Annotated in this window: 68 protein-coding genes and 1 tRNA gene; 36 read left to right on the forward strand and 33 right to left on the reverse strand. The window is 55.3% G+C overall.

Features of this window, described 5'->3' with window-relative positions:
* Positions 1-14 precede the first annotated feature (14 nt).
* The 4 genes from gcvT to V9K67_RS10030 all read right to left on the reverse strand — a co-directional run bounded on the left by gcvT (position 15) and on the right by V9K67_RS10030 (position 4,469).
* Entirely contained in the window at positions 15-1,100 is a 1,086-nt protein-coding gene (gcvT, locus tag V9K67_RS10015; RefSeq protein WP_336721983.1) for a glycine cleavage system aminomethyltransferase GcvT, read from the reverse strand.
* Between the two features lie 105 nt (positions 1,101-1,205).
* Positions 1,206-3,377 (reverse strand): PspC domain-containing protein, encoded by a 2,172-nt coding sequence (locus tag V9K67_RS10020; protein WP_336721984.1) that lies wholly within the window; start codon positions 3,375-3,377, stop codon positions 1,206-1,208.
* 17 nt (positions 3,378-3,394) lie between these two features.
* Entirely contained in the window at positions 3,395-3,709 is a 315-nt protein-coding gene (locus V9K67_RS10025; RefSeq protein WP_336721987.1) for a PadR family transcriptional regulator, read from the reverse strand.
* Positions 3,710-3,911: 202 nt separating this feature from the next.
* Positions 3,912-4,469, reverse strand: coding sequence for an ExbD/TolR family protein (locus V9K67_RS10030; RefSeq protein WP_336721990.1), 558 nt, complete (start codon positions 4,467-4,469; stop codon positions 3,912-3,914).
* 108 nt (positions 4,470-4,577) lie between these two features.
* On the opposite strand from V9K67_RS10030, the gene V9K67_RS10035 reads away from it, so the two are divergent.
* Positions 4,578-5,399 (forward strand): universal stress protein, encoded by an 822-nt coding sequence (locus V9K67_RS10035; protein WP_336721991.1) that lies wholly within the window; start codon positions 4,578-4,580, stop codon positions 5,397-5,399.
* An 89-nt stretch (positions 5,400-5,488) separates the two neighbouring features.
* Here the strand turns inward: V9K67_RS10035 and asnS are convergent, their stop codons facing one another.
* Positions 5,489-6,928, reverse strand: a complete 1,440-nt coding sequence (gene asnS, locus V9K67_RS10040) for an asparagine--tRNA ligase (RefSeq protein ID WP_336721994.1) — start codon at positions 6,926-6,928, stop codon at positions 5,489-5,491.
* A gap of 115 nt (positions 6,929-7,043) precedes the next feature.
* Here asnS and V9K67_RS10045 point away from each other — a divergent pair, with 115 nt between their 5' ends.
* From V9K67_RS10045 to V9K67_RS10055, 3 genes are all read left to right on the forward strand, one after another.
* Positions 7,044-7,307: a hypothetical protein gene (locus V9K67_RS10045; protein WP_336721996.1), complete on the forward strand. Its 264-nt coding sequence runs from the start codon at positions 7,044-7,046 to the stop codon at positions 7,305-7,307.
* 205 nt (positions 7,308-7,512) lie between these two features.
* A complete protein-coding gene (gene rho / locus V9K67_RS10050) occupies positions 7,513-9,222 on the forward strand; it encodes a transcription termination factor Rho (RefSeq protein WP_336721998.1) in 1,710 nt (569 codons plus the stop codon).
* A gap of 74 nt (positions 9,223-9,296) precedes the next feature.
* Entirely contained in the window at positions 9,297-9,905 is a 609-nt protein-coding gene (locus tag V9K67_RS10055; protein WP_336722000.1) for a hypothetical protein, read from the forward strand.
* Positions 9,906-9,970: 65 nt separating this feature from the next.
* Here V9K67_RS10055 and V9K67_RS10060 read toward each other — a convergent pair whose 3' ends face one another.
* From V9K67_RS10060 to V9K67_RS10070, 3 genes are all read right to left on the reverse strand, one after another.
* Positions 9,971-10,201 (reverse strand): 4a-hydroxytetrahydrobiopterin dehydratase, encoded by a 231-nt coding sequence (locus tag V9K67_RS10060; protein WP_336722003.1) that lies wholly within the window; start codon positions 10,199-10,201, stop codon positions 9,971-9,973.
* A 96-nt stretch (positions 10,202-10,297) separates the two neighbouring features.
* On the reverse strand, positions 10,298-10,741 hold the full coding sequence (locus V9K67_RS10065) for an IPExxxVDY family protein (RefSeq protein ID WP_336722005.1): 444 nt from the start codon (positions 10,739-10,741) through the stop codon (positions 10,298-10,300).
* 17 nt (positions 10,742-10,758) lie between these two features.
* Positions 10,759-12,423, reverse strand: coding sequence for a M20/M25/M40 family metallo-hydrolase (locus V9K67_RS10070; RefSeq protein WP_336722008.1), 1,665 nt, complete (start codon positions 12,421-12,423; stop codon positions 10,759-10,761).
* 338 nt (positions 12,424-12,761) lie between these two features.
* Between V9K67_RS10070 and feoB the strand changes: the two genes are divergently transcribed.
* Positions 12,762-14,879, forward strand: coding sequence for a ferrous iron transport protein B (feoB, locus tag V9K67_RS10075; protein WP_336722011.1), 2,118 nt, complete (start codon positions 12,762-12,764; stop codon positions 14,877-14,879).
* Positions 14,880-14,966: 87 nt separating this feature from the next.
* On the opposite strand, the gene V9K67_RS10080 is transcribed toward feoB, so the two are convergent.
* Positions 14,967-15,401, reverse strand: coding sequence for a hypothetical protein (locus V9K67_RS10080; protein WP_336722013.1), 435 nt, complete (start codon positions 15,399-15,401; stop codon positions 14,967-14,969).
* A gap of 385 nt (positions 15,402-15,786) precedes the next feature.
* On the opposite strand from V9K67_RS10080, the gene chrA reads away from it, so the two are divergent.
* The gene (chrA, locus tag V9K67_RS10085) at positions 15,787-17,025 is read left to right on the forward strand and encodes a chromate efflux transporter (protein ID WP_336722015.1); all 1,239 of its coding nucleotides are present in this window, start codon (positions 15,787-15,789) and stop codon (positions 17,023-17,025) included.
* Here the strand turns inward: chrA and nadD are convergent.
* Both nadD and V9K67_RS10095 read right to left on the reverse strand, forming a co-directional pair.
* Positions 17,013-17,594 carry a nicotinate (nicotinamide) nucleotide adenylyltransferase gene (gene nadD / locus V9K67_RS10090; protein ID WP_336722016.1) on the reverse strand — a complete coding sequence of 194 codons (582 nt, stop codon included), beginning with the start codon at positions 17,592-17,594 and terminating at the stop codon, positions 17,013-17,015. The two genes, chrA and nadD, sit on opposite strands and share 13 nt — an antisense overlap.
* A gap of 4 nt (positions 17,595-17,598) precedes the next feature.
* Entirely contained in the window at positions 17,599-17,832 is a 234-nt protein-coding gene (locus tag V9K67_RS10095; RefSeq protein WP_336722017.1) for a FeoA family protein, read from the reverse strand.
* A 64-nt stretch (positions 17,833-17,896) separates the two neighbouring features.
* Here V9K67_RS10095 and ybeY point away from each other — a divergent pair, with 64 nt between their 5' ends.
* The 3 genes from ybeY (at position 17,897) to mnmG (ending at position 21,018) form a co-directional block, all read left to right on the forward strand.
* On the forward strand, positions 17,897-18,352 hold the full coding sequence (ybeY, locus tag V9K67_RS10100; protein WP_336722018.1) for an rRNA maturation RNase YbeY: 456 nt from the start codon (positions 17,897-17,899) through the stop codon (positions 18,350-18,352).
* Positions 18,353-18,508: 156 nt separating this feature from the next.
* Positions 18,509-19,120 carry a hypothetical protein gene (locus tag V9K67_RS10105; protein WP_336722019.1) on the forward strand — a complete coding sequence of 204 codons (612 nt, stop codon included), beginning with the start codon at positions 18,509-18,511 and terminating at the stop codon, positions 19,118-19,120.
* 35 nt (positions 19,121-19,155) lie between these two features.
* The gene (gene mnmG, locus V9K67_RS10110) at positions 19,156-21,018 is read left to right on the forward strand and encodes a tRNA uridine-5-carboxymethylaminomethyl(34) synthesis enzyme MnmG (RefSeq protein WP_336722022.1); all 1,863 of its coding nucleotides are present in this window, start codon (positions 19,156-19,158) and stop codon (positions 21,016-21,018) included.
* Between the two features lie 342 nt (positions 21,019-21,360).
* Here the strand turns inward: mnmG and V9K67_RS10115 are convergent, their stop codons facing one another.
* Positions 21,361-22,275, reverse strand: coding sequence for a M23 family metallopeptidase (locus V9K67_RS10115; protein WP_336722024.1), 915 nt, complete (start codon positions 22,273-22,275; stop codon positions 21,361-21,363).
* A gap of 534 nt (positions 22,276-22,809) precedes the next feature.
* Here V9K67_RS10115 and V9K67_RS10120 point away from each other — a divergent pair.
* Positions 22,810-24,024, forward strand: coding sequence for a M48 family metalloprotease (locus V9K67_RS10120; RefSeq protein ID WP_336722027.1), 1,215 nt, complete (start codon positions 22,810-22,812; stop codon positions 24,022-24,024).
* A gap of 136 nt (positions 24,025-24,160) precedes the next feature.
* Positions 24,161-29,599, forward strand: a complete 5,439-nt coding sequence (locus tag V9K67_RS10125) for a WGR domain-containing protein (protein WP_336722029.1) — start codon at positions 24,161-24,163, stop codon at positions 29,597-29,599.
* 457 nt (positions 29,600-30,056) lie between these two features.
* Here the strand turns inward: V9K67_RS10125 and V9K67_RS10130 are convergent, their stop codons facing one another.
* The 6 genes from V9K67_RS10130 to recQ all read right to left on the reverse strand — a co-directional run bounded on the left by V9K67_RS10130 (position 30,057) and on the right by recQ (position 38,578).
* Positions 30,057-32,945 carry a glycoside hydrolase family 31 protein gene (locus V9K67_RS10130; protein ID WP_336722031.1) on the reverse strand — a complete coding sequence of 963 codons (2,889 nt, stop codon included), beginning with the start codon at positions 32,943-32,945 and terminating at the stop codon, positions 30,057-30,059.
* Between the two features lie 34 nt (positions 32,946-32,979).
* Positions 32,980-34,548, reverse strand: a complete 1,569-nt coding sequence (locus tag V9K67_RS10135) for a hypothetical protein (RefSeq protein WP_336722032.1) — start codon at positions 34,546-34,548, stop codon at positions 32,980-32,982.
* Between the two features lie 299 nt (positions 34,549-34,847).
* Positions 34,848-35,303 (reverse strand): RES family NAD+ phosphorylase, encoded by a 456-nt coding sequence (locus V9K67_RS10140; RefSeq protein ID WP_336722033.1) that lies wholly within the window; start codon positions 35,301-35,303, stop codon positions 34,848-34,850.
* A gap of 9 nt (positions 35,304-35,312) precedes the next feature.
* On the reverse strand, positions 35,313-35,882 hold the full coding sequence (locus tag V9K67_RS10145; protein WP_336722034.1) for an Xre family toxin-antitoxin system antitoxin: 570 nt from the start codon (positions 35,880-35,882) through the stop codon (positions 35,313-35,315).
* Positions 35,883-36,054: 172 nt separating this feature from the next.
* Positions 36,055-36,127 (reverse strand) — tRNA-Phe (locus V9K67_RS10150).
* A gap of 198 nt (positions 36,128-36,325) precedes the next feature.
* Positions 36,326-38,578 carry a DNA helicase RecQ gene (recQ, locus tag V9K67_RS10155; protein ID WP_336722036.1) on the reverse strand — a complete coding sequence of 751 codons (2,253 nt, stop codon included), beginning with the start codon at positions 38,576-38,578 and terminating at the stop codon, positions 36,326-36,328.
* 247 nt (positions 38,579-38,825) lie between these two features.
* Between recQ and V9K67_RS10160 the strand changes: the two genes are divergently transcribed.
* From V9K67_RS10160 to V9K67_RS10195, 8 genes are all read left to right on the forward strand, one after another.
* Positions 38,826-39,794 carry a KpsF/GutQ family sugar-phosphate isomerase gene (locus tag V9K67_RS10160; protein ID WP_336722037.1) on the forward strand — a complete coding sequence of 323 codons (969 nt, stop codon included), beginning with the start codon at positions 38,826-38,828 and terminating at the stop codon, positions 39,792-39,794.
* A 9-nt stretch (positions 39,795-39,803) separates the two neighbouring features.
* Complete coding sequence (locus V9K67_RS10165; protein WP_336722039.1) at positions 39,804-40,904, forward strand: mannose-1-phosphate guanylyltransferase; 1,101 nt, start codon at positions 39,804-39,806, stop codon at positions 40,902-40,904.
* A gap of 25 nt (positions 40,905-40,929) precedes the next feature.
* Entirely contained in the window at positions 40,930-41,664 is a 735-nt protein-coding gene (locus tag V9K67_RS10170) for a 3'-5' exonuclease (RefSeq protein ID WP_336722041.1), read from the forward strand.
* A gap of 113 nt (positions 41,665-41,777) precedes the next feature.
* A complete protein-coding gene (locus tag V9K67_RS10175; protein WP_336722044.1) occupies positions 41,778-42,173 on the forward strand; it encodes a RidA family protein in 396 nt (131 codons plus the stop codon).
* Between the two features lie 87 nt (positions 42,174-42,260).
* On the forward strand, positions 42,261-43,400 hold the full coding sequence (locus tag V9K67_RS10180; protein ID WP_336722046.1) for a methionine aminotransferase: 1,140 nt from the start codon (positions 42,261-42,263) through the stop codon (positions 43,398-43,400).
* A gap of 19 nt (positions 43,401-43,419) precedes the next feature.
* A complete protein-coding gene (gene arsN2, locus V9K67_RS10185; protein WP_336722047.1) occupies positions 43,420-43,848 on the forward strand; it encodes an arsenic resistance N-acetyltransferase ArsN2 in 429 nt (142 codons plus the stop codon).
* Between the two features lie 43 nt (positions 43,849-43,891).
* Complete coding sequence (locus tag V9K67_RS10190) at positions 43,892-45,541, forward strand: ArnT family glycosyltransferase (RefSeq protein ID WP_336722048.1); 1,650 nt, start codon at positions 43,892-43,894, stop codon at positions 45,539-45,541.
* Positions 45,542-45,589: 48 nt separating this feature from the next.
* Positions 45,590-46,582 carry a YpdA family putative bacillithiol disulfide reductase gene (locus V9K67_RS10195; protein ID WP_336722049.1) on the forward strand — a complete coding sequence of 331 codons (993 nt, stop codon included), beginning with the start codon at positions 45,590-45,592 and terminating at the stop codon, positions 46,580-46,582.
* Positions 46,583-46,650: 68 nt separating this feature from the next.
* Here V9K67_RS10195 and nadA read toward each other — a convergent pair whose 3' ends face one another.
* Positions 46,651-47,664: a quinolinate synthase NadA gene (gene nadA, locus V9K67_RS10200; protein ID WP_336722051.1), complete on the reverse strand. Its 1,014-nt coding sequence runs from the start codon at positions 47,662-47,664 to the stop codon at positions 46,651-46,653.
* A gap of 617 nt (positions 47,665-48,281) precedes the next feature.
* Here nadA and V9K67_RS10205 point away from each other — a divergent pair.
* The 3 genes from V9K67_RS10205 to V9K67_RS10215 all read left to right on the forward strand — a co-directional run bounded on the left by V9K67_RS10205 (position 48,282) and on the right by V9K67_RS10215 (position 51,715).
* Positions 48,282-50,432, forward strand: coding sequence for a peptidylprolyl isomerase (locus V9K67_RS10205; protein WP_336722053.1), 2,151 nt, complete (start codon positions 48,282-48,284; stop codon positions 50,430-50,432).
* Between the two features lie 103 nt (positions 50,433-50,535).
* Positions 50,536-51,048 (forward strand): DUF2480 family protein, encoded by a 513-nt coding sequence (locus tag V9K67_RS10210; protein ID WP_336722055.1) that lies wholly within the window; start codon positions 50,536-50,538, stop codon positions 51,046-51,048.
* A gap of 19 nt (positions 51,049-51,067) precedes the next feature.
* The gene (locus V9K67_RS10215; RefSeq protein ID WP_336722056.1) at positions 51,068-51,715 is read left to right on the forward strand and encodes a hypothetical protein; all 648 of its coding nucleotides are present in this window, start codon (positions 51,068-51,070) and stop codon (positions 51,713-51,715) included.
* Positions 51,716-51,767: 52 nt separating this feature from the next.
* Here the strand turns inward: V9K67_RS10215 and V9K67_RS10220 are convergent, their stop codons facing one another.
* Positions 51,768-54,419, reverse strand: coding sequence for an MGH1-like glycoside hydrolase domain-containing protein (locus V9K67_RS10220; RefSeq protein ID WP_336722057.1), 2,652 nt, complete (start codon positions 54,417-54,419; stop codon positions 51,768-51,770).
* A gap of 56 nt (positions 54,420-54,475) precedes the next feature.
* Positions 54,476-54,685, reverse strand: a complete 210-nt coding sequence (locus V9K67_RS10225; RefSeq protein ID WP_336722059.1) for a hypothetical protein — start codon at positions 54,683-54,685, stop codon at positions 54,476-54,478.
* Positions 54,686-54,742: 57 nt separating this feature from the next.
* Here V9K67_RS10225 and V9K67_RS10230 point away from each other — a divergent pair, with 57 nt between their 5' ends.
* Positions 54,743-58,291 (forward strand): SNF2-related protein, encoded by a 3,549-nt coding sequence (locus V9K67_RS10230; protein ID WP_336722061.1) that lies wholly within the window; start codon positions 54,743-54,745, stop codon positions 58,289-58,291.
* On the opposite strand, the gene corA is transcribed toward V9K67_RS10230, so the two are convergent.
* From corA to dnaN, 5 genes are all read right to left on the reverse strand, one after another.
* Positions 58,288-59,385, reverse strand: a complete 1,098-nt coding sequence (gene corA / locus V9K67_RS10235; RefSeq protein WP_336722063.1) for a magnesium/cobalt transporter CorA — start codon at positions 59,383-59,385, stop codon at positions 58,288-58,290. The two genes, V9K67_RS10230 and corA, sit on opposite strands and share 4 nt — an antisense overlap.
* Before the next feature lie 120 nt (positions 59,386-59,505).
* Positions 59,506-60,579, reverse strand: coding sequence for an iron-containing alcohol dehydrogenase family protein (locus V9K67_RS10240; protein WP_336722065.1), 1,074 nt, complete (start codon positions 60,577-60,579; stop codon positions 59,506-59,508).
* A 164-nt stretch (positions 60,580-60,743) separates the two neighbouring features.
* The gene (gene kdsB / locus V9K67_RS10245) at positions 60,744-61,463 is read right to left on the reverse strand and encodes a 3-deoxy-manno-octulosonate cytidylyltransferase (RefSeq protein ID WP_336722067.1); all 720 of its coding nucleotides are present in this window, start codon (positions 61,461-61,463) and stop codon (positions 60,744-60,746) included.
* 28 nt (positions 61,464-61,491) lie between these two features.
* Positions 61,492-61,896 (reverse strand): putative signal transducing protein, encoded by a 405-nt coding sequence (locus tag V9K67_RS10250; RefSeq protein ID WP_336722070.1) that lies wholly within the window; start codon positions 61,894-61,896, stop codon positions 61,492-61,494.
* Positions 61,897-62,135: 239 nt separating this feature from the next.
* The gene (gene dnaN, locus V9K67_RS10255; protein ID WP_336722073.1) at positions 62,136-63,251 is read right to left on the reverse strand and encodes a DNA polymerase III subunit beta; all 1,116 of its coding nucleotides are present in this window, start codon (positions 63,249-63,251) and stop codon (positions 62,136-62,138) included.
* 322 nt (positions 63,252-63,573) lie between these two features.
* Here dnaN and V9K67_RS10260 point away from each other — a divergent pair, with 322 nt between their 5' ends.
* The 5 genes from V9K67_RS10260 (at position 63,574) to V9K67_RS10280 (ending at position 68,169) form a co-directional block, all read left to right on the forward strand.
* Positions 63,574-64,902 (forward strand): type III secretion system chaperone family protein, encoded by a 1,329-nt coding sequence (locus V9K67_RS10260; RefSeq protein ID WP_336722075.1) that lies wholly within the window; start codon positions 63,574-63,576, stop codon positions 64,900-64,902.
* Between the two features lie 233 nt (positions 64,903-65,135).
* Positions 65,136-66,236: a trypsin-like peptidase domain-containing protein gene (locus V9K67_RS10265; RefSeq protein ID WP_336722076.1), complete on the forward strand. Its 1,101-nt coding sequence runs from the start codon at positions 65,136-65,138 to the stop codon at positions 66,234-66,236.
* Positions 66,237-66,324: 88 nt separating this feature from the next.
* The gene (locus V9K67_RS10270) at positions 66,325-66,675 is read left to right on the forward strand and encodes a hypothetical protein (RefSeq protein WP_336722077.1); all 351 of its coding nucleotides are present in this window, start codon (positions 66,325-66,327) and stop codon (positions 66,673-66,675) included.
* Positions 66,676-66,691: 16 nt separating this feature from the next.
* Positions 66,692-67,165, forward strand: a complete 474-nt coding sequence (locus V9K67_RS10275; protein WP_336722078.1) for a regulatory protein RecX — start codon at positions 66,692-66,694, stop codon at positions 67,163-67,165.
* A gap of 11 nt (positions 67,166-67,176) precedes the next feature.
* Positions 67,177-68,169 carry a lipid A-modifier LpxR family protein gene (locus V9K67_RS10280; protein WP_336722080.1) on the forward strand — a complete coding sequence of 331 codons (993 nt, stop codon included), beginning with the start codon at positions 67,177-67,179 and terminating at the stop codon, positions 68,167-68,169.
* A 101-nt stretch (positions 68,170-68,270) separates the two neighbouring features.
* On the opposite strand, the gene V9K67_RS10285 is transcribed toward V9K67_RS10280, so the two are convergent.
* Complete coding sequence (locus V9K67_RS10285) at positions 68,271-68,693, reverse strand: DUF1801 domain-containing protein (protein ID WP_336722082.1); 423 nt, start codon at positions 68,691-68,693, stop codon at positions 68,271-68,273.
* A gap of 85 nt (positions 68,694-68,778) precedes the next feature.
* Positions 68,779-69,588: an SdiA-regulated/phytase-like domain-containing protein gene (locus V9K67_RS10290; RefSeq protein ID WP_336722084.1), complete on the reverse strand. Its 810-nt coding sequence runs from the start codon at positions 69,586-69,588 to the stop codon at positions 68,779-68,781.
* A gap of 100 nt (positions 69,589-69,688) precedes the next feature.
* Between V9K67_RS10290 and V9K67_RS10295 the strand changes: the two genes are divergently transcribed.
* Complete coding sequence (locus V9K67_RS10295; RefSeq protein ID WP_336722086.1) at positions 69,689-70,738, forward strand: OmpA family protein; 1,050 nt, start codon at positions 69,689-69,691, stop codon at positions 70,736-70,738.
* A gap of 49 nt (positions 70,739-70,787) precedes the next feature.
* Here V9K67_RS10295 and V9K67_RS10300 read toward each other — a convergent pair whose 3' ends face one another.
* Positions 70,788-71,408 carry a hypothetical protein gene (locus V9K67_RS10300; protein ID WP_336722087.1) on the reverse strand — a complete coding sequence of 207 codons (621 nt, stop codon included), beginning with the start codon at positions 71,406-71,408 and terminating at the stop codon, positions 70,788-70,790.
* 82 nt (positions 71,409-71,490) lie between these two features.
* On the reverse strand, positions 71,491-72,864 hold the full coding sequence (locus V9K67_RS10305; protein WP_336722088.1) for a serine hydrolase domain-containing protein: 1,374 nt from the start codon (positions 72,862-72,864) through the stop codon (positions 71,491-71,493).
* 158 nt (positions 72,865-73,022) lie between these two features.
* Between V9K67_RS10305 and V9K67_RS10310 the strand changes: the two genes are divergently transcribed.
* Entirely contained in the window at positions 73,023-73,832 is an 810-nt protein-coding gene (locus tag V9K67_RS10310; protein WP_336722089.1) for an amidohydrolase, read from the forward strand.
* A gap of 1 nt (position 73,833) precedes the next feature.
* Here V9K67_RS10310 and V9K67_RS10315 read toward each other — a convergent pair whose 3' ends face one another.
* The 3 genes from V9K67_RS10315 to V9K67_RS10325 all read right to left on the reverse strand — a co-directional run bounded on the left by V9K67_RS10315 (position 73,834) and on the right by V9K67_RS10325 (position 77,518).
* Positions 73,834-75,306, reverse strand: coding sequence for a S41 family peptidase (locus V9K67_RS10315; protein WP_336722091.1), 1,473 nt, complete (start codon positions 75,304-75,306; stop codon positions 73,834-73,836).
* A 63-nt stretch (positions 75,307-75,369) separates the two neighbouring features.
* The gene (thiL, locus tag V9K67_RS10320; RefSeq protein ID WP_336722092.1) at positions 75,370-76,407 is read right to left on the reverse strand and encodes a thiamine-phosphate kinase; all 1,038 of its coding nucleotides are present in this window, start codon (positions 76,405-76,407) and stop codon (positions 75,370-75,372) included.
* Positions 76,408-76,744: 337 nt separating this feature from the next.
* On the reverse strand, positions 76,745-77,518 hold the full coding sequence (locus V9K67_RS10325; protein ID WP_336722095.1) for an inositol monophosphatase family protein: 774 nt from the start codon (positions 77,516-77,518) through the stop codon (positions 76,745-76,747).
* 210 nt (positions 77,519-77,728) lie between these two features.
* Here V9K67_RS10325 and V9K67_RS10330 point away from each other — a divergent pair, with 210 nt between their 5' ends.
* The 6 genes from V9K67_RS10330 (at position 77,729) to V9K67_RS10355 (ending at position 83,865) form a co-directional block, all read left to right on the forward strand.
* Positions 77,729-78,337: a hypothetical protein gene (locus tag V9K67_RS10330; protein ID WP_336722097.1), complete on the forward strand. Its 609-nt coding sequence runs from the start codon at positions 77,729-77,731 to the stop codon at positions 78,335-78,337.
* Positions 78,338-78,490: 153 nt separating this feature from the next.
* Positions 78,491-79,735, forward strand: a complete 1,245-nt coding sequence (locus V9K67_RS10335; protein ID WP_336722098.1) for a GAF domain-containing sensor histidine kinase — start codon at positions 78,491-78,493, stop codon at positions 79,733-79,735.
* A 93-nt stretch (positions 79,736-79,828) separates the two neighbouring features.
* Positions 79,829-81,094 (forward strand): glycosyltransferase family 2 protein, encoded by a 1,266-nt coding sequence (locus V9K67_RS10340; RefSeq protein ID WP_336722099.1) that lies wholly within the window; start codon positions 79,829-79,831, stop codon positions 81,092-81,094.
* A gap of 80 nt (positions 81,095-81,174) precedes the next feature.
* Positions 81,175-82,707, forward strand: coding sequence for a GH3 family acyl-acid amido synthetase (locus V9K67_RS10345; protein ID WP_336722100.1), 1,533 nt, complete (start codon positions 81,175-81,177; stop codon positions 82,705-82,707).
* Positions 82,708-82,865: 158 nt separating this feature from the next.
* The gene (locus V9K67_RS10350; protein ID WP_336722102.1) at positions 82,866-83,504 is read left to right on the forward strand and encodes a LysE family translocator; all 639 of its coding nucleotides are present in this window, start codon (positions 82,866-82,868) and stop codon (positions 83,502-83,504) included.
* A gap of 151 nt (positions 83,505-83,655) precedes the next feature.
* Positions 83,656-83,865: a hypothetical protein gene (locus V9K67_RS10355; RefSeq protein ID WP_336722105.1), complete on the forward strand. Its 210-nt coding sequence runs from the start codon at positions 83,656-83,658 to the stop codon at positions 83,863-83,865.
* The last annotated feature ends 84 nt before the right edge of the window (positions 83,866-83,949 follow it).

Genomic DNA, 83,949 nt, shown 5'->3' on the forward strand with positions numbered 1-83,949 from the left:
TTAATTATTATTCTTCAGCTAAAAGGGGCTTTTACCACTTTCGCCTGCAGCAGTTTTTCGCGTACTTTAATGTAGATAGGGGTGTCCGGGTCCGAAAATCCCGTTTGCACATACCCCAGGCCGATGGCCTTGTTCAGGCTGGGCGCCTGTGTACCCGAGGTCACCTGCCCGATGACGGCGCCCTGGGCGTCCGTGATCTCGTAGCCATGGCGCGGGATGCCCCGGTCAACCATTTCAAAACCGACGAGCTTGCGGGAGAGGCCGGCGGCCTTTTGCCGCTCCAGGATCTCGCGGGCGGTAAAGTCCTTGGTAAACTTAGTGATCCAGCCCAGGCCGGCTTCCAGGGGAGAGGTCTGATCGTCGAGGTCGTTACCGTACAGGCTGTAGCCCATTTCCAGGCGGAGGGTGTCGCGGGCGCCGAGGCCGATGGGCTTGATGCCCTGTTCCCTGCCGGCCTCGAAGATGGCGTTCCAGATGGTTTCGGCATCCTCCCCCTTGTTCTCAAAATAGATCTCTACGCCGCCGGCGCCGGTATAGCCGGTAGCGCTGATGAGCACATTGTCCACCCCGGCAAACTTGCCTTTTACAAAAGTGTAATATTTCAGGTTGAGGATATCCAGGTCGGTCAGGGACTGGAGGATCCTGGTGGCATTGGGCCCCTGCACGGCCAGCAGGGCCGTCTGCTCGCTGATATCGTGCAGCTGCACGCCTTTGGAGTTGTGCTCCACGATCCAGGTCCAGTCCTTTTCAATGTTGGAAGCGTTGACCACCAGCATGTACGCCTTGTTTTCTTCCAGGCAGTATACCAGCAGGTCGTCCACGATGCCGCCGTGCTCGTTGGTCAGGCAGCTGTACTGGGCCTTGCCGGCGGTGAGCTTGGAGGCGTCGTTGGTAGTGACCCGCTGGATCAGTTCCAATGCATGGTCGCCCTTCAGGATGAATTCGCCCATGTGGCTGACGTCGAATACGCCGGCATTTTGACGCACCGTCTGGTGTTCGTCATTGATTCCGGTATAACTGATCGGCATGTTATGGCCGGCAAAGGGTGCCATTTTCGCACCCAATTCGATATGCTTCCGGGTAAAGGGCGTATTCTTCATTCCTTAGGTTTTGTTGTGCGCAAAAATAGCGGATAAAAGCAAAAAAGGCTCCCCGCCGGGAGCCTCCAAGTAAACAGCCGCGAAGGCTGCCAACTTCAACCAAGGTTAAATGATAAAGGGAAACGAGGTAAGGGGTGCGCGCACGGTGCTTCTCTCGGGGGCTTCCGGAGCTTCGGGTGCCTCAGGCCGTTCCGGTTGTTCCTTTCTTTCGGGGCGTTCCGGCAACTCGGGCCGCTCGGGGACCTCGTGGTTCCGCCCGGACTTTACCGGTTGGGTAAGAGAGTCGGCCGGTGTTTTCCGGTATTCGTAAATGCCTTCTTCGGATGGGGGCGCTTTTTTGCCCACTTCTTCCAGCTCGCCCGATTCGGTCATAATGTAGTCGGTATTGGTGTGCCAGTCGAAATTATCGTCGTCATTCCAGTCCATTTCCCAGTCGCGGTCCCAGCGCCCCCGGCCCGAACCTTTAAAGTTCACGGCATGGTAGATGCCACCCACGGATTCGTCGAACCGCAGCTTTTTACCTACGGGCACCCGGATCTCCACTTCCACCCGTTGGCCGCGGAACTTCTGCTCCCGGGACATGGCGTAACCGCTTTGGAGCACCAGCACGCTGTCCATGGGAAAAGCGGCGTAGCGGATCTTGCCGGCCCGTTGCTGGGCCTCCTGGCGGTTGCGGCCGGCGCTGTATTTATAAACGGCCACGTGGTAAAACGAATCGGTGCTCCGGTGGATGCGCAGCCGCACATTGGCCAGGTGCAGCGAATCCTCGGTCAGGTCAAAACCTTCTTCCGAATCGATCCAGCCGAAGGTGCCGCTATAGCGGATGGGCTCTTCGTCCACCCGTACGGTCAGGCGGCCGCCGGCGGGGTTGAGGTCGCCTACGGGTTCTTTTACCCGGTTGTGGTAGCGGAAGTCGCTCACCATGCTGGAGGTGAACAGGCCCAGGCTGATGAATCCCAGCAGCCACAGGCCGCCGAAGGTCCAGCCCAGGTAATTATTGTGGGAGCGCACCTTCATCATCCGCCGCACGATCCAGGTGATCAGGGCCACCATCGGAACGCCCAGGAAAAACAGCAGGGTGCACCAGAGGGCTACCTTCTGGGAAGGGCTGCCCAGCAGGAAGTCGTTAAAGGGCTGGGCCACGCCGCCGAAGAGGAACGCCATCACGGCCATGAACAGACCAAAGGCGATACAGCCGGCCACGAAAAGGAAAAAGGCTTTGAACAGCAGGCCGATGGCGTAGCCCAGGCCGCGGGCCACGGGCCGGGCGGTATGGGCCATTTCAGACGCGATGGTGCTGCCGTGGGTGCCGACGAATTCCCGGGCCTGGGTGCCGTACACCTTGGCGGAGGTCTTTACTTCCTCGCCCCAGGCGTGGGCCTTGGTTCGAAACAGCTCCATTTCGTCTTTTACGTTCTGGCGGATGCTGGCCACGTCCACCTTTTCACCCCTCATTTCCATTTTTTCAAACGGGCTCCGGGCAATGGGCAGCACGATCCACAGGACGATGTAGGCCATGACGAAGGTGCCCGTGAGGGTGCCGAACGCAAAATCGAAGGGAAAGAAGTTGTGACCCCAGGGCTCAAAGATGCCGGACACCAGGCTGATGAAGATATTCAGCAGGATAGGGGCGGCAAAGATGATGCGGATGGTCCAGGGCTTTTTGTTGAAATAGGCTGCCAGCCCGCCGGATACGCCCCCGAAGATGCGATCGTCGGGGTTGCGGAACAGGCGCTTGCCCACATAGGCTTCCAGGTCGCGGGCGGGCAGGATGATCCAGAGCAGAATATAGAGCAGGAAGCCCATGCCGAAGCCGCCAAAGGTCACCAGCACAAACAACAGGCGCACGATAGCCGGGTCGATATTGGCATAGTTGGCGATGCCGGAGCACACGCCGCCCAGGATCTTATCGGAGGCATCGCGGTACAGCCGTCCCTGGAAGCGGGGGCGCTGTTCCCCTGCAGGTGCAGCAGCTTCCGCCGTACCGGCGGCGCCGGCGGTTTCAAACGCTTCCGCCTGCTCGAAGTCCTCTACCCGGCCCATGGAGCTGATGATCTCTTCCACGTCGACCTCGGTGATGGCGGCGGAGCCTTTTTTCACCTTTTCGTTCATCAGTTCGGAAATACGGCTTTCGATATCGCTGATGATCTCGTCGCGACCTTCCTCGAGGGCAAAATAGCGGCGCAGGCTTTCGATGTACCGCTTCAGTATTTCGTAGGCAGCGTCTTCGATGGGAACCACCCTGCCGGCCAGGTTTATGTTGATAATCTTTTTCATTTGCGTTTGGTTGAAGTTTAAGCGTTCATTTCTTTTTTACGGGTAAGGGCATTGACGCCGTTGGAGAGCTCCTGCCAGGTTTGCTCCAGCTCGCGGTAAAACGTTTCGCCCTTTTCCGTCAGCGAAAAGTATTTGCGGGGAGGGCCGCTGTTGCTTTCCACCCAGCGGTAGGTAAGCATGTCGGCGTTTTTCAGCCGCGTCAGCAGCGGGTACAGGGTACCTTCCAGGATGTGCAGGTTGGCGGCTTTCATTTCTTCCACGATGTCGCTGGGGTAGGCCTCACCCCGGCGGATAATGGACAATATGCAAAACTCCAGGATTCCCTTACGCATCTGGCTTTGTGTGTTTTCAATATTCATATTCTACCTCCGGAATAAACTGGTTTTTGTTTCTGTTACAAATCTAAGTTGTTATCAGGTACTATGCAACACATAGTACCATATTTTTTTTAGTAGTTTATAAAACCCCGGATGGCATAAAAAAAGCACCCACCGACAGGATGAGTGCTTGAGGCACGTTTCTATTTTCTGTTATTTACAGGCCGGCCGGCTGTCCGGTCGCTTGATGGTTGGCAGGAGCGCTGGCTACATACGTTTTTTCTTCCGGGCTGAGCGGCACCACGGCATAGCGCTTGATCCCGTTGATGGTGGCCTCGTCCAGGGCATCGATGACATTTTCATAGGTGGACTCGTCGGAGGGCTTGATCAGGTAAATGAGTTGGTCGGGGGCATCGGCCATTTGCTTTTGCTTTGCCCGTACAAAGGCGCCAAGGCCCGTATACAGGTTGTAGCTGGTGGCGAAAACCTTTTTCTGCTGCACCGCTTCTTCCCAGCGGCCGTAATACACATAGGCCTTATTGTCCTTTCCCAGCAGCACGCTGATGGTGTTCGACTCGGGAGCCTTGCTGGGCGGCCCGTCGGCAGGCATGGCCAGCTGGGCCACGCGGCTTTCGGCCATGGTGCTGGTCAAAATAAAGAAGGTAATGAGCAGGAAGCCAAGGTCGACCATGGGGGTCATGTCCACCCGTAGCGAAGGGCGGAAGGTGCGGTGCTTTTTGCCGGAAACAACGGCGGGTACGTCCATTTGTGCCATAATTAATTTTCTGATGAGATGCAGCTGGTTCCATAATCCATAGCGCTTTATCCGATTTCCCTCTTTTTTCTCTTAGCTTATCTCTTAGCTATTTCGTAGCTTTTTACCATGAAACCCATTATCATTCCCACTGATTTCTCCTCTTCTGCCGATAATGCGGCGCACTTCGGCGCCCAGCTTGCCAGTGCCCTGGGCAGCACGCTCTACCTGCTGAACGTGTACCAGATACCCGTAAGCATCAGCGATATACCGGTAATGATGATCTCGGGGGAAGAACTGAAGAAGAATGCCGACGAGGGACTGGAACGCAGCCGCGAGGAATTGCAAAAAACCTATCCCGAACTGGCGATCGTTACGGAAAGCCGGCTGGGCGACGTGACCACCGAACTAAAGGATTTTTGCCGGGAAGTGGACCCGCTGGCCGTGCTGATCGGCAGCCACGAGGAAAGCGGCTTCGAGCGCCTGCTCTTCGGCAGCACCACCCTGTCGGTGATCCGCCACCTGCAATGCCCCGTCATGGCCATCCCGGCTGCCAGCAGGTTCGCCCCGGTACGGAACGTGGTGTTTGCCACCGACCTGCAGGCCCTGTCGCCGGCCACGGCCCTCAAAATTGTCAACCTCACCCAGCTGTTCAGCGCCAGCCTGCACATTGTGCATGTGGATGTAGGCGGCGAAGACCCCGCCGCCCACCCGCCCGGCGAGCAGGTAAAAAAACTGGAAAACCAGTTGCAGCCCCTGCAGGCTGTTTTCCATGAAATTAAGGACGGGGACGTGGGCCATGGCATGCAGAGCTATGCCGAACAAAACCAGGCCGACCTGATCATCGCCGTCCAGCACAAACACAGCTTCTGGGAGCGCTTCCTCTGGAAGGACCACTGCGAAAGCGTGCTTACCCACGTGCAGGTGCCCCTGCTGGTGCTGCCGGAATAGGTGCAGGACCCCTATAAAAGCAAAAAACTACAAAAGTCTTGAAGACTTTTGTAGTTTCCTTGTTGTAGTTTATTGCGTTTAGCGGCCGCTTAAAACTCCGCGCTCTTCGGCGTGCGGGGGAAGGCGATGACGTCGCGGATGTTGCCCATGCCGGTGACAAACTGCACCATGCGCTCGAAGCCCAGGCCAAAGCCCGCATGCGGCACGGTACCAAAGCGACGGGTATCGAGGTACCACCACATTTCCTGCACCGGAATATGCATTTCTTCCATGCGGTGTACCAGCTTGTCGTAACGCTCCTCGCGCTGCGAGCCGCCGACGATCTCGCCAATGCCCGGCGCCAGGATGTCCATGGCCGCCACGGTCTTGCCGTCGTCGTTCTGGCGCATGTAAAACGCCTTGATCTCCCGGGGATAGTTGGTCACGATCACCGGCTTTTTAAAATGCTTTTCCACCAGGTAGCGCTCGTGCTCGCTCTGCATGTCGATGCCCCACTTCACGTCGTACTGGAACTTTTTCTTTTTGTAGGCAGGAGAGGCCAGCAGGATGTCGATGGCTTCGGTATAGGTAATGCGTTCAAAAGCGTTATCGGTCACGAACTGGAGCTTCTGGATCAGGTCCAGCTCACTGCGCTCGGCCTGGGGTTTTTGCTTTTCCTCGTCCAGCAGGCGCTGGCGCAGGAACTCCAGGTCGTCGGCGTTGTGCTCCATGGCGTATTTAATAATGTAGCGGATGAACTCTTCGGCCAGGTTCATGTTGTCCTCCAGGTCGCAGAACGCCATTTCGGGCTCGATCATCCAGAACTCGGCCAGGTGACGGGCGGTGTTGGAGTTCTCGGCCCGGAAGGTGGGTCCGAAGGTATAGATCTCGCCAAAGGCGGTGGCGCCCAGTTCGCCTTCCAGCTGGCCGCTTACGGTGAGGTTGGTGGCACGGCCGAAGAAGTCCTCGGAAAAGTCGATGCTGCCGTCTTCTTTGCGCGGCGGGTTGTCCAGCGGCAGGGTGGTTACCTTGAACATTTCACCGGCGCCTTCGGCGTCGCTGGCGGTAACGATGGGCGTATGCAGGTACACAAACCCTTTATCGTTGAAAAATTTATGGATGGCAAAGGCCAGGCTGTGGCGGATGCGGAAGACCGCGCCAAAGGTGTTGGTACGGAACCGCAGGTGGGCAATTTCACGCAGGTATTCCAGGCTGGGCCGGTTTTTCAGCTGGAGCGGGTATTTTTCCGCGTCGCAATCGCCCAGGATCTCCACTTCTTCGGCTTTCACTTCCAGCTTTTGTCCCTTGCCCTGCGAGGCCACCACGGTGCCCGTCACCTTTAAGGACGCGCTGGTGGTGATGCGCTTGAGGAGATCGTCGCCGTACTTGCCCAGCTCGATGACTACCTGGAGATTCTGGTTGGTAGAACCATCGTTTAAGGCCACAAACTGGTTGTTGCGGAAGGTGCGCACCCAACCCATAACCGTCACTTGTTGCCCCTGGGGCTCCAAGCCTAAGAGCTCCTTTATTTTTACCCTATTGTTGAACATATGCTAAATTAAGTGGCGGCAAAGATAAACTTCTGATCGAACCGGGCATACAGGGAAGAAAAATGAAGAAAAAGGCGTTGGAAAGACCGTAAAACGAAAAGAAATTCTTTGAAAAATGAAGGATCAGAAGTACTTTAACCCTCTGTTCTACGGAATTGTTTTTTCCCCGGATCTCCTGTTTCCGGCGAGGGAAAAAATAGAGAGCGACCGCACTTTTGAAAGGCATCCCGAACGAACTATCTTATTATACATTAATATTTTAACTATTAAAACAATTGTTGCCGTTGTGAACAATTTAGGTCGATGGTCAAACGTTAAAACTGACAAAATTATAGAAACAGGGCAGAAAAAGGGGCAGATAAGGGGAAAATACTTATGACAAATTGCCATTTTAGGCCCGTTAAAGAACGGTAAAAATTTTTGTGTTTCCTATTTTAGCATTATAATTGCACTGAATTTCGTTGAGAGCCATCCCTTTATTACTCGCAACAACCTGGTTTTTTTCAAGTCCATTCAAAATTTAATCAAAAACTCATTTTGTAAGTAGATGTCCCCCTCCGGACATTTTTAAATAAGACCTCCTTATGTACGATATTTTGCAGCTGAACGATATGATCGTTCCCGAATTGCTGGACATAGCCGAACAGCTTGACATAGACAATGCAAAAAAGCTGGACAAACAAGAACTGATTTATAAAATTTTAGACAAACAGGCCGTTCGGGCAAGCGAGGGAAAAGTAACCGGCGACAAGCCCAAGCGCAAACGTATTGTAAAGGCGTCCACCGCACACAGCAACGAAGAAGCGGTAGTGGAATCCATGCCCGAAGACGAACCGGTGAAAAAGCCGGCCAAGAAAGCCGCCCCGGCCGCTAAAAAAGAAGAACGCAAAGAAGAACCCCGTAAAGAGGAGCCCCGTAAGGAAGAACAGCGTCCGAAAAGAGGCCGCAAAAAAGCAGAACCCCAGCCGGTTGCCGAAGAACAGCCCGCCGCCGAACATCAGCCCATCGGCCTGGAAGACCGCAACGTCCACTCCATCAACGAATCCCTCAACGACCGCGATGACAACCAGGCGCCGGAAGTAGCCCTGGAGCAAGAAACCGCTTCCACCGCCGACAAGATCTTTCAAAATACCGCCCGGTTTTTCCCCCAGCGTCGCGAGCAGGTGTTCAATATCGAATTCGACGGCGTCATCAACGGCGAAGGCGTACTGGAAATGATGCCCGACGGCTACGGCTTCCTGCGCTCCTCCGACTACAACTACCTTTCTTCTCCGGACGATATTTATGTTTCTCCCTCCCAGATCAAATTATTCGGCCTCAAAACCGGTGATACCGTTTTCGGATCGGTACGTCCTCCGAAAGAAGGAGAAAAATATTTTGCCCTGCTGAAGGTGGAAACCATCAACGGCAAAACCCCCGAAGAAGTACGCGACCGCGTGCCCTTCGACTACCTGACGCCGCTGTTCCCGTACGAAAAGCTGAACCTCTTTACCCGTGCCGACAACTACAGCACCCGCATCATGGACCTGTTCACCCCCATCGGTAAAGGACAGCGCGGCCTGATCGTGGCCCAGCCCAAAACGGGTAAGACCATGCTGCTGAAAACCGTGGCCAACGCCATTGCCGAAAACCACCCCGAGTGCTACCTGATCATCGTGCTGGTAGACGAACGCCCGGAAGAAGTTACCGACATGGAACGCAGCGTACGCGCCGAAGTGATCGCCTCCACCTTTGACGAACCGGCTGAAAAGCACGTAAAGGTGTCGACCATCGCCCTGCAGAAAGCCAAACGCCTGGTAGAATGCGGCCACGACGTGGTGATCCTGCTGGATTCCATCACCCGCCTGGCCCGTGCCCACAACACCGTAGCACCGGCCTCCGGTAAGGTATTGTCGGGTGGTGTGGAAGCCAATGCCATGCAGAAGCCCAAACAATTCTTCGGCGCCGCCCGTAAGATTGAAAACGGCGGCTCGCTGACCATCCTGGCCACCGCCCTGATCGATACCGGCTCCAAAATGGACGAAGTGATCTTCGAAGAATTTAAAGGTACCGGCAACATGGAATTGCAGCTCGACCGCCGCCTGGCCAACCGCCGCATCTTCCCGGCCATCGACCTGGTAGCTTCCTCTACCCGCCGCGACGACCTGCTGCTGGAAAGAGACGTGCTGCAGCGCATGAACCTGCTGCGCGTGTACCTGACCGATATGAATTCCGAAGAAGCGATGAACGAACTGTTGAAGCGTATGCGCGGCACCAAGGACAATTTCGAGTTCCTGGCATCCATGAACGGATAAGCAGCTGATTGTCAAGTTGTTGCATTTACGGCCCTGTTTTTGTATTTCTGAGGCAGGACAAAATACCTCAGACTATGAAGAAAAATGCAATCAGGAACCTGTGGGTAGCCGGACTGGCTCTAGGCTTTGCCGCCTGCGGCAACAGCAATGACAACAATGCGACGACCGACGGATCGACTTCCGAGACGACGACATCAACAACCACTACGGAGACGTCCACGAGTTCGTACAGCGCCCGCGCCGACAGCTTCCGCATCAATAGCGAGGCAGGTAACTACCTCGACGCCCGTACCGGCAAACCGATCCGCATCAACGTTGATACGACAACGGGAGCCCGTACCAATGCGGAAACCAACGAACCGGTAGACTACTATGTCGATAAAAGGACCTGGTGGGTCTATGACAACGAAAACTGGGATTCAATCGGTACCGCCCGCATGGAAAAGGAAAAACTGGAGTTCCGTGGTGACAACGACAAATGGGTGCCCTACGGACAGAAGTGGAAATCCGACGGCAAGGACCACAAGCTGAAGTCGGGTGATACCAAGATGAAAGTGGATGAAGACGGCGACATCAAAGTGAAGTCCGGAGACGAAAAGATGAAGATGGACGATGAAGGCGCCAAGATGAAGACGAAGGACGGCAAGATCAAATCGGATGATGACGGCATCAAAACCAAATAGTAAAAACAAACCATAAAGAAAAAGGCTCCCTACCGGAAGCCTTTTTCTTTTATACGATCCTTTCTTTACAACAGCGCATCGATGCGCCCGGCCAGCTTGCGGTCCTTATCCGTGACGATATTGCCGGCATCATGCGTATTGAGCCAGACCTCCACGGTATTCCATACGTTGGTCCAGCGGGGGTGGTGGTTCATTTTCTCGGCAACAAGCGCCACCCGGCTCATAAAACCGAAGGCCTCATTGAAATCTTTGAACTCGAATTTGCGATAAAGCGCATTGTCTTTTTCTTCCCACATAGAAGGAGGTTTTGTGATAAATGAGAAATGAGTAATCAGTAAGGGGTGATCGACACGCTTAAGGTACTCATTACTCATTTCTCATCACTTATTTCCTTAAAACACCAGGTGTTCTTTGTTGCGGATCTTTTCGTTGGTCAGCTCTACCACCAGCTGCACGCCGTTCAGGCCGCGGATGCAGGCACTGAGCTGGTGGAAGGCGGCATCATTGACCTCGTACCCTTTCAACAGCCACAAAAAGTCCAGGTGCCGCAGCTCGGGCAGCAGGTACTCGCCGTCGAACTGGTTGTTGTACAGGTAATGCACCAGGTTGGTGTGGCGCTCGGCATACTCGTACACCGCAAAAAAGTAATTGCGGTATTTACGGGTAAGCTGGATCTCGATATCGTTGTTGATGCGGAAGTCAAAACCCAGGAACGTATTCAACCGCCAGCAAAACTGGTAATCCTTTATCGGCGCCATGACTCCGATCAGCCGCGTGTCCTCAAAAAACGTATCCGTCATTTCCTTGGGATCAAGGATAAGGTTGGTGTTGATCACTGTTGTCTGTTTTAAGTTTAAAATTCCACTGGCGCACTCAGCTTCTGCTCGCCCCTGCTGAACTGCACCGTTGTCCGGTCGCCCTTCTTAAAATGCCCCAGGGCCTGCATATACTTTTCCAGCGTCTGTACACTGAAGTCGCCCAGCTGGATAATGACGTCGCCCTGCTGGAGGCCCGCCTTCTGTGCGGGCCTGTCCGCGCTGACGGCATCCACCCGCACCCCATGGCCGCTGAAGGAATAGTCCGGCATGATGCCCAGGGTAACGCTGAAGGAGGCGGACGCCATTGCCGGTCCCGCTTTGGTTCTGGTAAACACCAGCCGTTCTCCCGTCTTGTGCTGCCACTCGAGCAGGCTGTAAATATGCCGGATCACGGCCACTTCGCCCGGGTAATTGATCTTAGTGAAATCATCCGTGGGCTTGTGGTAGTCCGCATGGATGCCGGTAAAGTAAAACAGTACCGGTATGTTTTTCAGGTAAAACGAGGTATGGTCGCTGGGACCGGTACCGCTGGAATCGAATCGGAACGACAGGCCGCTGCTGTACAGGCCTTTCTTGCCCGAAATCCCATAAGCCTTTGCCCAGGCCGGGGACGTGCCGAAACCGCCCACCGTCAGGGTAGGGGAGGCCTCGTTCAGGCGGCCTACCATGTCCAGGTTGATCATGTAGTTGACCGAGCCCAGGTCCACGGTGGGATGTTCGGTAAAATATTTCGATCCCATCAGCCCCTGCTCCTCGCCCGAAAAGGCAATGAACAGGTAATTGTTTTTATTCAGGCCGGAGGCTTTCAGCTGGCGGGCCAGCTCGATGAGGGCGGCCACGCCGCTGGCATTGTCATCGGCGCCATTGTGCACCTGGTTGCTGTTGTCGCGTTGCAGCGAGGTGCCTTCCTCGCCCCGTCCGAGGTGGTCGTAATGGGCGCCCAGGATAATGGTGGCCGGGGCCTTGTTGTCCAGGAAGCCCAGCACGTTGGTGCCGCTGCGCTTCTTGTCCCCGATATCGGTTTTCAGCTTGATGTCCAGGGTAGCCTGCGGATCGTTGAAATACTTTTTCACCGCGTCGCGGGTAAGGTACACCACCGGTATTCCTACGGCCTGCACCTGCTGCCGGCCATCGAATTTCAGCCCGTCCTCCTCTTTCGAGGTATTGTAGACAAAAAGGGCCGTAGCGCCTTTCTTCTGGCAGTCGGCAGCTTTTTGCTGCAGGGCGCCGGCCAGGTCGAAGTGCGGGTTGGCGGCCTGGGCCTCCAGCAATTCCTTCAGGTCGTAAAACCAGGGCATCTGCACTTCCTGGAGCGCCATGGAGGGCAGGGCTTCCAGGGAGGTGTTGGCACTGAAAGCCAGGGGAAAGAATTCCCGGTTCAGGTACAGCCCTTGACCGCCGACGGTCAGCAGGGTGGACGGATTGATCTGCCGGCCCTCGTAGATATCGAACGGCTGGTAGAAATTGTCGGAGCCCTTCGGCTGAAGTCCCGCTTTGGCAAATTCATTGCTAATATATTCCCGGGCCTGCTGTTCGCCCTTGCTGCCCGTGCGGCGGCCTTCGAGCGCATCGGCGGCCAGGTACTCAATATGTTTTTGAAGATTGGTAACGGTTTGCTTGTCCTCCTTCCTGAGCTTTTGGGCAGTTGCGCCGGTGCTGAACACAACCAACAGGACGATCGAAAAGATAAGGTTCCGCATTCTGATAAACTTTCGTTGAAGACTGCAAATGTATTTAAAGAGTTGCCAGTTTCCGACCCGGCAGTTCCTTCAAATACAAAAGTTTACGAGTTTACGGGTTTACGAGTTTACAAGTTGTGCGTATGCCCGTAACTCTTTCCCTAATTTAAAGCATTGGCAGATATAAAAAAGAAAACTTCTATTCACTATTTATCCCCGTTTTCCACCGCAGGCACCACTCGTAAACCCGGAAACGTGTAAACGCGTAAACTATTTTGTGTCCGAAAGTTTTGTAAAACTTCCGATTTCGTAAAAGGCTGGGCTTAAAGCGCGGTAATTTTGCGGCCACCATTATCACCGTGAGTTCTCAAACAATCAATATAGCCCTGGTCGGTAATCCCAATTGCGGGAAAACCTCTTTATTCAACTGCCTGACCGGCCTGAACCAGCAGGTAGGAAATTTCCCCGGCGTGACCGTGGACAAAAAAACCGGCACGACGGAAATTTCAGAATCTATAACCGGGCACATCATTGACCTTCCCGGCACCTACAGCCTCTATCCCAAGCGTCTGGACGAATGGGTGAGCTACCGGGTGCTGCTCGGGCAGGACAAGGATATCTCGGCCGATGTCTTCGTAGTGGTAGTGGATGCCAGCAACCTGAAGCGCAACCTGCTGTTCTGTACCCAGATCATTGATATCAAAAAGCCCGTGGTCATCGCCCTGTCCATGTTCGACCTAGCCCGGCAAAAAGGCATCAGGATCGACCTGATGGAGCTGGAGCGGGAACTGGGCGTGCCCGTGGTGGCCATTAACCCCCGCAAGCAGAAGGGCATCCCCCAGCTGAAAAAAGCTATTGAACAAACGGCCCTGAACCTGTATCATGTGCCGGCCCGTGACTTTATCGACAACAAGGCCCTGGCACACCAGCCGGTGGAAGACCTCAAAAAACTCATGCCGGCCGTCAGCGATTACGGCGCCATCCACCTGCTGATCAACCACGAGGGCTTCGACTTGGATGAACCGACCCAGCAAAGCATCGAACGCATCGAGGAACAGCACGGCTTCAACCATACCAAAACCCAGGCTTCCGAGATCCTACAACGCTACGGCCGCATCAAGCACCTCATGCAGGTGGCGGTTTCGGAACCCGACCCGCTGGAGCAAACCTTATTTACCGACAAGCTCGACAATATATTATTACACCGCCGCTGGGGTTACCTGATCCTGCTGGCGGTCCTGTTCTTCCTGTTCCAGTCGGTTTTTTGGCTGGCGCAATTCCCGATGGACTGGATCGAGCAGGGCTTTTCCGCTTTTAGCAGCTGGGTATCGAACGCCCTGCCCGAGACCTGGTTCAGCGACCTGCTGGTCAACGGGGTAGTGGCCGGCCTGAGCGGCATCTTTATTTTCGTCCCGCAGATCATGATCCTCTTTGCGCTGATCACTCTGCTGGAGGATACCGGCTACATGGCCCGCATCTCGTTCCTGACCGACCGGCTGATGCGTGCCGTAGGGTTGAACGGCAAAAGCGTGATGCCGCTGATCAGCGGTTTTGCCTGCGCCGTACCGGCGATCATGTCGGCCCGCAATATTGAAAACCGCAAGGAGCGGCTGCTGACCATCCTGGTCACCCCCCTGATGAGCTGCTCGGCCCGCCTGCCGGTTTATACCATATTGATCAGCCTGGTCATTCCCAATACGTATGTTCTCGGCTTCATCAACCTGCAGGGGCTGACCATGATGGGGCTCTACCTGCTGGGACTGGCCATGGCCATGCTGGTATCTTTTATCGCCCGCTGGTTCATCCACCTCAAGGACCGCAGCTTCTTTATCCTGGAGCTGCCCATCTACCGGGCGCCCCGCTGGAAGAACGTGATCCATACCATGATCAACAAGGCAAAGATCTTCGTAGTGGATGCCGGCAAGATCATTATGGTCATCAGCCTGGTGCTTTGGGGCCTGAGCTCTTTCGGCCCCGGCAACCGTATGGACCTGGTGGAACAGCAATACGCCGATGCCCGGGCTACCGGTGCAGCGCCCAAGGACTCGCTGCAGCAGACCTACCAGTCCGCCAAGCTGGAGAACTCGTATGCCGGCATGATCGGCAAAACCCTGGAACCCGCCATTGCCCCCCTGGGCTTCGACTGGCGCATCGGCATTTCGCTGGTGACCTCCTTTGCCGCCCGCGAGGTGTTCGTCGGCACTATGGCTACCCTGTACAGTGTTGGGGATGACGAGGACGGCATGCTGCTGCGAGATAAGATGAAGGCGGCCAAAAGAGAAGACGGCAGCCCCCTGTTTACGTTTGCCACAGCCCTGTCGCTGATGATCTTTTACGTGTTTGCCATGCAGTGCATGAGTACGCTGGCCGTTACCCGTCGTGAAACCAAAAGCTGGAAGTGGCCGGCTATCCAGCTGGCATACATGACGGCCCTGGCCTATTTCATGAGCCTGCTGGCCTACCAGTTGTTCCGCTAATAGTTAGGGTGGGGGAGGAGCCTAAAAACGAAAAAGCCGGGAACAAGCCCGGCAACCCTTTATGATCTTATAACAGAAGGCAATTTTTTAATTGCTGCTGAGGTTTTTGTAGAGCCCCAGTTCGCCCAGGTCCCAGAGGGAGGTGAGCAGGCCCGCACCCTGCAGGCGCAGGAAATCGGCTTTATAATAAATAGCGCGGGAGGCGTCGACGAAGCTTTGCACCCAGCCATTCTGCATCAGCAGGCCCAGGGAGGCTTCGAATTCATCGGGCGTAAATACCAGTTTGTCAAAAACATCTACCAGGAAAGAGAACGTTTGTTCGCTGCCCCCCAGTTCATTATCATTCCGGGTAATGATCAACCAGGCCAGGAGCAGCACCTCCAGGGTGGAAAGGTCTTCCAGCAGGTGCAGCACCGGGAAGTCGCCTTTCGGCAGGTCGTGTACATTGATCCAGGACGTATCTGAATAATACACGGAGTTGATGGTCGTAAAAAAGAGAGCGCGCCATTTTGTTATATTCATAAAAGGGTATTTAAAGCGTACAACAGGCTGCACCACCCACCTATCTTACAAGAAAAACAAAAATAAACCGGATTGCCGGAATTTTCCAAAGAAACCCCGAAAGACAAGGTGATTCCCTTAAAAGGGCCGCCGCGGATAAACAGGTACCCATAAGCGAAAGGGCGTTGCCCGCCCCATGCCGCTTCCGGTATAGAGCCGTTGCAGCACCGGGGCTCCAAATTTTACAAGAGGTGTGCCACATGCATAACAGGCATGAATAAACTATAAAAGGCAAAGGCTTCCGGGCGCCCCGGCCGGCATAATCGTTTCAAAAAAGGTGATTAATTCTCCCGTATTGACTTTGCTCCTGATTGCATTGGATGGTTTTTTCTACTTTTAACCTGTTATGATTATCCGGCATATTCCGTTCTTAAAAAGCGTCTTTTTATATAGCGTCACGGCATTCGGAGGTCCCCAGGCCCACATTGCCATGATGATGAAAAATTTTGTTCACCGTACCCCTTACGTCACCGAGGAGGAGCTGCTGGAATATAATGCTTTCTGTAACCTGCTTCCCGGCGCTTCTTCCACGCAGACCGTTGCCCTGATCGGCTACAAGAGAGGCGGTGTTTCGCTGGCCATCCTCACCCTCATTGTCTGGATTTTGCCGGCCTGCCTGATCATGGGCGCCTTTTCGTTCCTGCTGGAACAGCTCAGCGGCAAAACCGTCCGGCAGGACCTCTTCCAGTTCATTCCCGCGCTGGCGGTCGGGTTCCTGGCCTATGCGACCACGGCTTCCTTTAAGATCTCGATCCGCAATACGATTACGTGGGGCGTCATGCTGGTCTGCGCCCTCACCACCTTCCTGCTGTTCAAAAAGCCCTGGATCTTCCCGCTCCTGATCGTGCTGAGCGGGCTGGTGACCAACATCAGCACCCGGCGTATTCCGCAAAAGGAAACGAAGCCCAAAAAGATCAAATGGCGCAACATCTGGCTGTTCGCCACCATCTTCCTGGTGGCGGGTCTGACCAGTGAATCGGCCCGGCACTACAACTGGCCCGAGCGCAAACCCATTAACCTGTTTGAAAACGTTTACCGCATGGGCAGCCTGGTATTCGGCGGGGGCAACGTGCTGATGCCGATGATGTACGAACAGTTTTGCGTACGGCCGGCCGATGTGAAACACAAAAACCCGAACCCTATCCAGATCGACAAGGAAGACATGATCACCGGCATGGGCGTGGTGCGGGCTGTGCCGGGACCGGTCTTTTCCATTGCTTCGTTTACCGGGGGCATGGCGTTAAAAAACGACGGGCCGTATATGCAAGCCTTTGGTTGCCTGATCGGCACCATCGCCATCTTCCTGCCCAGCTTCTTGCTGGTGCTGTTTTTTTATCCTATCTGGCACAACCTGAAGAAGTACGCGGTGATCTACCGCTCGCTGGAGGGCATCAATGCGGCCGTAGTGGGGATCATGATCGCGGCCACTTTTTACATTATGAAGGACATTTCACTGATGGAGGCGCGGGTGGAAAGCGTCCTGAATATTGGGATCATCCTGGCGGCTTTCCTCATCCTGCAGTTTACCCGTGTGGCTTCACCTTTCCTGGTGCTGGCCTGCCTGCTCCTGGGCTACTTTTTATGAGCCAGGTAATAGCGCTGGCTTTTTATTTCTGCCTCCACCACTTCGGGCACGAGGTATTTAATGGACTTATGCTCCTTGATTAAGCGGCGTATCCCTGTGGCGGAAATTTCCAGCAGGGGTGCGTCCAGCACCTGGATATCGCCGGGCAGGTCCGTCTGGATGTCAAAGCCCGGGCGGGAATATACCAGGATGCGGGAGGCCGAAAGGATGGCCTCGTAGTTTTTCCATTTTTTAAGGTTCTGGAAGCTGTCGCCGCCCATGATCACCGAGAACTGGTGGTCGGGGTATTTTTCGCGCAGGTAGGCCAGGGTCACCGAAGTATAGGAAGGTTTGGGCAGGGTGAACTCGATGTCCACGGCCCGCAGGCGGTCGTCGCCTTCGACAGCCTTGCGCACCAGGTGCAGGCGGTCGTATTCGTTGAGCAGGCTGGCCGATTCCTTGAACGGGTTCTGGGGCGACACCACGAACCAGACCTTGTCGACGTTGGTGGCGTTGAGTACGTGGTTGGCAATGATCAGGTGCCCGATATGAATGGGGTTAAACGATCCGAAGTAGAGTCCGATCTGCATGCGGTTATTTGGTTCCCTTTTGCCGTTCTAAAATAATCTGGTGGGCTTCGTTGAGGCGGAGGCTGAGGGCATAGCCAGCCACGCGAATGGAGATGGGATCGCCCAGGGGCGCCACCTGTTCCACCACCACCACTTCTCCGGGGATGCAACCCATTTCCATCAGCTTCAGTTCCAGGTCGGGGGAGGCGAAGCTTTTGATCACCGCTCGTTGGCCGGGTTTGAGTTCAGATAATCTCATAATTTTCAATTAAAGCCAAATCTATTGCAAACTGTATCAAAAGGGTTTACGATTTTTGAAAATCATGGAACAAAGCAATGAAACGGTGTTTTTTCACCACCTGTACGGTTATTTTTATTTCCCCCACCGCGGCCGGGTAAAGGAGTTTGTGCGGGAGCTGGCCTCCCTGGAAGGCAAGACCATTGAAACCATCAACTATATTTTTTGCTCGGATGCGTACCTGCTGGAGGTGAACCAGCAGTACCTGAACCACGACACCTTTACCGACATCATCACTTTCGAGCTTTCGGAAAAAGGACAGCCCCTGGTGTCGGATGTTTACATCAGCATCGACCGAGTCAAGGACAACGCCCAAAAGTTCGGCGCCACCTTTACCAGGGAATTGCTACGGGTGATCTTCCACGGCGCCCTGCATTTGTGTGGCTATAAAGACAAAACGGAAAAAGAAGAAAAAAAGATGCGGGCGAAAGAGGATTACTATTTGGAATACTTCCGTGTTCCACGGGACACTGTTTCATAAAGGAACATCCCGTTTTATCCTATACATAATTGCCCGGCCCTGTAAAACAAGGCCGGGCTTTCTTTGAAGCCGGGCAGTCCAAAGAAACAGCAGTCAACCCCATTAGTTCCACGTAACACGGTTTCTAAAAGAAACATTTCAACTTACCTTTGCCCGATGAACCGGAAACGATGGACCCCGCAGACGGAAGTGACCGAGACCCTGCTGAAATTCCGCGAAAAACGAAAATGGCAGATCGCCCTTCGCAGGTACGTGCTGGAAAAAAACAAATCCTCCTTTTACGCCCCTTACTTTGGACTCGACATTGCCTCCTTCCGCGAATGGATCGAACAGCAATTCGATGAAGAATGCTCCTGGGAAAATTTTTCCGATGCCTGGCAGTTCGACCATGTCGTTCCCATTGCCCACTTTGATTTTGAAGACGAAGCCGACTTAAGGCTCTGCTGGAACTTCACCAATATCCGCGTCGCCCTGGTAAACGCCGAAGGAAAAAGAAACCGAATCACCCCCCTGGCCGCCAAAGCCTATTTCGAAGACCTGTACCGCAAAACCGGCTACGAGGTCTGCCGCCGGATGATGGAAAAAATTGAGCAGATCGAAGAAGAGCAGGTTGGCGGCAATGAACGACTCGAAGACTTTATCCGCCGCCAGAAGAGCCATATCGATCTCCTGGTCACTTTTACTTCCTACGACTTCGACCGGCTGAACACCGGTACCGATATCGCCGATATTACCTTTGAAAAAGAATTTATAAAAAAGTTCAGTTAAAGGGCCTTTCCTTACCAATAAAGTAGTTTTGCCGAATGTTTCCCGAATACGATATTATAGTCGTTGGCGCCGGGCATGCGGGCTGTGAAGCCGCCGCTGCTGCCGCCAACATGGGTTCAAAAACGCTGCTCGTCACGATGAACCTGCAAACCATTGCCCAGATGAGCTGTAACCCGGCCATGGGCGGTATCGCCAAAGGACAGATCGTTCGCGAAGTCGATGCCCTCGGCGGTTATTCCGGCATCGTTTCCGACGCGTCCATGCTGCAGTTCCGTATGCTCAACCGCTCCAAAGGCCCCGCCATGTGGAGCCCCCGGGCGCAAAACGACCGGATGCTGTTTGCCCAGAAATGGCGCGAAATGCTGGAGCATACCAATAACCTCGACTTTTACCAGGACATGGTAAAAGGCCTCATCATCGAAAAAGGCAAGGCCGTCGGCGTCATCACCGGGCTGGGCCACCACATAAAAGCCAAAGCCGTGGTCCTCACCAACGGTACGTTCCTTAACGGCGTCATCCATATTGGCGAAAAACGCTTCGGCGGCGGCCGGGTAGCCGAGAAAGCTGCCGAAGGCATTACCGAGCAACTGGTGTCCCTGGGCCTGGAAAGCGACCGCCTGAAAACCGGTACGCCCCCCCGCGTAGACAGCCGCTCGCTCGACTACAGCAAGATGGAAGAGCAGCCCGGCGACGACGAGATCTCCGGCTTCTCCTATCTCGATACCAAAAAGCCTACCCGGCAATTGAGCTGCTGGGTCACCTATACCAGCGAAGAAGTTCACGACATCCTGAAAACCGGCTTCGACCGTAGTCCCATGTACGCCGGCCGAATCGAAGGAGTTGGCCCCCGCTACTGCCCCAGCATTGAGGACAAGATCAACCGCTTTGCCGAACGCGACCGCCACCAGCTGTTCGTGGAACCGGAAGGATGGAATACCGTGGAGATCTATGTCAACGGCTTTTCGACCTCGCTGCCCGAAGAGGTGCAGTACGAAGCCCTGCGGAAAGTAAAGGGTTTTGAGAACGTAAAATTCTTCCGCCCGGGTTACGCCATCGAATACGACTTCTTCCCGCCAACACAGCTGGCCTACAACCTGGAGACGAAGCAGGTGGAGAACCTGTTCTTCGCCGGGCAGATCAACGGCACTACCGGCTATGAAGAAGCGGCTTGCCAGGGAATCATGGCCGGCATCAACGCCCACCTGAAGGTGCGGGGTGAAAAACCCTTTATCCTGAAAAGGAGCGATGCTTATATCGGCGTACTGATCGACGACCTGATCAGCAAGGGTACCCAGGAACCCTACCGGATGTTTACCTCCCGGGCCGAGTTCCGCACCCTGCTGCGCCAGGACAATGCCGACCTGCGCCTGACCGAGCTGAGCTACCGCATGGGCCTCGCCTCCCAGGAACGGATGGACCGGGTGCTGACCAAGAAGCGGAATGTCGAGGAGATCAGAGAGGAACTGAAAGGGATTGCCCTGGAACCTTCGGAGATCAACGAGACCCTGGAAAGCCTGAACAGCTCGCCCATTACCGAAAAGCAACGGGTGGAAAAGCTGCTGCTGCGTCCCAATATTTCCCTGCCCGACCTAATGACCGGCGTACCCCGCCTGGCGGAAACCCTCAAAATATTTGACAAGGAATCCCTGGAACAGGCCGAGATCCAAACGAAGTACCAGACCTATATCGACAAGGAAAAGGAACTGGTGGCCCGCATGCGCCAGATGGAAGACCTGGCCATCCCGGAAAACTTCGACTACAAAAAAATCCAGGCCCTGGGTATCGAAGCCCGGGAAAAGCTGAACCGTATCAAGCCCCAGACCCTGGGCCAGGCCAGCCGTATCTCAGGCATTAACCCCAGCGACGTGCAGATCCTGATGGTCTACATGGGTCGATAAGAAAGAATAAAATTTACAGTATAAATCCCGGCACCCGCCGGGATTTTTTTATTGGTGAAGGGAGGCTCATCAGGCCTAACGGGCCGCAATATCCCAGCACAGGGCGCAGCCCTGTGTTTTCATGCAGAAAGTTCTTCTAAGCCCTGTAAGGGCGTAATATCCTGATGGACCTAAGGTCTGCTGCATTCCTTTGAAGGTATTACGCCCTTTCAGGGCTGTGCTCGAGAAACATTGCTTACACAGGGCAGCGCCCTGTGCTGGGATATTATGGCCCGTTGGGCCTGAGCGCCAGTAAAACCACATCAATTAAATTTATCTTCTAATGGCGGGGTAGGGGAGGGGTTAGTGCAATACCTCCTCTGGTATCCATCCTTTTTCGTCCCCGGCACCAACGAAGGCAAAGGCGCCAAAATAGCCAAGCACCCCAACGGCTGTGCCCCGAGATAGCTTCCTTTTCCGGGCGGAAGCCCTACCGGGATTTTCGTACAGGAAGCTTTCGGCCCGGAGCTTTCGCTGCTGTAAAACCGCCCGGGCCGATGCTCCCGAACGGATGGGCAACTGGATCGTTCGGCCATCAGGCAGGACAGCCCGGAAGGTTTTGGAGGAAAAGGCCAGCGGGTAAAGCAGGGTATTTTGCGGAACCAGCACCATGCTGTCCGCCACCGGGATCCGTTCGGGCCGGATGAGCCGCAAGGTATCTTTCAGGTGGACCGGTACGACCGCAATTTTATCCGGCTCCTTAATCCGGGGATCGATAAAAGGCAGGGGGTCGATGGCGCCGTCAAGACCATAAATTCCGAAATGCAAATGCGGGGGCGTAGTGCGGGCATTGCCCGTATTGCCGACCAGCCCGATGGTATCACCGGCCCGGACCTTCTGGCCGGCAGTGGCCAACTGCTCGTCGAGGTGGGCATAGTAAAGGGAAACGGAGCGTCCCTTAGGTTTCATCCAGACCACCTTGCCGCCCAGGTTATTTTCATTCACCCGGGTAATGCGCCCGTCGGCGGCCGCCACCACCGGTGTGCGGAAGGGCGCAAACAGGTCCACGCCTTCGTGCCGCCTTCCCCCGGCATCGCGGGCATCGCCCCAGACACTGCCCACCCTTCCCTTGCCCCCCGCCACCGGTGAGCCCAGGGAAGGACCTACAGAAATGCGGAGCGAATAGTCGCCGGCTGCCAGCAATTCGGGCTGGAGTCGCAACACAAAGGTGGCCGCTTCGTCCACTTCATGCTCAAAACGCACCTGCCCGGTATCCATAGAAGTGACCAGGAAAGTATCCCCGTTTGGCGCTACTTCCCAAAGGTCTACAAACAATCGAAAATGTTCCGGCGGGTAACGTTCCACGTGAAATATCAATTTGGCACCCTGGCGGGCAGAAAAGGAAAGGCCGGCTGCCCTTGGACGGTCAGCCGGAAAATAGCCCGCTTCGGCATACGGCAGGGCAACCGGCTGTGGTAACGCAAGCGCCTTTGCTGCAGCCTCGAACCACAGCCTTCCCATAACGGTCTCCTGGAGCCCGGCATTTTTTAGCCGTTCGCCATATGCCTCGTGCCGGTTTTTTCGCCCCGATAGCCCGGAGGTCCCTTCCGTACAACTCCAAAAAAATCCACCGAGAACCAGAAAATAAAGCCACCTCATGCTGCAGAAGGAGGCAAAAGCTAAGCCATAGCCGGCAGAAAAATAGTGTAGGAAACCGGTAGGGAAGAAGGGCAAAACCCCTGAGCCAAGCTCAAGTTGTCCTAAATTTATAGCAAGGAACCCTTTTTTATCCCGTTCAAACTTATCGCCACCATGACCCAGGCTCTCCCGTACCATCGCAGTGTATGCCTTCACTTTAAACAACAGGAAAAAACCTGGAACTTCTTTGCGGGCGCAACCGCCAAAACCGAACAACTGCAACAGTTCAAAACCGGGCTGCTGAAAAATACCTATAAGTTCAACCCGGCTACCGACCAACATATTTATGAAAAGGTAGAAAAAGCCAGGAAGGCCCTTCGGCTGGACCACTTGGCCGTATGGGTGTACCAGGCCCAGTTTACCGAAGAAACCAATGCCACCATTGCCTACCTCGACGGCGAAGCCCATATCGTCTTCAGCGGCCAGGTTACCCAGCTCCTCAATGAAGAAGAACTGCTGGCGGTGATCGCCCACGAGCTGTCCCATGTGCTCCTGTACACCCTGCAGGGCGGTGAACTGGAAATAGCCGACCGCATCATTACTGCCATCGCCAACAACTACAGCAGCGAACCCGCGTATGTAGAAACGGCCCGCCTTTTCCGCCTGTATACCGAGATCTTCTGCGACCGCGGCGCCCTGGCGGTTGTCGGCGCTCCCGACCCGGTCATTACTTCCCTGGTAAAGCTGTCCACGGGCCTGGACCAGGTAAGCGCCGACAGCTACCGGAAGCAGGCCGAAGAGATCTTCTCCGCCGACGCCCACCTGAAGGCAGCCACTGTAACCCACCCCGAAAACTTTATCCGTGCTAGGGCCGTCCAGCTCTGGCAGGACCAGGGCGAAGCGTCCCTGCCCCTGATCACTAAAATAATCGAAGGTACCGCCGACCTGGACCAGCTGGACATCTTCCGCCAGGAGGAACTGACGGCCCTGACCCGGCAGGTTCTGCAGCTTTTCTTAAAGCCCCGCTGGTTCCGAACCGTAAGGGTGCTCGGCACTGCCCGCCAGTTCTTTCCCGACTTTGCACTAAAGGACGAGGCCGTGCTCACCAACGACCTGGCCGGCAGGGTAGGGGAGGGGCACGCCAGCGTCCGGGAATACCTGGCCTACCTGCTGCTCGACTTTGTACTGGCCGACCCCAGCCTGGAAACCGTGCCTTTTGGCTGGGCTTTCCAGTTCGCCGAAGACCTCCAACTGAAAGAAGCCTTCGAAACCGTGGTCCAAAAAGAATTCAAGTTCAGCGATAAAAAACTCCAGCAACACAAACAAAAGTCCCTGGCCGCCTACTACGAAGTAAAAGAAAGCACCGCCGAACAGGTATACCAGGACTGATTCAATTTCGGATTTGGGATTTCGTCTCGCCTCGGGCGAGAGGATCCCCTCGATAGGTGAAAGAGTCTTTCTCCTTTGAAGGGTTCCGAAATCCGACATCCGAAATTCCATGCCTCACCCTTACAACAAAAACCCGATGACCCCTAAAATAGCTTTCCGGCAATTCCTGGCCTCTGCCTTTGAGCAGGGCACTTATACCACCGATGATGTAATTGCCTTTGTATTGCCCCTATTCAAGGAGGTGCTCAGCTTTCATGAGGAAGGCCGGGTGGCCCCCTTTGAGCAGGAAGACGCCCTCTTTCTAACCGAAGGCCGCCTGGATATTGACGAGAATAAGGCCCACCAGCCCGCCCATGCATCCGCCGCTCTCCAGGCGCTCTTCCCGAACAAAAGCTCCTCCGGCCGGTTCGAGATCGTTGGCAGCCTCAAGCTGGATACGGACGTGGACGAGGGTAGTTCCAGCCTGGAAGACCTGCAGCTGCAGTTCCATCCTTCGGCCACCATTTCCCGTCCGGTCTACCTGCCGGGCTATGGCTGCTACGAACTGGTCCTGGGCCACCACGACGACCAGACCGACATCTTCTGCCTGGGCCTGGTGCTGGCCGGCATGGCCCTCGGCCTCGACCTGTACGATGAGGACGACCTGAAACTCTTTGTATCCTACCGCACTAAACCGGTAGGATACAACTCCAAAATCCACCCTACCCTCAGCACCCTGATTACGGAAATGACGGAGCTTGACCGCAGTAAGCGGAACCAGGACCTGTACGAAGTGATCCAGCGGCTGGAAAACTACCGCGACTTTGACCCGGAAAAACAAACCGACCTGAGCCAAGTGGTGGGCTGGAAGTCGAAGGAGAGCAGCGACAAAAGCAGCCTTATCCTGAACAAGCTCCGCAACCGCCTGTTCGATACCAGCCGCCGGAACCGCCTGCTTTACTATAAGCCTAACCTGCGCTTCGTCAACCTGACGGTGAGCAGCGTACCCGTGGTGCTGCACTACCAAAGCATCCGCCCTGAGCTGCTGTTCACGTGGAACACCGAAATCGCCGGCAAGGTGAAAGACATGAAGGAAATCGTGCTGAACAAATACCTACGCTTCGAAGACCATCCCTACCTGACGGCCTCGCTGGACAAGATCCGGGTGGAAGCAAGGCACGACCTCAACGAATTCGGGTTCAGCCAGCTGAAGCTGGTGATCGCTTTCCTCAACTGGCACAACCTGAAAGAGGATAAAAACGAGCGCATCCAAAGCCCGCTGCTCCTGATCCCCGTAGAGCTGAAAAAGAATAAAAAGGTGCACGAGGATCACTACCTGATGAAGGTGCTGGCCAATGAAGCGGAAGTGAACCCCATCGTGGCCAACTCGCTGCGTGAGCTCTACGGCATCCGCCTGCCCGACTTCATCGATCTGGACGAAACTACCCTGGAGGCATTTTTCCAAAAGCTGAAAGAACAGATCGACAGCGCCAACCAGGGTATCGCCCTGAACTATATTGATAAGCCCCGGATAAAGCTGGTGCACAGCGTAGCCCGGCAAACGGTCAGTAATTACCGCAAGCGCCTGCGCAAAAGCGGCGGGCTCGACAGCTATAAAAATATCGCCTACAGCTACCAGCCGGAACACTTTAAGCCGCTGGGGCTGGAGATCTTCCGCCAGCGCATCGAACCCCGGCCCAGCTTTTTGCAGTTCCTGGTCAACGACGACATTCAACCACCGATTGGCCAGCTCACCGACGCCCGGGAACGGCAACTGTTCCAAATGGTGGAAAGCGAAAGCAACCCCTACAGCTGGGACCTGGACGTATGCAACATCGTCCTGGGAAATTTTAATTATAAAAAAATGAGCCTGGTGCGCGACTACAACCACGTCATGGACCACCAGCTTCACCATAATGTATTTGAACACCTCTTCAGTAACGAGCCGAGAAAGCGGGACACAAAGTCCTACGACCTGGATAAGGTGGATGGCTGGCACCATGTCGTTACCGCCGACCCTACCCAAACCAAAGCTATCCTGCAGGCACAGACCGGCGAGAGTTATATCATCCAGGGACCGCCCGGCACGGGCAAGAGCCAGACCATTACCAACCTCATTGCCGACTTCGTGGCCCGGGGCAAAAGCATCCTCTTCGTTTGTGAAAAACGGGCGGCACTGGACGTGGTGTACCACCGGCTGAAACAGCAGGGACTGGACGAGCTCTGCTGCTATATCCACGACAGCCAGGGCGACAAACGGGAATTCATCAAAAACCTGAAGACTACCTACGAGGACTTCGTGCGCCAGCAGCCCGGCGTAGAAGCATTGGAAAACCGGCGTGCCACCCTGCTCCAGCAGGTGGGCACGCACCTGGCCCTTCTGAAAGAATACCATCTATCGCAAACCGCCCGGCCCGAACAGGCCGGCCTGGAAGTAAGACAGCTCATCGAACGTATGATCGGCTTAAAGGACCAGCTGGTGGTGCTGCCACCGGCTGGAGAAGAAGCGCTGCCGCACTACCACGAGTGGACCCGTTTCGGAGAACTGGTGGAGCAGCTTAGCCAAGAGCTGGAAGCATCGGGGAGCGAGCCGCTGTTCTGCCAGCACCCGTTCAGTAAGGTCCGGGAAGAGATCTTCCTGTCCGAAACGCCTGCCGGCACCCTGCAAGCACTGGTGGCCGAAGGGCAAGGGCTTTTAGCAAAGGTGGCGGCTGCGGTGGAAGGTTATGCAACAGGAGGCTGGGAAGAATGGCCGCAACTAAACGCCCTGGTGGAGGACGCAACCCTGTTGTTCCCCCTGGCCGAGACCGGTAACCTGGAGCTGGCGCTCCCGGGCCACCCAAAGGCCCAGGCCTTCGAACGGGCCTACCGGTCGTACAAAGAGCTTAGCCATCAGGCCCGGGAGGCCGAAGAAAAGAACAGCGGCTGGAAGGTGCGCTTCAGTGAACAGGATACCCTGCAGGCCCTGCCGCTGGCCCGGGAACAGGAAAAGGCATTCTTCAGTTTCTTTAACGGTTCCTGGAGACGGTTGAAAAAGGCGCTGAACGAAGCCTATGACTTCAGCCGCCACCAGGTACGGCCAGCTTACAGCACCGTGCTGGAAGGCCTGAAAACCGAATACGAGTTCCGGGCAGCAGTGACTAAAGCCCGCCAGGACCTGGAGACCACCTACAGCCTGCCCAACCTCGAAGGCATATTTGCGAGCATCGAAGCGATCCGGGCAAAGAAAGGCGACCGGGAAGTGGACTTCCTGCTGCAGCAGCCGGAGGCGGACCAACTGGTGCGCAGCCTGTACCGGGCAGGTGCCCTGCTGCGGCAACTGGAAAGCTGCCTGCAAAAGCTATTGTACGATTATGACCCGAAAACACTGACGGAGATCGGCGACGAGCTGGACAACATTGCTGCCAATACCGGGCAGGTACGTGACCTGCTGCCCCTGCTGCGCCGCTTTGCCCAGGCTTCCGCACCGGTAAAAAAAGCATTGCGGCAACTGTCCCTTTCCGCTGGCAGCCTGGAAGCGGCCATGGCCCACAAAACGCTGCAGCACATTTACAGCGAAAAGAAATTTTTACGGGAAGCCGACGGCTGGACCCTTGAATCCTCGGTGGCTCATATGGGGAAGTCCCTGGACGAACTGCTCCAGGTCAACGCCGCCTGCATCCGGGCACGGGTGCGCCAGCGCTTTTTAAGCCACCTTGAGATCAGTAATATGGCCTTAAGCGGACTTACGGCCGAGCAGAGGCTGTTCAAGAAAAACTACAGCGAAGGCCGCCGGGTGCTGGAAAACGAGTTCAGCAAAAGCATGCGGTACAAAAGTATCCGCGAGCTGGCAGGCAAGGAAAGCGGGCTGGTGCTGAAGGACCTGAAACCGGTATGGCTGATGAGTCCCCTGAGCGTCAGCGACAGCCTTCCGGTGGATACGACCTACTTCGACGTAGTGATCTTTGACGAGGCCAGCCAGATCACCCTGGAAGAAGGCATACCCGCCCTGTACCGGGCACCTCAAACTATAATCGTGGGGGATGACAAACAAATGCCGCCCTCCAATTTTTTCTCTGCCAGGGCGGAAGATCCCGACGACCTGGAAGCCCTGGAAAAGGACAAAGAAGAAATGCTGAGCAGCGAGGCCGACAGCCTGCTGGTGCAGGGCTCGCGAAAGCTGAACAGCGTGATGCTGGGCTGGCACTACCGCAGCCGCTATGAAACACTGATCAGCTACAGCAACCACGCCTTTTACGAAGCTGCCCTGCTGACCATTCCCGACCGGGTGGTGCATCATACCGAAAAGGCCGACATCAGCATAAAGGCCGCGGACAAAGCAGCCCCACATGTTTCCGCCCTGTTCGACCGGAGCATTTCGTTCCACCACCTGCCCGAAAGTGTTTATGAAAAACGGTCGAACGCGGGGGAAGCTCTCTACATTGCCCGACTTGTCCGGGAGCTGCTCCTTCGGAAAGTACCCGAAAGCATCGGTATCGTCGCCTTCAGCCAGGAGCAGCAGCGGGTGATCGAAGATGCCCTGGACAGCCTGGCCGCCGGCGACAAGGAGTTCGAGCAATTGTTAGAAGAAGCCTACGGCCGTACGGAAAACGACCAGTACGTGGGCCTGATCGTCAAAAACCTCGAGAACATCCAGGGCGATGAACGCGACATCATCATCCTGAGCATTTGCTATGGGCCGGACGCCCGCCGGAAGATGATCATGAATTTTGGCCCCATCAACAAAAAAGGAGGAGAGAAGCGGCTGAACGTCATTTTCAGCCGGGCCCGGAAACATATGGCGGTCATCAGCACCATCCAGCACCACCAGGTAACCAACGAGTACAACGAGGGTGCTAACTACCTGAAGCGTTTTCTGCACTATGCCGAACAGGTGAGCGCCGGTAACATGTCCATGGCCCGCACCATTCTCGACAGCCTGGTGCTGCAGAAGGACTCGAAGCGCACTACCGATGCTTCTCTTGTTCGCCGCCAATTGAAGGAGGCCCTGGAAAAGGAAGGATACGAAGTTGCGGAAGAGGTGGGTCAGTCCGGCTTTAAATGTTCGCTGGCCATCAAGGCCCGGAAGGAAGACGAGGCCTATACACTGGGGATCCTGCTAGATGATGACCGTCATTATGCCAACGACAACCTGCTGGAACAGTATTACCAGCGGCCGGCCCTGTTGAAGGCTTTTGGCTGGCGCATCCTGCAGGTTTTTGTAAAAGACTGGCTGCACCAGCCGGAACGGGTATTGGCCGAGATCGGCAAGCGCCTGAAGGAGGAGCCGGCAGAAGTGTTTCATCCGGCACTACCGGTTCTTGCTGGGGCACCTCTACCCGCGGAGCTGCAGCCCCTGACACCCCTCGCTCCAGGGCCGGCAACAGGCCCGTATGATACTTTGGAATACCGGCGGCTGACCTTTTCGGAAGGCACAAGCCATAAGTTCTGGGAGGCGGCGGTGGACGGCCGGAAGCTGGTGGTCCGGTTCGGAAGGATCGGCGCCAAAGGCCAGACCCAGGTAAAGACCTTTGCCAGCCCCGAAGCGGCCGAAGCGGAGCGGGACAAACTGGTCCGGGAAAAGCAGCATAAAGGATACGAGGAAGCGCAGGGGTAAGCCTGCCTGGAAATAAGTAATGAAAGAGGATGGGTGCAGAGAGGTACCGCATCCTCTTTTTTTGTCCCTTCATAAAACTACAAAGGCTAAAAAAACAGGCAGGGAAGCCAGTTATAACTTCCCTGCGATTGGTGTCTTTCCGGTAGCTCCAAATGTGGGTCACCGTTGCCGGTAACCTTAAAATAGAAGCATGCTCACCTTCTGCTTCAATTCTTCGGCCAGTTTAAACGAATAAGGGAACCGGCAAGCAGCTTTAACCATTTTAAAGAAAAATAGCGTATTAATACGCATACCTGCAGGCTTTTTATAATAGGTTTCTTAGATTAAAAACGCTGTTCAAAAAGAAGGTAAATTTTTATGTTTCTTAAAGAAACGTTCCACGTGGAATAAATACACCCAAAAAAGTTGTGCGGTACCAGAAGGCACCGCACAACCTGAAAAACCAAAAAGGGATAGTTTAGGCTACTTCCACAATTATATTGGGGCTGTTGTCGAAAATTTTTACCACTACCTGGAAAGCCACCTCGTCGTAAAAGAACGCATCGACCTGCGAAGCCTGCAGGGCAGCAGCGGAGCTTAAGGGGGGCAGCACAGCACCACCTGCCTTCACCGATCCGGGCTTACCCTCGGCACCCAACAGGCTGACATAGAAAAAGCTTTCCTTGGGCGTATACTTGTCGACCGTGCGGTTAAAGCTGATCTGCCTGCCGGTTTCGGTGGTGGTGGTAGTTATTTGCGTTACGCGGTAGGCACCGCTTTCCTGGAAGTTGGTAGATACCTCGTCATCCTGGTACAACTGGTAGCTGCTGTCCTTGCCGGGATAAATGGTGAAGTTGATGGGGTTTTGCGGCAGCTCGCCCACGTACTGCTCCAGCTGGCGCAGGGGCAGGATGGCCCCTTCCCGCACGTAAAGCGGCACCAGTCCCAGGGGGACGTACCAGGTGTACGTAACGCCGCCGGGAGCAAATGATCCCAATGCACCCCCCTGGTCGTCGAAGACATACCAGTTGCTGCCGGCCGGCAGGTACACCGTACGCTGCGTCGTACCCTGCGTCACCACCGGGGCTACCAGCAGGTCCTTGCCCACAAAGAACTGGTCGTTGAGGTGCTGGAACACCTGGGCATCGCCGGGGTCGTTCAGGAACAGGGCCCGCGCCACCGGCATGCCGGTCTGGGTGCATTCATACATGGCATCATAGAACAGCTGTATCAGCTTGTAGCGGATCTCGATATACTTGCGGCAATTGGACAGTACCGGGTCGCCGTAGGCATAAGGTTCCTGGAAGGATTTCGTATAGCCATCGTAGTGGTTGCGGTACCAGGGAAGGAAGGCGCCGCAGTTCATCCAGCGGGTGAACAGTTCGGGATCGGTGATATTTTGCGCATACTGGTTGTTGATGTCTATGTTCACGCTGCCCGGCCCGTTGGCAAAGCCGCCGATGTCGCAGCCCGAAACCGGCTGGCCCGAAAGACCGGCATTCAGCACTTCCGGGATGTTGATGGACAGGAAGTCCCAGCTGGAGGCCGAGTCGCCCGTCCAGATGCCGGCGTAGCGGTGCACACCCGCATAACCGCCCCGGGCAATAATGAAGTTGCGCTTTTTGTAATTGTACAGGCCCTGGTAGCTGTCGCTGCTCTTCAGCTTTGTAATGCCTTTGTAGGTAGCCTGGATCAGGTTAATGGCAAAAGTGTTGTGGACGGCCGCATTGGGCTGGTACTGGCCGGTGACCTTGTCGTACATCATCAGGTCGAGCGGCAGCGTCTTATCGTCGCAGTCGTTGTCCTCGTTGGGCACCACCGCCGGATCGGTCATGTCCTGCCAGATCATGTCCAGCCCCTGGCGCAGCAGGTAGTCGTATTGCTTGCCCCACCAGTCCTGCACATCGGGCCGGCCCATATCGCAATAAAAGCCATAGGTACCCAACTGCTCGTTGCCCTGGGGAAACTTGGGCGTAGGGTAGTTATACGGGTTGATGTTGACGCCGTTGTTTACCCCGTAGCTTTCGTTGGCCAGGAACAGGTCGGAGGCTTCGCCACTTTGAAAACGTGTATTGTAAATAAAGGGCTGTACCGGTGCATCGGCTTTATAAGTGGACAGGGTACAATCCTGGGTATTCAGGTTGATCAGGCTGTCGCGGGTAGGGTAGGGGGTATCGTAGCTGCCGTTCTCGTCCATGGGGTTACCCGAAATAATGCCGGTAATGTTGGTGCTGCACTTAAAGCCCTGGGCATGCAGCGCATCGAACATTTCCTTCGGGTTGGGGAACTTGTTGGGGCTGATGGTAAAGGTGCGGTAGTTGTTCTGAAAGTCCACGTCGATGTGCAGGCCGTCGATGGGCACCTTCGCATCGCGGAAGGATTGGGCGGCGGCCGTCAGCTTCTTTTCATCGTAATAACCATAACAGCCCTGCTGGTAGCCGAAGGCGTATTTCGGCGGAAAGGCCGCCCGCCCGGTGAGGACGGTGTACTGGTTCAGCACGTCGGCCACCACGTTGGCGCTGCTGCTGTTTTCGGTTCCTACCAGCACGTAATAATCCAGTTCGCCGTACAAGGCCCCGAAGTAGTACTTGCCGTCCATATCCGAATAATCGTCGGCCCCCATGTTGAAATAGGTTTGCGACACGTTGTCCAGGAAGAGGCCATAGCTGTACTGTACCGGACCGCCGGCACCTGACGTACCTACCGCCAGCACAAAAGGCATGGAGTTGTACAGGGGACCGGAAGGATTGAGGGGACCGCCCTGGTTGCCGGCGGGCACCACCTGGCCGCCGCTATAGGTAAGGTCGTTGTAGGTGAAGTTGTCGTAGTTGAAAAACGTCATCGTGAACGACTTTTTGTTCAACTGGTTGCCCGCCTTTTCGCCAAAGCCGAAATACTGTTCCTGCGAAGGGGCGGTTTTGAGGTTGGCCACCGCGGAATTGCTGTACACGATGTTCTTGCCATAACAGTCCTGGTGAATGAGCTGGCCGTCCTTGTACACGGCAATGCCATAAGGCTCCAGGCCGATGTATACCTGCAGCACGCCGGTATCGACCAGCAAGGTGTTGCCGTGGTAGTTGTCGCCCTGGCCGGTCAGCTCGGTTACGGTCGGCTTGACGGTCGCCAGCGAGTAGTTGACTACGGCATAGGAAACGTTGCGGGAGTAGTCGGGCGACGGGTTGGGATTGAACCGTACACGGAAGGCCGAGGGTGACAGGAAGGAAACCTGGATGACCCGGCTATCGCTGTTGGTCAGCAGGATAGTCTTGGAGTCGGGCTGTTCCCAGGAAGTGATCTTGTTGATCTGGTTCCAGCCGTTCACGTTGGGCTGGAAGGCGTTGACCTGCACAAAGTTGAAGTTGGACATAAGGAAAGCGGTATGGGTTAAAAAATGGTTGCGGTCATTTAGCGGTTTTGAAGTGGGCTTTTAATTGCATCAGCCATTCGAAGTTGCCGGCGCCGGGGTTGCCGAAAATCGCGGTCCGGGTCTTTTTGCCCGTGGCCTTATCCAGCACCAGCGAGTCGCGTACGGCAATGGAGGAGGAGAAATGGCAGCCGACACAGCTCTCCGTGCCGAAGATCTGCTTCAGCGTATTGGCCGTATCCACGGTCTGGGGAAAGCCCTGGATCTGGAAATAAGCCGGCTCGTTGCCCAGGTAGATATTGAAGTTGGGAGGGGTGGTGCCACCCTGGAAATAGGTTTCCATGATCATGTTGGTCAGGTAGGCCGGTACCGGCTTGCCGCCCGATTTGTTGGTGACGGCCTGCGGCAGGGTATAGACCGAAGTATCCGTATTGGAGGAAATATAAGGCGCCGAGGAAGGATCGGTGGACCATTGCGTACCGATCAGCTGGTAGTACTGCCAGAACGAACCCTGTTCGGCCAGCAGTGCCTGCACCTGGCGGTTCAGCTCCCGGGTGGCTGCCGGAATAGGCAACACCCGCTGGATCTGGTTCTTCAGCACCTGGGCCGGCGTGTCCGGGAAGGTGTTGACGGGGCAGGTGGGACAGTTGGGATCGTAAAAGGAAGGACGGAGCTTTTTGCCGTTTACCGTTTTCAGCGGGTTGGTCTCGAGGTTGTCGACGTGCTCGAAGGTAGCCCATACCCACTGGGGCGACGACTCGGTTCGGGAGGAGATGTGCATGCCGATCATGCCCACCTTTACTTTGGAGAAGGAACCGTTGGGGTTGGCCACGTAGGCGTCCTTGGCATAATAGCGCTCGGCTATATCCTTAACGGGGTCCAGCACCTTCCAGGCCACCTTTACTTCCATAATGCCTTCCTGGTTCCGGGAGGCGATGGGGAAGCTTACCTGCTTGCCCGCTTTGGAAAAAGCGATCTGGCCGTCGAGGTTATAGAGCTCGTTGCTTACCAGGTAGTCGGTAACGACCTTGTTCAGCCGCACTTCGTAGCGTACCATGTTGCCGTTCTGGTCCCAGATGGGGGCGGTAAAGGCCTGGTTCATTTCATCGGCGATATCATCGGGGTTTCGACTGCGGTCGTGGAAGGCGGCCATCTTGCTGGCCCGGTACAGGATCTTGGCGCCGGCGGGAACGGCGGAAAAGCCGGGAGGCAGGGCTTCGGGTGCGCCCCAGGGTTTGGGGGTGCTGCCGTCGGGCAGGAAGATCTCGAAGCTTTCCTTCCAGTGTTCCCAGAGACGGTCGCCGGTGCCGGTGATGCTGCTTTGCGGCTGGCCCTGGGCATCGCGGGGCCAGTTCAGGGAAATGAATTGCTGCCAGGAGAGGATGTCGAACAGCCGCTGGGCTTCGTCGATATTGTTTTCCTTTACCAGCCGCCGGTCCAGGGCAAGGTCGACATCGTAGGGGGTCTCGGCGCTTAATTTTCGGGGAAATTCCAGGTAGGCTTTACCGGGGTAGCCTTCTTCGGCGGAGTGAACGCTGCAGGCCTGCAGGGAAAGCAGGACACAGGGGAGGAGGCACTTTTGTGCGAACAGAAGCAATCTTTTCATTGAAGGTTTAATTAGGGTAATAAAAACCGGGCAGGCACAAAGGCGGAGGATGGTCGGACCTTCCTTGCTTTTGCCTATTCCGGTCAGCTGAAAAAATGAAAAGGGACTGTTGCAACGAGTAACCCAAACAGGACATATGGAATTCCTGTTTTATTATTTCTTTTGCCAATGTATAGAAAATAAAAAGACGCCGGAATAGCTTTCCTGCCTTTATTCTAAAAAACCGTGAAATCACGCAATTTTACGCAGGTCGAAAGGGAATATACTGTAGGGCTTGATGATAAGGGCGGGAAGTATAATTACTCTTTTACGCGTATATCATAAGCATAATCTTCCACGCCGTGGATGGTGATTACTGTTTTAAAGTCAGGGTGGGCAGGGTTGAGCAGGTAATTGTATTCGTACGGCAGCACTACGGAAGGGAGCTTAAGAACCAAATGTCCCGCGGACAGCAGCAGGCTGCCATAATTCCGGCACGCCCCGCTATGGGCCAGGCGGCGCCAGTTGCCCGGCAGATCGCTTTCGGCGCATTCAAAGATGGCATCGTCGGGGATCGTATATAAAGTAAAGGTAAGCGCCCGGGGAATGTCATCTATGGGCACATGGCAGGAGTATTCCAGCACACTTAACGCCCGGCTTCCGGAAGTATAGAGGCAGGGCACACCAATATTGTTCCACCGGCCACCATGCAGGCGGGCGCCTTCACCCGTGAGGTCATTGGCCCATTTCTTCCGGCCAATACGGTAAACGATCATATATGTAGCTTAATAGACTCCGTAATCGATACGTCCCAGCTCGTTCTTTATTTCTTTCATCCCTACCATGGTGGTCAGCAGGTCCACCGGCTTATGATTCTTCAGCACGGGGTTCGGGGTATTGAGCCAGCGCTTGAACTTTTGCTCTTCTTCGAACACCTCGATACCATAACTATACAATTCCCCCAGGGCCAGTATCTTTTCCCCTACATTCCCGGTAAACCGGTCGGAGGGAAGCTTGCCCTGTATCGTACGGGGGGTGATGTCGAGTATGCGGGAAAGATCGTCCAAGGTAAAGTTGTAACCGTCTTTCAGGTACATCAGGTCGGCTTTGGAAATGCCGTCGCGGATCATTTCAATTTTCTCGTCCCAGGCAATGGCGTGCAGGGGAAGGTCCTTTCCGCCGTAAAAAAGCATGAATCTTTTTTCTTCCGTGAACGAGGCGCGCAATTCGAAACCCTCTACCGGGCGGAAGCTTTCTTCCATAAACGACTCGCTGGGTACGATGGGCATATCGGCTGGAACCTCATGAACATAACCGGAGGCAGCGGGCGAGCCGTCTTCCGGGGCTTCTTTCACAGGTTTAGACGTCTTAGCAGGCGTTTTGGGTTTGGTTTTTCCGGCCGACCTCATACGCGAACATTTTCGTGTAAGTTAGCGAAATACTTCGTAAGAAGGAATGGCTGACAACCAGAAATGACATAAAAAGGAAAAAGCCTCGTAAGTTGAACTTACAAGGCTTTTCCTTTTGTGGTGTGGGCCGGGATCGAACCGGCGACACAAGGATTTTCAGTCCTTTGCTCTACCGACTGAGCTACCGCACCAGCTTATTTATTCTTTCTTTTCTCGGTCACTTTCGCTTCACTTGGTGTGCTTCGTTCGTGATGAGGTTGCAAAGATAGGGAGCCGGTTGATAAAAAGAAGAAAAGAGGAAACTTTTTTTTAAAAAATTTTTCGACCTCTTTTCTTCCTTCTACAACTGTATGTCAATCAACTATTTATCTGTTTTCCTACTTTTTCTCTTAGTTCCCGTAAACGCTCAGGAACTTGATCCGCATGATCTTCAGCTGCTCCCAGTTGTAGTTGCCTTCGGATAATTCCTCCAAGGCCACTTCCAGCGAAGAGGTCTCGCAGCCTTTAAAGTAATCCAGGATCTCCTCCTGCTCGTATTCGTCGAGCATCTGGTCGATGGCGTAGTCGAGGTTCAGCTTGGTACCGCTGGCGGCAATGGTCTCCATTTGTTCCAGCAGCGCATCCAGGCGCAGATCTTTGTTGCGGGCAATGGTTTCCAGCGGGATTTTCTTATCTACCTGCTGGATGATGTGCACCTTGTTGCCGCTCTTGTTGACGACGCTCTTCATCACGAAGTCGTCGGGCTTCACAATATTGTGCTCTTCCACGTAGGCGGCAATCATTTCCACGAAGGGCTTGCCGTACCGCAGGGCCTTACCCTTGCTCACGCCCTGGCATTTTTCCAGTTCGGCGGTGGTGGTGGGGTACATGGTGGCCATATCCTGCAGCGACGATTCCAGGAAGATCACGAACGGAGGCAGGCTCTTTCGCTTGGCTTCTTTCTGGCGGAGCTCCTTCAGCATGTTGAACAGCTTTTCGTCGGTAGCGGCAGCGGTGGTCGAAGCTTCGGCTCCTTCGTCGTCGTCGGCATTGGCATCCTCGAAGAGGTTGTTAAGCACGATCTTGAACGATTTGGGCTTGGCCAGGAAGTTTTCGCCTTTTTTGGTGATCTTCAGCACGCCGTATTCCTCGATGTCTTTCTGCAGCAGGTCTTCCAGCAGCAGCTGGCGTACCAGCGAGTTCCAGAAATGTTCCGGCTGGTCCTTGCCGAGGCCGAATACTTCCAGGCCGTCGTGGCGGTACATCTTGATCTGGGGGGTGAGCCTGCCGGTGATCACCTGAACGGTATAATCGGTGGCAAAGCGCTCGTCCAGGGCCTTGATGGTCTGCAGCATCTGCACCACGGCCGCCTTGGCTTCCACCTTTTCTTTGGGGTTTTTACAGTTGTCGCAGCTGCCGCAGTCTTCCTGGGTGTACTCCTCGCCGAAGTAGCTCATCAGGGTTTTGCGCCGGCAAACGCCGCTTTCGGCATAAGCCACGGACTCGTTGATCAGCTGGGCGCCCACTTCACGCTCGCTCAGGGGCTTGTCGCGCATCAGGTGTTCCAGCTTCGACACGTCCTTGTGCGAATAATAAAGGATACATTTTCCTTCCAGCCCGTCGCGGCCGGCACGGCCGGTCTCCTGGTAGTAGTTCTCGATGGACTTGGGAATATTGTAATGGATCACGAAGCGGATATCGGGCTTGTCGATGCCCATGCCAAAGGCGATGGTGGCTACGATCACCTGCACGTCTTCGTTGAGGAACTGGTCCTGGCGGTCGGCCCGCAGCTTGGAGTCGAGACCGGCATGGTAGGCAACGGCTTTTACGTCGTTGGCCACCAGCATATCGGCCAGTTCTTCGGTGGTTTTGCGGTTGAGGGTATAAATAATGCCGCTCTTGCCTTTGTTCTGGACAATGAAGCGGACAATGCTTTTGAGGGTATCGTCCTTCTTGATCTTCGGTTGGATCTCGTAATACAGGTTGGCGCGGTTAAACGAAGACATAAAGGTCTGGTGGTCGCGCAGGCCCAGGTTTTTGACGATATCGCTTTGCACCTTAGGGGTAGCGGTAGCGGTCAGGGCAACCACCGGCACATTGGGGTTGATCTGGTCCATCATGTCGCGAAGGCGGCGGTACTCGGGGCGGAAGTCGTGGCCCCATTCGGAGATACAGTGGGCTTCGTCCACGGCAAAGAAGGAAACCTGCAGGTTGCTGAAGAAATCGAGATTGTCCTGTTTTGTTAAAGTTTCCGGGGCTACGTACAGCATTTTGGTGCGGCCGGCCTGCAGGTCGTCCTGCACCACTTTAATTTCTTTTTTGGACAGGGTGGAGTTGAGGAAGTGGGCCACGTCGTCCTTGTCGCTGTAGCTGCGTACCAGGTCCACCTGGTTTTTCATCAGGGCGATCAGGGGGCTCACAATGATGGCCACACCCGGGCTGATGATGGCCGGCAACTGGTAGCAAAGGCTTTTGCCGCCGCCGGTGGGCATGATCACGAAGGTATCGCGACCGGAAAGCACCGATTTAATGATTTCCTCCTGGCGGCCCTTGAACTTTTCGAAGCCGAAATGCTCCTGGAGGGCTTTTGTCAGGTCAATAGATAGGGAGGGTAGTTCGGGATTTGGAGTTTTCTTGACAGATTTTTTCTTAGTTGCTGGCATTTTAAGATCTTTTAAGCTTTAGAAAAAGCAGGTGTTGACGTTTTTACTCTTTACCAAAGCAGGAGGAAGCGCCGTTTGGACCATAAATCGGAATACGGATAATGGATAAACCGGTGGCTATCGTTCCTGGCTATGGTCAAAGGGTTGGCGAATTTACTAATTGAACCGCTGAATTTTAGAAATAAAAAGGTTAAAATACTAATAAAGGCGCCGAAATGTTGGGCACAAAAAATATAATTTTGGCGGCTTGGAACGCAAAGAAAATATATTGAAAACGGCTATACGTACCATCGAGATGGAACGCGACGCCCTCAGCCAGCTGGCAAGGCAGCTCACCGGCGATTTTGAAAAGACCATCGGGGTGCTGGCCGCCTGCAAGGGCAGGATCGTCATCAGCGGCATCGGCAAAAGCGCCATCGTCGCCCAGAAGATCGTAGCCACCCTCAATTCCACCGGCTCGCCGGCCCTGTTCCTGCATGCGGCCGACGCCATCCACGGCGACCTGGGCATGGTGCAGCAGGACGACGTGGTGATCATCATCAGCAAAAGCGGCGAAAGCGCCGAAATAAAGGTGCTGGTGCCCCTGATCAAAAATTTCGGCAACCCCCTGGTGGGCATGGTCGGCAACCTGGGATCGTTCCTGGCCCGCAAGTCCGACTACGTGCTGGACACCACCGTAGCACAGGAGGCTTGCCCCAACAACCTGGCCCCCACCACCAGCACGACGGCCCAGATGGTGATGGGCGATGCCCTGGCAGTTTGCCTCATGCAGCAAAAAGATTTCAACGCCGCCGGCTTCGCCCGCCTGCACCCCGGTGGCGCCCTGGGCAAAAAGCTGTACCTGCGGGTACACGACCTGTACACCGAAAACGAAAAACCCCGCGTCACCGGCAGCCAGTCGCTGAAAGAAGTGATCGTGGAAATGACCCGGAAACGACTGGGCGTGACCGCCGTGGTAGACGAAGGAGAAAAGCTGCAGGGCATCATTACGGACGGCGACCTGCGGCGGATGCTGGAAAAAGAAGACCTGAAGCCTATCACCGCCAAAGACATCATGACGGCCAACCCCAAAACCATAAGCCCCGGCGAAATGGCGGTGGATGCCCTGGACGTGATGCGCAGCCATGAGATCAGCCAGCTGGCCGTCACCGAAGACGACGGCACCTACCTGGGGATCATCCATTTGCATGACCTGGTAAAAGAAGGATTACTTTAATTTACGATAATGAACCGACTGAAAAATAAGCATATTTATGTGGCCATCATGGCCGGAGGGATCGGCAGCCGTTTCTGGCCCGTAAGCCGCGTGGACCATCCCAAGCAGTTTATCGATATCCTGGGAACGGGTAAAACCATGATCCAGCAGACCGTGGACCGCTTCCGCAAGATCATCCCCCTGGAAAACATCCTGGTGGTCACCGCCCGCGAGTACGTGGACATTACCAAGGAGCAACTGCCCGAACTGCCCGCCGAAAACATCATCAGCGAACCGTTCCGCAAAAACACCGCCCCCTGCATCGCCCTCATTTCCTTTAAGCTGGCGCAGCTGGACCCCGAGGCGGCCCTGATCGTATCGCCGGCCGACCACCTGATCCTGGACGGCGACAAATTCCTGAACATCTGCGGCGACGCCCTGCAGTTTGCCGACGAACACAACGCCCTCGTTACCCTGGGTATCAAGCCCACTTACCCCAACACCGGTTACGGCTATATCCAGCACGAAGACGCGGAAGAGGTGCCGGGCGTAGGCGTATACAAGGTGAAAACGTTTACCGAAAAGCCCAACCTCGAACTGGCCAAGACCTTTATCGCCAGCGGCGATTTCCTGTGGAACTCGGGCATCTTTATCTGGAAAGTCTCCCATATCCTGGAAGCCTTCCACCGCCACCTGCCGGAGATCTACGAACTGTTCTCCGCCGAAAAGGAAGCTTTCGGAACCGCGGACGAAAACGCCGTCATCGAATCCATCTACCCGCAGTGCACCAGCATCTCCATTGACTTCGGCATCATGGAAAAAGCCGAAAACGTGTACGTGATCCCGGCCTCCTTCGGCTGGAGCGACCTGGGTACCTGGAACAGTGCCTGGGAGAACATGGAAAAGGATTACCTGGAAAACGCCGTCGCCGGCAACAAGGTGATGGTGGTGGACGCCAACAAATGCGTGATACACGTTCCGGACGACAAGCTGGTAGTGCTGCAGGGCCTGAACAATTATATCGTAGTGGATACCAAGGACGTGCTGCTCATTTGCCAGAAGGAAAAAGAGCAGGAAATCAAACAATATGTGTCGGAAGTAAAACGGAACATGGGCGATAAATATTTGTAAGTACCTTGCAGGTAATTACCTCCGAATGAACTTCAACAACATTCTCTTTTTAGATATAGAGACCGTTCCGCAGTTCGAAACCTACAGCGACCTGACGGAAGAGTGGAAAGAATTATGGGACCACAAGGCGCAACAGTTCCTGCGGAATAAAGAGAACGGCGAAGATCCCGGCTCGGTTTACGACCGGGCTGGGATATACGCCGAATTCGGAAAGATCGTCTGCATCTCCGTGGGCCTGATCACCGGCACCAACGGTGACCGTAAGCTGAACATCAAATCCTTTTGCTGCGACGACGAGGAAAAGCTGCTGAAGGATTTCGCGGACATGTGTAACCGCTGGGCCACCGACAATTCCAAACAACTGTGCGCCCACAACGGCAAAGAATTCGACTTCCCCTACATCTGCCGCCGCATGATCATCAACCAGGTACCCATCCCCGGCCTGCTGCAAATCGCCGGCCGCAAACCCTGGGAGATCAACCACATCGATACCATGGAACTGTGGAAGTTCGGTGACTATAAAAGCTATACATCGCTGAAGCTGCTGGCCCTTTCCCTGGGCATTCCCTCGCCCAAGGACGATATCGACGGCAGCATGGTGCACTGGGTGTACTGGAAAGACAAAGACCTGGACCGCATCGCCATCTACTGCCAGAAAGACGTCGTCACCCTGGTGCAGGTGCTGCTCCGCTACCACGGACAGCCGTTCATCCTCCCGGAAAATGTGGAATTGAAGACGTTACGAAAAGCGGAAGTCTAGACAAGTTCCGGAGTTAGGAGTTCTACTGTTCCGGAGTTACGCCAACTTAGAAACTCAGGAACTTAGGAACTCAGGAACTCCTAACTTGCACACTCGTAAACTATAAAAAAACCATGAGCAACAGAACGAACTACGCCTCCGGCTCCAAATGGGAAGACATCATTGGATACAGCCGCGCCGTTAAAGTAGGAAACGTCATTGAAGTGACCGGCACCGTAGCCGCTGACGAAAACGGTAAGACCGTTGGCCCCAACGACGCCTACGAGCAAACAAAGTACATCATCCAGAAAATAGAAAAAGTGCTGCAGCAGGCCGGCGCCACGCTGAACGACGTGATCCGCACCCGCATGTTCGTTACCGATATCAGCAAGTGGGAAGAGATCGGCCGCGCCCATGGCGAGTTCTTCGGCACCATCAAGCCCTGCACCACCATCGTAGAGGTGAGCTCCCTGATCGGCGACGAATACCTGCTGGAGATCGAGGCTTCCGCCGTGGTGAATAACGCCTAAGCACCCCCGAATCCATTTATTTTTTACCTGCCCCTTACGTAAAGCCGTAGCGGGCAGGTAATTTTTTTTTATAACCTTTGGGTTCTTATGATCCATTCGAAGCTGCCGCAGGTCGGCACCACCATTTTTACCGTCATGAGCTCGCTGGCCCAGGAACACGGCGCTATTAACCTGGGGCAGGGCTTTCCCGACTTTCCCATGAACGGCGAGCTGGTGGAGCTGGTTTCCAAAGCCATGCGCGACGGCCACAACCAGTACACCCACATGGCCGGCTACCCGCCGCTGCGGGCCGCCATCGCCGAAAAGATCGCCTTCCTCTACGGCACCCACGTGGATCCCGATACCCAGGTCACCATCACCCCCGGCGGCACCTATGCCCTCTACACCGCCCTGACCACGGTGCTGCAGCCCGGCGACGAGGTGATCGTGTTCGAGCCGGCCTACGACAGCTATATCCCTGCCATCGAAGTGAACGGGGCGGTGGCCGTAACCGTACAGCTCACCTTCCCGGGTTACCGCATCGACTGGAAGGAGGTGCAGGCCCGGGTTTCGCCCAAAACCCGGATGATCGTCATCAACTCGCCCCACAACCCCACCGGCTCGGTACTGTCGCCGGAGGACCTGCAGGAACTGGAACGCCTGGTCCAGGGAACCAACATATTGGTGCTAAGCGACGAAGTGTACGAACACCTGGTCTTCGACGGCCGGGAGCACGAAAGCGTTTTAAAGTATCCCGGCCTGCTTCAGCGAAGCTTTGTGTGCTTTTCGTTCGGAAAAAATTACCACTGCACGGGCTGGAAGCTGGGTTATTGCGTGGCGCCGCCCGCCCTGATGGCGGAATTCCGGAAGATCCACCAGTTCAACTGCTTTAGCTGCGATACGCCCAAGCAGGTGGCGCTGGCGCAATTCCTCCACAACCGGGACGCCTACCTGCAGCTCAAGACCGACATGCAGGCCAAACGCGATTATTTCCGGGACCTGATGGCCGCCACCCGGTTCGAGCCGCTGCCCAGCTACGGCAGCTATTTCCAGTGCTACTCTTATGCGGCCATATCGGAAGAAAGTGAAAAGGACTTTGCCCTCCGCATCACCCGGGAATACGGCGTGGCCACCATCCCGGTGGCGGCCTTTTACCGCCGGGAAACCAACCACCAGGTGGTACGGTTTTGTTTTGCTAAAAAAGAAGAGACCCTGGAAGCCGCCGCCGAACGGCTCCGGAAATTATAAATGCTTAAACTTAACCCGTATGGCTATTTACCCGGTAACGCAAAACAACTTCTCGAAAGCGCTGGAGCTGCTGAAAAAGAACGGGCTGCCTACCGAAGACATCCGGGACACCACGAAACTGTTTGTGCTGTACGATGAGCACGAATTAAAAGGGGTGGCCGGCCTGGAGCTGATGAACCGGCACGGCCTGGTGCGCAGCCTGTGCGTGCCGGAAGAACAAAGGGCAGAAGGCGCGGGTACCGAGCTGGTGAACTTTTTGGAGGAATACGCCCGCAACGCCGGCGTGCAGACCCTGTACCTGCTGACCACCACGGCCGCCGAATTCTTTTCCAAAAGGGCCTACCAGGCCATCAGCCGCGAAGAGGTACCCGCCTCCATCCAACAAACCTCCGAGTTTTCCGCCCTTTGCCCATCTTCGGCCACCGTAATGAAAAAAGTTATCGGGTAGGGGAGGGGAGGCTGAATGCGTTTTCTTTGCAGAAAATTTTGGGTTGAATACGACTTTTCTTTCTGCAAACACCTACCGCGCCTTATTCGGGCTCCTGGCGGTGGTTTATGTTACCGGGCTGTTCGTTCCGCTGATGGACAACGACTCCGCCCACCACGCCGACATCGCCTTGCGCATGTACCTGACCGGCGACTTTGTAAACCTGGTCGACCACGGCACCGACTACCTCGACAAGCCGCACCTCCACTTCTGGCTGGCGGCCCTCAGCTACCATGTCTTCGGCGTCACTTCCTTTGCCTATAAATTCCCATCCTTCCTGTTTACTCTCCTGGGCATTTACGCCACCTACCGGCTGGGAAGCACCTTATATAATAAAGAAGTGGGCCGGCTGGCAGCGCTGATCGTTTCCTCGTCCTTTGCCTTTATCCTGGCCAACAACGACGTGCGCATGGATGCCATCCTCACCTCCAGCATCGTGTTCGCCACCTGGCAGCTGGCCGACTGGGTCAACACCCGCCGCCTGGTGAACGTGGCAGGCGCCGCCCTGGGCCTGGCCCTGGGCTTCTGCACCAAAGGCCATATCGCCGTGGCCACGCCGGCCGCCGCCGCCTTCTTTTACATTCTTTATAAAAAGGACTGGAAAAGCTTTTATAACGGGCAACTGCTGCTGATCATCGCCTTTTTCTTCCTGTTCATTTCGCCGGTGGTGTACTGCTACTACCTCCAATACGACCTGCACCCCGAAAAGGTGGTCCGGGGCCGCAGCGGCATTTCGGGCGTAAAGTTCATCCTGTGGCAGCAGAACGTGGAGCGCTTTGAAGGCGAAAGCTTCGGATCGGACCGCAAGAACGACTACTTCTTTTTCCTTCATTCCTTCTTATGGGCCTTTGCTCCCTGGAGCCTGCTGGGCTTTGCCGCCTACTTCAGCCGCCTGAAAAGCTTTGTCACCCGCCGCTACGAATGGCTCACCATCAGCACCTTTACCCTGGTGCTGGCGATCATCAGCCTGTCGGGCTTCAAGCTGCCTCACTACCTGAACATTACTTTTCCCGTGGCTTCCGTTTTTACCGCCTCCTACCTGCTGCACCACCGCGGCAACCCGGTGCTGCTGAAGCGCTTTGCCGTAACGCAGGCCATCGTATGCACCCTGCTGCTGTTGCTGGCCGGCCTGGTCAATGCCTGGGCATTCCCGCTGCATAATATTGGGGCAATCATCGGGTTCCTGGGATTGCTGGCCGCGGGCTATTTTCTTTTAAAAAGCGTCCGGGGCAAGCTGCAACAGGTGGTGGTGGCCTCGGCCGTGACCATCATGACCGTTTTCTTTTTGCTGAACGCCAACTTCTACCCCCAGCTGCTGACCTACCAGGCGGGCAACGAACTGGCCGCCACCGTCAACAAGGAGATCGGGGCGGAAAACCTTTACTTTTATAATACGCAGAGCTGGTCACTGAACTTTTATACCCGCCGCCTGACGCAGCCCTTTTCCGACAGCCTGCTGGACACGGGCAAAAAAGTATGGGTAGTGACCATGAAGGCGACGGAAGGCGAAATAAAGGAGCGGTACCAAACCGGCCGCCAGTACCGCCGGAAGGATTATGAAATTACCCGCCTCAAAGGGGATTTCCTCAACCCCGCTACCCGCGACAGCGCCCTGGACCAGATGGTGATCACCGAGGTGCTGGGCCGCAAATAAGATTTTTAACGGTTGCCTTAAACTATTGATAACCATTAAGCAATAAGCATGAGCGATATACTGGATCTGTTCATTATCGGTGGCGGCCCTATTGGGCTGGCCTGCGGCATCGAGGCGAAAAAAGCCGGGTTGAATTACCTGATCATGGAGAAGGGCGCCCTGGTCAACTCGCTGTACAACTACCCGCTGAACATGACGTTTTTCTCCACTTCCGAGCGGCTGGAGATCGGCGGCGTACCCTTTGTTTCCATCAGCCCGAAGCCCACGCGGTCCGAGGCGCTGGAGTACTACCGCCGGGTGACCACCACCTACCAGCTGCAGGTGCACCTGTTCGAAAAGGTGGAGTCGGTCCACCGCCAGAACGGGGTCTTTGTGCTGCATACCAGCAAGGCCGAGTACCGGTCGCGCAACATTGTGCTGGCCACCGGCTTCTACGACATTCCCAACAAGATGAACATTCCCGGCGAAGACCTGCCCAAGGTGACGCATTATTACCACGACCCGCATTATTATGCCTTCCAGAACGTGCTGGTAGTGGGCGCCAACAACTCGTCGGTGGACGTGGCCCTGGAAACCTACCGTAAAGGGGCAAACGTGACCATGGTGATCCGCGACGAAGGCATCGGCAGGCGGGTAAAATACTGGGTAAAGCCCGATATCGAGAACCGCATCAAGGAGGGCAGCATCAAGGCCTATTACCATTCCGAGCTGACGGCCATCCGTCCCCATGAAGTGGACATCCGCACCCCCGCAGGTATTGTGACCATTCCCAACGACTTCGTGCTGGCCATGACGGGCTACATGCCCAACTTCGACCTGCTGAAGGCGCTGGACATCCACCTGTCGCCCGACGAAAAATGCACGCCCGACTACCATCCCGAAACCATGGAAACGAACCAGAAAGGCATTTACCTGGCCGGCGTGGTCTGCGGCGGCATGGACACCCACAGCTGGTTCATCGAAAACTCCCGCGACCACGCACCCAAGATCATCAATGCCATCAAAGTGGCAAAGGGAGTAGAGGAGAAGGATATGGATTGAAATGAAGCTTTATACCATGCAAAAGACCCGTCGGCTGACGGGTCTTTTGCATTTAAGGACATCTGCTTTTAGATCAAGCCTGCTTTTTCGCTGATCTCCAGCATGCGGTCCAGGGATTTCTTCGCCTGGAGACGGAGCTCCTCGTCCATGAGGATCTCGGGTTGCTCGTACTTCATGCTCAGGTATACCTTCTCCAGCGTATTACGCTTCATATGCGGGCAGTCGTTGCACGCACAGCTATTATCCGGCGGAGCGGGAATAAACGTCTTATCGGGCGCCTGCTTGGTCATCTGGTGGATGATACCGGCCTCGGTGGCAACAATAAACTCCTGGGCAGGGTCCTGCTTCACGTATGCCAGCAGTTGGGTGGTGGATCCTACGAAGTCCGAAATGCGCAGCAGCGGCTCTTCGCACTCGGGGTGGGAGATGAGCTTGGCATTGGGGTGCTGCACCTGCAGCTTCGTGATCTTTTCGAGGCTGAAGATCTCGTGCACCATACAGGCGCCATTCCACAGCAGCATGTCGCGGCCCGTTACCTTATTGATATAGGCGCCCAGGTTCTTGTCCGGCGCGAAGATGATCTTCTGGTCCTTCGGGAAGCTTTCCACGATGGCCTTGGCGTTGCTGCTGGTGCAGATCACGTCGGTCAGGGCCTTGATGCCGGCGCTGCAGTTAATATACGAGATCACGATATGGTCGGGGTGCTGTTCGCGGAATTTTTGGAACAGCGGCGGCGGGCAGCTTTCGCTCAGCGAGCAGCCCGCCTTCAGGTCGGGGATGATCACCTTTTTGTTCGGGTTGAGGATTTTGGCGGTCTCGGCCATGAAATGCACGCCGGCGAACACGATCATGTCGGCGTTGGTTTTCGCGGCCTTTTGCGCCAGCCCGAGGCTGTCGCCAATATAATCGGCAATATCCTGGATGTCCGGCTCCTGGTAGAGGTGCGCCAGGATAATGGCATTTTTTTCTTTTTTGAGCCGTTCGATTTCAGTGAAAAGGTCGAGCGAAGGATCGATGTCCACATCGAGGAAACCTTTCTCCTCAACTTCATTTTTCGCGGCTATTAACATTTCTTCATTCATATAATATACTATAGTATTCTTAATTTATTTAAATAACCCTATTACTATTAGGGCTGTGGATTGGTGGAAAAAAAGCCGGGTGGTCCGGAGTCGTTGCAAATCCTGTGCACTTATTCACACGAAATCCCCGTTTTTGCACAGCAAAGGTATTGCTGAAAGGGAATATCGTACGCTTTCCCACATAAATGTGGATATCACCCCTTGAATAACTCGTTCCAAAAATCGCGAAACGCATCTTGTGGATATTGGTGGGATAACTGTGGATGGTTTCACAATCCCGCCGGCTGCTTCCGGCCGCCAAAAATTTTCTGGCAATCCATACACGTTCCCCACATCGTTTCACGGGGGTTTATCCACAGAAAATGGGGGAAATGCACACCCATTTACCGCTTTTTTGGGCTTCGGGCCCCGGAAAGGCCCGGAAGGAGCGGTTGGGAAGAAGGAGCGGTTTTGGACAAAAAACCGCTAAAGTAGTTATTGACGTCTTTCCACCGGCTATCCACCGGCCGGCGCAGCCGCAAACGGCCCGTTTTTGCGGGTTTCCGGAGTTATCCACAGCTGTTGATAAGCGGAATTCACCTAATTTTGCCCACTCTTTAAACAGAATCATCACCTTTATGTCATTAGTTCAGCAAATCAGAGACAAGTACGCCCGGTGGGCTGTGGTGGCCATAGCGCTCTCCCTGCTCGGGTTTATCATGATGGATGCCTTTGGAAGCCGCTCCAGCGTTTTCGGCGGCAATGAAACCACGGTGGGCAAGATCAACGGCAAGAAAATCGAGATCCAGGATTTCGAGGCCAAGGTCAAATCTCAGGAGGAGTATGCCCGCCAGCAAGGCTACAACATGGGTGGCGAAAGCCGGCAGCAGGTGGTGGAAAGCGTATGGAACCAGGAAGTGGAACAGGCCGTGATGGGTGATGAGTTCGAGAAGCTGGGCCTGGCCATCGGCAGCAAGGAAATGGGCGACATCCTGTTTGGCGCCAACCCTCCCGCCGATTTCAAGCAAAGCTTTACCGATCCCAACACCGGCGTGTACAACGCCCAGGCGGCCCAGCAATCGTTCAACAACCTGAAAAAGACCGGCAGCCCCGAAGCCAAAGCCCAGATGAACCAGTACCTGGCCAACCTGGAATTTGTGCGGCTGAACGAAAAATATAATTCGCTGCTGATGAGCAGCACCTATTTCCCCAAGTGGTTCCTGGAAAAACAAAACACCGACAACAGCCTGCTGTCGAAGGTGTCGTTCGTGAATGCTCCCTACGCCTCCATTTCGGACAGCGCCGTGAAGGTGAGCGACAACGAGATCGTGGACTACATGAAAAAGCATGAGAACGACTTCAAGCAGGAAGAAGAAACCCGCTCCATCAGCTACGTGGTGTTCAACGCTTCTCCGTCTTCTTCGGACAGCGCCGACACCCGCAACCAGCTGGTGAACCTGAAGCCTGAATTCCAGACCACCGCCGACCCGGCCGCCTTCGTGTCCCGCAACGGCAGCTCCCTGCCCTACTTCGACGGCTACATCGCCAAGGGCACCATCCAGGTGCCGGCAAAAGATTCCATCCTGGGCCTGCCTTCCGGCGCCGTTTACGGTCCTTACCTCGACGCGTCGAACTTTGTGCTGGCGAAACTGGTGGATACCCGCTCCCTGCCCGACTCGGTAAAATGCCGCCATATATTATTAGGTACCACCAACCCCCAAACCGGTCAGCCCCTGTTTCCCGACAGCGTGGCCAAGCAAAAAGCCGACAGCGTGGCCGCAGCCATCGCCGGCGGCGCTTCCTTCGACGACCTGGAAGCCCGGTACAGCACCGACCAGGCCGCCCACAAGGAAAAAGGCGTGATGACCTTCTCTTCCTATGACATCCAGGGTGAGAACTTCGCTAAAGAGTTTGGCCAGTTCATCCTGCTGCAGGGCAAGCCCGGCGACAAAAAGGTGGTGAAAACCAATTTCGGCTACCACTACATCGAGATCCTCGAGCATAAGAACGTACAGCCGCATTATAAAGTAGCCTACCTGGCCAAGCCCATCAACCCCAGCGAGTCTACCGACAACACCGCTGCCAATGCCGCCAACCTGTTTGCCGGCGACAGCAGGGACCTGAAGGCCTTCAACGACAACTACGAGAAGAACCTGCGTTCCAAAGGCCTGAACAAGCTGACCGCTCCCGACCTGAAGCCCAACGACTTCAGCATCCCCGGCCTGGGCAATTCCCGTCCGTTCGTGAAAGCGATCTTTGAAGCCGACCAGGGCGATGTGATGCAGCCCCATCGCGTAGGTGATAACTACGTGGTAGCCGTCGTTACCGACGTGAACGAAGCCGGCCTGGCCAGCGTCGGCAAAGCCCGCCCCATCGTGGAGCCGGTGCTGCGCAACCAGAAGAAAGCCGCTGAGCTGAAGAAGAAGATCGGTAACATCACCACCCTGGAAGCGGCTGCTGCTGCCCTGGGCCAGCCGGTACAAGTGGCCGACAGCCTGCGCTTCAACGGCAACCGCAACCCCGTACTGGGTTACGAAGCCCGCGTGCTGGGCGCTGCCTTCAACCAGGCCAACAAAGGCAAAGTGGTTCCCGAAGCCCTCGAAGGACAAGGTGGCGTATACGTAGTGCGGGTAGACAACCTGAGCACTACCCCCGTAGAGACCGCTGCCATCGAACAGCAGCGGATGGCCCTGGAAATGCAGGCCCGCCAGACCATGGCGTACCGCTCGCCCTCCCAGGCCCTGCGCAAGGCGGCCAAGATCAAGGACAACCGCTCCCGCTTCTATTAATCTATTGCAGCCCTTTGGGCTTCTATAAAAAGCACCCCGTCGCTACGACGGGGTGTTTTTTTTGTGCCCATGATTTTGAAAGGGCGGTGCCTACCTTTGTAGCATGAATGAAGGAAACGAAATCATCAACCGTGTGGCCAACAGCGGCCTCATCACCATAGACCTCGAAACCTATCTGCCCCAGGAGGAGATCCTGACCTTCGACCTGAAGGACCACCTGTTCCGCGGGCTGATACTAAAGGAAAAAGACTTCCGGGAAGCGCTGAAGAATACCGACTGGGAAGTGTACCGCGACAAGTACGTAGCCGTCACCTGCAGCACCGATGCCATCATCCCGATGTGGGCCTTCATGCTGCCGGCCTCCTACCTGCAGCCGGTAGCGAAGGACATCTTTGTAGGCACGGCCGAAGAAATGCACAAGCACCTCTTCCTTAAAAACCTGTCCGCGCTGAAGGCCGAAGACTTTGCCGACGAGCGGGTGATCATCAAGGGATGCGGCGATCGGCCGGTAGACTCTTCGGCCTATGCCGAGGTCACCAAGCTCCTGCGCCCGGTAGCCAAGAGCATCATGTACGGAGAGGCCTGCAGCAACGTGCCGATTTTTAAAAAGAAGTAAACCGCAAACTACAAATCCCATGCGCAGACCCTTCCTTCTTTTGATCCTGCTGTTTTTCCTGGTTTCCTGCAAGAACTGCAGCCGGGACACGGCGGGTAAAGAGCCGCAGGCCGAAGAAGCGGAAGAACAGCCGGAAGAACAGCAGCTGTTACAGGCTTCTTTCCCCCGGTTCCTGGGGTTCCTTGCTGCGCAGGATCCTTCGTTTTCGGCCGGCAGGTTTGCCCTGAGCGAAGGCGGCGTTATCGATTCGCCGCCTTCCATGCCGTTAAATGAGGATCAGCTGCGGCCGTTCGCTCCTTACCTCGTTTACAGTCCCGACAGTTCGAAGGCCGTGGACCTGTACTCGTATAATTATGTGCTGGTGCAGCAGGAGGGAAAGCAGACCCTGGCGGCCGGCAATCCCGATACCGAGGCGGCCCTGGTGGATTTTAAGGCGGGCAGCCGCAAGCGGCTGTTGTTCAGCGGTCCTTCGGTCATTTATTCCGATGCACGCTGGGTCAACGGCAACGAGTTGCTGCTGGCCGGCGCCGAAGAGATCAATGCCGAACAGGTAGTGCCCAAGGTCTGGAAGCTGGACCTGGCCTCCAACTCCCTGGACGTATATGCTTATCCCGATACCATCACCGCCCACATGGATCAGTACCTCCAACAGAAGTTCTCCAAATAAAAACGGAAAGCCCCGCAGCTGCGGGGCTTTCCGTTTTATATAGAAATACCCATTACAGGGTTTGCAGCTCGGCGGAGCCTTGCTTTACCTTTTTGGGGCCCATTTCGCTGATCAGCTCGGCTACCAGGGCGGTCCAGCCGGTCTGGTGGCTGGCGCCGAGACCGCGGCCGTTGTCGCCGTGGAAGTATTCGAAGAACAATACCAGGTGCTGGTTTTCGGGCTTTTTGTAAAACCAGTTGTCGGTGCCGTTCAGGCGCCGGCCGCCTTCCCCGTCCATTTCAAACAGGCTTACTACCCGGCGGGTCAGCTCGTCGGCCACCTCGCAAAGGTTCATGTGTACCCCCGAGCCGGTGGGGCATTCCACCTGCAGGCTGTCGCCGTAGAATTGCCCGTAGCGCCGGATGGACTGGATGATCAGGAAGTTGATGGGCATCCAGACCGGGCCCCTCCAGTTGGAGTTGCCGCCGAAAATATCGGAAGTGGAGTCGCCGGGCTCGTAACGGATCGAGTAAGTGTTGCCCTGGATGTTTACGGAATAAGGGTGTTGTTCGTGCTCCTTCGACAGGGCGCGGATACCGCCGGGCGAGAGGAATTCGTTTTCGTCCAGCAGGCGCTCCAGCAGGAATACCAGGCGGTCCTGCCGCACCAGCGACAGCAGCACCTCTTCGCCGTCACCCCTTTCCTCGTTGGGCCAGAACTTGTTGTTCTTTTTGCGGTAGCCCTCGAACCAGCTGACCCGTTTTTTAAAGTCCTTCAGCTTGTCCAGCATCTTCTTTTCGATGGTGGACACGGCAAACAGGGTGGTCAGGCCCACGATCGATTTGATGCGCAGCGGCTTGGGTTCGGCCCCGGGAACGCACAGCACGTCGTAGAAGAACTTGTCTTCCTCGTTCCACAGGTGGTGTTCGTTCAGGGCTTCGGCAATGAGCACGAAGTGTTCGAAGAACTTGGTGGCCGTATCTTCAAAGGAGGCGTCGTGGATGGCGATCTCCAGGGCGATGTCCATCATGTCCAGGGCAAACGTGCCCATCCAGCTGGTGCCGTCGGCCTGCTCCAGCTGCATTTCGCTGGAGAGGGGGTAGCTGCGGTTGAACACCCCGATGTTGTCGAGGCCGAGGAAGCCGCCTTCGAAGATGTTGTTGCCGTGGCGGTCCTTGCGGTTGATCCACCAGGTGAAGTTGATCAGCAGCTTTTGGAAGATCTTTTTCAGAAAAACGATATCGCCGGTGCCCTTTTGTTTCTTTTCGATGTTGTAGATCTGCATGGCGGCCCAGGCATGGACGGGCGGGTTCACGTCGCCGAAGTTCCATTCGTAGGCCGGCAGCTGGCCGTCGGGTTTCATGTACCACTCCCGCATTACCAGCAGCAGCTGGTGCTTGGCAAAGGTGGGGTCGGCCACGGCCAGCGAAATGCACTGAAAGGCCAGGTCCCAGACCGCGTACCAGGGGTATTCCCATTTGTCGGGCATAGAAATGATGTCCTGGTTTTTCAGGTGGGGCCAGTCGTGGTTGCGCCCGTGTTTACGGCTCTGGTGCAGGGGGGTGATGCCGTCGGTGGTGGTCAGCCAGCGTTCGATATCGTAATAATAATACTGCTTGCTCCACAGCAGGCCGGCGATGGCCTGGCGGCGGATGTTGGCCTGGTCGGCGTTGACGTTTTTGGGCAGGATCGCCGTGTAAAAGTCGTCGGCTTCCTGTTTGCGGAGGGCGAAGATGTTTTCGAAGCCCCGTGCAAAGGGATTGTCCGACGGAGTGTTCGTCAGGCGGCAGTAGATCGTCTTGGTGGCGCCTTCGGCTATACGCAGCTTGTAGGCGGCGGCGAACTTGGTGCCCTGCTTCACCTCCCGCAATTCCTCGATGTTCTCACCCCTGATGATGCCATCGTGGAAGGCGTCCTTAACGAAAATGCTTTTGTTGGGAATGCCGCAGACCTTCCAGGTATTGGTTTCGTTGTTGGTGAACAGCATGTCCTTGGCCGGCTGGAAGTAGAAGTAATAATCGCCGATGCGGTTATGGGTGGCCTTCACCGAACTGTTGCTGAGCCAGGTAATGGAAGGGCGGTGGGCCAGTTTTTTGTTGGCCCAGCGGTTCGAGAACCAAAGGGTAGGCAGCACGGTAATATAGGCCGGCTGGCTGTAGCGATTGGTGATATCGATCTTGATGAAGATGTCGGTATCGGTTTGCTTGGCATAGGTCACCAGCACGTCGAAGTACTGGTTGTCGTCGAAAATGCCGGTATCGAGGAGCTCGTATTCGGGTTCCAGGGCCGTGCGCTTCCGGTTCTCGGTCCGCAGCTTATCGTAAGGGAACTCCTGCTGGGGGTATTTGTACAAATACTCCTGGTAGTAGTGCGTCGGCACGTTGTCGAGGTAATAATACAGTTCCTTCACGTCTTCGCCGTGGTTGCCTTCGCCATTGCGCAGGCCGAAGAGGCGTTCCTTCAGTATGGGGTCCTTGCCGTTCCAGAGGGAGATGGCAAAGCAAAGGTGTTGAAAGTAATCCGAGATGCCCGCCAGTCCGTCCTCGCCCCAATGGTAGGTGCGGCAGTGGGCATGGTCGAAGGGAAAGAATTGCCAGGCGTTGCCGTCCTGGCTGTAATCTTCACGCACGGTGCCCCACTGGCGTTCGCTCAGGTAAGGGCCCCATTGTACCAGAGGAACGGGTTTCGCCGCATTCACATCTAACCGTTGATGTTCAGCTGTCATGTAAGTCGTTTATAATTATCAATAGCTTCTTCTGCACAGGGTGCGGGAAGGAGTTTTCATCTTTTAGATGGGAAAAATTTTAATAATGGCAGCAAACGAGGGAAAATAAAAGTATAAAATATTGGGCCAGCATGCCCCATTTTTTCAAGCTCTTCTGTTAAAAGCCAGACCAGTAGCCATTTATAGTTGATAATAGCTACGTATTTGCGGCCTTTTTTCACCATTTTGCCTAAAGGATTTCCCCTATCAAACCCCATAAAGCTCATCAAAAGAAGTTCCTTATCCTTAGTAGCTTTACTCTTCGCTTTCTAAAACCCAAACATATGGCTGCCAAATACGGTCAGACCTGGTGGGGCCAGCAATGGCTGAAGTCGCTGGACCATATCGATTTCGACAACCGCCTGCCCCGCGGCCGCACCTATGCCAATAAGGGGGCTGTCAAGGATATAAAAGTTGAGGGGGGCACGATTAGCGCAAGGGTACAGGGTTCCCGCCCTTCGCCTTACAAAGTGACCATCAGGGTGCCGCCTTTTGACAAAAAAGAAAAGGAGGAGCTGGTGAGCCGCATCAGCAACGACCCGGTGCTGATCTCCCGCCTGCTCAACGGCGAGCTCGACCCCGCCCTCCTCGACCTGGCCGCCGGCCTCGGCATCAGCGTCTTTCCCCGCAAGTGGAGCGATTTCGATATGAACTGTTCCTGCCCCGACTGGGCGGTGCCCTGCAAGCACCTGGCGGCGGTGGTCTACAAGCTGTCCAGCGAGATCGACAACAACCCCTTCCTGGTGTTCGACCTGCACCAGCTGGACCTGGTTAAAGCGCTGAAAGGCCGAAACATCCGCATCGAAGCCGGTGCAGAAACCCGATTCCCCACGGTGGCGGAGGTGCTGGGGATAGGGGAGAAAAAGAAGGCGGCAAAGCCCACGGTCACGGAGGAAAAGGTGGAGCAAACCTTCCGGCAGTTGCATTATTCGGTCCTGCCCGACCTGCTGGAGCCCCTGGTGCGCATCCTGCCCGATACGCCGCCGTTTTACGTTCACGGCAATTTCCGGGAGCTTTATGAAAAATACCTCAAGCGGGTTTCGCGGACCGTCCAGAATATTTTTAGCGGCAAAACCGGCCTGCAAGAGCCCGAAGAGGTATTTACCCGTTCCAAAAGGAAGGCACCGCCGGAATTCCGGCTGCGCTTCGGCGATACCCTTTCCCTGCTGTACGACGAAAATTTCGAGCTGACGATCACCTGCAGCGGCGAAACGCTGACGGCAGCCCAACTGGCAGCGGCCCTGCACGAGCTTCCACCTGCCCAACTGCCCGATTACGATGCCGGCGTAGCGGCCCTCTACCACCTGCAGCTGCTGGCGCTGAACCTGCTGAACAAGGGAGCGGTGGTACCCCAACTTTTTGTGAACGCGGCGAACGACTACCGCATCCGCTGGCTGCCGGCCCTGCTGGACAGGCAGGTGCGGGAACTGCTGCAGCAGGCCGGCCCGAACATCCCGCCCGGGCTGCTAGCCTTCCGGTCGGGCAAAACGGTCAGTCCTTGCCCGGAAGAAGTCCTTTCGCTCTGCTCTTTTTTCCTGACCCATTTTATAGCGTCCTGGAGCGCGCCCGAAAAAATCGATGACATTACCGACCTGTTCTTCCGGGCCGGGCCCCAGGCGTTCAGCGGGGTGGGGGAGAAAGCCTTTCCACTGGGTATAGCTGCCTGGCTCAGCCGGCTGCACCTCACCCGTCGTCAGTACGTGCCGGTGCTGGAAATAGAGATAGCCGGCCCGGATGCCTTTGCCTTGCACCTGCAGGTGGAGGACCGGTCCGATGCCCAAAGCCTGCCGGTGCCCCTGGCCAAAGTATTGTCGCAAAAATCCTTTGACCAGCAGCGGTACGCTATCCTGCAAAGCGTCACCCTGCTGGGCAACTTTATCACGGGCCTCGACCGCTACCTGCAGTCGGGCGCCCGGGAGCCGATCGTGCTGGATCCTCCTGCCCTGGCAGCTTTCCTGTTCGACATGCTGCCGGCCATCCGCCTGCTCGACGTCCGGACCATCCTGCCCAAAGCCCTCCGGGAAATTTACCGGCCGCAGGTGTCGGTGCGGCTGACCGCCAACGCAAAGAACGAAGCCTCCGGCTTTATCCGACTGGACGACCTCCTCCAGTTCGACGCCCAGGTGGCCATCGGCGACGAGTTTTTAAGCGAAGCCGAATTCCTGAAGCTCATCAAACGTTCCAACGGCATTGTCCAGTTCCGCAACCAGTACGTGTACCTCGACCCCAAAGAGCTCCAGAAGCTGCAAAAGGCCCTCCAGCAGCCGGCAAAAATGAGCGGCGTCGAGCTGCTGCGCACCGCCCTGGCCGGCGATTTCCAGGGCGCCCCGGTGCAAATGACGGCCGAAGTGCAAGACCTGATCAAAGAACTGACCGACCAGAAGGGAACGTCCCTGCCCGCCGGACTGCAGGCCCGGCTCCGGCCCTACCAGCTAAGTGGCTTTTCGTGGATGTACCGCAACACCCGCATCGGTTTCGGCAGCCTGATCGCCGACGACATGGGACTGGGAAAAACCCTGCAGGTGATTACTACGATCCTGAAATTCAAGGAAGAAGGCTGGCTCGACCAGCAGCCCGTGCTGGTGGTGGCGCCCACCAGCCTGCTTACCAACTGGAGCCGCGAGCTGCAGCGGTTCGCTCCCTCGCTGCGCTACCGGGTATACCATGGCGGCGCCCGCAAGCTGGAAAAGGAGGAATTCGACGTGCTGCTGACCTCCTACGGGCTGGCCCGCAGCGACCTGGCGGTGCTGAAAAAGCAAAAATGGTTTGCGGTAGTGACCGACGAAGCCCAGAACATCAAGAACAACGAGGCGGCACAAACGAAGGCGGTGAAAAGCATCCCGGCCCGGACCTACATTGCCATGAGCGGCACGCCCGTGGAGAACCGCCTGAGCGAGTACTGGAGCATCATGGACTTTGCCAACCCGGGCCTGCTGGGCAACCTGCCCTCCTTCCTGAAAACCTTTGCCCGCCCCATCCAGAACGAGCACGACGAAAAGGCCCTGCAACAATTCAAAAAGATCACGGCGCCCTTCCTGCTGCGCCGCCTGAAAAAGGACAAAAGCATCATTGCCGACCTGCCCGACAAGGTAGAGCAGGACCAGTTCTGCACCCTCACCCCGGAGCAGGCGGCCCTTTACGAAACTACTCTCGACAAGGCGCTCAACGCCATCAACGAGGTCGGCGAGGAAAAGGAGCAACTGTTCAAGCGCCAGGGGCTGGTGCTGCAGATGATCATGGCACTGAAGCAGATCTGCAACCACCCGGCCCAGTTCCTGAAAAACAAAAAAGGCGGTGCGACCGATTCGGGCAAGTCCGTGCTGCTGCTGGAGCTGCTGGAGACCATCACTGCCAGCCACGAAAAGACCCTCATCTTCACCCAGTTCACTGAGATGGCAGAAATGCTTCAGGGTTTTATCCGCGAGAAATTCGGCTACGAGCCGCTGTACCTGCACGGCCAGCAAAGCCGCAAGCAGCGCGATGAGGTGGTGGAGCGTTTTCAAACGGTGCCGCATGAGCGCATTTTTATTCTCTCCCTCAAGGCCGGCGGCACGGGCCTGAACCTGACGGCGGCCCAGAACGTGATCCACTACGACCTGTGGTGGAACCCCGGCGTGGAAGCGCAGGCCACCGACCGCGCCTACCGCATCGGCCAGCAGAAGAACGTACTGGTGCACCGCTTCATCACGCAGGGCACCTTCGAGGAACGCATCAACGAAATGATCCAGAGCAAAAAGGAACTGGCGGAGCTAAGCGTCAGCGTAGGGGAGAACTGGATCGGCAATTTGAGCGGCAAGGAACTGAAAAACCTTTTCGCTTTAACCCCTGGTTAAAACCAGCCTTTACGTTTGAATACCTTCAGCATCCAGAGGGGGATCAGCAGCATGGCGCCGACGGAGAGGAAAAAGCCCCATTTGTTGTGCAGCAGCGGGATGATGTCGAAGTTCATACCGAAGATGCCGCCGATGACCGTGGCCGGCGCCAGCAGGCAGGTAACGATGGCCATCACCTTCATCACCTCGTTCATCCGCAGGTTGACGTTGTTGATATACAGATCCTGCATGCCGGTCATCATGTCGCGGTAGTTCTCGCTCAGGTCGTAGGCCTGGATGATATGGTCGTAGACGTCCTTGAAGTATTTGGTGGTGCTCTCTTCGAGCAGGTCGCTTTCGGAGCGGATGAGGCTGTTGACCAGGTCGCGGACGGGCACGATATTCCGCTTTAAGATAATGAGTTCCTTGCGCAGCTGGTTGATATGGGCGAGGGTGCGCTTGTTGCTGCTGCGGATCACTTCCTCCTCCACCTGCTCGATGCGTTCGCCCAGCTTTTCCATCACCAGGAAATAATGGTCCACGATGCCGTCGAGCATGGAATAACAAAGGTAGTCGGCGGGGCGCTGACGCACCTTGCTGTGGTACAGCCGCAGCTTGTCGCGGATGGGATTGAACACGTCCTTTTTCGGATCGTCCTGGAAGGTAATGACGGTATTGGTCGCCAGCACGATGGAGATCTGTTCCAGTTCCACGCATTCGTCCTTGCTGTTGTAGTACAGCATGTTCAGCAGGCAGTACAGCACGCGCTCCACTTCGTCCATCTTGGGCCGCTGGTGCATGCTCAGAATATCTTCGGCCAGCAGGGGGTGAATGCCGAAATGCCGGCTGACAGCTTCCACGTCGGCCTTGCGCAGGCCGTCGATGTTGATCCAGGTAATACGCGGGTTGTCTTTGAAGCGGAAGCAGCTTTCCACGTCGTGGAATTCGTATTCCTTCAGGCTTTGTGCGTCGTATTCAAATACCGTCACCACCACCTTTTCGGCGTCCGTGCGCCGGAGCGGGGTGATGGGATTGCTATGTACGATGTCCTTGGTCCGTTGGGTGCCAAACAGGGAGGAGGGTACAAAGTAGCGCAGGTATTTTTCGGGACGCATGCTCTTACAAGTTTACGAGTTTTCGGGTTTACAAGTTTACGAGTTCCTTACGGGCGCCAGCAACTCGTAAACTCGTAAACCCGTAAACTCGTAAACTCGTAAACTTTTGAAGGAACTACATTAAAGCTTTTCGAACAGTTCTCTCAGCTTCTCGCGGGTCATGATCTTTTCCCAATCCTTGCCGAGGGCGTTTTCCCAGAGGGGTTTCATGCCCATAGAAACGTTGATCATGATGTCGAACTGTTCGTCGGTCAGGCCTTTGGTGATGCCCACGGGGATGTCGATGCCGTTCTTTTCCACCATGCGTTTGAATTCGGCCACGCCTTCGGGGTAGAATTCCTGGAGGTGGTTCATGACGATGCAGTTGCCGATGCCGTGCTTGGTGCCCAGCAGGTAGCTGAGGCCGTAGCTGACGGCGTGGGCCACACCCACCTGGCTATAGGCGATGCTCATGCCGCCGGCGTAGGAAGCCATCATCAGCTTGTCATCCGATTCCTCGTCCCACTGGTCTTTATGGAGGAAGATCTCCTGGCAGAGTTCCAGGGCTTTTTCGCCGTAGCTTTTGCTGAATTCGTTCAGGTAGGTGCCCTGCAGGCTTTCAATGCAGTGGATATAGCAGTCCATACCTGTATAGAAGCGCTGGTTTTTGGGGGCGTTGGCCGTGAGCACGGGGTCGAGCACGATCTGGTTAAAAGGGGTGAAGTCGGAGTTCATGCCCAGCTTGCGGGTAGGGCCGGTGAGCACGGTGGTGCGGCTGACTTCGGCGCCGGTGCCGGCGAGGGTGGGGATGCCGGCTTTGTAGACGCCCGGTTTTTTCACCAGGTCCCAGCCCTGGTAGTCGGCGGAGGAGCCGGGGTTGGTCATCATCAGGGAGACGGCTTTGGCCAGGTCCATGGTGCTGCCGCCGCCGATGCCGATGACGCCGCTGACGTTGCCGAATTCGTCCTTGAGGCTGTTGGCCAGTTTGTCTACGTAGGTGGTTTTGGGCTCGTAGGTAACGTCGGCGAAGATCAGTTTATCGTTTCCGCGGAGGGGAACCCTATTGACAAGTGCTTTATTTTCAAAGAAATGGTCTACCAGGAACACCATGGGCCGGCCACTGATGCGGTGGGGGGCGATGATCTCGTCCACCTGGTCGAAGCTGCCACGTCCATACACCACATAATCCACCATTTTAAAGTTTCTGAATTTCATAGCGAAGCTTTCTGTTTTTTAGGTCGCAAATGTCGCTATTTTAATGATGGGGCAAGGAGGAAGTTTTTGGGTGGTATGGCAGGGAAGGCCGCAAAGACAGGCGGCCGGAAGGCGGTGAAATCACCACTCTTCCGGCCGCCGTTAACTTATTTGCCTGCAAGAAATTATTTTAATAACTCCGCTGCTTTCTTCAGATCATCAGGTGTATCGATCTCTACGCCCATATAATCGGTAACGACCATGCGCAGAGGCACACCATTTTCCAGGTAACGCAGGCATTCGACCTTTTCGGCCGCTTCCAGGGGCGTCATCGGCCAGGAGGTAAAGTCCATCAGGGCCTGGCGGCGGAAGGCATAGACGCCAATATGCTCGTAATAGGTAACAGGAGCATTTTTGTCGCGACGGTAGGGGATGACGCTGCGGCTGAAAAACAGGCTGTTCATCTTCTTGTCCACGCACACTTTTACATAATTCTCGTCGGCAATGAGTTTTTCATCCTCCAGTACCTGCATCAGCGAAGCCACCTGCACGGTGGGATCATTGAATTGCTCCAGCAGCTTTGCCAGCGGTTCGCGCCGTACAAAAGGCGTATCACCCTGGACGTTGACGATGATATCGGCATCCAGGCTGTTGGCTGCTTCGGCTATGCGGTCGGTGCCGCTTTCGTGCTCGCCGGTGCTCATGATTGCCCTGCCGCCATTCTTCTCGATATCATTATAAATAATATCACTATCCGTCACCACGTACACCTCGTCGAACAGGCCCGTTTCAACGGTGCGCAGGTAGGTGGTGGCAATCACCGTTTTATCGCCGAGGAGCTGCATCAGCTTGGCCGGGAAGCGGGTGGCGGCATACCGCGCCGGGATCAGGGCAATTTTTTTCATGGAACGAAGATAAGGGGGAGGGAGATACCTATTGCTCGGGGAGTTCCTTGAAATCGTACCCGCAATGGGCGCATTTATAGACTTTCGTCACCTCTACGGACTGGCCGTTCAGCAGCATGCTGACCAGGGCGCCGAGCTTGCATTTGTGTTCCTTGAACACCGACACGGCCTTTAGCGCATGGGCTTTACAGACCGGGCAGGGAATGCTTTTGAGGTATTGCTCTTCCGCTTCATCGAGCAGTTCCCAGGCTTTTTCGGCATGGGCATGGTGTACCATCAGCTTCATGCCCCCGAGGGCGGGACTTAACAAAGGGTCAATCGTCACTATATGTTCGTCTTTTAAATGGCAGTTGATATCCGAAGCCTGCAGCATGTTCAGGACGATATTCGCTTCTATATAATTATCAAAAGAACGCAGGGGTACAAACTCCATAGTCGCTTTTTTTCACAGTGAGCAGCTTGCCGCAAAAAAAAAAATGCCGGAACTTAAAGTTCGGCATTTCAAATAGTTATTTACCTCATCCATAAAAGAAAAAACCAGAAGGTAATTTTCGATTTATGAATAACCCCGCCCCGGCGGGGAAGGGTAGTTTACGATTTTCTGTGAAGCAATCCGGTTTCTTCCTTTCCGGTTCTCGCCTAATTTCCCATGAACCAAAGAACTAATTTCTCCTATTGGTTCAGCATCAGCGGCATTACCAGCATCAACAGCTCTTCGCCATCCTGCTGTTCGGTGGGCTTCAGGATTCCGGCGCGGGTAGAGGTGGACAGCTCCATTTTCACGTCGCTGCTGTCGGCGGCGTTCAGCATCTCGATCAGGAAGCGGGCGTTGAAGGCAATGGTCAGCTCGTCGCCGTCGTACTGGCAGGGCATGCGCTCGTTGCCCTCGAAGCTGAAGTCCACGTCCTGGGCGGCCAGCTGCAGCTCGCTGTCGTTGATGTTCAGGGCCACCTGGTTGGTGCTTTTATTGCTGAATACGCTTACCCGGCGCAGGCCGCTCTGGAAAGTAGCCTTGTCCACCACCAAACGGTAGGGGTTGTCCGCAGGGATCACCACTTTGTAGTCGGGGAAACGGGCATCGATGAGGCGACAGCTCATACGGGTGGTGCCGTGTTGCACGAACAGGTGATTGCTGTTATAATTAATAGTGATCTCGTCTTCGTTGTCGGGCAGGGCGGCCTTCAGCAGGTTCAGCGGCTTTTTGGGCACGATGAACGACTCCTGGCGGGGGCAGCTTACGTCGGTGCGCCTGTAGCGTACCAGGCGGTGGGCGTCGGTGGCCACAAACTGGATGGAGTCGGGGGTCAGCTCGAAATAGACGCCGGTCATGGCCGGGCGGAGGTCGTCGTTGCTAACGGCGAACAGGGTTTTATTGATGGCCGTTACCAGGGCGGTGGACGGCATTACAAAGGAGGTGGTGTCGTCGGCCACGGGCTCTTTGGGAAAGTTGTCGGGGTTTTCGCCCATCACCTTGTACTTTCCGTTGTTGGAGGTGATCTCTACGGCAAAGTTCTTGTCAATGGTAAACGTCAGCGGCTGGTCGGGAATGTTCTTCAGCGAGTCCAGCAGGATCTTGGCCGGGATACACACCTTGCCCGGATCCTTGGATTCCACGTCCATCTGAATGCGCATGACGGTTTCCAGATCAGTAGCCACAACGGTCAGTTTACCGTTTTCCACCTCGAACAGAAAATCCTCCAAAATAGGAAGGACGGTATTGGCATTGATGACGCCGGCAATATGTTGCAGTTGTTTTAATAACTGGGAGGAAGAAACAATAAATTTCATAAATCGTAATGCGTTTTAAAAAAATGACGGAAACGAGCGCTTCTATTAAAAATAGCCTTACATTAATTTGTAAAAACTAACTTTGAAAACTATCCCGTCGGGGGTAAATTTTTAGGCAGGGACGAAACTAAGGATTTTTAAAAAGACCTCCACTTTCGTTTGCCGAATAGTCCAAGAATAGTGTAAAACCCAGGGGTTGGAGCGGCGGCATACACGGCCTGTATTTTGAAGTAACCTTCCTTCGGAGGCAGGTGGCCCGGGCAACAGGAAAGGGGATACAAGTAAAAGAAATTCAACAGGTTTCAAAAAGAGGTTTTTACTTATGTTGGAAAAGATTTTTAAACGAACAAAGAAGAAAGAATCAGACGACAGCGAACCTGACATCCAGTTCGGGCGGTATTCCGATAATAATAAACCCCTTGCCAAGGTTGAAAAGTGGAACGAGGCCGATGCCTCCTTCAAGCAAAAGAAATTCAACGAAAGCGTGCACGCCTTCCTGGAATATTTAAAAGATGAGGAAGCCGAGAACGTGGTGCATGAGCCCAACGGCGACGGCACCGAGGGCACTTTTCACTTCTACCAGGGCTCGAAGATGGTCCGCGGCTTTTACAACCGCGAAAAGCTGCAGGCCGAGGTGACCCTGGCCATTATGCCCACGCCCAGCGTGCCGGTCATGCGCCGCCTGCTGGAAATGAACTTCAACCTCTACTACAGCCGCAGCGCCTGCAACGGCGACAAGCTGGTGATGCTCTTCGACTCGAGCATGGTGACCGCCAACCCCAGCAAGCTCTACTACGGCCTGAAAGAGCTGGCCACCAAGGCCGACAAGAACGACGACCTGCTGCTGGCCGACTTCGCCACCCTGGTGGCTACCGACGACGACCATGTGCTGGACCTGCCCGAAGAGGAAAAGAAGATCAAATACAAATACTTTCAAAAATGGATCAAGGACACCCTTTCCCTGATCGAAAGCGTGGACTCGGATAAGTTTTCCGGCGGCATCGCCTACCTGCTGCTGGCCCTGGCCTACCGGATCGACTACCTGATCGTGCCGCACGGCAAGCTGCTGGCCGAGCTGGAAAAGATCGTCGACATCTATTTTAAAAAGGACGACCGCCTGGTGACCGAAAAGAACCAGGAAATGATCGAGCTGTTCACCAAGCTCGCCACCCGGACGGAAGACCAGTTTTATCCCTTCCTGTTCCATTCGAAATACACGTTTTCCATTGTAAACCCGCAGAGCTACAAAACCATCGCCGACGCCATTTACAATGCCAACCAGAACATCAACTGGTACAAGGAGAACAAACAACCCAGGATCGCTGCCCTCATCAGCGAATACGGCATCGCCTATTGCGAGTACTCGTACAGCCTGCCCCGCCCCATTACCGATTTTTTCCATTTATTCATGATGGTTAACTACCCCGACTTTTTTACCGAGCTGGGCTTTACCAAACAATATTACGACCAGGAAAAAGAGGAGCTGAACCAGCAGGCGATCATCGAAAAGATCCAGGGCATCGAGGAGGCCTGGAAAGAAAAATATCCCGAGCTGAAATTCAAGACCGACAAGCTGAAGTTCGACAGCCTGCTGGCCTTCAACCAGTCGTTCACCACCGAAGTGGAATTCCTGAACCTGGAAACAAAATAACGAGGATGGTCAATGGCCATTGACAAATATTTTAAAAACCCGCACCTTTTTTCTATTTTTCTGTCCTTGCCGATGGGAGAGGACATGCAGTTTTCAGTCCGTAGCCCCTACCGTTAGCAGCGTATTGGCCATCACGGGCGGTGCAACCGGTGGAAAATACTCCCTGCCGTGTACCGGCAGCAATTTTGAGGAGTGAAAGTACCAGTAACCAAATCATTTCTAAATCCGCGGCTATGACCACACAGCAGATAATAGAACTTTACCGGCCGGCCATCATCCAGATCGCCACGCAGACGAGCACGGGCACCGGTTTTTACGTAAAGGAATTCGACCTCATCGCCACCAACGAACACGTGGTGGGCAAAAATGCTGAAGTGACCATAGCCGGGCGCCTCTTTGAAAAGACCATTGCCCGGGTCTGGTATATCGACAAAAAGCACGACCTGGCTTTTTTGCAGCCTCCTGCCGGCATCCAGTTGCCCGAAGTAAAGCTGGGCGAATACGATAAGCTGCACGACGGTGAGCCGATCGTGGCCATCGGCCACCCCTACGGCCTTAACTATACCGCCACCCAGGGCGTGATCTCCAAGGCGGACCGCATCCGCGAAGGTGTGCGCTACATCCAGATCGACGCGGCCATCAACCCCGGCAACAGCGGCGGCCCCCTGGTAAACAAACAGGGTGAGATCATCGGCGTCAACTCCTTTATCATCCGCGGTGGCGACAACCTGGGCTTTGCCTTACCCGTCGATTACCTGCGGCAGGCGCTGGAAATGTACAAGCCCAACTGGGGCGTGACCTCGGCCCGCTGCCATAGCTGCAACTACCTGGTGCTGCCTGAAAACATTGATTCCACCAAGTATTGCCCGTTCTGCGGTACCGAGATCAAGCTGCCCGAAATGCCCGAACAGGAGAAAAAACCGGTGGGCATCGCCAAAACGGTGGAAGAGATCCTGTCGGGACTGGGCAAGGACGTCAAGCTGGCCCGCGACGGCAACAACAACTGGAGCGTAAAAGAAGGGGGCGCCAAGATTAAGATCAACTACAATCCCGACAACTTTTTCGTTTCCGGCGACGCCTACCTCTGTCAACTGCCCTCGGACACCTCGAAGATCAAACCGCTCTACCAGTTCCTGCTGGAAGAGAACTATAAAATGGAAGGACTGGTGCTCAGCTGTGTACGGCAAAACATCGTGCTCTCCTGCATTATCTACGACCTGGACATGACCATGGAAACCGGCACCCAGATCTTCCGCTACCTCTTCCAGCGCGCCGACTTCTACGACCAGTTGCTTGAAAAAGAGTACGGGTGCCTGGAATTGTTAGAGGAGTAGTTTACGAGTTTACAGGTTTACGAGTTGAGGGGGGAAGTTCCTGGGTTGACCCGTTCACTTGTTTCGTTTTATATTTTATATTTTTACAATGGATGTGGAAGCGTATAAGAAAGTTATTGGTGCGAAGGACGTGCTGGATCATACTACCTTGAATATCACCGTCAAGGAGCTGGCAGCGGCAAAAAATGCCCCGCTGGCCGGCGAACTCCAACGAATCCTGCGGGAAAACAGGATCCCGAAGCCGGAGTCGGCGGCAAAACCGTATGACCCTTCCCCCACCTATTATAAGGTAGACCTTGCAACGGATCAGATCGAAGTTATACTGGACCTGCTCTGGTCGCTGGAAGACAGCTTTGTTTCCGAAGAAGGCCAGCCCACACCCACCTCCGCCTTCTACGCCAACCTGGCCGATAAATGGGACCAACTCGTAAACCCGTAAACTCCAAAAAGGAATCGTGCAAAAAAAGTATCTCACAAAGGAACAGGCGCTGCAGAAATTGCGGCAATACTGCGCCTACCAGGAGCGGAGCCACCTGGAAGTGCAGCAAAAGCTGCGGGAGTTGGGGGTATACCGGCAGGAACATGACGAGATCATTGCCTCCCTGATCGAAGACAATTACCTCAACGAAGAGCGTTTTGCCCTGCACTTTGCCGGCGGCAAGTTCCGCATGAAGGAGTGGGGCCGGAAAAAGATCTACTACGGCCTGCGGGAAAAGGGCGTCAGCGATTACCTCATTAACAAGGCCCTGAAAAGCCTCGACGAGGATGACTACGAACAAACCCTGGCCCGGCTGGCGGAGAAAAAATACGAATCCCTGAAGGGCGAGCAATACCTGGTGCGGAAGAAAAAGACCCAGGATTTCCTGATGCAGAAAGGTTTTGAGCCGGAACTCATCAATAAAGTGTTATCTTCCCTGTCCGAAAAATAATCGGACTGTGCATGAAATCCCGTATCAGAAAACACCTGGGGCCCCTGGTGCTCCTATCCGTACTGTGTGCTTCCCGTTCCCAGGCCCAGGATAAGGGCCCGGAAACCACGCCTACCTACCGCAACTCGCTGACCGTCACCAGCGAAAATGACAATTACACCCTTCAATTCCACGACCGGTATTATACCAACGGACTGATGATCCGCTATTCACGGGCTATCATGCCCCGTGCCGGCCGCCGGGCCTATAAAAAGGTTTGGAGCGCCGAGCTGGGACACCAAATTTTCACCCCCTACGATATCAGCCGCAGCTACCGCACCACCCTTGACCGGCCGTACACCGGCCTGCTGACTGCCAAAGGCGGCGTCACCACCGTGTCGGCAAAAGAAAACGTTTTCCGCTGGGAGGCCATGGCCGGCGTTATCGGCGCAGCGGCCCGCGGCGCCCAGGTGCAGCGCAACTACCACAAAAGCCTGAACCTGATTGAGCCGCTGGGCTGGGAAACGGGCCTGGGGACCGACTGGGCCCTGAATGCCCAGGCTGCCTGGTACCAGCACCTGGTAAAGCCCCGGGCGGTGCCGAAGTCATTTGATGGTTATTTCAACGCCCAGGCACAGGTGGGCACCACTTATACCCGTGTTTCGGGCGGCTTCCTGTTCCGGGCCGGGGCTCTCCAAAACGCAGGAGAAAGCGCCTGGTGGGATGCTCACCTGGGCACGGCTTCCGGCAAGGGCGCTAAACGCAACTACGAGCTGTTCTTCTATTTCGAGCCTACCCTTACCTGGCAGGCCTACAATGCCACCGTGCAGGGCGGCCTGTTTACCAAAGACCAGGACCCCTACACCACCGATATTCAGCCCTTTTATTACCGTCACAATTTTGGGGTGATGTTTACCCACAAGCACCTGACAGGGCAGCTGGGCTTTACCTACAAAACCAAAGAAGCCCGCACGATGATCACGCATGAGAACTACGGGACGATTGCTTTAGGGTACCGTTTTTAGGAGTTTACGGGTTTACAAGTTTAGGAGTTGTTATAGGGTTCGATGCAGGTTTTCTGGGGAAGAGTTGAGGGTTTATGAGGTAGTCCTTCTCTTTTTACATTCTACATTTTATATTTTACATTTTTCGATTTACGAGTTTCTTCGTCGATCAGGACGGCTTCGTATAGGAGTTGGCGCAGGGCAGGGCGGTCAATTTCTTTAGGGGTGAAAAAGGTTTTGATGTACACCTCCTTGCGGGTGCCCTTGTTCAGGTAGCCCGGATCGGACAGCAGGTGCCCTTTGCAGAAGCCGAATTCCACGCCCGGCTTGGTGTTTTTACCCCAGGGTACCGAGCCCGGCCAGATAAAGCAAATGCGGGAATAGCGGTAGTAAAAAGGCACGTTATACGCCAGCTTCTCCTTTACACCCGGTATGCACTCCAGGGTCAGCTCCCGCAACAGTTCTACCATAACCAGCTCTTCTTCCGGCAGATAATGAAGAAATTCGTTCACCGACTGAAAGTTGACATTCTGAAAGGGATTCATGGCAGTAAGGTAAAACGTAAACTTTTAAATAAAAACCATCCCTTTCTTAACCCCGAACTCTTCAACGAACTCGTAAACTCGTAAACTATCTTGCGGGAAGCTCCTGCCTCCGGAGCTTTACTTTACGCGAATAGGCTTTTTCGCTCAGGGTATAAAAGCCCCGGCCCGATAGGGAAAAGGTGACGGCCTCGCCCTGCATTTCCGGCAGGTAGGGAACGGAAGTATAGTCTTCCCGGAGGGCATCGCCGATGGAAGCGCCGGGCGGGCGGTGGTAATGCAACAATTCCAGGTAGGTTTTGACCAGTATGTCACGGCCGTCCGGCGACAAGGCGGCGCTGACCACGCCTTTGTACGGAAGCTCGCCCACAAGCGTCGCCGTATTCAGGACGGAAAAGCTGTAGGGATACGCCAGTTTGTAAATACGGGAAGGGTTGTCCGTTTTGGTTAGGATAAAGATGTCCCGGGTCCGGGGATCGACCAGGAAAGCTTCGGCGTTGTGGGCGCCGTCCGGGTAACGGAAACGGATGGTTTGGTACTGCTTCACCGTATCCGCGGTGGCGGAAGGTTCCTGCAGCCGGTAAAAGCTGTATTCGCTGAACTGTTTCATGTTGTCGCCGATATCGCCGATGTACAGGAAGCCGCCGGCAAGGACAAGGTCTTCCCAATCCCGGTTTTCGGCTCCCTGGAGCAACACGCTCCTGAGCACCTGGCCATCATGCTTCAGCAGGTACAGCAGGGGCGGCTGGCCACTGTCTTCCTGTACCCACAGGTTGCCGGGATAGGCCTTGCTCTCGGCTATGCCCGATGCTTCCCGGATCATCGGGTGCACCGTCACCTTCCGGGCCGGATGAAAAAACAGGCAGTATAAAAAGAAAAAGAATTCCGGAATACTCATGGTGCCTGTTCCCTGAAAAATATGCCAAAGCACGGCCTTACTTGACAAAGTGCCGCCAGTAAGGTATATTTATAGGTCAGAAGGTGCTCATTTTAACGGTTTGAAAACTTTATTTCTCATAATCATCTCATTATGTTTTGGGGTAGGCAATGGCTACGGCCAGAACCTGATCGCCAACGGCTCTTTTGAGGACCAGAACGTTTGCCTGGAATTAAGCGCCACCTGCTGCCCGGCCGCCTGGTTTTACCTGACCCACAATCCTCTTGGTTACGAATCCAATTACGTGGCCCCGTCGGCTACCGGCAGGGAACACCTGTTTTTCATTGCGGTCAACCGCGTAAACGAAAACCGGCAGTACTGGCAGACAAAGCTTTTATGCCCCCTGCAGCCGGGCCAACGTTACAAGGCAAGCGTAAAGGTGGCCGGCCGCCGCACAGAGCCGGATGCCCGGGATATCGGCTTTTACTTTACGCAGGATTTCCTGCACTCGGATGGCGATACGCTGTTGCAGCCCGCTGCCTACCTGGATTTTGCCGATGCCCGCCGCAAAAAGCTCGAAAACGGCTGGTTTTTGCTGGAAAAGGAATTTACCGCCGCCGGCGGCGAACAATTCCTGTTGCTGGGAAATTTTTCGGCCAAAAAAAATAAGGTGATCCTGCAGGAGCGAAAGGTGAGCGTGGCTTCCATCCTGGTGGATGATGTAGTGCTGGAGCCCCTGAAGGCAGGAGGCGCCTGCCCGGAGGCCGGAACGGTAAAGGACGCTCTTTACGCCGATAACCGGCGACATACCTTTCCTCCGGTGGAAGTACTCCCCAAAACCGTTATCGATACGCTGGTGATCGGCAACATCCAGTTTGCCTTCGACAGCTACAAATTGAAGGACTCTGCCATCCTACGGACGTTCCAGCCCCTGTTTGCAAATAGCGATATCACCAAAGTAAGGGTAGTAGGTTTTACGGATGATGCGGGCAGTGAATCCTACAACCAGGAGCTTTCACGTAAAAGGGCTCTTGAAATTGCTGCCCTGCTAAAGGCCATGTACGGCCTGGCCGACACGCTGCTGGAGGCCGAAGGAAAAGGTATTTCCAAAGATTTTGAAGACCGGGAAAAAAACCGGCGCGTTGAAGTATACGTTTTCCATAAGAAATAGTTTACGAGTTCCCTGCCGGCGCCAGCAACTCGTAAACCCGTAAACTTACTCAGTTGTTACTGGTCTGCACCTGCGCCTTATGCCAGCCTACGTATTGGGGGAGTTGCAGGATGGGATACATTTCTTCTTCTTCGGGGTTGTCGGGCAGCAGGTCGGTGTCCACGTAATCGATGTCCACGGAAAATGATTTTTCGCCCAGGATGGTATCCAGCACCTTGTACAGCAGCGGCAGCAGGTATTCGTTGTCTTTTACCAGCTCGTGGTTCCGCAGGTACACCCGGATACCGAGATCGGCAGGGTTGGAGCTGCCCAGCGGCAGGAACCACATGTCTTCCGTATCCAGCTCCACATCGGCCCAGCAGCTTTTAAAATGTTCGTCGACCGGCTGTTTGAAGGCCGTGATCGTCCAGCCGGACAGCCGGGGCGCCGCCCGTACCAGCTCTTCCACCTTGTCGAAATAATTCCGGTCGCCTTCGGCCGTGATGACCAGTTCCTGATCTTCGTCGGGCTGGCCCCCGATCTCGAAATAAACATTTTCTGAAAACAGGTGCAGGTGTTCCAAAAAATCTTCGAGCAACTGTTCTTTCACGTCGTCGTCCAGCGAATGCAAAAAGGTGTAGGCGGTATGGTGCTCCCGGAACCAGGTCCAGAATTCTGTGGCTGTACTCATAACGAAGTCATTTGGTTTTGGTGTTTTCCCTTATTAAATATAACACATTGGAAGGGAAAGTAAAAGGCCTTTGGCCGGTAGTTTACCGGGCGGCCCGAAGCAGGTGGGACAGGTAGCGCTCCATGTCGGCATCGGGGTTCCGGGCCAGGCCGAGGCGCACGACGATCAGCCGTTGGGAGGGAAAAATAAAGACGTTCTGTCCCCGGAACCCATCGGCGAAGTACAGGTCGGCCGGCAGTTTGGGAAACAGGCGGTCCGTGCCCCGGCCACCCCGGTTCAGCCAGAGCTGGAAGCCGTATTCCCCCTGGGGTGCCGCCGGTGCAGGCGTTACGGCCTGCTGCACCCAGCCTTCGGGCAGGATCCGTTCGTTGTTCCACAGGCCGTCGTTCAGGTACAGCAGGCCCAGGCGGGCCCAGTCGCGGGCGGAGGCAAAGCCGTAGGAGGAGCCGACATAGGTGCCCGAGGGATCGGGTTCCAGCACGGTGTGGTACATGCCCAATTTATAAAAGAGCTGCTCGTAAGGAAAAGCATGATAGGCCTGTTCGCCTACGGTTTGCCGGATGATGCGCGACAGGATATTGGAGTTGCCGCTGGAGTAGTAGAACCGGCTTCCCGGTGGTTCTTTCAGGGGATGTGCGGCCGTATAGCCGCCCATGTCCGCGCGCCGGAACAGCATACGGGTAGCGTCGGAATTGCGGCTGTATTCTTCTTCGAAGTCCAGGCCGCTGGTTTGCTGCAGCAGGTGCTTCAGGGTAATGGCGTGGCGCGGGTCGCCGGCAGCGGCCCATTCCGGCACCGGGGCCGGGTCGTCCACGGCCAGTTTCTTTTGTCCCACCAGAATGCCTGCCAGGGTGCCGGTAATGGTTTTGGTCATGCTCCAGCCGGGGAGGCGGGAATCCTTGGTAAAGCCGGGCGCATATTTTTCCGCCACCAGCCGCCCTTCGTGAATCACTACTACGGCTCTTGTATATACGGGATGTTCCGGGTCTTTCTCCACAAAAAAGCTGTCCAATGCGGCTTGCAGGGGCCGGTTTTCTGCCGGTGGGGGGGCGCCTTCGCCGGCGGGCCAGGGCAGGGAGTCGCTGGAGGGAAGGGGCGGAACGGCCATCCGGAACCGCTGTGCCCGTACTTCCTCCTCCGGCAGTTCGCTGAGGAGCGTGGCACCGAGGCCCTGGCGGTAAATGGCCTTGCGCGGGGTAAAGCCCAGCATCGTGCAGGTGACCGAACTGTCTGCATCATCTACGCGGCAGTTGAGGAGGTTCAGGGGCGCAAAGCTCAGGTCATGGGCAATGATCTCGTCCGCTTGCCGGCCGGATAAGAAGACACCGGAGCAAACCACCTTCGCCCCGAAGCCGGCGGCAATAGGGAAGGATTGCCAGCAATAACGGATGCTCCATCCCAGCAGGAGCAGCAGGACGGACACGAGCAGGTATTTAAGCGCTTTTAGTGGCTTCATGTACAGATAAATGTAAAATGCAAAATATAGAATGTAAAATGTAAAATATGGATAAGGTCATGGGGCGCGGGATTAAGGAGGCACATGCCTGTTTCCTTATTTTACATTTTATATTTTATATTCTATATTTTACATTTCCCGAAGCTTAACTTAGAGCCATGTCGTCGCTCACCTTCACTCTTGTTCAAACCGACCTTCGCTGGGAGGATAAAGAAGCCAACCGCCAGATGCTGGAGGAAAAGATCCTTTCTCTTTCCACGCCTACCCACGTGGTGGTGTTGCCCGAGATGTTCAGTACCGGCTTCAGCATGAAGCCCGCCGAACTGGCCGAGCCCATGGACGGGCCCACGGTGCGCTGGATGAAGCGGCTGGCCAATGAGCGCCGGGTGGTGCTGGCAGGCAGCCTGATCGTCGAGGAAGACAAAAAATATTATAACCGCTTTGTGTGGATGCTGCCCAACGGCCGTTACGGGCGCTACAACAAGCGGCACCTCTTTGCCTATGCCGGCGAGCACGAGCACTATACCCCCGGCAACGAGCGCTTTATCGCTTCGGTCAACGGCTGGAAGATCAACCTGATGATCTGCTACGACCTCCGCTTCCCGGTCTGGGCGCGGCAGCAGTTTCAGAAAGACGGCGACTTCGAATACGATGTGCTGGTATACGTGGCCAACTGGCCCGAGCGCCGGGCGCATGCCTGGAAGACCCTGCTGGTGGCCCGGGCCATCGAAAACCAGTGCTACGTGATCGGTGTCAACCGCGTAGGCAACGACGGCAACGGCATTTACCACAGCGGCGACTCGATGGTGGTAGGGCCCGACGGCGCCGTGCTCTACCACAAGGCCCACGACGAAGATCTCTTTACCATTACGCTGGAAAAAAGCCACCTGGACCACATTCGCGAAAAAATGCCCTTCTGGCAGGACGCGGATCCGTTCCTGATGCTGGAAGTACCGGGTAGTTTGTAAACTAAAAACCGCTCTTTATCAACTCAATCGCCTGCTCCATTTTCACATCCACGTTCTGGCGGATGGCGTTCACCGTAGGTTTGGCGGTTACCTCGGGCTGAATGCCGCGCCCGTTCTTGGGGAGGTCTTTGTCCATCACCAGCCGGAACAGCGGCAGGCGGAACCGCACCTTGGTGACGGGCAGCGTTACGTCGGGAATGACCCAGGCCGTATTGCCGTAGGCGCCGCCGCCGGTTTCTTCTCCTACCACCACCACGTTCTCCTGGTCTTTTACGATGTTCATGAACAGGGTAGAGGCCGAAAAGGTATTGCCGCCGCTCAGGATGTACACCTTGCCCGCATAATGGTTCCTTTTTTTGGGCTGGAAGTATTTCCGTTCGTAAAAGCGGAAATGAAAGTTGCCGTCGGCCTTGCGGCGCGTCATGGTCTGCAGGAAGATCCAGATCAGGAAACGGTTTTCCAGGTAGGGGCTCAGGCCGTGTCGCCGGACAGCGTAGAGCGAGTCGGCGATCTTGAAGCGGTGGTCGGAAATATAACGGGTCAGCAGGTTGGAGTTGCCCACGCTGCCGCCGCCGTTGCCGCGGAGGTCGATCACCAGGTTGGGCGTGCCGTTTTTCCGCAGCTGTTTGAAGGAGGAGCGGAAGAAGCGCCGCAGGTCGTACCCTTTGGTAAAGGTGCTCAGGTCCATTACGGCCAGGGGCAGGGTGGAGTCGAAGCGCAGGCTGCGGTTGCCTTCCAGCCGCAGCTCCCGGATCTCGCGGCGCGAGGGGCGGGGCGTAAAGGTTTTTTCGTTCTTTACCGAGGTATCCCGCACGACGGTATATTCCGATACCGCCGTGGAGCGGGGCTGGCCCAGGGTATCGATGTAGTCGACCTGGTAATGCGGTTTGCGGTTGAAGATCCAGGTGTACAGGCTGCCGAAGGCTCCGCGGTTGCTGAGTGCCTGGTATTTGTGCGACAGGTTGTAGCCATCGGACGGGATATATTGCAGCAGGCTGTCCCTGATCTCGCCGATGGGCCGGTTATCGATTGCCGTCACCACCGCTCCCCGGGTGAGCATGCTGTCTTTCTTGCTCAGGTTCAACACCACCACGGCCGTATCCTCCCAGAACTTTACCGAAAGCGGAAAGAAGCGGTTCATCTTCCGGGTGGCTTTCTCGTACTGCCGCGAGGGGCGGACCGAGGTATGGCCGCAATGGATGTTGGCGGCCACCGCGTACAGCACTTTGCGGAATTCCCGCTCGGTCATGGAGTCGGTGAGCTGCACGGCTCCACGGGCGAAAAAGACATTCATGCTGTCCCGGGGCGTATACCAGTACAGGCTGGGATGCGCCTTTTCAAGGGTGTGCTGGAACACCGCATAGTCGCGCTGCAGTTGCTGGGGGGCATACTTTTTCGTAGCGCTGAACGGCCGGGTGGCCATGCAACCGCTGAGCAGGAACAGCAGCAATATAAGTCCGGGTGCCTGTTTCATGGGAATGGGTCGTTGGTTCCGGCTGATGGCGAACGGGTTCCCCATCAGCCGGACAGAAGGTCATCAATGATTATCCTTAATAAAAGCATTCCAGCCCTGGGCGGTAATGGGATGTTTGTTGCCGCCCTTGGTGTAAATGTGCGCACCCTTTTCGGCTTCGGCCATGTAGCCGATCACGCTGATGAAGACATTGTCCTTTATCTTGTCATAATCCTCCTGACGCACGGTAAACAGCAGCTCGTAATCCTCGCCGCCGCTGAGGGCGCAGGCCGTGGGGTCCAGGTTGAACTTAAAGGCCGCCTCCCGGGTGTCGTCGTCGATGGGGATCTTTTCTTCGTACAGCACGCAGCCCAGGTTGCTGTCCTTGCACAGGTGCAGGATCTCGGAGCTGAGGCCGTCGCTGACGTCGATCATGGCAGTAGGGGTCAGGCCCACTTCCTCGAAATAATCCACCACCTCTTTGCGGGCTTCGGGTTTCAGCAGGCGGCCGATAACGTATTTCTCGCCTTCGAGGTCGGGCTGCACGCCCGGGCTTTCCTGGTAAATCCTTTTTTCCCGTTCCAGCAGGGTCAGCCCCAGGAAGGCGCCGCCCAGGTCGCCGCTCACGCACAGCAGGTCGCCCTTCTGGGCGGTGCTTCTTTTGACGTATTTATCCGGCGCCACTTCGCCGATGGCGGTGCAGGAAATGATAAATCCTTTCTGAGAGGAGGTGGTATCTCCCCCGATCAGGTCCACGCCATACTTTTCGCAGGCGGCATAAACGCCTTCATAGAATTCTTCCAGGGCTTCGAGGCTGAAGCGGTTGCTGAAAGCCAGTCCCAGCATGACCTGGGTAGGGGTGGCGTTCATGGCGTAGATATCGCTGACGTTTACGACCACGGTTTTATAGCCCAGGTGCTTCAGGGGCGTATAAGCCAGGTCAAAGTGTACGCCCTCGATCAGCAGGTCGTTGGTCAGCACGGTCTGCTTGCCGAAATGGTCGATGACGGCGGCATCGTCGCCCACACCCACCAGGGTGGAGGCATTTTGTATGTCGATATTCTGTGTCAGATGGTCAATCAGTCCAAACTCACCCAGGGAAGAAATTTCTGTACGCTCCATGAAATATAATTTACGAAATACGCTTTACGATTTACAATTTTTTTTCATCCGGAAGCCTGAAAGGCTTCACTGTGAATAGCCCCGGGTGCCAACCCGGGGTCAACGGTAGTTCGTCAACGCAACCCTAACGGGGTTGATTGTGTCCTGTACGATTTATAATAGGGTTCAAATCCGAAGGATTCTTCGGAAAGCCTTTCTGATCCCGGACTGCCTGTTGGCTGTGGGTCCCACAATCAACCCCGTTGGGGTTGTGTTCTTTATGGTATCCTTTTCCCCGGGTTGCACCCGGGGCTATTCACAGTGAAGCCCTGCGGGCTTCCCATTTTCTTATTTGTCCCTACTCTTCATTATTGATCCAATGCAGCAGGTCGTCATGGATGATGCCGTTGGTGGCGACGATCCTTGGCTGGTAGGGCGAGTAGGGGTTGCCGTCGAAGTCGGTGACCTTTCCGCCCGCTTCCTGCACGATCAGGTAACCGGCGGCGCTGTCCCAGGCGTTCAGCTTGTGTTCCCAAAAACCGTCGAAGCGGCCGCAGGCCACCCAGCACAGGTCCAGGGCGGCGGAGCCCAGGCGGCGGACCGGTATGCCCTTGCGGATGAGGCGGCTGAACACCTCCAGCGGGCCGTTGGGCTGGTCGAGGTAGGTATAGGGGAAGCCGGTCACCAGGCAGGCGTTCTCCACCTTTTCCTTTTTGCTGACGTGGATGGGCTGGTCATTCAGGGTGGCGCCGCAGCCCTTTTCGGCCAGGAAATACTCGTTCATGTACGGGTTATAAACGGCGCCCATAACCATTTTGCCGGCATGCTCCACGGCTACCGAGATGCAGCAGATGGGAATGCGGTGGGCAAAGTTGACCGTGCCGTCGATAGGATCGATGATCCATTTGTATTGGGAATCCTGGTACAGCTCGCCCGACTCTTCGGTCAGGATGGAGTGTCCCGGGTGGTTCTTTTTGATCACGTTGATGATGGCCTTTTCCGAGGCATGGTCCACTTCGGTGACCAGGTTGTTGAGGCCTTCTTTGTTGGATATCTTAAAATCCACGTCTATAAACCGCCTCATTTCGTCGGCGGCTGCCTGTACGGCTTCGAGCAGGGTTTGTTTAAGCATGCGCAAAGATAGAAAGGGGAGGGGAAAGTAGGGAAGGGGGATCCCGGAAGGAATTGCGGCGGATTTACCCCCTATATCCGGGAAATAATTAAAAAAATATACTCTTATTGGGTTGCTGGTTAGTATATTAGATTTTTATGATGGTCCGGGCATTGCCCGGAAAGGAGCGGATAAGGAATAACAGGACGGAATTAAACGGGATTTTTACAAATGAAAGTGGCATTGATCGTAGCAGGATTCTTCATTTTATCAGTAGTGGCTTTTTTTGCATGCCGGGTGCTGATCGTTAACTGGCAAAGCCGGAAGATCAACCGGTACCGGTGGGAAAGGGTACGGCCCTTGTATGAAAAGCTGGAAAGCGGGCAGGAGCTGACTTCCTGGGATGTGCTGCCCTATGCCCGCAATTTACTGACAAGGGAAACCGCTTTTCACCTCCTGAAGGAACATGGAAAAGCAGGCCTCTTTCCCAAAGAATACCTGAATATCGTAAAGGGCGCGGAAAGCAACCTGGTCAACTGGCTGGAGTTCCCGACGGAGCTGGACGCCTGCCCGGATGAAATCGAGTACGTGAAACGGGTGACCCTGGTCGATGTCAAGGGAACGTTTGTGCACTACGAGGTGTTCAAGTACCGGGTAAACGAGCCCCACTGGGCCGCCGGCGACGGCTGGATGCTGGGCGTGGTCGGACCTTATTTCGACGACAGCAAGCCCTACGACTTTCCGCATGCTACCTTCAGCAGGATCAGCAGCACCAATAATAAGGTCTCTCCCGACGAAGAGGCCAAATGGGTGCATGAGCACATTTCCTTAAGGAGCTGAATAGGTGCTTTCGAAAAATCACTTAGCCTTCCCTAAGCCTTAATTCATAGCGCCGCCAATAGCGTCCTGCTTTCTTATGCCGGTACCGGCCGATAAGCGAGCTTTGTTTTCGCGCATCAAAGGCGTTTTTGAGAAGCACACCATACTACTATTATGATTGAGGCCGCCATACCTGTAAATGAAAAACTTAGGCTGCAGGACCTTCATTCCTATCAGATCCTTGATACAGAGACGGAAAGCGATTTTGACCATTTAGCCGAACTTGCTTCGCTGATCTGCGGGTGCGATATTTCGCTGGTATCCCTGGTCGATGCCGACCGCCAGTGGTTCAAGGCCCGAAAAGGGATCAGCATTGCGGAAACACCGCGCCAGGTGTCCTTCTGCGCCCATACCATTTTGCAGGATGACGTATTTGTGGTGGAAGATGCTACCAGCGACGAGCGCTTTTCGGGCAATCCCCATGTCACCGGGGGCATCCAGGTCCGCTTTTATGCCGGCGCTCCCATCGTGTCGGAGAATGGCTATAACCTGGGTACGGTCTGCGTCATTGACAGCAAGCCCCGCAAATTGACCCAAACCCAAAGGGAAGCCCTGGCAAAACTATCCCGCCAGGCGGCCATCCTGCTGCAATTTAAAAAACAGAATGCCGTTTTGCGCCAGGCGGCTGTGGAGCAGCAGTTACTGCGTTCCAAAGCCGAACGGGTAAACGAAGAACTGGGCCGCAGCAACGAAGACCTGCAAAAGTTCGCCCACGTCATTTCCCACGACCTGAAAGAACCGGTACGTAAGGTGATGACGTTCCAGGGACGGCTGCAACAGGAGCTAAGCGGCCTGCTGAACGAGAAAACAACGCTTTACCTGTCCAAAATCGAGAACGCCTGCCAGCGCATGTACCATATGATCGACGGGGTGCTGCTGTATTCCTCGCTCAATGCCCTGGAAGCGGCAAAAGAACCGGTCGACCTTTCGGATATCCTGGATAAGGTGGAATGGGACCTCGAGTTGCTGATCGGCGAAAAGGGCGCCGTACTGGAACGCGACCCCCTGCCGGTGGTCCACGGCTCCCCGGTGCTGCTGTACCAGCTGTTTTACAACCTTGTCAGCAATTCGCTGAAGTTCGTACGGCCCGGCGTGCCGCCCCGGATCCGCATCCAGGCCGCCCCGGCCGGCAGGGGCTTTTATGAGATCAGGGTGCAGGACAACGGCATCGGCTTTGACCCGGAAATGTCCGAAAAAATATTTGAAACCTTTGCCCGCCTGCATTCGAAGGACCGGTTCGAAGGAACCGGCCTGGGCCTGTCGCTCTGCCGCAATATCGTGGAGCGGCATGGCGGCGCCATTTGGGCGGAAGGCAGGGAAGGTGAAGGCGCTGTTTTTCTGGTTACCCTTCCCGCTTAACACCTCCCGGCGGTGTAGGCGGTCCTGGCCGGTACGCCCTTTTTCTCTTTTCTCTCTTTTTCTCTTAGCGCGGGATTCGTAACCTTTGCGGCCGTGCAGATTTCCGTTGTCATAGTAAATTATAATGTAAAGTACTTCCTGGAGCAGTGCCTGTACTCGGTACGGGAGGCTGCCCGGGGCCTGCAGGTGGAGACCATCGTGATCGACAACCGGTCTACCGACGGCAGCCTGGACTACCTGCGCCCCCGGTTCCCGGAGGTCCTTTTCGTGGCCAACGACACCAATGCCGGTTTTGCCCGGGCCTGCAACCTGGGTGCCCGCAGGGCGGGGGGCCGCTTCGTTTTGTTCCTCAACCCCGATACCCTGCTGGCCGAAGATACCCTGCGCTGCTGCCTGCATTTCTTCGAAACCCATGCCGGGGCCGGCGCTGCCGGTGTAAAAATGATCGACGGCTCCGGCGCTTTTCTCAAAGAGTCGAAGCGGGCGTTTCCGTCCCCCCTCACGTCGCTGTACAAGCTCTCCGGCCTGGCGGGGCTGTTTCCCCGCTCCCCCGTGTTCAGCCGCTACTACCTCGGCCACCTCGACGAAGGACAGGACCACGCGGTAGAGGTGCTGGCCGGCGCCTTTATGATGGTGCGCCGGGAAGTGCTGGACCGGGTAGGCGGCTTTGACGAAGACTTTTTTATGTACGGCGAGGATATAGACCTCAGCTACCGCATCCGGAAAAGCGGTTTTCAAAATTATTACCTGGCCGGGACCACCATCATTCATTTCAAGGGCGAAAGCACCAAGCGGGGCAGCCTCAATTATGTGCGGGTGTTTTACGGCGCCATGAGCATTTTCGTGCGCAAGCACTACGGCGGCGCCCGGGCCGGCCTGTTCCGCCTGGTGCTGCAGGCGGCCATCTGGATGCGGGCGTCGCTGTCGGCGGCCGGCAGGGCGGCCCGGTGGATCACCCGCCCGCTGGCGGGGTGGCGCCGGCCGGCCGCCGGCCGTTCCCGCCCCTGCCTGCTGGTAGCGGCCGATGCCGCCGAATACGCCGTCCTCCAGGAATTCCTGCGGAAGTGCGGCCTGCACGACAAGGTCATTGGCCGGCTGGCCGTGACCGCTGATAGCGCCCCTGCGGCCGGTCGGCTTAGCGAGGCCGGTACCCTGGCCGGGGCCCTGGGCGCCCGGGAGCTGGTCCTGTGCGCCGGCAGCCTTTCGTACCGCCAGATCATATCCTTTGTGCTTTCGACGCCAGTCCCGCTGCGTCTGTGGTACCACCGCGCCGGCAGCGGCAGCATGGTAGGCAGCGCCTCCGGCACTTCGGCCGGGGAAACCCTGGCAGCGGAAGACCGGCCCGACCCGGCCCCCTGATCCCAGGGCCGCCCCTCATTCTGCGTTTGACATAAGTTATATTACCTTTATCCCTTGTTCGACTAATTTTAAATTACTGAATGGCAAGTATCCTGGATATTAAGATCCCTACCACGATTGCAAGGGCCCTGCGGCTCCCCTTAACTGACCCTCGCAGCCAACAGGTTCGGGTGCTGAAAAAACTGCTGAAGAAAGCCCGGTTTACCGAGTTCGGCCAGCAGTACCGTTTCGACGAGGTCCTGTTTCACCAGCAGCCGGAGAAGATGTTCCAGTCGGTAGTGCCGGTACACGACTATAATAAGATATACGATGAGTGGTGGAAGAAAACCCTGGACGGTGTGCCCGACGTCACCTGGCCGGGAAAAATTAAATACTATGCCCTGAGCTCGGGCACTTCCGAAGCCGCCAGTAAATACATTCCCGTTACCAAGGATATTTTACGCAGCAACCGCATCAACTACCTGAGCCAGCTGCTTTCCCTGATGAATTATGAAAACCTGCCCCGCAACGCCGTGACCAAAGGCGTTTTAATGCTGGGGGGTGCCACCGACCTGCAAAAGGGCAAGGCCGGCTGGTATGCCGGCGACCTGAGCGGCATATTGATGAAGAACCGGCCGTTCTGGTTCCAGACCTTTTACAAGCCCGGCGGCCGCATTGCCGCCATCCGCGACTGGAACCAGAAGCTGAACGAGATTGTCGAGAACGCCCCCGACTGGGATATCGGCTATATCGTGGGGGTGCCGGCCTGGTGCCAGATGTGCATGGAAATGATCGTGGAGCACTATAAAGTGGAAAGCATCCACGACATCTGGCCCAACCTGGGCTTCTTCGTGCACGGGGGCGTAGCCTTCGAACCGTATAAAAAAGGCTTTGAGCGCCTGCTGCGCAAGCCCATCGTATATATTGAGAACTACCTTTCCAGCGAAGGCTTTATCGGTTATAAGGACCGGCCGCAGGCCAAGGGCATGAAGCTGATCCTGAACAACAACATCTTCATGGAGTTCGTGCCGTTCAACGATCAGAACTTCGATGCCGACGGCAAGATGGTGGAGAAGCCCGACGCCCTGATGATCGACGAGGTGGAGGAAGGAAAGGAATACGCACTGCTGATGAGTACCAATGCCGGCACCTGGCGCTACCTGATCGGCGATACCCTCCGGTTCGTGGACAAGGAGCGGGCGGAGGTGGTGATCACCGGGCGCACGAAGCATTTTTTAAGCCTGGTAGGCGAACACCTGAGCGTGGAGAATATGAACCGGGCGGTGCAGATGGTCAGCGAAGAGCTGAACATTTCCATCCCGGAATTTACCGTGGTGGGTTTTCCGTACGAAAACTTTTTCGCCCACAAATGGTTCGTCGCCTGCAACGATAACATCGACGATCAGGTGCTTCGCGATAAGATCGATCACTACCTCTGCGAGCTGAACGACGACTATGCCGTGGAGCGCACCAGCGCCCTGAAGGAGGTTTTTTTGGAAAAGCTGCCCGAGGAACATTTTTTGGCATTCATGCAACGCAAGGGCAAGCTGGGCAGCCAGCATAAGTTTCCCCGGGTGCTGAAAGGAAAGATGCTGCAGGAATGGAAGGAATTCCTGGAGGAGAAAAGCAAATAAAGTTCCTGAGTTTCTGAGTTCCTGGGTTGAGTTTCAAAGGTTTCCCGTTCACTTGTTTTCCGGTTAGTTCTGAGTTTTATGCATTCCGGAGTTATAACAACTTAGGAACTCAGGAACTTATGAACTCAGGAACGAACTCGTAAACTCGTAAACTGATTATGATTGAAGCAATTGGAAAAGGGTTAACGCTTGGCTTGTTATTGAGTATATCGGTTGGACCGGTTATTTTCTCCATCATCAAGCAAAGCATTAACAACGGTGTAAAAGGCGGACTGGCGTTTATCGGCGGGGTTTCGTTGAGCGACATCACGCTGGTGGTGGCCAGTAATTTTTTTACCGAGTTGCTGACTTCTTTTAACACCCGCAAGCTGGAGATCGGCATACTGGGCAGCATTTTCCTGTTGTCGGTAGGGGTGTACTACCTGTTTTTCAAAAAGGTGAAGGTGGATGAAGAAGGGGCGCAGCTCCTGACCATCCGGAAGCGGGACTTTGTAAAGCTGTTCCTGGCCGGTTATTTCATGAACATCCTGAACCCTGCCCTGATCATTTTCTGGATCACTACTACGACGGCCTTTGTCGATCATTCCTTAAAAGAGCGGGTGTTTATTTTCAGCATTGCGCTGGGGGTATTGTTTCTCAGCGACATAGCCAAGGTGGTATTGGCAGGGAAGCTGCGCAACCGGCTTACTGTAAAGAACATCCATCTATTGAACCGCATCAACGGGTTTATCCTGATTGGTTTTGGGCTGATGCTGCTGGGAGGGTTGCTTTTTTTCCAGCATACCAGTTGGGAATAGAAAAAAGATTTGGCAGTAAGCGAAAGGCGCTTATCTTTGCGGCCCGCTAAACGAAACAGCGGTGGTTCTTTGGAAAGGTTAAAGCAGAAGTGAAAAAGAAACGTCAAAACTTGAAAAAAGATTTGGCCGGTTGAGATGAAAGCTGTTACCTTTGCACCCCGCAAACGAAAAGCGGAAGTTCTTCGAAAGTAAATTAAGGTTGAAAGTTTGGTTTGACCGAGAGGTTGAAAAAAAACTTTTGGCTGAAAATAAAAAGCCACTTATCTTTGCGCCCCCGATCACTGAAAATGATGGACCGGGTGCTCTGAAAAAGGGCAAAAGATCTTTGAAAGATTGGAAAGCAACAGCAAGTTTCTCTTAACTGAGGAACAAGCATAGGTAAATCCGAGCAAACATAATCGAGACACTAAGACTCGTTAAATACCCTTAAATGAGTATATTAATT

Source organism: Huijunlia imazamoxiresistens (assembly GCF_037132455.1).
GTDB lineage: Bacteria > Bacteroidota > Bacteroidia > Chitinophagales > Chitinophagaceae > Flavisolibacter > Flavisolibacter imazamoxiresistens.

Coding starts and splice junctions, on each gene's coding strand:
- gcvT (WP_336721983.1), bottom strand. CDS start 1,100: ATGAAGAATACGCCCTTTACCCGGAAGCATATCGAATTGGGTGCGAAA.
- V9K67_RS10020 (WP_336721984.1), bottom strand. CDS start 3,377: ATGAAAAAGATTATCAACATAAACCTGGCCGGCAGGGTGGTTCCCATC.
- V9K67_RS10025 (WP_336721987.1), bottom strand. CDS start 3,709: ATGCGTAAGGGAATCCTGGAGTTTTGCATATTGTCCATTATCCGCCGG.
- V9K67_RS10030 (WP_336721990.1), bottom strand. CDS start 4,469: ATGGCACAAATGGACGTACCCGCCGTTGTTTCCGGCAAAAAGCACCGC.
- V9K67_RS10035 (WP_336721991.1), top strand. CDS start 4,578: ATGAAACCCATTATCATTCCCACTGATTTCTCCTCTTCTGCCGATAAT.
- asnS (WP_336721994.1), bottom strand. CDS start 6,928: ATGTTCAACAATAGGGTAAAAATAAAGGAGCTCTTAGGCTTGGAGCCC.
- V9K67_RS10045 (WP_336721996.1), top strand. CDS start 7,044: ATGAAGGATCAGAAGTACTTTAACCCTCTGTTCTACGGAATTGTTTTT.
- rho (WP_336721998.1), top strand. CDS start 7,513: ATGTACGATATTTTGCAGCTGAACGATATGATCGTTCCCGAATTGCTG.
- V9K67_RS10055 (WP_336722000.1), top strand. CDS start 9,297: ATGAAGAAAAATGCAATCAGGAACCTGTGGGTAGCCGGACTGGCTCTA.
- V9K67_RS10060 (WP_336722003.1), bottom strand. CDS start 10,201: ATGTGGGAAGAAAAAGACAATGCGCTTTATCGCAAATTCGAGTTCAAA.
- V9K67_RS10070 (WP_336722008.1), bottom strand. CDS start 12,423: ATGCGGAACCTTATCTTTTCGATCGTCCTGTTGGTTGTGTTCAGCACC.
- V9K67_RS10080 (WP_336722013.1), bottom strand. CDS start 15,401: ATGAATATAACAAAATGGCGCGCTCTCTTTTTTACGACCATCAACTCC.
- chrA (WP_336722015.1), top strand. CDS start 15,787: ATGATTATCCGGCATATTCCGTTCTTAAAAAGCGTCTTTTTATATAGC.
- nadD (WP_336722016.1), bottom strand. CDS start 17,594: ATGCAGATCGGACTCTACTTCGGATCGTTTAACCCCATTCATATCGGG.
- V9K67_RS10095 (WP_336722017.1), bottom strand. CDS start 17,832: ATGAGATTATCTGAACTCAAACCCGGCCAACGAGCGGTGATCAAAAGC.
- ybeY (WP_336722018.1), top strand. CDS start 17,897: ATGGAACAAAGCAATGAAACGGTGTTTTTTCACCACCTGTACGGTTAT.
- V9K67_RS10105 (WP_336722019.1), top strand. CDS start 18,509: ATGAACCGGAAACGATGGACCCCGCAGACGGAAGTGACCGAGACCCTG.
- mnmG (WP_336722022.1), top strand. CDS start 19,156: ATGTTTCCCGAATACGATATTATAGTCGTTGGCGCCGGGCATGCGGGC.
- V9K67_RS10115 (WP_336722024.1), bottom strand. CDS start 22,275: ATGGATACCGGGCAGGTGCGTTTTGAGCATGAAGTGGACGAAGCGGCC.
- V9K67_RS10120 (WP_336722027.1), top strand. CDS start 22,810: ATGACCCAGGCTCTCCCGTACCATCGCAGTGTATGCCTTCACTTTAAA.
- V9K67_RS10125 (WP_336722029.1), top strand. CDS start 24,161: ATGACCCCTAAAATAGCTTTCCGGCAATTCCTGGCCTCTGCCTTTGAG.
- V9K67_RS10130 (WP_336722031.1), bottom strand. CDS start 32,945: ATGTCCAACTTCAACTTTGTGCAGGTCAACGCCTTCCAGCCCAACGTG.
- V9K67_RS10135 (WP_336722032.1), bottom strand. CDS start 34,548: ATGAAAAGATTGCTTCTGTTCGCACAAAAGTGCCTCCTCCCCTGTGTC.
- V9K67_RS10140 (WP_336722033.1), bottom strand. CDS start 35,303: ATGATCGTTTACCGTATTGGCCGGAAGAAATGGGCCAATGACCTCACG.
- recQ (WP_336722036.1), bottom strand. CDS start 38,578: ATGCCAGCAACTAAGAAAAAATCTGTCAAGAAAACTCCAAATCCCGAA.
- V9K67_RS10165 (WP_336722039.1), top strand. CDS start 39,804: ATGAACCGACTGAAAAATAAGCATATTTATGTGGCCATCATGGCCGGA.
- V9K67_RS10170 (WP_336722041.1), top strand. CDS start 40,930: ATGAACTTCAACAACATTCTCTTTTTAGATATAGAGACCGTTCCGCAG.
- V9K67_RS10175 (WP_336722044.1), top strand. CDS start 41,778: ATGAGCAACAGAACGAACTACGCCTCCGGCTCCAAATGGGAAGACATC.
- V9K67_RS10180 (WP_336722046.1), top strand. CDS start 42,261: ATGATCCATTCGAAGCTGCCGCAGGTCGGCACCACCATTTTTACCGTC.
- arsN2 (WP_336722047.1), top strand. CDS start 43,420: ATGGCTATTTACCCGGTAACGCAAAACAACTTCTCGAAAGCGCTGGAG.
- V9K67_RS10195 (WP_336722049.1), top strand. CDS start 45,590: ATGAGCGATATACTGGATCTGTTCATTATCGGTGGCGGCCCTATTGGG.
- nadA (WP_336722051.1), bottom strand. CDS start 47,664: ATGAATGAAGAAATGTTAATAGCCGCGAAAAATGAAGTTGAGGAGAAA.
- V9K67_RS10205 (WP_336722053.1), top strand. CDS start 48,282: ATGTCATTAGTTCAGCAAATCAGAGACAAGTACGCCCGGTGGGCTGTG.
- V9K67_RS10210 (WP_336722055.1), top strand. CDS start 50,536: ATGAATGAAGGAAACGAAATCATCAACCGTGTGGCCAACAGCGGCCTC.
- V9K67_RS10215 (WP_336722056.1), top strand. CDS start 51,068: ATGCGCAGACCCTTCCTTCTTTTGATCCTGCTGTTTTTCCTGGTTTCC.
- V9K67_RS10220 (WP_336722057.1), bottom strand. CDS start 54,419: ATGACAGCTGAACATCAACGGTTAGATGTGAATGCGGCGAAACCCGTT.
- V9K67_RS10225 (WP_336722059.1), bottom strand. CDS start 54,685: ATGAGCTTTATGGGGTTTGATAGGGGAAATCCTTTAGGCAAAATGGTG.
- V9K67_RS10230 (WP_336722061.1), top strand. CDS start 54,743: ATGGCTGCCAAATACGGTCAGACCTGGTGGGGCCAGCAATGGCTGAAG.
- corA (WP_336722063.1), bottom strand. CDS start 59,385: ATGCGTCCCGAAAAATACCTGCGCTACTTTGTACCCTCCTCCCTGTTT.
- V9K67_RS10240 (WP_336722065.1), bottom strand. CDS start 60,579: ATGAAATTCAGAAACTTTAAAATGGTGGATTATGTGGTGTATGGACGT.
- kdsB (WP_336722067.1), bottom strand. CDS start 61,463: ATGAAAAAAATTGCCCTGATCCCGGCGCGGTATGCCGCCACCCGCTTC.
- V9K67_RS10250 (WP_336722070.1), bottom strand. CDS start 61,896: ATGGAGTTTGTACCCCTGCGTTCTTTTGATAATTATATAGAAGCGAAT.
- dnaN (WP_336722073.1), bottom strand. CDS start 63,251: ATGAAATTTATTGTTTCTTCCTCCCAGTTATTAAAACAACTGCAACAT.
- V9K67_RS10260 (WP_336722075.1), top strand. CDS start 63,574: ATGTTGGAAAAGATTTTTAAACGAACAAAGAAGAAAGAATCAGACGAC.
- V9K67_RS10265 (WP_336722076.1), top strand. CDS start 65,136: ATGACCACACAGCAGATAATAGAACTTTACCGGCCGGCCATCATCCAG.
- V9K67_RS10270 (WP_336722077.1), top strand. CDS start 66,325: ATGGATGTGGAAGCGTATAAGAAAGTTATTGGTGCGAAGGACGTGCTG.
- V9K67_RS10280 (WP_336722080.1), top strand. CDS start 67,177: ATGAAATCCCGTATCAGAAAACACCTGGGGCCCCTGGTGCTCCTATCC.
- V9K67_RS10285 (WP_336722082.1), bottom strand. CDS start 68,693: ATGAATCCCTTTCAGAATGTCAACTTTCAGTCGGTGAACGAATTTCTT.
- V9K67_RS10290 (WP_336722084.1), bottom strand. CDS start 69,588: ATGAGTATTCCGGAATTCTTTTTCTTTTTATACTGCCTGTTTTTTCAT.
- V9K67_RS10300 (WP_336722087.1), bottom strand. CDS start 71,408: ATGAGTACAGCCACAGAATTCTGGACCTGGTTCCGGGAGCACCATACC.
- V9K67_RS10305 (WP_336722088.1), bottom strand. CDS start 72,864: ATGAAGCCACTAAAAGCGCTTAAATACCTGCTCGTGTCCGTCCTGCTG.
- V9K67_RS10310 (WP_336722089.1), top strand. CDS start 73,023: ATGTCGTCGCTCACCTTCACTCTTGTTCAAACCGACCTTCGCTGGGAG.
- V9K67_RS10315 (WP_336722091.1), bottom strand. CDS start 75,306: ATGAAACAGGCACCCGGACTTATATTGCTGCTGTTCCTGCTCAGCGGT.
- thiL (WP_336722092.1), bottom strand. CDS start 76,407: ATGGAGCGTACAGAAATTTCTTCCCTGGGTGAGTTTGGACTGATTGAC.
- V9K67_RS10325 (WP_336722095.1), bottom strand. CDS start 77,518: ATGCTTAAACAAACCCTGCTCGAAGCCGTACAGGCAGCCGCCGACGAA.
- V9K67_RS10330 (WP_336722097.1), top strand. CDS start 77,729: ATGAAAGTGGCATTGATCGTAGCAGGATTCTTCATTTTATCAGTAGTG.
- V9K67_RS10335 (WP_336722098.1), top strand. CDS start 78,491: ATGATTGAGGCCGCCATACCTGTAAATGAAAAACTTAGGCTGCAGGAC.
- V9K67_RS10345 (WP_336722100.1), top strand. CDS start 81,175: ATGGCAAGTATCCTGGATATTAAGATCCCTACCACGATTGCAAGGGCC.
- V9K67_RS10350 (WP_336722102.1), top strand. CDS start 82,866: ATGATTGAAGCAATTGGAAAAGGGTTAACGCTTGGCTTGTTATTGAGT.